This is a genomic window from Mesorhizobium sp. M0772, assembly GCF_040320135.1.
Taxonomy (GTDB): domain Bacteria; phylum Pseudomonadota; class Alphaproteobacteria; order Rhizobiales; family Rhizobiaceae; genus Mesorhizobium.
In genome coordinates, this window is sequence record NZ_JAMYPB010000014.1 from 1 (window position 1) to 113,591 (window position 113,591).

Sequence of the window (113,591 nt, forward strand, 5' to 3'; positions counted from 1 at the left end):
CCTGGTTACTTTTTGAAAATCTCACTCATCAAACCAAACCATCGGTAGCCCCCCAAAGGCAGGGCGGTGCGCGGCAAAGGCGGAAGGGCGTGTTTTGGGGTCCACGTCAACCCCAATGGCGGCGCCATCGCGCTTGGTCATCCCTTGGGCATGTCGGGCGCGCGCATTGCAGGCACGGCTGCGCTGGAGCTTCGCGAGCGCGGCGCCCGCTATGCGCTCGCCACCATGTGCATCGGCGTCGGCCAGGGCATCGCAGTGGCGCTCGAACGGGTTTGAGATCGCACTGCCCTTAATAGGGCAAACCGACATAGTTCTCCGCCAGCGCGGTCGACGCCGCCTGCGAATGCACGAGATAGTCGAGCTCGGCTTCCTGGATGCGCTGGCCGAACTCGCCCGTATCGGGAAAGCGGTGCAGCATCGTCGTCATCCACCAGGAGAAGCGCACCGCCTTCCACACCCGAGCCAGCGCTTTGGCTGAATAGGCGTCAAGCCCGGCCTGCGATTTGTCCAGATAGAATTCGCGAAGTCCGGCAAAGAGATAGCGCACGTCGCTGGCAGCGAGGTTGAGCCCTTTGGCGCCGGTCGGGGGCACGATATGGGCGGCGTCGCCGACCAGGAACAGCCGGCCGAAGCGCATCGGCTCGGCAACGAAGGAGCGCAGCGGCGCGATCGACTTTTCGAAGGACGGCCCGGTAACAACGGCGGCGGCAGTCTGCTCGGGCAGGCGACGGCGCAACTCATCCCAGAAGCGGTCGTCGCTCCAGGCCTCGACGCTCTCATCAACCGGAACCTGCACATAGTAGCGGCTGCGATGTGTCGAGCGCATCGAGCACAGCGCAAAGCCCCGCTCATGGTTGGCGTAGACCAGTTCGTGATCGGCCGGCGGCACTTCGGCCAGCACGCCGAGCCAGCCGAAGGGATAGGTCCGCTCGAAGGTTTTCAGCGCCCGCTCAGGCACCGATTTGCGGCTGACGCCGTGATAGCCATCGCAGCCGGCGATGAAGTCGCAGTCGATGCGATGGCCGACGCCGTCCTTGCTATAGGTGACGTAAGGCGCTTCGCCATCGAAACCATGCAGCGCGACGTTGGCCGCCTCATAGACGGTGGTCAGCCCGACCGCCTCGCGCTTGTCCATCAGATCGTGCGTCACTTCGGTCTGGCCATAGACGGTGACATGCTTTCCCCCAGTCAGTGCCGTGAGGTCGAGCCGGTGCAGGCCGCCGCCGAAGGCAAGCGAGATGCCGGCATGCAGCAGGCCCTCGGCATGCAGCCTTGCAGCTGCGCCCGCCTCTTCGAGCAACTCGACGGTGCCTTGTTCGAGCACCCCTGCCCGCACCCGGCCAAGCACATGCTCCCGGCTCGAACGTTCGAGGATCACCGTCTCGACGCCAATGGTGCCGAGAAGCTGGCCAAGCAGCAGCCCGGACGGTCCGGAGCCGACAATGACAATCCGGGTGCGCATCAGTGTCCCAGGCTTTCGATCTGTCCGGCGAGTTCGGCGGCGAGCCGTAGCGCAGCCGCGGTCGCAACCGCCATCTGCGGCAAGAGCAGCCATTCCAGCGTCCAGGCAGCACCGGAGCGCTCCTGCTCATGCACCAGCGCCTGATGCATGCCGGAAAGCTGGGTGGCGTTGAAGCGCGCCAGCGTCACCAGCACTTCCGCCTTCACCGGGTTCTGCTTGTGCGGCATGGCCGACGAGCCGCCGCCGCCGGACAGCTTGATGTCGGTTCTATCTTGAGCCATCAGCGCAATGTCCTGGCCGAACTTGCCGAGGCTGCCGGTGATGAGCGATAGCAGCCCGGCGAATTCGGCCAGCGCATCCCGCTGGCTGTGCCATTGCGGCGCGTCGCCAAGGCCGAGCTTTGCGGCAAGGGCCGCGCGCACGGCAGGTCCTTTGTCGCCCAGCTTCTCCAGCGTGCCGGCGGCGCCGCCAAACTGCACCACGAGCAGACGCTTGGATTGCTCCGACAGTCTCTGCTGATGCCGTTGCAGCGGCGTGCGCCACACCGCCACGCGGTCCGACGCCTGAATTGGGATCGCCGGCTGCATGCGCGTCATCGCTGTCAATGCACGGCTGCCAAAACGTTCTTCCAGCCCCACCAGCCGCAGAATGTTTTCAGTCAGCAGCAGGTCGAGATGTTCAATGAGCCGGCGCAGCCGAAGCACCAGGCCAGTGTCGATGACGTCCTGGCTGGTTGCGCCGAAATGCACGCCGGCGTCGTGCGGCGCCCCGACCGCTGCCTTCAACTGGCGCACCAGTTCGGGCACGATCACGCCATCCTTCGCCACACCGGCCCGCAGCCGCGCGGTGTCCGGCTTGTATGACAACAGGACAGGTACAATCGCCGCGGCGGCATCCGTGCCGATAGTCCCGCTTTCGGCTTCCGCTTGCGCCAGCGCGCGCTCGAAATCGAGCATGGCGGCGATTTCCGCATCCACCGAAAAATGCCGAGCCGCCTCCTCGTCGCCGAGCAGGCCGGAGAGCAGCGGATGGTCGAAGGGCGATACGGTCATGTCATTGGTTTCCTGACCGTCAGCTGTCGAAGAAGACCGTTTCCTTCTCCCCCTGGAGATGGACGTCGAAAATATAGTTGTCGCCTTGCCGCTCGGCGATCAGCGTCGGCACGCGCACCTTGTGCTCGATGCGGGCCAGGATCGGATCCTCGGCATTGGCCTTGGCCTCGTCGGAGAAATAGAGCCGCGTGTGGAGGCCGATATTGATGCCGCGGGCGACGATCCACAGGCTGATATGCGGCGCCATCAGCCGGCCGTCGCCATACGGCACGCGTCCCGGCTTGATCGTCTGAAAACTGCACAGGCCGGTTTCCATGTCGGTCGGCTGACGGCCCCAGCCCTGAAAATCCGGATCGGCATCGCCGCGCAATTCGGCCGGCGAATTGTAGAAGCCATTGGCATCCGCTTGCCAGATTTCGATCAAGGCATCCCTGAGCGGCGTGCCGGTGCCGTCGAGCACGCGGATGCGCAAACCGATGCGCTCGCCCTTGGTCTTGTCGTTGAGCATCGTCGCGCCGAGGTCTGTCGGATAGACGCCGCCGATACCACCGAAATTCGGCGTCAGCCCGATATGCACGTAGGGCCCGGCGGTCTGCGACGGGCTCTCCTTCAGCCGGGTCAGCGATTGCGCCATCAATTGCCCTCCGGCCGGTTTTCGAACAGCGCGGCGCGGCGCCCGCGCAGCACGATGTCGAACTTGTAGGCGCGCGCGTCGAACGGGATCGTCGCCTGCATGTCGAGCGCCGCGACCAGCGTCTCAACGGCCGCCTTGTCACGGATACCGCGCACGATCGGGCACCGCCAGATCAGCGGGTCGCCCTCGAAATACATCTGCGTGATCAGCCGCTGTGCGAAGCCGTGGCCGAACACCGAGAAATGGATGTGCGATGGCCGCCAGTCATTGGGCCCGTTCGGCCAGGGATAGGGACCGGGCTTCACCGTGCGAAAGGCATAGCCGCCATCGGCATCGGTGATGGTGCGGCCGCAGCCGCCGAAATTCGGATCGAGCGGCGCGAGATAGCCGTCCTTCTTGTGGCGGTAACGGCCGCCTGAATTGGCCTGCCAGAATTCGAGCAGCGCGCCGGAGACGCCCTGGCCGCGCTCGTCGAGCACGCGGCCATAGACGATGATACGCTCGCCGATTGCGCTCTCGCCGGGCTTGGCGAAGTTGTGGATCAGGTCATTGTCGAGTTCGCCGAGCATGGCGTGGCCGAACACCGGACCGGTGATTTCGGACGCCGTGTTGTCGAAGGCCAGCAGCGCCTTTTGCGGCGAGCGCAACACCGACGTCTTGTAGTCGGGCGTCAGCGCCGGCGGATGCCAGCCACGGTCGCGCTGGAAGAAGGCTCCGCTCTCGGGCCTGCGGTTCGAGCCGGCATCAGCTGGCATGGCCAGCCCTGCTTCCGTCCATTTCCGAAAACACCTCCTTGGCGATCCTGAAGGCGCGGTTGGCGGCCGGCACGCCGGCATAGATCGCGACATGCAGGAACGCTTCGCAGATATCGTCGCGCGACGCACCGGTGTTGGCGGTGGCGCGCACATGCATGGCGACCTCTTCATCATGGCCAAGGGCGGCCAGCAGTGCCAGCGTCACGATCGAGCGTTCGCGCCTGCTGAAGCCCGGACGCGCCCACACAGTGCCCCAGGCTGCCTCGGTGATCAGCTCCTGGAACGGCCGGTCGAAATCGGTGACGGCATCCTCGCTGCGATCAACATGCCGGTCGCCGAGCACCGAGCGCCTGACGGTCAGCCCGGTCTGATATCTGGTTTCGTTTTTGGGCAGTTCATCCATGGGTCTGCTTTCTCAGGGGAAGCGCCGCGACGAAATCGCGGATCAGGGTGGTCAGCGCCTTGGGCTGTTCGACGCAAGGGATGTGCGCGGCGTCACGAATGATTTCGAAATGTGCGCCTGGGATCAGATCGGCCAGCCAGCGGACGAGATCCGGCGGCGTCGAGCCGTCCTGGTCGCCAACGACGCAAAGCGTGGGTACCGCGATCCCCTGCGCGGCCTCGGTGAAATCGGCATCGCGCACCGCGGCGCAGGTGCCGACATAGCCGGCGACGGCTTGCCGGGTCATCATGTTCCAGTAGCCGTCGAGCTCGGCGACACGGTCCGCGTGGAAGGCAGGCGTAAACCACATTTTGAGCACGGCATCGGCGATGGCCTGGATACCTTTGCTTTCGACCGTTTCGATGCGGGTGTTCCAGCTGTCGGCCGTGCCGATCTTGTGGGCGGTGTCGCACAGGATGAGGCCGTCGACGATTTCGGGGCGCCGGGCATAAAACCCTTGCGCAATCAGGCCGCCCACCGACAGGCCGCACAGCACCGCATTGTTCAGTTCGAAATGATCGATCAGGCCCGACAGATCATCGACATGCTCGTCGATCGAGCTGACGCCACCAATGTCGGACAGGCCATGGCCGCGCTTGTCGTAGACCAACACAGGCATTTCGCCACCCAGTTCGGACAACACCTCGTCCCAGACGCGGAAGTCGGTGCCCAGCGAATTGATGAACACGATCGGCCGCGCATTTCCCTTCGCCTTGATATGGCGATGGTGCAGCGTGATGCCGCCAATGTTGACGAATGGCACGATTTCGATCCTCCGTGTTCACATTGCACAAGGCATTTGGTTTGGTAAAATGATATTTTACGCCGTTTCATTAACTGCTAGGTTATGAGAACATGTCCGAAAGCCGCATAAGGTTCCGTCACCTGCAGGCATTCCTTGAGGTAGCGCGGCAAGGCAGCGTGGCGAGGGCGGCCGACTTTCTCCATGTCAGCCCACCGGCCGTGACCAAGACGTTGCGCGAATTGGAGGAGGCGCTTGGCATCGCTGTCGTCGAACGCGACGGCCGCGGCATCAGGGTGACACGGCTTGGCGAAATCTTTCTCGGCCATGCCGGCACGGCGATCACGGCACTGAAGCGCGGCGTCGATTCCGTCCGCCAGGACGGCGCCATCAACCGGCATCCGATCCGCATCGGCGCGCTCCCGACAGTGTCGGCCAAGGTGATGCCACGCGCCATAAGCCTGTTCCTGAGTGAAAATACCGGTGCTGCGATCAAGATCGTCACCGGCGAGAACGCGGTCCTGCTGGAACAGTTGCGCGTCGGTGCGCTCGATCTCGTCGTCGGCCGGCTTGCGGCGCCGGAAAACATGACCGGCTTCTTCTTCGAGCATCTCTATTCCGAACCGGTGCTGTTCGTGGTGAGGGCCGGCCATCCGCTGCTGCAGCCGGGCCAGGACATCTTCGCCCGGCTCGATGAATTCCCGGTGCTGATGCCGACGCGGGAGTCGGTCATCCGCCCCTTCGTCGACCGCCTGTTCATCACCAACGGCATGACGGCGCCTGCGACCGAGATCGAGACCGTCTCGGATTCCTTCGGCCGTGCCTTCCTGCGCCAAAGCAATGCGGTCTGGATCATATCGACAGGCGTCGTCGCCAACGAACTCTCCAGCGGCGCCTTCGTCGCCTTGCCCGTCAACACCGAGGAAACCAAAGGGCCGGTCGGCCTGACGATGCGGACCGACACTGCGCCTTCGCCGGCCTTCACCATCCTGCTGCAGACCATTCGCGAGGCGGCCAGCCAGAACGCCTGAGCACCTTTCGCCAATCTGGCGCAGAGCGGGCCTTCAGCCGTATTTCCATAACCTGTTGGTTAAAGAAACACCGCAAAATATCATTTTACCAAACCAAACACCTAGGGCACTGTGACGATGGGAGGATCGAAATCGTGCCGTTATCGGCATTGGCGGCGTTCCGCTGCCGCCTCAAGGCCTGCCGGGGCGATCTCCGATCTTAAGAACGGGCGGCATCGATTTTGAGCAGGCCGGCGGTGACCTCCAGGTGCCGTCAGGAAAGGGAGGAATACCAGCATGACCTCAAGCAAATCCGGCGTCTCGCGGCGCCAGTTCATCGCCACATCGCTCGCCGGCGGCGCGGCACTTGCGCTCAGCCGCGGCCAGGCATTCGCGCAGGCCGCCGACACGCTGAAGGTCGGCTTTGTCAGCCCGCGCACCGGGCCGCTCGCCGGCTTCGGCCAGACCGACGGCTATGTGCTCGATCTCGCCCGCAAGGCGCTCGCCAACGGCCTCGACATCGGCGGCAAGAAATACAGTGTCGAGATCATCGACCAGGACACGCAATCCGACCCGTCGCGCGCCGGCCAGCTCGCCAAGGACCTCATCAACAACCAGGCCGTCGACCTGATGCTGGCGGTGTCGACGCCGGAGGTGATCAACCCGGTCGCCGACGCCTGCGAAGCCGCCGGCGTGCCTTGCCTCTCCACCGTCATGCCGTGGGAGGCCTGGTATTTCGGCCGCGGCGCCAAGCCCGGCGAACCCTCGCCGTTCAAATGGACCTATCATTTCGGCTTCGGCGTCGACGAGTTCTTCCGGACCTACATCTCGCAATGGAACCTGATCGAGACCAACAAGAAGGTCGGCGTCATGTATCCCAACGACGCAGACGGCAATGCCATCCGCACCCATCTGGCGCCGTTGCTGGCAAAGCAGGGTTTCACCATCGTCGATCCCGGCGCCTACGAGACCGGCACCACCGACTATTCCTCGCAGATCGCGCTGTTCAAGCAGGAAGGCGTCGAGATCTTCAACTCCTTCCCGATCCCGCCGGACTTCGCCGCCTTCTGGCGTCAGGCTGCACAGCAAGGCCTGATCAAGCAGATCAAGATCTGCCAGGTCGCCAAGACCGGATTGTTCCCGTCCGACATCGAGGCGCTGGGCGATCTCGGCAACAAGATTTCGAGCGCCGCTTACTGGCACAAGGCCTTTCCCTACAAGTCGCCGCTGACCGGCGTTTCGGGAATCGAACTGGCCGACGGTTATGAGGCCGCCAGCGGCAAGCAGTGGACGCAGCAGCTCGGCGCCTCGATGTCGCTGCTCGACGCCGGCTTCGAGGCGCTGAAGGCAAGCACCGACGCCAAGGACAAGGCGGCCGTCGCCAAGGCGCTGAGCGCGCTCAACACCGAGACCATGATCGGCAAGGTCGACTTCACCAGCGGCCCGGTCGCCAATGTCTCTCCCGGCCCGATCATCGGCACCCAATGGGTGGCGGCCAAGGAAGGCGGCAAATTCCCGCTCGACTACGTCGTGACCGAGAACGCCACCGACCCGAAGGTTCCGGTCGAGGCCAAGCTCCAGCCGTATAACGGCTGACGGACGGCTACGGGGATCGCATCGTGAACGGTTCAGCAAACGCCGCGATCCTCCGCGCTGCCGGCATCCAGAAACGCTTCGGCGCGCTGGTGGTGCTCGACGATGTCGACTTCGCCATGAATGCCGATGAGGCCGTCGGCATCGTCGGCCCGAACGGCGCCGGCAAGACGACGCTGCTCAGCATCTTATCAGGCGCCTTCCCGCCGAGCGCCGGCACGGTCGCCTTCAAGGGTGGCGATGTGACCGCGATGCCGGCTACAGCGCGCTGTCGTCTCGGCCTGGTGCGCACGCACCAGGTGCCCAAGCCGTTCGGCGGCATGACCACGTTCGAGAACGTTTTTGTTGCCGCGTCGCATGGCGCCGGTCTCGCCCGCGACGAGGCCTATGAAGAGGCGCTGGAGTCGCTGAAACTGTGCGGCATGATGGGCGTGGCCAACCGGCGCGCCGAAACGCTCGGCCTGCTCGACCGCAAGCGGCTGGAACTTGCCCGCGCGCTCGCGGCAAGGCCTACGCTGCTTCTGCTCGACGAGATCGGCGGCGGACTGACCGATGGCGAGGCGAGCGAACTTGTCGATACCATCAAGGAATTGCGCCGCCGCAAGATCGGCATCGTCTGGATCGAGCACATCGTCCACATCCTGCTGCAGGTGGCAGAGCGGCTGATCTGCATGGATGCCGGCAAGATCATCGCCGACGGCGAGCCGCAAGCGGTGATGGCTGACCCCGAAGTCGTGCGGGCCTATCTCGGCGGAGGCCCGAAATGAGCCTGCTCGCAATCGACAATCTGGTCGTCCGCCACGGCCTGTTGCAGGCGGTGCGCGGTGTGAGCTTTACGATCGAGCGCGGCGAAACGCTGGCGCTGGTCGGCGCCAACGGCGCCGGCAAGACGACGCTGCTGCGGGCGATCGCCGGCGCGCACCAGCCGACGGCCGGCCGCGTGCTGCTGAATGGCGCCGATATCACCGGCGTTCCCTCGCACAAGCGGGTCGGCATGGGCGTCGCGCTGGTGCCGGAAGGACGAAAGCTGTTCGTGCAGATGACGGTCGAGGAGAACCTTCTGCTCGGCAAGACCGCCGGCCGGCCCGGCGACTGGAGCGTGGAAAGGGTGCTCGACACGTTCCCCAATCTGAAGCCGCGCCGCCACGCCAAGACCGGGCATCTCTCCGGTGGCGAGCAGCAGGCCACCGCCATCGGCCGCGCGTTGATGAGCAATCCGGAGCTGCTGCTGCTCGACGAGGTCTCGCTCGGCCTGTCGCCGCTGGTGGTCGATCGCGTCTACGCTTCGCTGCAAGGGCTGATCAGCTCCGGCACGACGATCATCCTGGTCGAACAGGACCTCAATCGCGCGCTCTCGGTCTCGGACAAGGTCATCTGCATGCTCGAAGGACGCGTCGCGCTGGAAGGCCCGAGCAAGGGCATGTCCCGCGATGAAGTGACGAAAGCCTATTTCGGCCTGCACAGAAAAAGCGCCGGGAGTGTGCCGGCATGAGCAACCAGATCGTCCAGGGCATCCTGCTCGGCGGCTACTACGCGCTGATCGCCTGCGGCCTCTCCTTCATGTTTTCGGTGATGCGCATCATCAACCTCGCGCATGGCAGCCTGGCCGTGTTTTCCGCCTACGCGCTGTGGTGGCTCGCCTCGCAACTCCATATCTCGCCCTTCGTCGGCCTGCTCATCGTGCTGCCGCTGATGGCGGCCATCGGCTGGGCGCTGCAGCGCTTCCTGCTCGAGCGCAGCGCCCGCGGAGGCGCGCTGCTGCCGATCCTGACCACGTTCGGCCTCGCCATCGTCATCGACAATGCGCTGTTCGAGCAGTTCGGCGCCGACACACGTTCGCTGGCGCCCTATATCGGCAGCCTCTCCTACGATTCCTGGGAATGGCCGGGCAGCATCTATGTCGGCAAGCTTGCCGTGATCATGTTCGCCGCCGCCGTCATATTGCTTGGCGGACTGCAGCTGTTCCTCACCCGCACGTGGCTTGGCCGCTCGATCCGCGCCACGTCGGAAGATCCCGACACGGCCGGTCTCGTCGGCGTCGATGCGCGCCGCGCCAACGCCCTCGCGGCCGCCATCGCCATGGTCACGGTCGGTCTTGCCGGTGCCTTCCTCGGCATGCGCGCCACCTTCGATCCCTATACCGGCGCACCTCAATTGCTGTTCGCTTTCGAGGCGGCGGTGATCGGCGGCGCCGGTTCGCTATGGGGCACGCTGGTCGGCGGCATCGTTCTGGCGCTCGCCCAGACGCTCGGCGCGCAGATCCATCCGCAAGGTTTTCTGATCGGCGGCCATGTCGCCTTCCTGATCGTGTTGTTCATCCGGCTCTCCACCTCCGGCCTCGGCCTGCGCGGCCTGCTGCGCCTGCCCGCGAGGAAAGCATCATGAGCTCGGTTTTAAACGCCCCCGTTATCGAGCGCGGCACAGCTGCTTCGCGCATCTCGGCGATTGCGGTTGTCGTCATCATCGCGCTGCTCGCTGTTGCGCCGCATTTCCTGTCGGCCGGCGCCGTCGACCGCATGACCGCCTTGTTCATCTATGTGATCCTGGCGGCGATGTGGAATGCGCTGGCCGGCTTCGGCGGGCTGGTTTCGGTGGGACAGCAAGTGTTCTTCGGCCTCGGCGCCTATTTCACCATCCGCCTGGCCGATGCAGGCCTCAACCCGTTCGCTTCTCTGTTTGTCTCGGCGATCATTGTCGGCGCGATCTCCTGGCCAATGTCGCTGTTCATGCTGAAGCTGAAGAACGGCGAGTTCGCCATCGGCATGTGGGTGATCGCGGCGCTCACCCATCTCCTGGTCAATCTCGACCGGCTGGTGCAAGGCGAGACCGGGACGTCGCTGATCTCGCTCAACGTCTATGACGCCGGCGTCAGGCGGGCGACGATCTACTGGCTGGCGCTGGCCGCGATGACGGCGCTCCTTGCCATCCTGTTTAGCCTGCTGCGCGGCAGCACGGGTGCGGCCATCCGCGCCATCAGGGACAATGAGGAGGCCGCGGCATCGGTCGGCGTGCGCGTCACCGGAACCAAGCGGCTGCTCTTCGTGCTCGCCGCCTTCGGCATCGGCATGGCCGGCGCGCTGTGGTTGGCCACGTCGATCACCTTCCAGCCGAAAACCTACTTCAACGTCCAGTGGACCGCCTACATGATCTTCATGGTGCTGGTCGGCGGCATCGGCACCTTCGAGGGCGCCATTCTGGGTGCGCTGCTGTTCTTCCTCATCGAGACCTGGTTCGGCGGCACCGGCGTCTGGTATCTGATCGGCCTCGGCGCCACGGCGGTGCTGTTCTCGCTGTTCCTGCCGCGCGGCGTGTGGGGAACGCTGGAGGAGCGCTTTGGCCTGCGCCTGCTACCGGTCGGCTACCGGGTCAGGCTGCCGGCAAACGCCGGCGATAGTGACGCGGCGCCTTCGCCGCAACCAGGCCGCAACGCATAGTGAAAAGGCGTGACCATGCTGTTCGGCAAGACCATCCTCATCACCGGTGTCGCCTCTGGTATCGGCGCTCGCACGGCCGAACTTGCCGGCCAACTGGGCGCTGACGTGATCGGCGTCGATATGCGTGAACCGGCAGCATCGGCCGGCAGTTTCGTCAAGGCTGACATCTCATCCAAGGCCGGCGTCGACGATCTCCTCGGGCGCCTGCCGCAGCGCATCGATGCGCTCTGCAATGTCGCCGGCCTCCCCGGCAACACCGGTGCGGTGTCGACACTGGCCGTCAACTTCTACGGCCTGCGCGCGCTCTCGGAAGGCCTCGCACCAAGACTTCGTGAAGGCGGCACCGTAGTCAACGTCGCCTCGATCGCCGGCTATGGCTGGCGCGCCAATCTCAACCGCGCGGCATCGATGGTCGGCATCGAAGGCTTTCCCGATGTGGCGAAGATGATCGCCGACCATCAGGTGAAGAACGAGGAAGGCTATCCCGTTTCCAAGGAGCTGCTGCTGTTGTGGACGCAGCGCGCCGCACATCAGGACCTGTTCAGGAGCCGCGGCATCCGCGTCAATGCAGTGAGCCCCGGCCCGGTCGAGACGCCGATCCTCAAACAGTTCCGCAATGTGCTGGGTGACGCCCGCGTCGACAGCGACATCGCCAGGGTCGGGCGCGCCGGAACCTCGGGCGACATCGCGCCTGTTGTGCTGTTCCTGTGCTCGGACGGCGCACGCTGGGTCAACGGCGCCAATGTGCCGGTTGACGGTGGGCTTGAAGCATCGATCAATGCCGAGGTGCTCGGCTTCTAGACCATGATCCCGAAAAGTGGGAGCCGGTGTTCGGATCAGATCGTGGTCGATAATAGATAGAAAAGACGCTCCACGGCGAGCGAGGGAGAGAACAATGGACATCGGACTTCTGATCGACGGCGACAAAAGGAATGCCTCCGGCTCAGCCTCTTACGAGCGCATGGACCCGTTCACCGGCAAGCTGGCGACCCGCGCTGCCGCAGCCAGCATCGCCGACGCCAATGCCGCGGTCGAAGCCGCTGCTGCCGCTTTCAAGACGTGGTCGAAGACCGGTCCGGGCGAGCGCCGCGCTTTGCTGTCCAAGGCGGCCGATGTCATGGACTCCAAGGTCGGCGAATTCACCAAGTTGATGATGGAAGAAACCGGCGCGACCGGCCCCTGGGCCGGCTTCAACGTCATGCTCGCCGCCAAAATGCTGCGCGAGGCAGCCGCCATGACGACGCAGATTTCGGGCGAAGTCATTCCCTCCGACAAGCCCGGCACGCTGGCCATGGCGATCCGCCAGCCGGCCGGCGTCTGCCTCGGCATCGCGCCGTGGAATGCACCGGTCATCCTCGGAAGCCGTGCCATCGCCATGCCGATCGCCTGCGGCAACACGGTTGTGCTGAAAGCTTCGGAAATGTGCCCAGGCACACACCGGCTGATCGGGCAGGTGCTCGTCGAGGCCGGCCTGCCCAAGGGCGTCATCAATGTCGTCACCAATGATCCCAAGGACGCAGCGACAATCGTCGAGGCACTGGTCGCGCACCCCGCCGTAAGGCGTGTCAACTTCACCGGCTCGACCAAGGTCGGCAGGATCATTGCCGAACTCGCCGGCCGTCACTTGAAGCCGGCGCTGCTCGAACTCGGCGGCAAGGCGCCGCTGGTCGTGCTCGACGATGCCGACATCGACGCCGCGGTTAATGCCGCGACCTTCGGCGCCTACATGCATCAGGGCCAGATCTGCATGTCGACCGAGCGTCTGGTCGTCGATGAAAAGGTCGCCGACGAATTCGTCGCAAAGCTCGCCGCCCGCGCCGCGCAGCTGCCTGCCGGCGACCCGCGCGGCCATGTCGTGCTCGGTTCGCTGATCAGCGACCAAGCCGCCGACAAGATGGAAGAACTGGTTGCCGACGCCGTCGCCAAGGGCGCCAGGCTTGTGGCCGGCGGCAAGCGCACCGGAACCGTGGTCGAGGCGACATTGCTCGACCACGTGACGCCAGCGATGCGCGTCTATTCGGAAGAATCCTTCGGCCCGGTCAAGCCGGTGATCCGCGTCAAGGGCGAGGACGAAGCGGTATGTGTCGCCAACGATACCGAATACGGCCTGTCTTCAGCCGTGTTCAGCCGCGACATCCGCCGTGCCATGGCGGTTGCCGCGCGCATCGAAGCCGGTATCTGCCACATCAACGGCCCGACCGTCGGCGACGAGGCGCAAATGCCGTTCGGCGGCGTCAAGGGTTCAGGCTACGGCCGCTTCGGCGGCAAGGCCTCGATTGCCGAGTTCACCGACCTGCGCTGGCTGACCATCGAGGATCCGGGGCAGCACTATCCGTTTTGACTCCACCTTCTCTCACAGGGGAGAAGGAAAGGAGCCCTCAGGGCCGTTGCCTGGCGAGCCAACGGATTCCCGCATCAAAACCCGGCAAGGCTCGAGCCACGCGATCGGCGGCCCCTCCCGGAGTTGTAAATCGTTTAATCGTGGGTATTTTACCCCTCAAGCACATGCCGCCGGACGGCGGCAAGCGGTTTTGGGGACTACCACAAGTGCAAAGCAAAATACGCGATACGGATCGCGCCGGGGAGGAATCGTTATGCCAAACAAGGCCCTGCCGCTGGTCATCAGCGCGCCGGAACCACGCACGCTCGACCTGATCTTCACCTCACCGCAGCTGGCGCGCCTCAAAGCGCATTACCGCGTCGTCGAGACGACGGCCGAGGGCGTGGCGAACTTGCCCGCCGACGTGCTTGCCGAAGCCCGCTATATTATCGGCCAGCCGCCGATCTCGCCCGAGACCTTGGACCGGATGCAGGCGCTGCGTTGCGTCTTCAATGTCGAGACCAACCTCATCAACAACATGCCCTATGAGACGCTGTTTGCGCGCGGCATCCATGTCGTCACCACCGGCCTCGTCTTCGCCGAGCCGGTGGCCGAGCTTGGCCTCGCCATGGCGCTCAACCTCGCCCGCAACATCGTCGATGCTGACCTCGCCTTCCGCAAAGGCGAGGAGCTGTGGGGCGGTGACGGCAATTTGACGGCGCGGCTTCTGTCCGGCGCCGATGTCGGCATCATCGGCTTCGGCGATCTCGGCCGTGCGCTCAACCGACTGCTGTCGGGTTTTCGCACCCGCACCAAGGTCTTCGACCCTTGGCTGCCGCCGTCGATCCTGATCGACAATGGCGTCGAGCCGGCCTCGCTGGCCGAGGTGCTGACATCAAGCGATTTCGTCTTCGTCGTCGCTTCGGTGACCTCGGAGAACCAGGGTTTCCTCGGCGCTGAGGCCTTTGCAAGTATGCGCAAGGGCGCCGCCTTCATCCTGCTCAGCCGCGCCGGCGTCGTCGACTTCCCTGCCCTGATGGCGGCGGTGAAAAGCGGCCACATCGTCGCCGCCAGCGATGTCTTCCCTGAAGAACCGCTGGCGCAGGACCATCCGGTCCGTGCGATCCCCGGCTTCCTGCGCTCCGCCCACCGCGCCGGTGCGCTTGACATCGCCTTCAAGCGCATGGGCGACATGGTTCTGGAAGACATGGACCTGATCGACCGTGGCCTGCCGCCGCTGCGCTCCAAGCGCGCCGAGCGCGAGACCGTGTCAAGGATGCGTTCGAAGCCGGCGGACAGGAACTAGTTATCGCGATAAATCCGTCTGAAATGGATTTCGGAGTTGGCCAAGCCGCGTTGTCATCGTCGCTCAGGATGACCGCAAGCGCGGGAACCTTTGCACGGCGATACCCCGCCAGGCCTGGCCGGCGGGGTATTGATTTGCGGATGACGTAAAAATCTGCGTGCTATCCGGCAGCAACGCCGGCTGCCGAGCGATTGGCCAGCACCAGCCCGACCTCGCCGACAACCTGATCGACGCGCTTCAGGATGGGTTCGGCCCGCAGCACGCCGTCGGAAAAGTCCTTGTCCGTGGCATAGACCCCTGTCGGCAGCGTCAGCGCCTCGAAGAAGCCGAACAGCGGCCGCAACTGGTGCTCGACGATCAACGCGTGGCGATCGTTACCGCCGGTGGCAAGCAGCACCACCGGCTTGCCGCGCAAGGAAGCGGGATCGAACAGATCGAAGAAGTGCTTGAACAGGCCGGTGTAGCTGCCCTTGTAGGTCGGCGACCCCACCACCAGCACATCGGCATTGACGACGCTGTCGAAGATTGCCCGCGCCTGACCGTCGAGATCGCGCGCCCATTTGGCAGCGCCGAGCGACGGGCCGAGGTCTTCGATGTCATAGGTGCTCGCCGACAGGCCATGCTGGCGCGCAATATCCCTGACAACCTGGTCGACAAAACCACGCGTCTTGGACGGCCTGGTGAAATTGCCGGAAAACCCGACGACGGTTGGATTGGGCATATTTCTCTCACCTCTCGCGGCGGGGTTTCATACCGCATATTTACAGGCTTGCGCCTGCCGCAAGAAGCAAGGATAGGCCCTCCAGCGCCATTGCCGGGGATTTTTTTTCCGTTTGCCCGCTCGTCTCAGGCCGCGAGAAGCCGGCCATAGGATTCCAGATAGAAGCCGGTTGACCTGGCGCAGGTCCGCACCGCCTCCCTGGCAGCAACCATTTCCTGCCAGCGTAGCAGGCGCTCGCATTCGGCCGGCATGGCAAAGCCCAGATATTTCTCAAGCACGCACAGCTGTTCGAACCAGGGATAGAAGGCGACGTCGGCGGCGCTGAATTCCGAGCCCAGCAAAAACCGTTCGTCCGCCCCTCGCCTCGCAAAGGCATGCTGTTCCACAAAGCGCAGGGCGTCGGCAAGCTGGGCCTTGATCCGCTCATGAACCATAGCGTCGGAACTGTGCATCATGGTTGCCGTCCTGGCGTAAAGCTGCGTGTCGGCGAAGCTGATCCAGATGCGCGCCTCAGCGCGGGCATGAGCATCCCTGGGGAAAATCGGCCGTTCGGGGAATGCATCATCGAGATATTCGCAGATGATCGCCGACTCCCTGACATATTGCCCCTGATGGCGCAGCAGCGGCACCTTTCCCGTCGGCGTGAGTTTCAGGAACCACGCCGGCTTGTTGCGCAGATCGATTTCGATTTCCGTCGCCTGCAGGCCTTTCTCGGCAAGGGCGAGCCTGACACGGTGCGCATAGGGACAAAGCTGCGCGACAAAAAGCTCGATTGGCGGCATGAATAACTCCTGAGTTTCGTTATCGCCGACAAGCGGCCTGTCGGGCATAGCTAGGTCCAGTAAGGCCGGCGCGCTATTCGACAGCGTCTGGATTGATTTATCGATCGTCTGTTTCTGGAGCGAAGCGTGGATCTCCTGGCTACCCTCATGCGCGAATTGCACTTCGCAGCCGCCGGGTACCGGCGCCTCGAACTGGCCGCGCCCTGGGCGATCTCGTTCAGCCAGGCTGGACTTCGCGGCATTCACGTCGTCATCAAGGGGCGATGCGAGGCGGTGTTCGGTGAGGAAGATGTCGAGCCTCTCGATGCCGGCGACCTGATCATTGCACCGCGCGCCGATCCGCATGTGCTGCGGTCGCCCGGCGCGCTCAAAAGCGCGAACGTCCCCGCCGCCGAACTGGCGACCCAAACCGCAGCCGGGCGTATTCGCAGCGGCGGCGAAGGCGAAAAGACCGTCATCCTGTGCGGCGCCTTCGCCTTTCGCGACGCCGACCATCCGGCACTTGCCGGCCTGCCGCGCATCGTTCACATCCGGGGATCGAATGGCCGTCTGCCCAAATGGCTGCGTGGCTATGTCGAGGCCTTGTTGGTGGAAGCGACCGACGAAGGTCCCGGCAGCGACGTAGTCATGGCTCGCCTGTCTGGGGCCATCGTCACGCGCGCCTTGCGCTCCGGTCTGGAAAGCATGGACAATCCAGGTTGGCTGAGGGGATTGCAGGACCCCGCGCTCGCCCGCGCGCGCGCGACCCTGCATGAAGCCTATGGCCACGACTGGACGATCGAGACCCTGGCACGCGCGGTCGGGCTCTCCAGGGCAACCTTTGCCGCCCGCTTTCGCGATCTCGTCGGCGAAGCGCCCATGGCCTATCTCTTCGGCTGCCGCATGCGGCAGGCCAGCCGGCTGCTGCACGAGGGCAAGAGCCTGGGCCAAGTCGCCGAGGCGGTCGGCTACAGCTCGGAAGCCGCCTTCTCCACCGCCTTCAGGCGCCACGCCGGCGTCTCGCCCGGCCAATTCAGGAAACGGAAGGATCTGTAAGGCAGAGCGATATTGGCGGCGGCCGCGCCTCGCGGTAGGACTTTGCCAGCACTATGTCTGATCATATCCCGACGCGGTTCGCCGCCGCTTTGCCCAGGAGATGCTTCGTGCCCAAAGGTTCTGACCTGCTTGTTGCCGCCCTCGAGAATGAGGGCGTCGATCGCATCTTCGGCATTCCCGGCGAAGAAAACCTGGACGTCGTCGAATCCATCCGCAAATCGTCGATCCAGCTGATTTTGACCCGCCATGAGCAGGCAGCCGCCTTTATGGCCGCCACCCATGGCAGGCTCACCGGCAAGCCAGGTGTGTGCATCACCACGCTGGGACCCGGCGCCCTGAACCTGACGACGGGTGCCGCCTATGCGCTGCTCGGCGCCATGCCGATGATCATGATCACCGGGCAGAAGGGCATCCGCTCGTCGCGCCAGGCCCGCTTCCAGATCGTCGACATCGTCGCCGCGATGAAGCCGTTGACCAAGCTGTCACGTCAGATCATCTCGGCGAAGACCATTCCCGCCGTGGTGCGCGAAGCGTTTCGGATTGCCGAGGAGGAGCGTCCGGGGCCGGTGCATCTGGAACTGCCCGAAGACATCGCGGCCGAGGAGTGCGACGATGTCGCGTTGATCCCGCCGCATCCGGTCGAGCTTCCGCTGGCCAGCCCGCTGGCGCTCGACCGTGCCGCTGAGATGATCATCAAGGCGCAGCGTCCGCTGGCGATGCTGGGCGCCGCCGCGTCGCGGCCGCGCTCGACCTCCGACCTCGCCCAGTTCGTTATCAGAACCGGCATCCCCTATTTCACCACGCAGATGGGCAAGGGCACGGTGCCTGGCGGAACCGAGCTCTATATGGGCACCGCCGCGCTGTCCGAGCGCGACTATGTCCATGAGGCGATAGAGCAGGCCGACCTCATCATCACCATCGGCCACGACACGATCGAGAAGCCGCCCTTCATTATGCGCGACAAGGGACCGAAGGTGATCCATGTCGGCTACCAGCCGGCCAATGTCGAGCAGGTCTATTTCCCGCAGACCGAAGTGATCGGCGACATCGGCGCTTCGCTCAGGCTGCTTGCCGACCGGATCGAGGGCAAGATCCCCAACGCGCAGGCGCTACTGCCGCTGCGCGAAGGGATTTTGAGCCGCATTGCCGCCCGCGCCACCGAAGACCGTTTCACGCCGCAGCGTCTGGTGCATGACGTGCGCGCGGTGATGCCGGCCGATGGCATCCTGGCGCTCGACAACGGCATGTACAAGATCTGGTTTGCGCGCAACTACCGCACGCGCGTCGCCAACACTTTGCTGCTCGACAACGCCCTGGCCACGATGGGCGCCGGCCTGCCGTCGGCGATGACGGCCGCGATGCTCTATCCCGCACGCCGCGTCATGGCGATCTGCGGCGATGGCGGCTTCATGATGAACAGCCAGGAACTGGAAACCGCCGTCAGGCTGAAGCTCAATTTGGTCGTGCTGATCATCGAGGACAATGCTTTCGGTATGATCCGCTGGAAGCAGGCGGTCGACCAGTTCCCCGATTTCGGCATGACCTTCGGCAATCCCGATTTCGTCCGCTATGCCGAGGCCTATGGCGCCAAGGGAACCAGGGTCGGCGCCGTCTCAGAAATACAATCGACGCTTGAACAGGCCTTTGCCGGCGGTGGCGTCCATCTCGTCGTCGTTCCGATCGACTATTCGGAGAACGAGCGCGTGCTGGTCGAGGAACTGCGCCACCGGTTGCCGGCGCCACCGGAGGCCTGACGGTGGAGTAGATACCGCCGCAGCAGCGCTCAGGCGGCCCGGACCTTGGCGCTCCCACGCGCCCAGGCCGGCAGCCAGTCGCCATGTGTCGCCAGCAACTCATCGACCAGCGCCCAGATCTGGTCGAGATCGAGTTCGGCGGCCGTATGCGGATCCATCATCGCCGCGTGGTAGATGTGCTCGCGGTTTTCGGTCATCAGCGCCTGCACCGTCAATTCCTGCACATTGATGTTGGTGCGTATCAACGCGGTGAGTTGCGGCGGCAGCTCGCCAATATAGGTCGGCTGGATGCCGGAGCCGTCGACCAGGCACGGCACCTCGGCGGCGCAATTGTCCGGCAGCGAGGTGATGCAGCCATTGTTGCGGACATTGCCGTAGATCACCGAAGGCTCCCCGGTCCACACCGAGTTCATGATCGAGGACGCGTATTCCTTCGATTGCTCGACCTCGATGCGGTCGGCCGAGCGATAGGCCTCGGCCTGGCCCTTCCAGCGCTCGATCTGTTCGATGCAGCGCTTGGGATATTCGTCGAGCGGAATGCCGAACTTGTCGATCAGGTCGGGGCGGCCTTCCTTGATGAAATAGGGCGTGTATTCGGCGAAATGCTCGGAGCTTTCGGTGACGAAATAGCCGAGCCGCGTGAGCATCTCGTAGCGCACCTTGTTGGGGCAGCGCGGGTTCCAGCCCGGCTTCGGCGCCCTGCCTTCGCGATAGGCGCGGACCAGGTCCGGATAGAGGTTGCGGTAAGAGCCATCCGGCTGCCGGTGCTCGAACTTCAGGTAGAAGGCCATGTGGTTGATGCCGGCCGAGCGGTAGCGTATCTCGTCGTAGGGAATGTCGAGATCGTGCGCCAGTTCCATCGCCGTGCCCTGCACCGAGTGGCAGAGGCCTACCTGTTTGATCTCAGGGTATTTCTCTGAGATCGCCCAGGTGTTGATCGCCATCGGGTTGACATATTGCAGCATGATCGCGTCGGGGCAGACGGCCAGCATGTCCTCGCAGATCTTCCACAGATGCGGCACGGTCCGGAGGCCGCGCATGATGCCGCCGACGCCGAGCGTGTCGGCAATGGTCTGGCGCAGGCCGTATTTCTTCGGCACCTCGAAATCGGTGACGGTGCAGGGCTCAAAGCCGCCGATCTGGAAGGCGACGACCACGAAGTCGGCACCGGCGAGCGCCTTGCGCTGGTCGGAATAGGTCTCGGCCTTCGCCTTCACGCCCAGCGTCGCGATCAGCTTGTTGACGACGATGGCGCTCTCTTCCAGCCGCTGCGGATTGATGTCCATCAGCGCGATCGTCGCGCCTGACAGCGATGGGCGCTGCAGCACGTCGCCGACAATGTTCTTCATGAACACGGTCGAACCCGCGCCAATGAAGGTGATCCTGGGATGTCTTGCCACTATTAAACCTCCGGCACTTTGCTACGCCACGTCGAAGGCGGCCCTGACGAGCCGTTCGGTGTAGGCGGTCTTGGGATGGGTGAGGACCTCGTCGACAGTCCCCTGTTCGACGATCTTGCCGTTCTGCATGACGATGACGCGATGGCAGAGCGCGCGCACGACCTTGAGGTCGTGGGAAATGAAGAGATAGCTAAGGCCGCGTTCGTCCTGCAGCTTGCGCAACAGGTCGATGATCTGCGCCTGCACCGAGAGGTCGAGCGCCGATGTCGGTTCGTCGAGCAGGATGAATTCGGGCTCCAGTGCGATGGCTCGGGCAATGGCGATGCGCTGCCGCTGGCCGCCGGAAAATTCGTGCGGGAACCGTGACAGGATATCGCCGGGCATGCCGGCGCTGACCAGGGCGTCGCGCACCCGATCGACCCGCTCGCGCCGTGTCGCGCCGATCCTGTTGACGACCAGCCCTTCCTCGATGATCTGGCCGATCGTCATACGCGGGTTGAGCGACGAGAACGGATCCTGAAAAACGACCTGCATGCGCGAGCGCAGCGGCCGCATCTCGGCGCGCGACAGGCCGTGGATCGGCTGGCCGTCGAAGCTGACCTCGCCGCGCTTGGCCTCGGTGAGCTTGAGCAAGGCGAGACCGAAGGTGGTCTTGCCGGAGCCGGATTCGCCGACCAGCCCCAGTGTCTCGTGGCGGCAAAGCTTCAGGCCGAGATCGTCGACGGCGACCAGCTCGCGCCAGTCCGGCTTCAGGAAGCTGCCATGGCGCAGCATGAAGCAGACGCGCATATTGCGGGCCTCGAGGATGGTGCCGCTGTTTTCCGGCAGCGGCTGCGGCTTGCCGTGCGGCTCTGAAGCGAGCAGCCGCTTGGTATAGGCATGCTGCGGGTCGGCGAACAGCCGCTCGGTAACGTTGTGCTCGCACATCTCGCCATGCTGCATGACATAGACATAGTCCGAGAATTTCCGCACCACGGTGAGGTCGTGGGTGATCAGGATGACCGCCATCCTGAGTTCTTTTTGCAGATTGCGGATCAAATTGAGGATCTGCGCCTGGACCGTGACGTCGAGCGCTGTCGTTGGCTCGTCGGCGATCAGCACATCGGGGTCGTTGGCGAGCGCCATGGCGATCATCACGCGCTGGCGCTGCCCGCCCGACATCTGGTGCGGATACTGCTTGATGCGTGCTTCCGGCTCGGGGATCTGGACATGCCGCAAAAGCTCGAGCGCCCGCGCCCAGGCTTCCTTGCGGCTGACCTTTCGATGCACCCTGATCGCCTCGACGATCTGGCTGCCGACCGTATAGATCGGGTTGAGCGAACTCATCGGCTCCTGAAAGATCATCGAGATGCGATTGCCGCGCAACTTGCGCCGGGCGCTCTCGGGGAATTTCAGTATGTCCTGCCCGCAATAATCGATGGTCGATTTCGGCGACACGGTGGCCCGCTTCGACAAGAGCCCCATGACAGCGCGCGCCGTCACCGACTTGCCGGAACCGGACTCGCCGACGATGGCGATCGTCTCGCCGCGATAGAGCTGGAACGAGACATCCTTCACCGCGTCGACGACGCCGTGCTCGACCTTGAAGGCGACCTCGATGTTGCGGGCATCGATGATGGGTTGGTCGTGGCGGCCGGCATGGTCGAGCCGGACGGCTGGTGCGAAGGTGGCTGCGAGCGCTACGGTCATCCCGGCCACCTCAATAGGGATCGACGGCATCGCGCAGGCCGTCGCCCAGCGCGTTGAAGGCAAAGACGGTGATCAGCACGAAGCCGACCGGCGACAGGATCCACGGATAGGTGCCGATGACCGAATAGGTAGCCGTGTCCTGCAGCATCAGCCCCCATGAGATCAGCGGCGGTTTCACGGCGAAGCCGAGGAAGCCGAGAAAGGCTTCGAGCAGCACCACCGTCGGGATGGCGATCGTCACGGCGACGATGACGTGGCTCATCACATTGGGAAAAATGTGCTGCATGATGATACGCATGTCGGTGGCGCCAACCGCCATGGCAGCGCGCACATAGTCGATCCGCGCCAGCGCCAGCGTCTTGCCGCGCACCTCGCGCGACATCTGCGCCCAGCCCAGCGCCGACATGACGATGATGACAAAGGCGAGGAAAACGTTGGTCGGCGCGGTCACCGGGATCAGCGTCGTCAGCGCAAGATAGAGCGGCAATTGCGGGAAGGCGAGCACCAACTCGACGAAGCGCTGCATCCAGACGTCGAAGCGGCCGCCGAAATAGCCCGAGACCATGCCGACCGTGGTGCCGATGACGGTGATGATGAACACCACCGTCAGCGCTATCATCAGCGAGACGCGCGAGCCCTGGATGGCGCGCGACAGCACATCCCGGCCGAATTTGTCGGTGCCGAGAAAATGCACCGGCTGGCCGTCGGCCGAAGCGAAGAAATGCCGGTTCGCGGGGATCAGTCCAAGCAGCCGGTAGTCGGCGCCCTTGACGAAGAAGCCGAGCAGGCGCGGATGCTCGTAATCCGGCCCGACGACCGGCTGGAAGGTGACCGGGTCGAGGTCTGCAGAATCCGCCAGCGCATAGACCCGCGGCTGGAGTACGAAATTCCCGTCTCTGTCGTGAAAACTCATCACTTGCGGCGGGGCGAAAGCGACATCGGTTACCTTGGGGTCCATCGGCGCGAAGAAATCGGCGAACAGCGCCATCAGCACCAGAAGCACGACCAGGATCAGCCCGGCCATGCCGGTCCAGGAGCGCCTCAGCCGGCGCCAGACCAGCGCCATATAGCTCTCATTGCCGCGCGGGGTCGCAATCGCGGTTGCTTCAGCCGGTGGCGGCGGCGGGGATGGATCGCGCGCCAGCATCTAGCTCTCCCTGAACTGGCGCACGCGCGGATCGAGCAGCGCGAGCAGCATGTCGGCGATGATGTTGCCGACGATCAGCGTTGCCGACAGCACCATCATGAAGGTCGCCGTGACATAGACGTCGCCGACCGCCATCGAGCCGACAATGGCCGGCCCGACCGTCGGCAGCGCAAAGATGATCGCCGTCTCGATCTCGCCAGTCAGCATGTAGGGCAGCACCACGCCCTGATACATGATGAGCGGGTGCAGCGCGTTGGGCACGGCATGGCGCATGACGACGGCGCTGCCGGTCAGGCCCTTGGCCTTGGCCGTCTCGACATATTGCGCGTTCAGCGTATCGAGCAGATTGCCGCGCATGACGCGCATATTGTAGGCGAGCCCGCCGAAGGTGGCGATCGCCACCACCGGCCAGACATGCTTGACGAGGTCGGCGAATTTCGCCCACGACCACGGCGCGCCGCCATATTGCGGCGAGAAGAAGCTGCCGATCTCCGACACGTTGAACTGGAAGACCAGGAGATAGACGATGATCAGCGCCATCAGGAAGCGCGGCACCGTCATGCCGAGGAAGGAGATGGCCGACAGCGCCGAGTCGATCCAGGTGTATTGCCTGGTCGCCGCCCAGATGCCGAAGGTGATGCCGAGCACCGACGCCAGCAGATGGCAGACCAACGCCAGCAGCAGCGTGCGCGGCAGCCGCTCGCCGACCACGGCGGCGACCGGCTTGTTGTAATAGAGGCTGTAGCCGAAATCGCCGCGGGTGATGATGCCGGCGACCCAGTTCAGGTACTGGACGGGCAGCGGTTTATCGAGGCCGTGCTCGACCCGATAGGCCTGCGCCTGCGCGTCGGCTTCGGCAAAAGACGCCCCGCCCTGGTTGATGAGCTGCGAACGGATATAGTCGGCATAGTCGCCCGGCGGCGCCTGGATGATGGCAAAGGTGACCAGGCTCAGGATGACCATGACCGGCACCGCCGATGCTATGCGCATGGCCAGGAATCGCAGCATCGGACCGTTTTTCCTCCTTGGATCTAATCTGTTGCCGCTGACCTTACTCCGTCCCGGCCGCGCGCGCAGCGCGGCCGGGCGTCAGCCAGGGGAGGAAACTCAGTTCGTCGGACCCTTGTCGCCGGGCTTGCCGGGAAGCTGGTCGGGAAAGAGTTCGTATTTCTGCTGCTTGTCGGCGGCGACGAAGACGCGTTCGCGCACGATCGAATCCTCGGCCCAGTTGAACATGAAGATCGGCGTTCCCTGCGGGATGTTGGAGAAGCGCTTGTTGATGATCAGGGCGCCGGGATATTCGGTCAGTCCGATATTGTAGACATGCTCCGTCGAGATCTTCTGGAACGTCTTCATCAGGCTGGCGCGCTCGTCATTGTCTGACGAGGAGACGAACTTGTTGACGATGTCGACAAGCTCCTTTTCGAACGGCATCAGGTCGACCACGCCGCTTTCGGGCGCGCGGTGATCCCAGCTGGTCTTGGGTCCGACGGGCGCGAGTTGCACGGTATTCTGCACGACGGAAGTCAGCTCCTGCTCGTTGCGCCTGATCAGCCAGTCGAAGCGGCCGGAATATTGCGAGGCATCACGCTGGGTGCCGTTGAGGCCGTTGAGCACGACCCTGATGCCAAGCTTTTCCATCTGGCCGACGACGCCTTCGGCGAGGCTCTTGTCAGTGCCGTAGTCATTGTTGACCAGCATCACGATCTCGACATTCTTGCCGCCGGCGGTCCCGGCCGGGAAGTTCACGAAGCCGTCGCCATCCGTATCCTTGAGACCAGCCTTGGCCAGTTCCGCCTTGGCGCCCTCGATGTCGAAGGGATAGTAGACGGTCGAGTTGCGGTCATAGAAGCTGGTGCCCGAGGAAAAGCCACCGGGGTAGATGGCGGTGAACGGCCCCTTGACCAGCGAGTCGCCGAGCGCCTTGCGGTCGAGCGCCATGGTGATGCCCTTGCGGAAGTCCTCATTGCGGTTGAGCTCGCGGATCGCCTGGCCGCGTTCGTCGGGATTGCCCCAGCCATTGGCGGAAAAATTCATGCGCAGATTGTAGCCGATCAGGCGCGGGCCAAAGGCGAGCCGGGCCGGCGCGTCCTTGTCCGCCGCTCGCTTCAGCGAAGCGACGAAATTCTCCGGCTGCTCGAGGTTGGAGAAGTCGGCGGCCCCTGCCACCGCCTGCACGTCGCGGTCGGCCCAGGTCGACAGCTTGTAGTGCAGTTCGTTGAGATAGGGCAGCTGGTTGCCCTTCTCGTCGACCTTCCAGTAGTAGGGATTGCGGCGCAAGACGATGATGTCGTCGGGCCTATACTCCACCGGCACCCAGGCGCCCATCACCGGAATGTTCATATATTCCGGCGGGAACGCGTTCTTGAACTGCTCGTAGGTATTCTTCGAGTACTTCGGATGCTGCGGCTTGAGGATATGCGCTGGGCCGGGGCAGAAGGTGCCATAGGCCATGGCGTAGAGATACTGTTTGGGGAAAGCGTCCTTGAAGGTCCACTCGACGGTGTAGTCGTCGACCTTCTTCAGCGTCGTGCCGACACCGAAGGTTTCCGCTGTGGCGCCGTTCAACGGCGAGACATTGGGGTCGACGACCTCATCGTCCCAGTAGAACATGACATCGTCGGCATTGAAGGCAACGCCGTCAGACCATTTGGCGCCTTCGACCAGGTGCATGGTCAGCGTGTGGCCATCCTTCGACCAGTCCCAGCTCCTGGCGAGGTTGGGCAGCGGCTCGGTGTCCTTGGCCTCGACCTGGAACAAAGGCGCGGTGCGCGTCAGGCATTCCGAAAGGCCGATGTCGATGCCGCCCCATCCTTGGGTCTGGCCGGCGCCATAATTCCAGCCTTCCGGCCGGCCGCCAATGACGTGGCGCATGGTGTCGCCATAAACGCCGATGCCGTCCGGCATGTTGCCGGTCTTGAACACCAGCGGCTCCTTCGGCAGGCGATCCTTGACCGGCGGCAGCTTGCCAGTCTTGACGTATTTCTCGGTGACCCACTCGGGCTCGTGATATTCGGGCAGCGCCTTGAACTCCAGGATGGAATCGCGGGCGACGTATTTGATCTTGCCCTCGGCGGGAAACGCCGCCGGCGCCGGCGGCGTGGTCGGCTCGGACGCGTATGCACTGCCAAGCGCCGATGCCGAGACGCTCAGCGCCAGCCCGACGAGAATGCCAATTCTTCGCCCGGCGAGAATGCCAATTCTTCGACCGGCGAGAATGCCAATTCCACGAAAGTTCCTCATTGTGTTCCTCCCAGATGTTTCGACGTCTGCTGCTGCCGCATCTATTCATGACGGCTGATTGGCGAACCGGCCTCCCGCTGTCCGCCTGCCAGCATTCTCAGCCGGCCTGTTTCAGGGCCGTTTTTTCGGCGCGCAGTTCCTCGATCGAGCGCACTTTGCGCCGCGCCGCACCCGCCCAGTCGCGGGTTTTCACCATCGATTTCGAAAGCCGCTCCTTGGCGGCCGGCACGGCATCGGCGTATTGCGGCAGCCAACGCGCCTGGGCGACGACCATCTCGTCGACCATCTGCCAGACCTCTTCCGGCGTCGACACCGCACCCACCAGCGGATCGTGCAGCACCGCGAGCTTGAGCAGGTCAATGTCGCCCGTAACAGCCGCATGCACCGACATGCGCTGGACGTTGATCGAAGCCATGCAGGTGGCCGCGCAGGCTTCCGGCAGCGTGATGCCTGACGCCATGTTGATGCCGAAGCGATCGACGAAGCCTGGCGATTCGATGATCGCGTCCTGCGGCAGATTGGTGATGATGCCGGTGTTCTTGACGTTGAAGTGGCCGCGATAGACGCGGTTCGTCTCCAGCGCTTCGAGAATATGGCTGGCATGCTCGTTCGAGCGCTTCGATACGTCGAGCGGCTTCGACGCCGCTTCGAGGAATTGCGGATATTCCGTCTCGAACCAGTTGCGGGTTTCCGTGGAGTAGCGAAGATAGCCGCCGGTCTCGCCATGGATCCAGTCGGACATGTCGATCCAGCGGGTGATTTCGTCCGGCCGCTTGCGATACCAGGGCAGATATTCGGAGAGATGACCGTTGCTTTCGGTGGAGTAGACGCCGAAGCGCTTCAGCACGTCGATGCGCAGCTTTTCCTGCTGCGAATAGACCGGATGCGCCTCGAAGGCGGCAACCAGTTCGTCCTTGCCGATCTTGCGGCCGTTGAGGCGCAAATCGATGAACCAGGTCTGGTGGTTGATACCGGAGCAGACATAATCGAGTTCGCTGTGCGACTTTGCGCCGAGCACTTCGGCGATCTGTTCGGCGCCGTGCTGGACACCGTGGCAGAGGCCGACCGTATCGACCTTGCCATATTCGATCGCCGCCCAGGTGTTCATCGCCATCGGGTTGGCATAGTTGAGGAATTTGGCACCTGGCTCGGCGACCTCCAATATGTCCTTGCAGAAGTCGAGGATGACCGGGATGTTGCGCTGGCCGTAGAGGATGCCCCCGGCGCAAATCGTGTCACCGACGCACTGGTCGATGCCGTATTTCAAGGGAATGCGGATATCGTCGGCATAGGCTTCGAGCCCGCCCACCCGCACGCAGCTGATGACGTAGCGCGCGCCTTCCAGCGCCTTGCGGCGGTCGGTCGTCGCCGTCACCCTGGTCGGCAGCTTGTTGGCCTCGACGATGCGGTCGAGGATCGCCTTGATCATTTGCAGATTGTGTTCGCTGAGATCGGTCAGCGCGAATTCGATGTCGCTGAATTCCGGGACGCACAAAATATCGGTGAACAGCTTCTTGGTGAAGCCGACGCTGCCGGCGCCGATAATAGCGATTTTGAAACTCATCACCTCACCTCGATGCATTCGAATGCCGGGTAAGGAGCAACAGGAAAGGGAATGGCGGCTCGCCTCGGCGCGCATGCCATTCGAGCCGGAATTCCGGCTCGTTCTCCTCCCCGCCCGCTCCTCGACCGCGGGTCTTTCGCGTTCTCAGGATTTGGATTATGCCGTTATTCCAGGGCGCGGCCAGAGAACGATTATGCTTTCGAGGGTAATTTTGTGCTGCACGATCTGATCGCCAACGGACAGTTGATGCGCACCATCTCGCTGCCGCGCGGCCGCCAGCGCCTGCATGCCATGCCAACCAGCACCGGCTATGAAGTACGCGAGGGCGTGACCTATGACTGGGATGGGCGCAAGCGCGGCCAGACACCGTTCACCGTGCTGCAGCACACGATCAGCGGCACCGGCCAGCTGCGCTACGAGAACCGCAACTACCGCCTGCAGGCCAACGACACGCTGCTGGTGCTGGTGCCGCACAACCATCGCTACTGGCTGGAGAAGGGCGACCGCTGGGAATATTTCTGGATCTCGATGAATGGCGAGGAGGCGCTGCGCGTCCACAAATCCATACTCAGCGTCTCCGGCCCGGTGTTTCGGCTGCAGCCGGAGACGATCGATCATCTCGCCGATTGCAGCCTGCGCCTGATCAAGGGCGGCGCTTCGCCTGGCGCTGCTTCGGCAATCGCCTATGAGGCGGCGATGGCGCTTTACGACGATGTCTTCGGCTCGCACGCCTTCACTGAGAAACAGAGCGTCATGCAGCCGGTCATCGATCATATCAACGCCAATCTCGACAAGCCCTTGCCCGTGGCCGAGCTCGTCCAGATCAGCGGCCTCAGCCGCGCCCATTTCTCGCGCTGCTTCGCCGAGAGCGAAGGCGTTCCGCCAGCCGAGTTCGTGCTGCAGCAGCGGCTGCAGCGGGCGGCGAAGCTGCTAACCAAAGCCGATTTCCTGCCGGTCAAGGAGGTCGCCATCCTGTGCGGCTTCGAGGACGCCAACTATTTCTCGAAAGTCTTCCGCCGGCTCTACGGCATCAACCCGACGCAGTTCCGTACCACCGGCATGTATGCCAGCCTGGGCAGCCTTCGATAGGATTACCCGATGCGGTTGCCGCTTGCGGGATCGAACAGATGCAGCGCCGCCGGATCGGCAGACAGCCGCACCGTATCGCGCGGTCGGATAGTGCTGCGTCCCATGACGAAGACACAAACCAGCTGGTTGGCGAGCCGGACATAGAACTGCGTCGACAGGCCGAGCGGCTCGACCACCTCGACCTCTGCCTTGAGCGGACCATCGTCGGCAAGCTGGATGTGCTCCGGCCGTAGCCCGACAGTGAGCACATCGCCATCCTTCGATGGCAAGCCATCAGGCAACCGCAGCTTCTGGCCGTCGGCCAGCACCGCGTCCACCTTGCCGCCCTTGGCCACTGTCGCCGGAAAAAAGTTCATGCCGGGCGAGCCGATGAAGCCGGCCACAAAAGTGTTGATCGGCCGATCGTAGAGTTCGAGCGGATGGCCGACCTGCTGGACGTAACCGTCATGCATGACGACGATGCGGTCGGCCATAGTCATGGCTTCGATCTGGTCGTGGGTGACATAGACCGATGTGGTCTTGAGCTGCTGGTGCAGCGCCTTGATCTCGGCGCGCATATGGACGCGCAATTTGGCGTCGAGATTGCTGAGCGGTTCGTCGAACAGGAACACTTTGGGATCGCGCACGATGGCGCGGCCCATGGCGACGCGCTGGCGCTGGCCGCCGGACAGTTGCCTGGGCAGACGTCCGAGGAAACTGTCGAGGCCGAGGCGCTTGGCCGCCGCCCCTACCCTGCCGTCGATCGTCGTCTTCTCCGCCTTCTTCAAAAGCAGGCTGAAGCCCATGTTCGACGACACGTCCATGTGCGGATAGAGCGCGTAGGACTGGAAAACCATGGCAATATCGCGGTCCTTCGGCGCGACATCGTTGACCAGCCGATCGCCGATATGGATCTCGCCGCCCGACACTTCCTCCAGCCCGGCAATCATGCGCAAAAGGGTCGACTTGCCGCAGCCGGACGGGCCGACCAGAACGACGAACTCGCCATCGGCGATTTCGAGGTCGACGCCGTGCAGGATGCGCAGCGAACCGTAGTCCTTCTCGACGTTTTGCAGCGTGACGGAAGCCATCGATTATCCTTTGACCGCGCCGGCGGTGAGGCCGGTGACGAGATAGCGTTGCAGGAAGGCGAAGAAGATGCAGACCGGGATCAGCGCCAGGATCGACGCCGCCATCATCTGCCCCCAGTCAACGGCGAACTTGCCGATATAGGTGAGCAGGCCGACGGCAAAGGTCTTCTGGTCGTCGCTGGAAATGAGCATCAGCGCGAACAGCAATTCGCTCCAGGCGGCGGTGAAGACGAAGCCAAGCGTGGCGCCCATGCCGGGCAAGGTCAGCGGCACGATCACCTTGCGCATCGCCTGCGCCCGCGTGCAGCCGTCGATCATCGCCGCTTCCTCCAGATCCTTCGGAATGCCGTCGAAGAAGGACTGCATTAGAAAGGTGGCGAAGGCGGTGTTGAAGGCGGTGTAGATGATGATCAGACCAACCAGACTGTTGGTCAGGCCAAGCTCGCCCATGACGCGGTAGATCGGCGGAATGACCATCACCAGCGGGAAGGTTTGCGTCAGCAAAAGCATGATCGCCAGCGTTGCCTTGCCGCGAAAGGTGAAGCGCGACATGGCGTAGCCGGCGAGCGTGGCGATGACTGTCACCAGGGCCGCCGTCGACACCGAGACGATAACGCTGTTGAGGAAATAGCGGGGGAAGTCAGAGGCTTCCAGGACAGTGATGAAGTTGCGGAAGGTGGTCTGCGACGGCCACAGCGTGATGCCCTCGGAATAGAGCAGCCGCTCCGGCGTTACCGAAATCTTCAGCGTCCAGAAGATCGGAAACAGCGCAAAGATCATATAGGCGGCAATCGCCGCGTAGAGGCCGATGCCGCTGAAGATGCGCGAGGAGGTGGAGCGTCCGGCAATCATCAGACGTGCCTCACCAGCAAGCGGCGGATGGCGATCAGCGCGATCGCATAGGCGATCAGCAAGATCAAGAGCAGCACCGCCACCGCGGAGGCATAGCCCTTGTCCAGCGACTTGAAGGCACTGACATAGATGTAGACCGGCACCGTGCTGGTCGAGCCTGCCGGCCCGCCCTCGGTCATGACAAAGATCAGATCGGCGAAGGTGGCGATCCAGATCGTACGCAGCATGACGGTGATGACGATGGTCGGCGCCAGGAACGGCAGCGTCACCTTGGTGAAGCGCTGCCAGGGCGAAGCGCCGTCGATTGCGGCCGCCTCATGCAGTTCCGACGGGATCGACTTCAGCGCCGCCAGCAGGGTGATGGCGAAGAACGGAATGCCGAACCAGATGTTGGCGATGATCGGCCCCCACATGGCCGTGGCCGGATCGGACAGCACATTGGTCGGCTCGGCCTTCAGCCCGAGCGTGAAGAGCCAATGCGGCAGTGGTCCGATGATCGGATTGAACAGCCACGCCCAGGTCAGGCCCGACAGGAAAGATGGCACCGCCCAGGGCAGGAACACCACCGCCTGCACGAACTTGCGCCCGACAAACGGTTTGTCGAGCAGCAACGCCAGACCCAGGCCGAGGAAGAACTGGAAGAACAGGCTGGCGACGGTCCACCACAGCGTGTTGACCAGCGCCTGCCCGAGCACCTGGTCGGTCAGCATCGCCTGATATTGGCCTAGACCGACATATTCGGATTTGAAGGCGGAGAATTTGCGGAAGGAATAGCTGATGCCGATGATCAACGGCACCAGCAGCACCACGACCAGCAGAACGATCGCCGGCGAAAGATAAAGCCAGGGCTCGATTGCTGCATGCGTCAGCCGCTTCTTTCGCGGCCGGCCGGCGGATCGTATTTCGGACACGGCATAAGTCATTAGCGCTCAACAATCATGGGTGGGTGCCGACAGCGGCAACAGCACCCTTCTCCCCGTTCACGGGGAGAAGATGCCGGCAGGCAGATGAGGGGCGGCGCCAGCCTTGGGGTGCTCGCGCTGCCCCTCATCCGGGCCTGTCTATGCATGTCGTTGTCCCAAAACCGCTACGCACTTTTGGGCGACATGCATTCGGGCCACCTTCTCCCCGTAAACGGGGAGAAGGTGGAAGAACTACTTCTTGTTCTTGGCCAGCCAGTCCTGCTGTTCCTTGGTCAGGAACGCGGCCCATTGATCGGCAACGTCCTTGGCCGACTTCTGGCCGAGCAGCACTTCCTGGAAATTCTTGATCGCCACCTGGTCGACGAAATTGCCGAGGTTCTCCAGATGTGTCGGCGGCGTCACCATTTCATATTTGGAAGTGTCGCTGAGTTCGGTGAACCAGCCTTTGAACTGCTCGGTCTTGAAGTGGGCATCCTGGTCGGCGCCATTGTGGATCGGCACGACGCCGACTTCCTTGGCCCATTCGAGATTGTCCTTGGGCGACAACAGCGTCGCCATCAGCTTCCAGGCATCGTCCTTGTGCTGCGAATTGGCGAACATCGCCCAGCCGGCATAGCCCAGCGTCGGATAGGATTTGCCGCTTGGCCCCACAGGCAGCGGCGCCACGGCAAAATCGTCGGCACTCATCTTGTCGGCAATGCCGATCAGCGCATCCGGATCCTGGTTGAGCATGGCGCAGGTGCCGGAATAGAAGCCGGTGACGGTCTCGTTAAAGCCCCAGCTCACCGCATCCTTGGGCGCCAGCCCGTCCTTGTACATGTCGGCCAGCATCTGCAGGCCCTTGACCGAGCCCTCCTCGTTGATGGTCGAGGTGCCGTCCTCGTTGAAGTAGCCGCCCTTGCCAGCGGCGATGTTCATGAACATGTGCATGCCGTTGAAGGCGCCCGGGCCACCGCGCAGGCAGTAGCCGTACTTGCCCGGAATGGCGGAGATCTTCTTGGAGTCGGCGATGAAGTCGTCGAGCGTCGCCGGCGGGCCGTCGAGACCGGCCTCCTTGAACAGCTTCTTGTTCCAGAACAGCGCATTCACATAGTAGCCGTACGGGATCATGAACTGGGTGTTGTTGACGGTCGAGCCGAATTGCTTGGCGCGGTCGCCCAGCGTCTTGGCGTCGTCCCATTTGGCCATGTAAGGGCCGAGATCCTCGAGCTGGCCGTTGGTGGCGTACAGGCCCATCCAGCGCTCCGGCATCTCGACGATGTCGGGCGTATCGCCGGCCTGCACCATGGTGAGGAATTTCTCGAAGGCCTGCCCCCAGGGCAGCGAGACCACCTCGACCTTGACGCCGGCATTGGCGGCCTCGAACTCGGCGATCTGCTTCTTCAGGAATTCGGTGCGCTGCGGGCTGGTGATGACCTCGACCAGCTTGAGGGTGGTGTCGGCCAATGCGCCGCTGGCGGACATCGCCAGGCCGGCAGCGGTGGCAAGCATGATGCTCAGTCGTTTCATGTTCAGAACTCCCATTTTGAACCCAGTCATTTTTTTGCTTTGTCGAAGGCCTGGCCGATGTCGGCCCAGAGGTCTTCGACGCTTTCCAATCCGACATTGAAGCGGATGGTTCGGGGGCTGACGCCGAAGCGCGCCATCGAATTGAGACCCGGTGTCTGCTCGAGCGAGGCCTTTGCCGGCACGACGAGGCTTTCATGACCGCCCCAGCTGACGCCGATGCGGAAAAATTTCAGCGCATCGACGAAAGCGGGAATGTCGACATCCTCCGTCACCTCGAAGGAGAACAGCCCGGCATAGCCGGCAAGCGTCTTCTTGCCGGGATGGTTGGAATAGGCGGGATGATTGACCCGCTCGACCTTGTCATGCGCCTTCAAGCGCTCGGCGATGATGAGCCCGCTCTTCATGTGATGCGGCAGTCTCAGCGGCAGCGTGCGCAGGCCGCGCAGCAAAAGCCAGCCCTCGAAGGGCGACAGCTTTGCGCCAAGCTGCGAGTAGGTCTGGTCGTTGATGTGCTTGATATGGGCGGCCGAGCCCGCCACCACACCGGCGACGGTATCGCTGTGGCCGCCGAGATATTTCGAGGCCGAGTGCAGCACCAGATCGACGCCGTGCAGGATCGGCTTCTGGAACACCGGCGTCGCCCAGGAATTGTCGATTGTGGTGACGATGCCCTGCTCTTTCGCCAGCCGCGTCAGATGTTCGAGATCCTGCAGCTCGAACATCATCGAGGTCGGGCTTTCCAGGTAGAGCAGTTTCGCACCGGGAAGTGCCGCGGCCACCGCATCCGGATCGGAGCCGTCGACATAGTCGACCTTGATATGCAGGCGCGGAAACAGCCGCTCGAACAGTCGGTAGGCGTCGCCATAGCAATTGCGCACCGCAAGGATGCGTTCGCCTGCGCCGACGAAAGCCAGCAACGTCGCGCTGATCGCAGCCATGCCGCTCGAAAAACCACGCGCGGCTTCAGCACCTTCAAGCGCTGCGACGCGCGACTCGAATTCCATCACCGTCGGATTGTCGCCGCGCGAATAGATCGGCTGTTTCCTGCGCCCGGCAAAGGTGTCGGCCATGTCGGCATAGCTGGCGAAGGTGAACAGCGAGGTCTGGTAGATCGGCGGCACCACCGCATTGCCGGGGAACGGGTCGTCATGCGCCAGAAGCGTCGCCGCCTCGGCGAGATAGTCGCTGCCGGAAATGCCGGGGTCGAAGCTGTGCTCGTTCATGTGCGGACCGAAAGTTTGAGGTTGGCGGCGCCGCGCTTCAAATCGTCCTCGACCGTGGCGATCAGCTTCAGCGCTTCGGCCCGGGCGCCTTCCGGATCGTGCGCGGCGATGCAGTCGAACATGGTGCGGTGGTAGGGAAAGCTTGCGTGGCCGAAATCGCGCACGCCGAGCGGATGTTCCCAGAAGCGGTGGAACAGTTCGTGCATGGCGGCGATAATCTGCTCGAACAGCGGATTGCCGCAGGCGCGGTAGATCGCCTGATGGAATTCCCAGTCCTCTTCCGACGACATGCCGGCGCGGCTGAGAAACTCTTCCTCCATGATGTCGAGCTTGCGCTCGATCTCGGCGAGGTCGTCCTTGTCGGCACGAATGGCGCAAAGGGCGGCGGCTTCCGCTTCCAGCGCGCGGCGGATTTCCAGCGTGCGCATCAGGCCGGTGAAATCATTGCCGCCGGCAAGCGTCAGCGGCATGTGCAGCATGTCGAGCGAGACGGCGGCCTTGAGATAGGTGCCCGAGCCCTGCCGGCGCTCGACCAGGCCAAGCCCCTCCCAGCGCGTCAACGCCTCACGCACCGTGTTGCGGCTGACTTTCAGGCGCTCGGCGAGGATGCGTTCGGTCGGCAGCCTCTCCCCCGGCTCCAGCTTCTCGCGCATGACGAAGCCGGCCAACGCCTTCAGCACCGCGTCGTCGCGGGCCGTCGTCTGGATCGGCGGAAGGCTGAATTCGGTCACCGGGGCTATTACCGAAGTGGCTCAATGGTCCAACCAATTTCTGCACAGACGAAGGGACCTGTCAACAGTGGAAACGCAGCAAGGCCGAAGGGCCAGGGGATGCACCTTCGGCCCTGCTGCTTCAGCCGTGGATGCGCGCCGGCGCAGCGGCGGCGCGAGCCTCGCGCCAGCGAGCGAACATTTCCTCGCGAACCCGCCTTGAACCCGCGAGCCGCTCCTTTGCCTGCGCCAGCACGGCCGGCGAAGCCTCGGCGGGCGTGCCGGACCGAAAGGGAGGAGCCGGGGCGTATTCGAGCGAGAGCTGCACGATCTCGGCCTCCTCCTGTCCAAGCAGCCTCGCAACCAGCGCCAGGCCGAAATCGATCCCGGAAGTGACACCGCCGGCGGTGATGAGCTTGCCGTCTTCGACGATACGCTCGTCGACCGGGATCGCTCCGAACTCCTCGAGGAAATCATGCGCATACCAGTGCGTGGTCGCGCGCTTGCCCCTCAGCAGTCCGGCCGCCCCAAGCACCAGGGCACCGCTGCAAACGGAGGTGATGTAGCGCACCTGCCCCGCGCGCTCCCACACGAAATCGAGGACTGTCTGGTCCTCCAGCAGCGCGTTGACCCCGCCCCCGCCAGGAATGCACAGCACGTCGAGGGGCCGGCAATCGTCAAAGGTCGCCGTCGGGGTGAGGGAGAGGTGCGTCGACGACATCACCGGGTTGCGATCTTTCCAGATCAGATTCACTTCGGCGCCCTTGGCGGACGCCAGGACTTCGTAGGGACCGGTGAGGTCGAGTTGTTGGACGTTGGGGAATACGAGGATGCCGAAACGAAGGGGCATGGAAATTTCCGTGAGTTGACTTCGGGCAATCTACGGCACCATGGTTTGGCACGATTGCCATTCACCCCTCGTTTCAGGCCAAAACCCGATGCGCCGTATCGAAGTGCTTGCCTATCCCGACATCCAGCTCCTCGACGTCAGCGGACCGCTCCAGGTCTTTGCCAGCGCCAACGACTTCAAGCGGCAGGCGGGCGAGCCGGCCCCCTACGAGGTCGTGGTCGTCGCCGCCTCACCGCGCATCCGGACATCGGCCGGTCTCGTGCTGGAGGCAGCAGTGCTGCCAACCCACGGAGGTAAGATCGACACGCTGCTTGTCCCCGGAGGATGGGGCGTCAACGCGGCCTGCGACGATCCCGTGCTGGTCCAGTGGATCGCCGGTCGCTCGCGCGATGCCACCCGAACCGCTTCCGTCTGCAGCGGCGCCATGCTGCTGGCGACGGCTGGCCTGCTCGACGGCCGCCGCGCGGTGACCCATTGGGGACGCTGCGCGGAGTTCGCCCGGCGCTTTCCCGCGGTCCGGCTCGAACCCGATCCGATCTTCATCCGCGACGGCAATGTCTGGACATCCGCCGGCGTAACGGCGGGGATCGATCTCGCCCTCTCCCTCGTCGAGGCCGACCTTGGCCGGCACACGGCGCTCGGCGTGGCGCGCGAGTTGGTGGTCTTCCTGAAACGTCCCGGTGGCCAGGCGCAATTCAGCCAGACCCTCAAGCTGCAGCAAGGCGACGGGCGCTTCGACCGGCTGCATGGCTGGATCCTCGAAAATCTGGCCGGTGACCTGTCGCTCACGCAGTTGGCCGACCACGCCAATATGAGCCCGCGCAGCTTCTCGCGGCGCTATCGCGAGGCCACCGGCCGGACACCTGCCCGCGCGATCGAGGAGATCCGGATCGAGGCGGCGCGGCGGATGCTGGAGCGGGGCCAGCCCGTCAACCAGACGGCACGACGCTGCGGTTTCGGCTCGGAAGAAACCATGCGGCGCGGCTTTCTGCGCGTGCTGGGCACCAACCCGCGCGCCTATCGCGAGCGTTTCTGATCGCGACGGCTTGCGCCATTAAGCCGGCGGTCGACGCCGTAGAAATAGAGCCTCTCCAGCGTTCAGGCGGGATGCTGTAGCTGGCTGAGCCCGCCATCGACGACGAGGGTCGCCGCGTTCATGAACGGGCACTCCTCAGAAATCATGAACACAGCGGCCAGCGCGATCTCGCGCGCCGAGGCGATGCGGCCGCCGGGATGCAGCGCCAGCGTCCTGGCGCGCGCCGCAACCGAATCGGCAAAACTGTTCCAATAGTCGGTCGCCTTCTGCGTCTCGACATAACCGGGCGCCAGCGCGTTCACGCGCACGCCCTGCCCGGCATATTCCAGCGCCAGCGATTTGGTCAGCCCAAGCAGCGCGTGCTTGGCCACGGGATAAGGGAAGGTATGAGGGATGATGGTGAAGCTGTGCGTCGAGGCGATGTTGAGGATCGCGCCACCGCCATTTGCGATCATTCCTGGCAGCACCGCCTTGGCGCAGTTCCAGGCGCCCTTGACGTTGACGTCGAAATTGCGGTTCCACTCCTCCTCGGTCGCCTCGAGCGGCGTCGAGAACACATTCATCCCCGCATTGTTGATCAGCGCGTTGATCGGCCCGATCGCGTCGGTCGCCCGGCTGACGGCAGCGGCAATCGCGGCCCCGTCGCTGATGTCGGCTGCGGTATGTCCGACATGGCCCTGCGGTGCGGCAAGGCCGGCGACCGTTTTGTCCAGCAGCGCACCGTCGCGATCGACCAGGAACAGCTTTGCCCCTTCGGCCAGGCAGGCCCCGGCGATGGCAAGCCCGATGCCTTGCGCGGCGCCGGTGAGGAAGATGCGTTTGCCGGACAGGCGCTCAGCCATGGCTGTCACTCACTGCACGATGGTCAGCGCCGGCCCAGTGCCGACGAACGCAGATTGTCGAGCAAAACGGCAAGCAGCAGGATCACGCCGCGCACAATGTACTGGTAGAAGGCTGGGATGTTGAGCAGGTTCATGGCGTTTTCGGCAATGCCCATGATCAGCACGCCGACGATGACGCCCGACATGGTGGCGCGGCCGCCGGCAAGCGAGACGCCGCCGAGCACGCAGGCCGAGATGACCGAGAGTTCAAGCCCGACCGCCGCATTGGGCTGGCCCGACGTGATGCGCGAGGCCAAAAGGATGCCGGCGATGCCACAGACCACGCCTTGCAGAGCAAAGATCCAGATGCGCGTCCAGTCGACATTGACGCCCGCCAGGCGCGAGGCCTCCGGGTTGCCGCCGATGGCCAGCGTGTTCTTGCCGAAGACGGTACGATTGAGGACAAAACCGAAGATGCAGAACAGCACGGCCAGGACCCAGACCGGCGTCGGAATGCCGAACAGCTTGGATAGCGCCAGCTGGTAGAAATCCGGGCTGTTGATGCCGACGGCGCGGCCATCGGATGCGATCAGCGCAAGGCCGCGCACGATCTGCATGGTGGCAAGCGTCGTGATCAGCGCGTTGATGCGGAATTTGGCGATGACGACGCCATTGATGAAGCCGACGAAGGCGCCGCAGGCGATTGCCGCGAGAAGCCCGAGCAGGATCGAACCGGTATAGTTCGACGCCATTACCGCGACCATGCCGGCAAAGGCGACGATGGAGCCGACCGAGAGGTCGAAGTCACGCGCGGCAAGGCAGAACATCATCGTGCAGGCGACAATGCCGACGGTGACCACCGACTGCAGCAGGCCGAGCATGTTGCGGTCGGTCAGAAAATTCGGCACCAGCAGCGACACCAGCGCGAAGGCGACGATGAAGATCACGACGAGGCCCTGTTCGCCGAGCAGGATCTTCTTCAACTGATCGGTCATGGCAAAGATCCTCAGGATGCGATCGCGTCGGGGGTTTTCTGATCGGGAAGAGCGGCGGCCAGGATCGCTTTTTCGGCGAACTGGTCGCGCGCGAGTTCGGCGCTGATGCGCCCGCCGCACATCACCAGGATGCGGTCGCAAATGCCCATCACTTCCGGCAGTTCGGACGAGACGACGACGATCGCCATGCCGTCTTTGGCAAGCTGGTAGAGCAGTTCGTAGATTTCCGCTTTGGCGCCGACATCGATACCGCGTGTCGGCTCGTCGACGATAAGCACGCGCACGCCCTGCTCCGACAGCCAGCGGCCGAGAATGACCTTCTGCTGGTTGCCACCGGAGAGGTTGATGATGTCCTGCTTGCGCGACGGCGTGCGCACCTTGAGCTTCTTGATGAAGGTCTCGGCGGTGGCGATCTCGCTAGCGCGGTTCAAGATTCCGAAGCGTGTGTGATGACGCCGCGACGAGATGTTGATGTTCTCCTCGATCGAGCGGCCCTGGATGATGCCGTCATGCTTGCGGTCTTCCGAGCACAAAACGATCCCGGCGCGGATCGCGTCATGCGGATCGGTGGCATGCACGACCTTGCCATCAACGGTAATGGTGCCACCTGAGCGCGGGTCGGCGCCGAACACCAGCCGCATCAGTTCCGAGCGCCCCGCGCCGATCAGGCCGAAGAAGCCGACGATCTCGCCCGCCCTCGCCTCGAAGCTGGCGGGCGTCGTCAGTTTTACTCCGCAAACAGCGTCGACCTTCAGCCGGACATCGCCGGCCGGGCGTGGGCGAAACCCCCAGATATCGGAGATTTCGCGGCCGACCATTTCGGCGACGACCTGGTCGCGTGTGACGTTTTTCAGCGACGCATGGTGCGCCGCGAGCTTGCCGTCGCGCAGCACGGTCAGGCTGTCGCAGAGGCGGAACACTTCGTCCAGCCGGTGCGAGACATAGATGATGACCTTGCCCTCGCCGCGCAGGCGGTCGATCAGGGCAAACAGGATTTCGCTTTCGCGCGACGACAATGACGAGGTCGGCTCGTCCAGAGCGATGACGCGCGCGTCGAGCATGATTGCCTTGGCGATCTCGACCATCTGCCGTTCGCCGATCGACAGCGTCTTGACCTTGCGGCTGATATCGAGGTCGATGCCCGCCGATTTCAGCTTGGCGCCGACGTCTTCCAGCATTCTGGCGCGGGCGATGATGCCGGCGTTGGTGGGGAAGCGGCCGAGGCTGAGGTTTTCGGCAACAGTGAGCTCAGGAACCAGCTGCAGTTCCTGGTGGATGACGATGACGCCATTGTCGAAGGCTTCCCTCGTCGATGAATAGGCCTGGACCTCGCCGTCGATGCTGATTGCGCCGTCATCGGCATGCTGGTCGCCGGACAGGATCTTGATCAGCGTGGATTTGCCGGCGCCGTTCTCGCCCATCAGGCCGTGCACGGCGCCCTTGTCGACGCCGAACGAGACGTCCGACAGCGCCTTGACGCCCGGATAGGTCTTGGTGATTTCCGAGAAGTCGAGAAAGGACATGGGGCGCCTATCCTTTTGCCATGCCAAACAGGCGGCGACTGTGAGCCGCCGCCTGTTTGTACAGGGAGGATTATTCGATGCCGAGACCCTTGCGGACCGTCTGGTAGTCGTCGCGCTTGGCCAGCGCCCCGGCGGTCAGGATGAGCTTCTCGGGTTCCTTGTTGTTGGCGACCCAGTCATACATGTTGAGCGCAGTCTCGTAGCCGTGACGCTTCGGCGAGATGATCACCGTGCCGACGAAGCCGGTGGCGGTCGGCTTCTTGAACTCGTTGATCGCCGAATCCGCGCCGCCAATGCCGACGCCGATCACGTTTTCGGCCGGGATGCCGACGCTTTCGGAAGCGCGCACGGCGCCGAGAACGGCTTCGTCGTTGAGGCCGAAGGAGACCCACTTCTTGATGTCGGCATGGGCGTTGAGTACCACCGTCGCCGCATTGAGCGCAGCCTCGGTATCGGTCTTGGCCTGCGGCGCGTCAAAGATGTTTTCGGCCTTGAAGCCGTTGGCCTTCAGCACCGAAATGGCGCCTTCGACCCGGTCGACGGCGGTCGGCAACTGATCATAGGAGACGCGGATGGCGCCGACCTCGTCGGCCTTCCAGCCGCGCGCCTTCATTTCGTCGACGATCGCCTGGCCGACGGCCTCGCCGATCTTGGTCGCCGAAATGCCCATATGCGGCACGTCTTCCAGCGCCTTCCCGTCTGCGCCGACCAGACGGTCATCAACCGTCATCAGCTTGAGATTGTTGGCGGCGGCCTTGGCGACGATGCCGGGGCCGAGCTTCACATCAGGCGTGCAGACGATGAAGCCTTGCGCGCCCTGCGCGCCGAGATTGTCGATCGCCGACATCAGCTTCTCACCGTCCTCGGCGCCGATCTTGACCAGGGTAAAACCCTTCTCCTTGGCGGCCTGGTCGGCGAACTTCCATTCGTCCTGGAACCACGGCTCCTCGGGCTGTTTGACGATAAAACCTATCTTGGTGTCCTGAGCATATGCAGCGATGGTCGTGACGGACAGCACGGCAAGGGCGCCCGCGACGAGCGCGGTCTTCAGAAGTCGCATGATTACCTCCCAGCGATGGCCGGGCGCTCAGCCCGGATGCAGAGTCTCTAATTCTTTTTATCATACTCGTCAATTGATCTGGTATGATAATTGAGCTACATGCTCTGACCAGGGATCGCTGGCGTAAATCCTCCGCATCCGGTAAGGCCGGAGACGCGAGATCAGTGGTTTCGCCGCCTTGGAGGAGGGCTGAGGTGACCGACACTTCGAAGAAGGCATCAGGCGACACCCGCCGCCCGCGCGTCATGCCCGATGTGACCAAGGCGCTTGCCTCAGACATCTTTTCCGGACGCTATCCCGCCGGCTCGTCTCTGCCGACCGAAAACGAACTCGGCGTCGAATATGGCGTCAGCCGCACCGTCATCCGCGAGGCGCTGAAGGTGCTGGCCGCCAAGGGGCTGGTGCTGTCGCGGCCGCGCATCGGCACGGTTGTATGTGAACAGGACAACTGGAACATCATCGACCCGCAGGTGCTGGCCTGGCACGCGCCGCATGCGCTGGACGACAAATTGTTCGACGCCATCCTCGAAACGCGCCGCGCCATCGAACCTCTGGTAGCTGAACTGGCGGCGACTCGTGCGACGCTGCAGGAGATCGCCGATCTCGAAGCCGCCTGGCGCGGCATGGCCAATGCCGGCGAGGATCTCGCCGCCTTCTCGCGCTCGGACATCACCTTCCACCAGATCGTCTATGCCGCGAGCCACAACCCGATCTTCCGCCAGATCGGCAATCTGATCGACACCGGGCTGAAATTCTCGCTTGAAGCAACGGCGACCATTTCGCTCGCCCGGCGCATGGAAGCAGTGGCGGCGCACCGTGAGGTGGTGGAGGCACTGCGCATGCGCGATGCCGCGGCGGCGCGTGCGGCGGCAGGCCGGATCCTCGACCTTGCGGCGCGCGACCTGGTGAGCGCCAAGAAACTCAAGAACAACTGAGACCAGCATGAAAATCATCTCGCTCACCACCTACATCGTCCCGCCGCGCTGGCTGTTCCTGAAGATCGAGACCGATGCCGGCGTCACCGGCTGGGGCGAGCCTGTCGTCGAAGGCCGTGCGCTGACGGTCGAGGCAGCGGTCAAGGAACTCGGCGATTATCTCGTCGGCAAGGACCCGCGCCTGAGCGAGGACCATTGGACGGTGATGCATCGCGGCGGCTTCTACCGCGGCGGGCCGATCCTGATGAGCGCCATTGCCGGCATCGACCAGGCGCTGTGGGACATCAAGGGCAAGGCGCTCGGCGTGCCTGTGCACGAACTGCTCGGCGGCAAGCTGCGCGACAGCATCAAGGTCTATTCCTGGATCGGCGGCGACCGGCCGGCGGAAGTGGCTGATGGCGCCAGGGAAGTGGTGGCGCGCGGTTTTCAGGCGCTGAAGATGAATGGCACCGAGGAACTGCAGATCGTCGACAGCCATGACAGAATAGATGCGGCTGTCGAACGAGTCGCCATGGTGCGCGAGGCCGTTGGGTCCAACATTGGCATCGCCGTCGATTTCCACGGCCGCGTCCACCGGCCGATGGCGCGCATGCTGGTCAAGGAGTTGGAACCCTACCGGCTGATGTTCATCGAGGAGCCGGTGCTCAGCGAAAATCGCGAGGCGCTGAAGGAGATCGCAGCCCTGGGCTCGACGCCGATCGCGCTCGGCGAGCGGCTTTACAGCCGCTGGGATTTCAAGTCGGTGTTCGAACAAGGCGCCGTCGACATCATCCAGCCGGACCTGTCGCATGCCGGGGGCATCACCGAATGCCGCAAGATCGCGGCGATGGCCGAGGCCTATGACATTGCGGTGGCGCCCCACTGCCCGCTCGGGCCGATCGCGCTTGCCGCCTGCCTGCAGCTCGATGCCGTCAGCTACAACTGCTTCATCCAGGAACAGAGCCTCGGCATCCACTACAACGCCGCAAACGATTTGCTCGATTATGCCGCCAACAAGGACGTCTTTCGCCACGAGGATGGCTATGTCGCAATCCCCGATGGTCCCGGCCTCGGCGTCGAGATCGACGAGGACTACGTCAAGGAAAGGGCCAAGGAAGGCCACCGTTGGCGCAACCCGGTCTGGCGTCACAAGGACGGCTCCTTCGCCGAGTGGTAGCCCGGCCGACCTTGCGGCCAGGCCTTCAGGACCTCGAGCTCAATTTCGCGGTGGCGCCAGCGTAACGCAGGCCTCTGATGTGCCGCAGCGCCGAGCACCAGCGCATGGGAACCGTCGGCGCCGGCAAGCCGCAACTGGCTGACCGCCTGGGTTGCGGCAAGCGATCGAAAGCAGTCGCTATCCATGGAACATGGCGGATGTCCTGTTCTCATCGACCTTTTCTTGGCCCGCCAGCCGCGTCACCTGCCCGCGGCGTGCCGGCCTGCGTTCCTGCCGGAGAAGATGCAGCTGCCGAGAAATGTCCCTTCCAGCGCATTGTAGCCGTGATAGCCGCCGCCACCGCCGCCGGCCACCTCGCCTGCCGCATAGAGCCCGGCAATGGGTTCGCCATTGCCGTCGAGAACCTGCGAATTGAGATTGGTGTGCAGGCCGCCAAGCGTTTTGCGCGTCAGGATGTTGAGGCGCACCGCGATCAGCGGCCCGTGCCTGGGATCGAGTATCTTGTGCGGCTTGGTCACCCGGAAGATCTTGTCGCCAATGTAGTTGCGGGCGCCGCGGACGGCTGTGACCTGCGCATCCTTGGTATAGGCATGGTCGACCTCGCGATCGCGCGCCACGATCTGCGCCTTGAGCCGGTCGTAGTCGAGCAGATTGTCGCCTGACAGCGCGTTCATGCCGGCGACCAAGTCGGCCAGGTTGTCGCGGACGACGAAGTCCTCGCCCTTTTCCAGGAACGCTGCCACTGATGGTGGCGCCTTGCCGCCGCGCCGGTTCTTCAGCACGGCCCGCCAATCCTTGGCCGTAAAGTCTAGGTTTTGCTCCGAACCCGACAGCACGAACTCCTTCGAAGCGATCGTCTTGCTCAGCACGAACCAGGAATAATCGTGTCCCGTCGACAGGATACGCTTCAAGGTGCCGAGCGAATCGAAGCTCGGGAAGAACGGCGCCTCCATGCGTTGTCCCAGAGCATCGAACCATAGCGGCGACGGCGCCGACAGGATGCGGATGCCGTGGTTCGGCCAGATCGGATTCCAGTTCTTGATCCCCTCGACATAGTGCCACATGCGGTCGGCGTTGATGACGCCCCCGCCGGCGCCCTGGGTGATCGCCACCATGCGGCCGTCCACATGGTGCGGCACGCCGGCAACCATACGCTTCGGCGCTGGCCCCAGCCGCCCGACCGGCCAGACCTTGCGAACCAACTCATGATTGCCGCCGATGCCGCCGGAGGTGACGATCACGAAACCGGCCGAAAGGTCGAAATCGCCGACGGCCGTGCGGCTCGACTGCTTGCCGCGCTCGACATCGGATGCCTCCAGGATTTCGCCCGCGACGCCGGTGACCGCGCCGTTGGTCTTGATCAGCCGGCTGACCTGATGACGGAATTTCAAAGTGATCAGCCCTTTGGCGACGTGCTCGCGCACGCGCCTTTCGAACGGCGCGACCACGCCCGGCCCAGTGCCCCATGTCAGGTGGAAGCGCGGCACTGAATTGCCGTGGCCATTGGCCAGCGCGCCGCCGCGCTCGGCCCAGCCGACCACCGGCCACCAGCGCATGCCCATGGCGTAGAGCCACGGCCGCATCTCGCCGGCGGCGAAATCGACATAGGCTTCCGCCACTTTCCTTGGCCAATGGTCCTCGGGCCGGTCGAACTGGGCAGAACCCAGCCAATCCTGCCAGGCGAGGTCGCGGCTGTCCTTGATGCGCAGGCGGCGCTGCTCGGGCGTGTTGACCAAAAACAGGCCGCCGAGCGACCAGAATGCCTGGCCGCCGAGAAAACCGCCACCCTCTTGCTCGACGATGATCACGCGCTTGCCGGCATCGCCGAGTTCCGCGGCTGCGGTCAGGCCGGCCAGCCCGCCGCCAACGATGATTGCGTCCGCGTCAGCCATTGTCGTAGCTCCTGTGCCGGCTTTTGTTTTCGAGATCGGATGCTCGTTGCTAGCCGCGCAGCGCGTTCCAGATGATGCGCGGCAGCTTCAGGAGGCTCGGCTGGTAGTTGAACTCGGTGATCAGGCGGCCGACCATGTGTGCCCTTTTGTGGGTCAGGAACCAGGCCGGCTTCGGCATGATGCGGAACGGCGCTTCGAGCACGCTGCGCTCCGGTCTGTCGAACAAATAGGTGTTGTGGACGACGCCGATGCCGCTCTGCACATCGTCGAGCGTGTGGCCAGGGAAAGCACCCCAGGTCGGGCGCAGCAGCGCGAACAGAACGCCGCTCCAGGAATTGATGCCGATGCCGCCATAGCGCAGTTCGGCAATGATTTCCTCGAAGCGCTGCCGGCCGATCTCGGCGATCGTCCTGGGATGGATGAGGATGTTGGCGGCAAGCGTGCCGTGCAGCTTTTCATTGGCGTAGGCGACAGCGGCGCGCAGATAGGATTCCGCATTGCCCGCCGGCAGCCGCATGACGCTGAGCGCCGGCGCGAACACCTCGGCATTTTCGAGATAGGCGTCCGTGCCCGGCCGGAACGGCACCACAACGCAGGCGGGCCCGCCAGGCCGCTCGAATTTTTGTGCCGTGTCGGCGTGCGCCTCGAAGGCGGCGAGGCGCTCGGTCGCGCCGGGATAATAGGCCGGGCGCGACGGGGCTTTCTGCATCACCTTTTCGAGTGCTGCCAAAAGCGCATCGGATTTGCCCCAGCCTTCGGGCAACACGAGCATTTGGCAGGCGATGCAGTTGAAACCGGAATTGTTGAGCTTTTGGGTAGCGATCAGTTCGGCGTGGTAGGTGATATCGGCATCCGACCACGGACCGGGCACCACGATGGTGGGTGCCACGCCGCCAAGCTCCGAGGTGATACGCCGGCTGTTGCGCGGCGTGCCCGCCGCCTTGTTCTTGCGGCCCTCCTCGCCAGGCCCCCAGACGATCGCGTCATGCGAGGCGGCGGCACCGGTGATGTGGATGTCGTCGACGAGATCGTGGTTGCACAGATACGCGCCGACATCGGCGCCACCGCGCACGATGCGCAGCGCTCCGAATTCGATCAGCGGCCGCAGCGCCGGCCGCAGGAAATCGATCAGATAGTCGTTGACCGGGTTCATCTTGAGCAGAACCACCTGGTGCTCGGCCAAAAGCTTGTGCAGGCAGTCGAGCGGCGCGATCGAGGCGACATTGCCGGCGCCGAGCACGAGGCCGATCTTGCCCTTGCGGCTGGTGCGCGGCGCGTCATAGGCCGATGCGGTGTTTGCGGCGAGGTTCGCCTTGGTCACGCCGGGCTGCATCCAGATCTCGGCCTTCAGCCCGGTGAACAACACCTTGTCCCAGAGCGAATTCGGAACCACCGTTACCGCCACCTGTCCGCTAGGCAAGGTGCGGACCGGCAGTCTGTCGAGAAACTTCTTGCCCTCCGTCAGGCTGAGCGTGTGGATGAACTGGTTGCAGCCATCCATCAGCGCCGCGGGGCCAGCCAGCCATTCTTCGCCTTCCAGCGGCGAGCCGGTCGGGATGCCCTTCTTGCGCGTCGCGGTTTTGACCCACGCCTCGGCGACCTCGCGGATGTGATCCTTGACCTGCCGCAGCAAGGCGATCCGCTCGCCATTCGAGGTCTGCGCCCAGTCGTCCTTCCTGGCGTCGAGATCGGTGAGGGCGAGGTCGAGTTCGGCTGCCCATTCAGGCTGCACGGGCTGAGTTTTGACTGCCTTGGCGACCATCCTATCCTCCTCCACTTCGGTCCCTTTGTTTGACGCAACTCCGGACGGAACCGCTTCACACTTTTCCTGGAATTGCTCTACGAAAACGGCAGTGCGGCCCATTGCTCGACGAATTTCCCGCCGGAATAGACCTGGATCGAACCGAACTGCTGTAGCACGAATTCGCTCTGCGTCGGACGCAGGAAGGCGTAGTCGTCAGGCCGGACATTGACGTTGTCGGGCAGCGCCATGAATTGCTGATTGGTCGAAAAGCCGAACGTCTTGTCGGTCTTCATCCCCACGGGATGGACGGGCTTCGCCATCCATTTTCCGCCATAGAGAAAACAGCCGCGCCGCGGCAACAGCCCGAGCTTCTGCAGCAGCCAGGAGCGCTGGTCGAGGCCCGGCGCCTGGACATCGACCACTTTCAGGATCGGCGTCGCGATGAATGCGGCAGGCCGCAATTGGCTGAGGCTCGGCACATCGAAATCGGTCGGCAGCATAAAAGCCGATCCGATGGACAATTCATTGGCGCCGACCCAGCTGTCATAGAGCAATGCGGTGCTGCTGCCGCCAAGATTGAGGATCTTGCGCTGGTCGGCGGCAAGGCAAGCGACATACTGGCGAAACAGGCTGATCGCCTTGACGCGCGCCTTGGCCGGTCCTCCCAGCAGTTTGGGGATATGGCCGATATGCGCCTCGTAGGCCATGACGCCTTCGCATTTCAGCCGCGGGTAATTCGCCAACGCGGAAACTGCCCGGGCCAGTGAGTCGGGATCGCTGATACCGCCGCGATGAAGGCAGACATCGACCTCGAAGCAGACGCGCAGCTCGCGGTCGAGCTCGGCGGCAAGCGAGCCATAGGCGGCCAGCCGCTCCTCGGTATCGATCAGCCAGACGATCCGCGACGTAGCTTCGCCGAGCCCGGCGAGAACGCCCTTCGTCAGCGCGTGCCTGGCGCCGGCAACCGGCATCGGCTTGCCCAACAGGAGATCGACTTGGGGAAACACTTTCAGCATCTCGGCGCTGATCGGCAGATGAAAGGTCATCAGCCTGTCGGTCGCAAACGCCGCGCGGATATAGTCGATCAGCGGCAGGCATGGCAGCGACTTGTCGACGAGGCGCAGATCGAGGCCCGTGGCGAACTTCGCCTTGATCGCAGCGATGTTGTGATCGAGCCGGTCGAGATCGAGCACCAGGCAAGGCTGAAAGATCCCGGCTGCCCTGAGCGCGCCCGACATTTCCGCGAAATAGGTGTCGGTCAGGCTCATGCCGCGACGCCGAGCAGCCTGGCAATATAGGGCGACACGAAGCGGTTGTCCGGGTCCATCTCGCGGCGGACCGCCATCGCATCGTTCCAGCGCGGATAGAGCGCGCTCAATTCCCTTGATGTCAGGCTGTGCATCTTGCCCCAATGCGGGCGGCCGCCGCGCTTCCTGAAGATCGGCTCGGCGGCGTTGAAGAACGCCATCGGATCGCGCTCGACGCCGTGATGGATGGCGATGGAACAGGTTGGGCGCTTGTAGAAGGGGCTGAGCCAGACATTGTCGGGCGCGACGACGCGCACCTCCATCGGAAAATAGACCTCTGGAAACCGCGTCTCGAGCAGCGCAATGATTTCGCTGAGTGCGGCCGCCCCTTCCTCGAACGGCAGGTGGTATTCCATCTCGTTGAACTTGACGTTGCGCTCGGAGGTGAAGACCTTCAGCCACTCCTCGATATAATCCTCGGCCGGCACCTTGGCGAAGGCCGAGCCGATGAGACGGCGGCGCAGCCAAGGGAGCCAGCTGAGATAGTCGCGCAGTTTTCTCAGCGTCGTCACCGCATCGTCGTCTTCCGTCGGCGGACGCACCGTCGCCGGCGCCTCGGTGATGTCGCTGGCAATCAGCAGCGCCTGGCCCGAAAACGGCACGTAGTAGAACTCGGCCGAACGATGCGCCGTCATGGTGCTTTCGAATTGCGCAAGCACATCGGCGATCGGCGCCGTCCAGCGGCGGTGCCGCATCCGGTAGCTCGCCACGTTGCGGATCGTCACTTCGGTGACGGCGCCGAAAGCGCCGAGCGAAGCGCCCATGGCTTCGATCATGTCGGGGCTCTTGGCACGGTCGAACTCTTTCAGCGCGCCACGCCCGTCGACGATCTGCATCGCCTCGAGCTGGGTGTGGTACGCGCCAAGTGTGATGCCCGAGCCGTGCGTGGCGGTGCCGAGCGCCCCGCCGAACGCCTGCTTGTCGATGTCGCCCATGTTCGGCAGCGCCTGGCCGACGCCGTGCAACAGCTTTGCCAGCGCGCCGATCTTGGTGCCGGCGCCGACCCGCGCCGTCAGTTTTTCGGGATCGTGCGACCTCAGGCCCTCGAAGCGGTCGAGCGACAGGATGGTGCCGTCATTCTTAACCAGAGGCGTGAAGGAATGGCCCGTGCCAGCGAATCGAACTGGTCCCGGCGCGTTGCGAATGGCACCACTCAGCTCATCGAGACTCTGCGGTTCGGCAAAAGCCTGCGGCGTGGCCGTGACATAGCCCGACCAATTGCTCCACTGGCTGATAGCCTCTCCCACGATCCCTCCCTGGGGCGCCGGCTTTGCCGGTCTTTCTCCTAGCGCTAGATAATATGATACATAGTCAGCTTTTCCGGATATGATACATTGTCAGCTTTCTGTCAACCTGGCAATCGGAGGTGTCTTGCGTCCGCGCCGGCCGCATTATCCACAGCGACGCACGCTGAGCCGGCGTCGGCATTGAACGCAGTTCGTTGCCCCTTCAAGCCAGCCCAAACGTTTCCACGGCCCGCATGATGCCGCGCAATTCGGCCAAGCCCTTCAGGCGGCCGATCAGCGAGTAGCCGGGATTGATCCTTGTCTTGCCGATATCGTCGGCGAGCAGGTGGCCATGGTCCGGCCGCATCGGGATTTGCCAGTCGGCGCGGCCCTCCTCGCGGCGGCGCGCCTCCTCCTGCATCAGCGCCAGGATGACATGCGCCATGTCGGTGCCGCCTTCGAGATGCTCGGCCTCGTAGAACGAGCCGTCATCCTCGATGGTGATGTTGCGCAGATGGGCGAAGTGGATGCGGTCGGCGAATTCCTTGACCATGGCGACGATGTCGTTGTCGGCGCGCGTGCCGTAGGACCCGGTGCAGAACGTCAGGCCATTGGCCTGGCTGTCGATGGCATTGAGAATGAAACGCGCATCCTCGGCGGTCGAAACGACGCGCGGCAGGCCGTAGAGCGAAAACGGCGGATCGTCGGGGTGGATACACATGCGCACCCCCTCCTCTTCGGCCACCGGAATGATCTCCCGCAGGAACCAGGCGAGGTTGTCGCGCAACTCCTTCGGCCCGATCCCATCGTAGTCCGCCAGCGCCTCGCGAAAACTATCGCGGTCATATTTGCGCTCTGTCGCCGGCAGGCCGGCGATCAGGTTGCGCTCGATCTGGTCCATCCTCTCAGGCGACAATTCCTTCAGCCGCGCTTCCGCCTGCGCAATACGCGCCGGCGTATAGCTTGCCGCACCGTTCTTGCGCTTCAACACGAACAGATCGTAGGCGGCGAAATCGATCGCGTCGAAACGCAAGGCGTAGCCTGTCGTCGGCAGCCGGTAGGCAAGATCGGTGCGGGTCCAGTCGACCACCGGCATGAAATTGTAGCAGACCGTGGCGATGCCGGCCCTGGCCAGCGCGCGGATTGAGTCGCGATAGTAGCCGGCATAGCGCTCGCGTTCCGGCGCACCGATCTTGAAGGAATTGTGGACCGGAATGCTCTCGACGACCGACCAGGTCAGTCCGGCTTCCTCGATGATGCGCTTGCGTTCGAGCACTTCGGCCTCAGGCCACGCCCGGCCGTCATAGATATGGTGAAGCGCCGAGACCACGCCGGTGGCGCCCGCCTGCTTGACATGATCGAGCGTCACCGGGTCGTCGGGTCCATACCAGCGCCAGCATTGTTCCATTTTCGGCTTTCCTTCTGCGAGAGGTTGGCAACTTATTGTTGGACCGCGATGGGAGTCGATAGAAAATGGAGGAGTTTTTAGAAATGACGGATTTCGACGGCAAGGTCGCCCTGGTGACGGGAACGACCGGCATTGGCCTGGCAACCGCCAAGCGCCTTGCGGCCGGTGGCGCCGCAATCATCGCCTGCGGCATCGACCGCACCGCCAATGCGGCGATGAAAGCGCAACTAGAAAGTCCTGGTGCCGCGGTGCTGGTCATCGACACCGATGTGTCCGTCTCCGACCAGGTGCGCGACGCGGTGGCGGCTGGCGTCGCCAGGTTCGGCGGTCTGGATGTCATCGTCAACTCGGCCGCCGTCCATCCCTATGGCACCGCGACGACCACCGACTGGGAAAGCTGGAACCGGGCAATGACGGTCAATGTCGGCTCGATCTACCTGACCGCCCATTTCGGCATTCCGGAAATGATCAAGCGCGGTGGCGGCGCCATCGTCAACGTCGCCTCGGTGCAGGGTTTTGCCTGCCAGCAGAACGTTGCCGCCTATGCCACGACCAAAGGGGCCATCCACACGCTGACGCGCTCGCTGGCGCTCGACTACGCGGCATCAGGCATCCGCGTCAATTCGGTCAGCCCGGGCTCGATCCGCACGCCGATCCTGGAGAAGGCTGCGCGCGGTGACGGCGGCAGCGATGCCGATGTCGAAGAGGCCTACAAGCGCTTCGGCGCGGCGCATCCGCTCGGCCGTATCGGCGAACCGGAGGAAGTGGCGGAACTCATCGCCTTCCTGTGCTCGTCGAAGGCCGGTTTCTGCACCGGCGCGGACTACAGGATCGATGGCGGCCTGACGGCAGGTATTGGCGTGAAGTAGCGCTATGATGGCGTTCTGCGCGCTTGCAGGCAATCGGTGTCCGACCGCGCTACAGCTTCCACATCCGCTTGGCATTGCCCGACAGCAATTTCGTCCTCTCCTCAGGGCTGGCGCCCGCGATCAGCGCGTGTGTCGCCGCCACCCAGGTGGCAAGGCCACCGCCAAGCGTGCACACCGGCCAGTCGCTGCCCCACACGACGCGGTCCCAGCCGAAAATGCCGATCGTGTGCTCGACATAGGGGCGCAAGGTCTCGACGGTCCATGAGCCGGCATCGGCATAGGCGACGACACCGGAGATCTTGCCGATAACATTGGGACGCCGCGCGATCTCGGTCATATGCTCGCGCCACGGATGTTCCGCACTGGCCTTGATGTCGGGCACGCCGCAATGGTCGAGCACGAACTGCACATCCGGCGCCAGATCGGCGAGCGCAACCGCCCTTGGAATCTGATGCGGCAGGACGACGAGGTCGAAGGTCAGGCCGGTGCCGGCAAGCCGCTTGATGTTTTCGCGAAACAGCGCGCTGTCCGAAAGCTCGTCCGGCATGACATGCAGCACGCGGCGGAACCCCTTGACGAAAGGGTCGGCTTGCTGGCGCCCGAGATAGGCGGCGAAGCCGGCCTCCTCCGGGCGGCAGGAGGCGATCGCCCCGCGCAACAGACTGCCCTTCTCCAGCGACTGCGCCTTCACATGGCTGGTCTCGGCCTGGATGTCGGCTTCATCGACGTCGACCTCCATATGCAGCGCGGCCTCGATGCCGGCCCGGCGGGCCTGGATCGCATATTCTGCGTGCGGGAAATCGCGGTTGAGCGCCGGCTCGCGGCTGAGCCAGGGATAGCGCAGCGCCGACAGGTCGATCAGGTGCAGATGAGTGTCGATGATCATGGCTGTCCTCCTCGGTGATTTCAGATCATCGCCAAATGCCTAAACCCAGCGCATGACACAAGCTTTGGCTCAGGCCCGCTTCGGGATCTCTTTGTCCTCGAGCAGCAGCGTCAGCCCCATGGCGACGAAATAGAGCGCCGCCACCCAGATGAACATCACGTTGAAGCCACTGGAGTAATGGTCAAGCACCACTTCGCGGATCGCGCCCGGCAGGCTCGATGCGAGGTGCGGCGTCAACCCGTTCAGGCCACCCGGCAGCAGGGCGGCGGCGTCTGCAGGAAGCTCGGCTGTCTGCCGGTTCAGCGCCCAGATCATCACCGCGCCGTTCAGCGCCAGTCCGAGCGATGCTCCGAGCGTCCGCGCCTGCGTGATCAGCGACGTCACCGCGCCGATATCCTGCAGGGGTGCTGCCGCCTGGATCGCCACGATCAGCACCTGGAACTGCAGGCCCATGCTGATGCCGAACACTGCCATCATCGTCGCCAGCACCCAGATCGGCGTGTGCTGGTTGGTGAGGACGAAGCCCAGCATCAGAAACCCGCCGATACCCATGGCGACCACCGGCATCCATTTGTAGCGTCCGGTTGCCGCGATCACCCGCCCGGCCACGATCGAAATGACCATCGATGTCAGCGACGCCGGCAGGAACAGGAAGCCGACCTCGGCCGGGCTCAGGCCCGTCAGCGTCTGCATGTAGAGGGCGAAATAGAAGAACATGCCCAGCGTCACCGTTCCGGCGACCAGCGACACGCCCGAGACGATGCTGACCGTCGAATTGCCGAACAGCCGCAGAGGTACGATCGGCTGTTCGGCCCGCCGCTCGACCATGACGAACAAGGTGATGGCGGCCACTGCCAGCAGCGGCAGCGCGAAGGTGATGAGGTCCGGTCCGCTGGGGTCGAGCACATGATAGCCCCAATAGACGATCGCCGTCGTGCCGGTGGCGAGCAGCACGCCGCCGAGATAGTCGATGCGGTGCCGCTTTTCGTTGAACCGGCTGCGCATGGCGAAGGCCAGCACCGCCAGCACGATGATCCCTATCGGCAAATTGACCAGGAACACCCAACGCCAGCCGAACAGGCTGGTGATGTAGCCGCCGGCCAGCGGGCCGAGCACCGACGACAGCGCGAACACCGCCGAACTGTAGCCCTGATATTTCGCGCGGTCGCGCGGGCCGAACAGTTCGCCGATCATGGCGAAGGCGGAGACCATCAGACCGCCGCCGCCGATGCCCTGCAGCACGCGCGCGGCGATCAGGCTCTCCATCGACCATGCCATGCCGCAGACCAGCGAGCCCAGCAGGAACAGGCCGATCGCCGTCAGCACGACATTCTTGCGGCCATACATATCGCCGAGTTTGCCGTAGAATGGCGAGACCGCGGCGGTCGAGAGCAGGTAGGCGGCACCGACCCAGCCGAACAAATGCAGATTGCCGAGTTCGCCGGCAATGGTGGGCAAGGCGGTGACGACGATCTGCATGTCGATGGTTGCCATGAACATGGCGATCAGCGCGCCGAAATAGACGATCAAGGTCGTAAGCTCGGGCCTGACTTGGGCCTCCACGGGCGCTGTGTCCGGCAGCGTCTGCTCGACAGTCATCGGTGTCTCCGTAGCTTGGGGCGCGATTTATGTGCCCACAGCCGAGAGGTGTCAACCAGATATGTGCGCTTAGCATATAATTGACGTCAGCATATATTCTTGCTAACGCGCTATGGATGAGCAGCAACGCATCCAGCAGTCCGGACCGATTTCCATCCCTGTTCCAGACGCGCGGCGATCGGGACCTCGCCGGTCTGGCGCGCGGCAGCGGCCTGTCCGAACCGGCGGCCGAGGCCGTGGCCGCCATCGATGCGGTAATGAGCAAGGTGCGTCGCTCTATCCAGCGCCGCGACTTCGGCCGCATGATCCTGGCGCGCGTAGACCCTTCGCTGGAAGTGAGCCATCTCGATGCGATCGGCGCCATCGCGAACAATCCGGTTTTCAGCGATAACCAGCAGGACGAGGTGACGGTTGGCGTCATCGCCGAGCGCCTCGAGATCGACCCGTCGCGCGCCAGCCGCATCTCTGCCGACCTCGTCGAGCGCGGCTATGCATGCCGTGTCGCATCGCAACGCGATGCCCGGCGCATCTGCCTCAAACTCACCGCCAAGGGCGAGCGCTTGGTGGCGGCGGTGCGCCAGACCAAATGGCGGATTTTCGCCGGCTCACTGGCACAATGGGATGAGCAGGACCTGGTAACGTTCGCCACCTTGCTGGAACGCTTCGCCGGTTGGGCCATGGACGAAACCGGGATGAAAAGATCTGCCGAGGCCGTCAAGCAGTTGATGGACGAGATGCTGCCCGAAACGAAATAGGCGGCACGGCGTGGACGCTCACCCATGTGTGCGAGCCGTTCGATAGCCCTTGACGCTCAGGTCGCGTCGGATCGTTATCGGTCGAAGAAACCGGCGTCCTCTGCCGCGAGATACTTCTTCGCCGCCTTGGCGTCGATGTCGAGGCCCAGTCCCGGAGCTTCGAGCAGGTCCACCATACTATCCCTGACGATCTGCCCCTTGGGCAGGCCGACGACGATGTCCTCCCACCAGGGGTCGGAGGCGCTGGGATATTCGAAGGCGATGTAGTTGGCCGGCAGCGTGGCGCAGACATTGATCAGCGCACCGAGGCCCAGCAGACCGTTCGCCGTGCCGTGCGGCGCCATCATGATCGAGTGCATGTAGGCGTGCTCGGCCACCCATTTGAGCTCGGCGATGCCGCCGATGTCAGCGGGATCCGGACCGATGACGCGAACCGCCTGCGTCTCGATCAGTTCCTTGAAATTATGACGCAGATAGATCTGCTCTCCGGTGTGGATGGGCGTGGACGTCGATGTCGTGAGTTCACGGTAGGCCTGTGGATTGACCCATGGCACATAGTCTCCGGTCAGCATATCCTCCAGCCACATCAGATTGTACTTTTCCACGGCCCGCGCGAAGCGGATGGCGTCGGGCAGGAACCAGCCGGGGCCGCAATCCAGCGCCAGCGAGACCTTGTCGCCAAGCACCTCCTTCATGGCGATGACGCATTCGATCATATGCACCATGCCGCGCTCGCTGATCTGCCCCTGGTCCATCGCGCCGTGATAGGTCGGCGGCTGGCGCACGCCGTAGTGGAAGTCGGGAACGCAGGTCTTCATGTTGGAGTGGAAGCTGATGCCTTGCTTGACCATGAAGAAACCTTCCGGCCGCTCCATCATCCATTTGACGTCGGCCGCGTAATCCTCCGGCCTGTCGCCGGTGCGCTTCTTGCGGATGGAGCCGTTGTAGACCCGCACCTGGTCGCGGACCTTGCCGCCGAGCAGCTTGTAGACCGGGACGCCGGCGGCCTTGCCGGCGATGTCCCAGAGAGCATGCTCGATGGCGCTGACGGCGGCGCCGTAGGGCTTGAACGAGCCGCGCTGACGGATCTTCAGCATGCAACGTTCCACATCCGTCGGGTCCTCGCCGATCAGCGCGTCGCGGAAATGCAGCACCCAGGGTTTCAGATAAGGCTTGGTGTACTCGACCTCGCCGAGGCCATGGAGGCCTTCGTCGGTGACGATGCGCACGATGGGGTGCCTGCCGATGACGGCACACCTGAGATCGGTGATCTTCATGATGTCCTCTATTTCACCGACGAGAAGGCGGTTGGCGCGAGAAACTGGCTGGAAATATTGGCCAGGATCGGGCCATCGCGCTCGGACTCGTCGCGGACCTCGAGCCATGCCGGATCGGTGGTGAAGGCCTTCCATTTCACTTCGCGCTCGGCAAGGGATTCCCAGGCGATGAAATAGGTCAGTCGATTGCTGCTTTCGCCGACCACCGTGGTGAAGAACCCGGCCTGGCGAATGCCATGTCTATCCCACAGCGCCAAGGTATGGTCGTTGAAACGCTTGAGCAGCGCCGGCAGCCGGCCCGGCAGGCAGTCGTAAATGCGAAGTTCGTAGATCATGGTTGATCCTTCTGTTTACTTCTCCCTTCGGGGAGAGGTGTAGAGTCAGCTCCAGGTGCGGTCCCAGGAATATTCGTCGTCCCAGTGACCGGTCGGTTGCCAGATCCCGGTGACGCCGGGCTGCAGGTGCTGGCTGATCACTTCGTCGACGATGTCGTCGATGCCCAGACCAGGCTTGTCGGGCACGGTGATGAAGCCGTCCTTGACCAGCGGCTTGGGCAGGCCGGTGACGATATCGTCCCACCAGTCGACTTCGACGCTGTGATATTCGAGCGCCATGAAGTTTTCCGTCGCCACCGCGACATGCGCGGCGGCCATTGCCGCGATCGGGCTTTCCGCCATGTGAATGGCCATGGCGACGCCATGCTCCTGCGCTGCGTCGCCGATCTTCTTGGTCTCGAGAATGCCGCCGGTGGTCAGCAGATCCGGATGGATGACCGAGATGCCGGCGTTGAGCAGCGGCTGGAATGCTTCCTTGAGGTAGATGTCTTCACCGGTGCAGATCGGCACGGAGGTCGCCTGCTGCAACTGCCGATACTGCTCGGTGTACTGCCAGGGGATCACGTCCTCGAGCCAGGCCGGTGCGTATTTCTCGATCCGCCGGGCCAGACGGATGCCGTCCTGCAGCGAGATGTGGCCGACATGGTCGATGGCGAGCGGGACCTCGTAGCCGATCACCTCGCGGACCTCGTGGATATATTGATCGAGCAGGTCGAGGCCCTTTTCGGTGAAATGGAGGCCGGTGAAGGGATGCGGCACGTTCTGCGCATCATAGGCGGCGTTGCGCGCCCGGCGCTCGTCCAGCGTGCGTGCCGGGCCGCGAGCGGGATGGCTGCGGAAACCGTCGAGCACGCCGGCTGGCGCCACCACCGCGCCGGGAATGTGGGAGATCTGCGCCAGCCCGAGGTCCATCTTGAGGAAGGTGAAACCGAGATCCATCCGCGCCTTGAGCCGCTTTCCGGTCTCGGTGCCGCTGGGCTTGTCCGCGTCGGTGTCGCAATAGACACGCACCTTGTCGCGAAACCGTCCTCCCAGCATCTGGTAGATCGGCACGCCATACGCCTTGCCGGCGAGGTCCCAAAGCGCGATCTCGATCGCCGAGACTCCGCCACCTTGCCGCCCGTGGCCGCCAAATTGCTTGATGCGGCGGAACAGCCGGTCGACGTCACAGGGATTTTCGCCCAGCAACCGGCTCTTCAGCATCAGCGCATAGGTCGCGCTGGCGCCGTCGCGCACTTCGCCCAGGCCGATAATGCCTTGATTGGTATAGATCTTGATCAGCGCCGAGGTGAACGGCGCGCCGACGATCTCGGCGACGCGCAGATCGGTGATGCGAAGGTCGCTCGGCCTGGAGTTCGTATTTACCCGATTGAGCGCCTCGCCGGCGCTACCCGTCTTTGCCATGGCTTATCCTCGTTCTGATTGGTGGCGCCCCGCACCCCCGGCCTGCATAAGCGTTGCTAGCCAAGCTCGATCTCGTGGGCCTGCAGGTAGTCTCGGTTCATCTCGACACCGAGACCCGGCTTCGACGCCAGCTTGAGGCTGCCGTTCGAGACATCGAGTGGCTCGTCGATGAGGTGATTATATTTGTCCAGGTTCCACTCCGACGTTTCGAGCTTGTAGAAGTTGGGAACCGTCATCATCACCTGCGCTCCCGCAACCACGTTGATCGGTCCCGCGGCGTCATGGGGCGAGACCGGGATGTAGTAGGCTTCGCACAGCGCGGAAATCTTCTTCAATTCGGTAATTCCGCCGGTCCAGGTAACGTCCGGCATGATGTAGTCCGCAAGCCTGTTCTCGAGCACCGGCACGAAATCCCACTTGGTGTGGCCGCGCTCGCCCCACGAGATGGCGGCGCTGACCTTCTCACGCACCTGCTTGAGGGCATTGAGGCTCTCAGGCGGACAAGGCTCCTCGAACCAGTCGATCTGGCCGGCTTCCTCGAGGCTCCGACAGAGGCGAATGGCGGTAGGAACGTCGAAGCGGCCATGCGCGTCGATGAGAATGTCGACATCGGGCCCCGCCGTTTCGCGGATCAGAGCCGTCAGTTCGGCGGCCTCGCGCTCGTCCTTCCGGGTCATGCTGCCATCGAGGTAGCCGTCCCGCTGTTCGCGCGCCACGCTATCGGCGGTGCGACCCTGGTGGGGGAAAGGATCGAACTTCAGTCCGGTGTGTCCGGATTCGACAATGTCTCGAATTTCGCGAACCACAGCCTCCTTGCTGGTAAACCTGGCCTGGTTGGGATGGGTGTAGAGCGCGATTTCATCGCGTACCGGTCCGCCCAGCAGCTCGTAGATCGGCTTGCCGAGAACTTTGCCGCGAATGTCCCAGAGCGCTATGTCGATAGCGCTCACGCATTCGACCGCGGCGCCGCGGCTGCCCATATAGGTGAAGCTGCGGAAAATCTTGTGCCAGAGATGCTCGATGCGCGCCGGATCCTCGCCTGTGACGGCAACACCGATCTGCCGCAGGATCGTGCACAGGGCGCGGTTGGCGAGCCTTGTGGTGGTGGTGATTTCCCCCCAGCCACTCACCCCTTCGTCGGTCGTCACCTCGACGAACAGGAACTCTCCCCAATAGGAAGCATCGGACTTGATCAGCCACGGCCGAACGCTCGTGATTTTCATCTCTCAACTACCTCTGTCTGATGGCTGGACCAATGATGTTCTGGGCTGGAAACTCTATCCGGCCCGAGCGGCGTTGCGCGCACGCATCTGTTCGAGAACGTGCCGGCCGGAACCCTCGACATGGCGGGCAATGAGTTCGGCCGCCTCGTCGGCATTTCCCGCTTTGATATGCGCGATGAGCTCGCGGTGTTCACGCATGATGGCGGCCCGCCGCGCGAGCGTGAAATTGAAACGCCGGCTCACGGCTCGCAGCACTTCGCGATGCTTCCACCAAAGCTCGGCGGCATGGCGGTTGTAGTGGCGCTGGTACATTACCGTGTGGAAGGCGGTATCCAGTTCACTGTGCCGCAATGTGTCGGTGAAGTTGTTCTCTTCGATCAGAGCCTGGATGCGTTCGAGTTCGGCGATGTCCTCGCCGGTCGCCATGTTCACGAACCATCGCGTCAGGGCCGGCTCGATCAGGACTCCGATCTCGTAGATATCCCGGACGAAATCCTGGTCTATGGGTCGGACGCGGGCGCCACGGTTGGCGACAAAGGTGACGAAGCCCTCCCCTCGCAACAGCTGCAGCGCCTCGCGTACGGGGTTCGTCGAGGTGCCGTGACGCCGGGCGAGATCGGTAACCACAAGTCGTTCGTTGGCGGCGAGCCGTCCCTCGATGATGTCTTCCCGGATCAGTTCATAAAGCGAGGCGCCCTCGCTCGACGCCCCGATGGGATCAATCCCCACGGGTGGCTCTGCTTTGAAATCGCTTGTTTCGGCCAAAGCCGGCTCCCCCGATTAGTACATCACATGCTCGATATCATACACGGGTTTTGCAAACAATGTACGATCGGGTGCGTTGACAGGCAATCCACGATCTGAAAACGTACCAGATGATCGAAGGGATACATTAAGCAGAAGGACGCATCCCGCACGGTCGGACGAGCCCCTTGGCGCACAGCGGCATGGGAGAATCTGGGAGGATACTATGACGAGGATTACACTCGGCGGTGCCGTCCTGCGCGGCACTGTCGCCACTGCTTTGATGGCGTCGCTCATGTCGGGATCGGCGCTGGGTGCGCCGCCGGTCGATTTGAGCAAGTGGTCGCCGGAGTATGTGCGCTCCATCGCCGGCACACAGGATTTCGACACGGCCGCCGATTGCGGCAAGGTCACCCCGCTCGACTACAAGGGGCGACTGACGTTCTGGTATCAGGGCGTGTTCGAGGGCGACCCCGACCTGCTGCGTCAGTACTACAAGGATTTCTTCGAGACGTTCCGCAAGACCTATCCGAACATCCAGCTCGAGGATCAGGCCCTCACCTACAACGACCTTCTCGACAAATTCCGCACGGCGCTGCTCGGCAACGCCGCGCCGATGGCGGTCCGCCTGCAAATCCTGGGCGGAACCGAGTTCGCCTCGAAGGGTTATCTGCAGCCGCTCAAGCCGGAAGATGTGGGCTATCCCACAGAGGATTTCTGGCCCGGCGCCATGAAGGCGGTAACCTGGGATGGCGTGACCTACGGCATTCCCACCAACAATGAGACGATGGCGTTCATCTGGAACGCCGACATTTTCAAGCGTGCGGGCCTCGATCCGGACAAGGCTCCGGCTACCTGGGACGACGTCGTCAAATATTCCAAGCAGATCCATGACAAGCTCGGCATTGCCGGCTACGGCCTCGTGGCGCGAAAGAACGCCGGCAACACGCCGTACCGCTTCATGCCGCAGCTATGGGCCTATGGCGGCGGTGTCTTCGACGAAGCCTCCGCGAACCCGACCTATAAGGAGGTCGAGCTCAATAGCCCGCAGAGCAAGGCGGCGTTGCAAGCCTCCTACGACATGTATGTTCGCGACAAGTCGGTTCCGGTTTCGGCCCTCACCAACCAGCAGGCCGATAACCAGCCCCTGTTCGTCGCCGGCCAACTCGGCATGATGGTCTCGCACCCGTCGGACTATAACGTCATGCTCGACCTGCAGAAGAAGGCAACGGGCGCCGACAAGGACAAGGCGCAGACTGTCATCGATAACATGCGCTATGGCCTGATTCCGACCGGCCCCGACGGCAAGCGGGCCGTCGTGTTTGGTGGCTCGAACATTCACATCCTGAAGCCCGAATATGTCGAGGGCGGCAAGGTGGACGAGCCGGCCGCAAAGGCCATCATCTGCATGTGGACGAGCCCTGAATGGTCGTTGAAGATGGCGTATGCCGGCTCGAACCCGGGCAACCTCAACGGCTTCAAGACCAAATGGATGAAGGAACGTCTGGACAACATCAAGTTCCTCGATGTCACCACCTCGATGTTGCCATACGGCATTCCGTTCCCGGCGCTGCCGCAATCGCCCGAGATCATGAATATCATCGTCCCGGACATGCTGCAGAACGCCCTGACCGGAGCGATGACCGTCGACCAGGCAGCGGACGACGCGGCCGAGAAGGTGAAGAACCTGATGGACGGACTCTAGTCCGGGCCTGACCTGCGATCCGACCGGCTGTGCCGATAGTGCGTGCAGCCGGTTTGCTCCGAACAACAAGGGCACGCCATCGTGACGATCGTGACCGGCAAGGCCGAGGCTCGCCGAAGATTGCAACCCGGTAGCTCCGGCGTGCTGCGGAACATCTGGGAGCATCGCGCCGACTACGCTTACGTGCTTCCAGCGATCGCCGTGATGCTCATCGTCATCGCCTATCCGATCTACTACACGGTCGAGCTGTCGTTCTTTAAGACGCCGCCTGGCCTGCAGCTCCGCGACAAGACCTTCATCGGATTGGACAACTACACGGCCATCCTCACCAGTCAGGTGTTCTGGAAAGTCACCTTGAACACCCTGATCTGGACGATCGCATCTACCTTCGTTGCCTTTGCCTTGGGATTTGCCGCCGCGCTGGCCCTCCACCGCGAGTTTATCGGCCGGGGTGTCCTGCGCGCTATCCTGATCATTCCTTGGGTCATCAGCGCGGTTGCCGCCTCCTATATCTGGAAGTGGATCTACCATTCGGACTTCGGCATCATCGGCGCGGTGCTGGTCGGCCTCGGATTGGCTGACCGGCCGCCCAACTTCATCGACAACGTCAGCACGGTGCTGCCCTCCTTGATCGTCGTCAATATCTGGCGCGAGTTTCCGTTTGCCATGATCATGATGATGGCCGGTTTGCAGACGGTCCCCGACCAGTTGCTGCGCGCCGCGGAAGTCGACGGGGCCAATGCATGGCAGCGTTTCTGGCACGTCACCTTCCCGCATCTGCGCAACGTCTCGACGGTGACAATTCTGCTGCTCGCGGTGGCCAATTTCAATTCCTTCATCATCCCGTGGATCATGACCGGTGGCGGGCCGTCGAACGCTTCGCACATCTGGATCACCCACATTTATGAGCTCGCCTTCGGCCGGCAGCGATGGGGCGTCGCATCGGCCTATTCGGTGCTCCTGTTCCTCATGCTGATGGTGCTGGGCTACTTCTACGTTCGTGCGCTGGCCGGCAACGAGCGCAAGGAGGGCGGCGCATGAGCACGATCGTCGAGACAGTCCCTCAACGTCCGGCCCGGCGCCGCATGCGCATCGACGGATGGCGTTGGGCCGGGCGCATCTTCCTCGTGTTCATGCTGCTTTACACCGCGTTGCCGATGATCTGGATGCTGATCACCTCGATCAAGTCCGGCTTCGCGGCGATGCAGTTCCCGCCGCAATGGTGGCCGGAAGAGCCTACCCTGGCCAGCTACCAAAAGCTGCTCGATCCGCAAAACAGCGTCGGTCAGGACTTCCTGCGTTTTTTCTGGAACAGCCTCTACGTGTCGACGGTCACCACAATCCTTTCGGTGATCGTGGCCGTTCCTGCGGCCTACGCCTTTTCGCGCTTTCGTTTCCCCGGTCGAAACTTCCTGTTCTTCACCGTGCTTTTGCGCAACATGTTCCCCGCGGTGATCTTTCTCGTGCCGCTCTTCATCCTGATGCGCGCGATCGGGCTGGTGAACACGCATGGCTCGCTCATTCTCACCTATCTCACCTTCGGCCTGCCGCTGGCGATCTGGCTGCTCAAGGGCTTTTACGACAACATTCCGGTGCAGCTCGAGCAGGCGGCGCGGATCGATGGGGCGACCCGGTTCCAGGCCTTCATCCTGATCGTGATGCCTCTCTCGACGCCCGGAATCATCGCCACAGCGATCTATTCCTTCATTGGCGCCTGGAACGAGTACATCTATGCCTACACCTTCCTTTCCAAGAACGAGCAGTTGACCCTGCCGGTCGGCATACAGCGTTTCTTCTCGGAGAATACGACGGACTTTCCGGGCCTGATGGCGGCCAGCTTCATGATGAGCGTGCCCGTCGTGGTGCTGTTCCTCCTCCTGCAACGATACTTCGTACGCGCCCTTACAGAAGGCGCGGTCAAACACTAGAGCCGGATGATGTCAGGTCTGTTCGACCTGAAATCTGAATCCGCCTCTAAATCAAAGAGATAGAGCATGATGTCGTCCGAAAACCGCTTCACACTTTTCGGCATCATGCCGTAGGGAGTTGCCGATGGCCCACGTGGTCCTGAGAGATCTCGTCAAGACCTATGGCGGCTTCAAAGCTGTCAACGACGTTTCGCTGACGGTCAATGACGGCGAGTTCGTTGCGCTCGTCGGCCCTTCGGGCTGCGGCAAGACAACCACGCTCAATCTTGTCGCGGGATTGATCCCGGTCACATCGGGCGACATCGTCATCGGCGACCGCGTGGTCAACGACCTCGACCCCAAGGACCGGGACATCGCGATGGTGTTCCAGAACTACGCGCTCTACCCGCAGAAATCGGTCTACAAGAACCTGGCGTTCCCGCTGCAGATGCGCAAGCTGCCCAGGGACGAGATCGACAGGAAGGTCAAGGAAGCGGCGCGCGTGCTCGACATGACGCACCTGCTCGAGCGCAAGCCGCGCGAACTTTCAGGCGGGCAGCAGCAACGTGTCGCCTTGGGGCGCGCCCTCGTCCGCGACCCTGCCGTTTTCCTCATGGACGAGCCGCTCTCCAACCTCGACGCCAAACTGCGGGTCCAGATGCGCTCGGAGATCAAGCGCTTCCACCAGGACCTTAAGGCGACCATCATCTATGTCACGCACGACCAGCTCGAAGCCGTGACCATGGCCGACAAGATGGCGGTGATGAACGGCGGCTACCTGTTGCAATACGATTCTCCGGCGCAGGTCTTTGCCCATCCGGTGAACATGTTCGTCGCCAGCTTCATCGGCAGCCCGGCGATGAGCCTTGTTCCACTGGAGGCATCGACAGCAAACGGCAACACTGCGTTGACCGGCGCGGAGGGCTGGAGCCTTGAGCTCTCGCCGCTCAACGCCCGGAAGGTTGCGAAGGCAACGTCGAGGAAAGTCGTGCTCGGCGCACGTCACTCGACCATCAGGCTCCACAAGAGCGCGGCGCCAGGCAGCGTCCCGGCCAGGGCCTATACAGTGGAGCCGACCGGAGACGTCACCTTCGTGCAGGCGTTGCTGTCAGGCGCCATCGTCAACATCAGCGTGTCCCCCAACATCGCCGTCGCGCCTGACGAGCAGATCTGGCTCGAGTTCGACCAGGAGCGGCTGCATCTGTTCGATGGCGAAACTGAACTGGCCCTCAAGGCCGGCTGAGACAAGACGGGGTTCATTGGGAACGTTGGGGATGACTGAAAAGCTTAAGATCACCGCGATCAAGCCCTATCCTGTATGGGTTGGAACGCGCAATCAGATGCTCGTCAAGATCGAGACCGACCTAGGCGTCTTCGGCTGGGGCGAGAGCGGCTTGAGCGGGCGCGAAAAGGCCGTTGCCGGCGCGGTCGAGCATTATCGCGAATTTCTCATCGGCCGCGATCCTATGCAGATCGGGCGGATCTGGCAGGAGGCATATCGCAGCCAGTACTTCGAAGGCGGGCGCGTTCTGCAGGCGGCGATCTCCGCCATCGACATCGCCCTGCACGACATCAAGGGCAAGGCGCTGGGGGTGCCTGTCTACGAACTGCTGGGCGGCAAGCAGCGCGACCGCATCCCCACCTTCGCCTCGACCGGAGACGAGGCCGAGGGCGACGTCGCCATCGAACGAGCCCGGGAGCTGCGCGCACGGGGGTGGCAGGCGATCCGCTTCTTCCCCGCAGGGCAAAGCAGCAGGGACATCTTCGAACCCCGCGAGTCGATCGGCGCTACCGCGAGCATGCTGAACAAGGCGCGCGAGGCGCTTGGCGACGACGTCGTTCTCGGCATCGACTATCATCATCGGCTGTCGGTGGCAGAGGCGGCGAGCTTCTGCAACAAACTCGGCCGCGGCGTGCTGGATTTCCTCGAGGAGCCGATACGAGACGAGACACCTGAAGCCTACGAATCCCTGCGCAGGATGACCGACATTCCCTTTGCCATCGGCGAGGAATTTGCCAGCAAGTGGCAGTTCCTGCCCTACATCGAGCGCGGCATCCATCAGTTCAACCGTCTCGATGTCTGCAATGTCGGCGGGCTCACCGAGGCGATGAAAGTCGCCGGCTGGAGCGAGGCGCACTATGTCGACCTGATGCCGCACAATCCGCTTGGTCCGGTGTGCACGGCCGCGACCCTGCATCTCGCCGCCGCCGTACCCAACTTCGCGTGGCTCGAGACCAGGGAACCCGAGACGAAGCTGGGCTTCGACAATTCCGACTTCTTCCCCGTGCAGCCACGGCTCGACGGTCCCGACTATCCGGTCAGCGACCTGCCGGGCCTCGGCGTCGAGGTCAACGAAGCGGCGGTCCAGGCGGAGGCTTTTCGTTTCTGGGAAGCGCCTCACCTGAAGCGCCGCGACGGGTCTGTTACGAACTGGTAGTTCCATCTCAACCGGAGTCCACAATGACGCATATCCCTGACATCACGCGACCGCCCAAAGACCTCATTGACGCCCTGAGGGAAATCGGCGCCGCGACGGTTGCCGGCACGCTAGGCCACATGGGTTTCCGCAATCCGCACATGGTCGGTCCGGTGGCGCAGAACCATGGGAAGTCGATCGTCGGGCCGGCGCTGACGCTGCAGTTCCTGCCGCAGCGGCCGGACCTCTTCAGCGAGGGAGAATACGCCGACCCGGAAACGCAACTGCACCGGCACGTGCTCTATCACGCGCAGGAAGGCGATGTGGTGGTCGTCGACGCGCGCGGCGACATGAGCTCGGGCGTCTTCGGCGATATGATGTCGACATATTTCAAGGGCAGAGGCGGCGTGGGCATCGTCATCGACGGATGTATGCGCGACCGACCGAATGTCGAAAAGCTCGATCTGCCTTTATGGCTGCGCGGCTGGACGCCCAACTACCATGTGCAAACCAGCATCTATCCGAACGCCGTCAACGTTCCGATCGCCTGCGGCGGTGTCACAGTGATCCCTGGCGACATTATCATCGCAGACGACGACGGGGTGGTAGTGCTTCCCGTCGCAATGGCCGCAAAGGTGATCGAAGAATCCCGGAAGCATCACGATTGGGAAGAGTTCTCGCGAGAGAAGCTGATGCAGGGCGCACCGCTGCAGCGCTACTATCCGCTGCATGACGATGCCCGCGGCGAATATGAGGAGTGGCGCAAGGCCAACCGCCCGGCGGATTGAGATGCAACCACGCGGCACCCAATCACAGCGCCTTGGTGCTACATAAACCAGTCGCCCAGCGCGTGGGCATGATAACGCGCAGGCTATCCCCCCGAATGCTGCCGGCGAAGTTCCTGTTCAAGCTGAGCGCTTTCGGCTGGCGAGGCGGCAGACCCGACACGAGAGTCGAAGGACAACACTCGCGTCGCGTCGGTGTCGACCTCACACCGGAAGCTCACATGGTACCATCCGATCGTTGCGCGAAAGGCCGCATCCGGATCTATAACAATATTGCCCGACTTCAGCGGTCTCATTGGTAGCCACTCGGGAGAAAACTCGGCGCCCTTCAGCTCCTCGGCCAACACGTTGGCGCAAAGTGTGGCAACGCGCTCACCGCGAGACATGCCGTCGGTCGCGGTGGTGCCGAATGCATTGCCGGTAGCGCCGTGCGAGAAGAGCTCGCGGACGCCCGGAAGGCCCGAGTAAGCCCCGGCTGAGGCCACCTCCGTGGAGCTAGGCTTCCTGGCGCCTCCGCCTCCAGGCTTCGAGACCTTTGCAGGGCTGCGCTTCGGCGCGTTTTCGGGCCTGGCCTTCGGCGCCTGGGCCGATGCAGGAAGCTCGATCTCACCATCATCGCCGGGGGTGGCCAACGGCGTCGCGGCTGCCTGCTTGTCAGCATCTTGCGGCTCTTGTTTGTCTGCTCCCTGCTCGCTCGCGTCCTCGGTTGCCTGCTTCTCCTGGGTCGGCTCGGAGGCTGCGGTTGCCGGCTTCTCCTCGGTCTTGGTCGTACCCGCCGGCTCCCCGGAGTCTGGCGACGTGGCGGGTTTGCTCTCGACGTCCTTCGGCTCACCTGGCGGCTTCGTATCCTTGTCCTTGACCGGTGTCGGCGAATTATCCTGCGCGCTGGCTCCATCCAGGGATTTCCTGGGGCCGGTATCCTTGTCGCCGAACTGGAATACAGGTTTCAGCACCTCGAGCGCCGGCGGCTTTTCCGCTACAGGCTTTTCTACTTTCGGTTCCGGTTGCTTTTGCGCTTCAGGCTTTGGAGGCGGCGGGGGCTCAGGCTTCGGCGGTTCGGGTGGCGGGACGAGTGCGACATTGACCGGTTCCTCCTCCTGCGGCTGCTGGGCAGGAACGGGCAGGCCATAGACCAGGAACGCGGTGATGAGCGCATGCAGGACCAGCGATGCGGGCAAGGCCCACAGCAAGGTCCGACGCCGCTCGGATTTCTCGGTCTTCATCCCTCACGATGTGGAGCGAAACTGCGGCGGCATCAAGCGTGGCAACCGTATTGGCGCATTCAGCCGCAGCTCAGCAGTGAGGAGACGACGCCTGATTGCTTCTCGCCGCCGGCTCCATTCTCTGCATGCCCGCCACCAATCTCAGCGACGCAGGCTGGCGTCGCGGGCACGCTCGCGGAGCTCTTCGCGAGAAAGGCCCGCATCCGCCAATATGCTGTCTGGAAGCCGCCTCAAGTTCGCAAGCGTCTGGCGATAGGCAAGCCAGCGGGCGAAACGGTGTCGAAGTTCATGCAACATGATCGTCTCCTTGGCGAGCGGGATACCCACGCTCTTGGTCGAAAACGCAAAGCAATCGCGCAAAGCGTATGCACGATCGAACGGATTGGGCTGACTTCCTGGCCACCGAGGCGTGCCTGTCATTTTCCTGCCAGGGCAGGATTATCCAACGCCTCCAATGGCTGCATACTTGCGCATGATGTCCGCTTCGCGCTACAGCCACGGTCGCAAGGAGTTTTTCATTTCTGCAAAATGGATATTGGCTGGGACGATCTGAGGTTGTTTCTCGACGTTGCGCGGCTGGGTGGCCTGAGCGCGGCGACGGCAACCACGCGCCTCAGCGCAGCCACACTCGGACGACGCGTCACCGCGCTCGAAAAGCAGATCGGCGAAGCGCTGTTCGTACGTCAGCAGACCGGCTACCGACTAACCCCGGTCGGTGAAGAACTGCTGCGGCGCGCCGAAGACGTCGAAGCAGCAATGCAGTCGCTAACCCGCTGGCGCGAGGGAAACCTGCCCGACCGCATTGTCCGCGTCTCGGCCGGGCCATGGACCTCGGCCTTCGTTTCGGCCCATATCGGCGAAATCTGGACCGTCGATGACGGCATCAGGGTGGAACTCGTCACCACCACCGACCGGGTCGACATCGGTCGCCGCGCCGCCGATATCGGCATCCGCAGCGAGCGCCCGACCGAACAGTGGCTGGCCGGCCGTCAGAGCGGCAAGGTCGCGTATGCCATCTATTCCGGACGCCACCTGATCAACGGCATCGCCGCCGGGTTGTTCGTCGGCGTCACCGGCGAAGGGGCAAACATTGCCTCGGCGCGCTGGCTGCAAGCCCATCACGGCGACCGCATCGCCGTGCGCGGCAACAACACCCATTCAGTGCGCGAATTGGTGGCCGCAGGCGCCGGCCTTTCGATCTTTCCGTGCTTCGTCGGTGACAGCGATCCGCGGCTGGTTCGCGTCGCTCAGCCTATCCCCGAACTCGAAACCGACCAGTGGATCGTCACCCATCATGAGGAACGCCACTCCCCGCCAGTACGAAAGATTGCCGACCGGATTGCCGCTCTGATGCGGGCCCATCAGCCGTTGTTTCGCGGCAAGATGCCGATCCGCTAAGCGTCAGGCGTCGATCGGCCGCCAGATTCTCAAGGTTCTCGCGCTTGAGGCGGGCGCGTGAAGCTTGAAGGGGTTGGATCCCGGATTGTGGATTTTCGCTGGCCAGAAGCCGAGCGAATTCCGGAACATTGGACTAGACCCATTCAAAAGGTCGGCTCATTCAGGCGTATATGATACAAGTCCCACATCTTGTCTTGCCGCAAAGTTCACCCTCTGATTCCCTGTGCCAAGGCGATAGAACCTGATTCTTGCACCTGGCGTGTTCAAGCGGCGCCTTCCGGGACCTTTTGTCGATCAATTCCAAGGAGACAAGACGATGAGCACCGCGGCAAGGCCCGTCATCTCGGAAATGCGGCCGAAGATAACCGTCATTGGTGTGGGCGGTGGCGGCGGCAACGCGGTCAACAACATGATTGCCGAAAATCTGCAGGGTGCGGAGTTCATCGTCGCCAATACCGATGCCCAGGCACTGACCATGTCGAAAGCATCGCGGCTGATCCAGCTGGGCGCCCATGTCACGGAAGGCTTGGGCGCCGGGTCCCTGCCCGCGGTCGGCCGCGCGGCAGCCGAGGAATCGATCGACGAGATCAGGGACCACCTTGCGGGAACCCATATGTGCTTCGTGACCGCCGGCATGGGAGGCGGAACTGGAACCGGTGCCGCGCCCGTCATAGCGAACGCTGCACGGGCAGCCGGCATCCTGACCGTGGCCGTCGTCACCAAGCCGTTCACCTTCGAAGGGAAGCGCCGCATGCAAGCCGCCGAAGAGGGCATCGAGCAGCTTCGCGAATGCGCCGATACCGTGATCGTTATTCCGAACCAGAACCTCTTCAGGATCGCCGACGCAAAGACGACTTTCGCGGACGCCTTCGCCATGGCTGATCGCGTCCTTTATTCCGGCGTCGGCTGCATAACCGATCTCATCGTCAAGGAGGGGCTGATCAATCTCGACTTCGCCGACGTGAAGTCGGTGATGCGCGACATGGGCCGCGCAATGATGGGTACCGGGGAAGCCACGGGCGAGGACCGCGCCAGGAAGGCCGCCGAAGCGGCGATAGCAAACCCGCTTCTCGACGAAGCCTCGATGATCGGCGCCAAGGGCGTCCTGGTCTCGATCTCGGGCGGCATGGACATGACGCTGTTCGAAGTCGATGAGGCCGCTACCCGCATCCGCGAGGAGGTCGACGCCGACGCCGACATCATCGTCGGCGCCATATTCGACCGGGCACTCGCCGGAAAATTCAGGGTCTCAGTCGTGGCGACAGGATTGCGGCAGGGCCTGGCGATACCGCAGTAGGCAGGATCCGGGCTGCTGATTTATGACTCTGGTGGACGTGGTCATGGGCTTCGCCACCGAAAAGTCGGCCCGCAAGCCGCACCATTGAACTTGCCGGTGAATTCGCGTTGCCGGCCTAGACACCGAATTGTTTCGAGGCAGCTGCCACGAATGCGCGAACTCGCGTCAGCGCCGCCGCGGAACCGCTCCAACTGCAACCGCGCCGCGAATGCGCTTCGACCCGGATCCCCAACAGGAGGCCATACAGATTGACCACGGCAGACATTTCGCCTGTGATATGGCCAGCATCTGCTGACCACATGATCGGCCCTTTCTGATCGGTGATGCGGGCTCGCTGGATATGGCACAATAAACCGGCATGGGTCAGGCGTCGGGAGCATCCAGTGGCGGCCAGCCTCGCAAGCACTATATCGAAGAAAAACTCAGGTCGACCCGACAGGAGCATACTCCATGGCTGACACGCCGATACCCGATGCTTCGTTTCTCGCGGCCCTGACGACAGAGCATTTCGTGCAGCAGACAGCGATCAGCACGTCCATAAGTGAAATGGCGTCGCGAACGACCATCTACATTATGTCTCTGTCGAGCGCTCTGGTGGCAACGGGCTTTGTTACGCAGTCCTCCGAGTTCTTCCTGCCGTTTGTCGCGGTTGTGCTGCCATCGGTCTTTTTACTGGGTGCCTTTACCGTCTTGAGGTTGGTCGACATCGCCGCTGAGAACATGCAGGCCCATATCGGCATTGCCCGGATCAGAGCCTACTATCGAACTTTGGGCGACGAGGCTGCCTTCCAGTTTTCCAAGGAATTCGGTCGCTGGCCCGAAAATGACGCCGAACCTTCTCTTCGTACTGGGCCTCTCCTGGCGTACCTGACCACCGCAGCGACTATGATCGCATTCATAAATGCCATCGTCGCTGCGGCCGGCGTTACTCTGCTTGCGTTTCGTGTCGGTGCAGAACTATTGCTCGCGCTGTGTCTTGGTGCCGGAACAGCAATCGGCTTGATGACGATTTTCTATTTATACCAGCGCCTTCGGACGAAAGGCATGGTCCGCATTGCCAAACCCTATGGTTCTGAAAAGAGCGTGCTTTGAGCGGGTAATGAATGTGGTGTTTGTCTGAACGCCACCGGCATGGCAATTCCGATCTTATTGACGACCAATGCTCCACGCCCCTCGCAGGCTGTTCGCAATGGCGAGCCCTTTCGGGATCGAGACATTTCCGCAAACTTTTTTGCCCGGCATGCGTTGTTCCTTCTCCGAGCACAGGAGAAAGCCATGCAGACTAAGTCGCAGACTTCAGCCGAAGCCGCCAAGCAACGCCATATCCAGCGTGGTATCGACGCCAAAGACGAGACGAAGAGCAATGGCAAAATGCAACAAGCGATGCAAGCCGGCGCCCGCAAATATCCCGAGCCACCTTTTCCCGAGCAGCATCAACCCAAACCGGGGCATGAATGGGCGATCGAGCCCGCTCCGCTCTACGATGCGCCTTACTACCTCGGATCGAAAAAACTCGACGACAAGGTAGCGCTTATCACGGGTGGTGATTCCGGCATCGGCCGTTCGGTGGCAGTCTTGTTCGCCCGCGAGGGCGCCGACATTGCGATCGTATACTTGAGTGAAGACAGAGACGCCGAAGCGACCAAAAACGCCGTCGAAAAGGAAGGCCGGCGTTGCATACTGATAAAAGCCGATGTCAGTGAACGCGAGCATTGCCGCAACGCCGTGGCGCTGACGGTCGAAAAATTCGGCAGGATCGACGTGCTGGTCAACAACGCCGCTTTCCAAATCCATTCCAGTGACTTCAACGACCTGACCGAGGAACATTTCGACACGACGCTGAAGACCAATCTTTACGGCTATTTTCATATGGCGCAGGAGAGCGTGCCGCACATGGAGCCGGGCTCCGCGATCATCAATACCGGTTCGGTGACCGGCATCGACGGTTCCAAGCAACTGGTTGACTATTCGATGACCAAGGGCGGCATTCATGCCTTCACGCGAGCGCTTTCGGGCAATCTGATCGGCAAGGGCATCCGGGTAAACGCGGTCGCGCCAGGTCCGGTGTGGACGCCGCTCAACCCTTCGGACAAGGAAGCCGACGACGTCTCGAAATTCGGCGCGGATACGCCGATGAAACGGCCAGCGCAACCGGAAGAACTTGCCCCGGCTTACGTGTTCCTCGCCTCGTCGCATTGCTCGAGTTACATCACGGGAGAGATCCTGCCGGTGGTCGGTGGCTACTGAGGTCGCGGAACGTATTTCATTGCATTGGGCTACCGAGTAGACGGCACGCGACGACGTCGTCTCCAGGGAGACGCTTGCCGCGCTCGATCGCTTCAAGAAACGCGTGATCGGTGCCGTGCGCCGCCGCTACACGGCACCCGCCACGGCTCCGGAGCAATAGCGCTCCGTGTTGGCCGAAATCCTCGCTCGCGTTTTCAATTTTCTGAATTTCCGCTTGGAACTCTCCCGCCGGCATACCGTTCAAACATCATTGGAGAACGACCATGCCACGAGGCGACAAATCGAAATACAGCGACAAACAGGAACGCAAAGCCGACCACATTGCCGCAGGCTATGAGAAGCGCGGTGTTTCCGAGAAGGAATCCGAGCGCCGGGCATGGGCGACCGTCAACAAGGACGATGGCGGCGGCAAGAAAGAAGGCGGCTCGGGTCGTGGTAAACACACCGGACACCCCGCGGCCCACAAGGGTGGGAAAAGCGGCGGCAAGGCATCGGCTTCACGGTCAGCCGCAAGCCGATCGGAATCGGCAAAGAAGGCAGCGGCAACACGCAAGCGGAATGCCGAGCACCATGCCCATTAACTGCCCCGCAACAGGTTCGGAACGCCATGAAACCCAAGCTCGTCAATCAGGTCAGCGGGCAAAGAATTTTCGTCGTGGTGCTCGACCTCGGCGACGAAGGCTTCGCCGCGCTGACCGCCTTCGCAACCGACAAGAACATCGCCGACAAGAACATCGGCAGTGCCTCTTTGACTGCGATCGGAGCGTTCGGCGCCGCCTTGATCGATGTTAATGCGTGAGATTGGCAAGCGCCTACCCGGCTCCTTGGCCATCAAGGGCGGATGTCTCTGTGGCAGGATCCGATTCAGCGCCGGGATCGAACCGAGGGCTCACTACTGCCACTGCGATATGTGCAGACGAGCGACCGGCAGCGCGTTTGCAGTTCTTGCCTGGATGCCCTGCCAAAGCCTGACCTGGAATTCCGGAACGCCAACATATCGAAGGTCTTCGCCGATCGCACAAAGAGGCTTCTGCCCAGAATGCGGGTCGCCGCTCAGCCTTTGCTACGACGCGTCGCCAACCGAGATCGCGCTGCACGTCGGTACCTTCGATGATCCGGCTCACCTGGTGCCTCGGTACAACTACGGTTCAGCGCAGCGCCTTGGTTGGGTGTGCTGCGGAATAGACCTACCGGACCGCGACACCGAGGAGCGCTGGTAGCGCCGCCTGTTGCGAATGACCTAGATTGCCGATCAGGAATGCGGCCCTTGTCGCCGTGCCCCGAAAGTGCGGTCTCGATCTGCCCGGCCTGCCGACGTGGCCAGACCGTCGACAAGCCCTAAGCGCTAGCCGGTTTTGATCCTTTGGGGGGCCGCATTCTCTATCGCGAGGAAAATCGCTTCGAACAGATCCTCGTCGCGGAAGGGCTTGCCGAGCAAGGGCACGTCGGCCGGCCGATCGGCAATCTCCCGGGCATCGGCATAGCCCGTGATCATGACCGCTGGCCAGTCCGAGCGCAAATTGCGCGCGAAGCGGATCACGTCGACGCCGGATACGAGTGGCATGGCGAAGTCGGTGATAATGACGTCGAACTGGTTGGGAGTGCGCTCCATCATGGCCAGCGCCTCCGCCCCTCCTCCCGCGCAGGTCACCTCGAAACCACGTTGGCGAAGGGACTCGGCGGTCAATTGCCGCAAAACATGGCTGTCGTCGATCAGGAGGATTGATGGGTGCTCCATCCCGGCATCGGCGAACGCTCGTTCAATGTCGGGTTCCACCACAGGATCGACCGGCTGTTCGGTCGATCGTGGCAGCCAGAGTTGCATGGTAGTTCCGCGGTTGACGACGCTTTCTATGCGAAGTGTCCCACCTGACTGCTTCATGAAGCCGTAGACCGTGCTGAGGCCGAGGCCCGTTCCCTTACCGACCGGCTTGGTGGTGAAGAACGGTTCGACGACCTTGGCGACAAGATCGGGAGGTATGCCGGATCCGGTGTCCTTGACGGCGATCATGACATAGTCGCCCGGCGGAATATCCTCTGTTGGCGTCCCGATCGATCGATTCTGCGCATGCACGGTTATTGTCCCGCCAGAGGGCATGGCGTCACGCGCGTTGAAAACCAGATTCATCAAGGCCAATTCAAGTTGGCCTGCATCGACATGCACCGGCCAGATCGTGTCATCGATCTGCCAGTCGAAACGGATCAACCCCCCCAGCACGGGCGCCACCAATCCGTTCATCGTGTCGCCCAGCGCAGCAAGGCGCACCGCTTCCGGCTTCAGGGTCTGGCGCCGCGAGAATGCCAGCATTCGCGCGACAAGGTCAGCGCCTTGTCTTGCAGAACGCCGCGTCAGGTCGAGTACCTGTTGCGCCTGATCATCCAACGTAGCCCGGCGTTCAAGCAGCCCTAACCCACTGAGAATTGCGGCGAGCAGGTTGTTGAAATCATGCGCCAGGCCGCCGGTTAGCTTGCCGATAGCGTCGATGCGCTGGGATTGAAGCAGCTGATCCTCAAGACCGCGCCGCTCGGTGATGTCAAGCAATGTGCCGATGATTTCCGGTTCACGGCCATCTGAGCCGTCCGACATCACGCCCTGGTCGAGAAAGATGCGATACTCGCCATTGGCGCAATGCCAGCGGAACTCGCACGTATAGGAGCCGGTGGTTTTGGCCGCCAGCAGCGCTTGCTTCAATCGCGGCAGGTCGTCGGGATGAACGCGGCTGAGACCGAACTCCGGATCCGATGTCAGGTATTCAGGCGCAAAGCCGGTCAAGCGCTCGACGCCCTCGGTAACAAAGCGCGCCGCGAAGGGCGGCTCGGCTGCCCGAGCATGAAAGCAGACCGGCAACGAATTCAGGATGGCATCCTGCCGTTGCTCGGCGCTGCGCAGCGCGCGTTCGGCCTGAAGCTTGTCCTTGTGCGCCTGCAACGCCTGCGCCAATAGTCCCTGCTCGACCTCCGCCTTGCGCTGGATCTCGAGCGTCTTCTCGTGGAGTTCGACGAAAACCGCGACTTTCGAACGCAGCATGATCGGATCAAATGGCTTGAACACATAGTCGACCGCGCCGGCATCATAGCCGCGCAGCATATGCGCATCCTCCTTGTTGATGGCGGTCAAGAAGATGATTGGGGTGCGCTTGGATTGCTCGCGCTGGCGGATAAGTGCGGCCGTTTCATACCCGTCCAACCCTGGCATGAGGACATCCAGGAGAATGACGGCGAACTCCTCTTTCAGCAGAAAGCGCAGAGCCTCTTCGCCCGATTGGGCGCAGATGACCTCTCCGATAGTCGCGAGCACTTCGCTGATCGCCAGCAGATTGCGCTCATCGTCGTCCACCGCCAGGATGCGGGCTCTTGCCGGCCCTTCGGCAAGAGCTGCCACCTCAAGTTTCCTTACCCTGTTTCTTGCCAGCTTTTGCATCGAACGGCCGTCAGTTCGCTGCCAGGAGAAGTTTTTCCGGGCTCTCGACACGGGATCGGGCACGCCCGATCCAGACACGAAGCAGCGCCAGCAGGAGATCCAGGTCGACGGGTTTGGCGATGTAGTCGGAAGCCCCGGCATCCAGACATTTTTGCCGATCCCCCTTCATCGCCTTTGCGGTGACGGAAATCAGCGGGATATGAGCAATCGCCGGTGTGCCGCGAATCCGCCGCATCGTCTCGTAGCCGTCCATCTCCGGCATCATGATATCGATCAATGCCACGTCGACATCGGGCGCCTGTTCAAGAAGCGCGATGCCATCACGGCCCCGCTCGGCATGCAGAACCTGTATGTCATAGGTCTCCAGAACACTGGTGAGCGAATAGATATTGCGAATGTCGTCGTCGACGATGAGAACTTTCGCCCCGGCGAGATCGGACTTGCCGTTGTGTTCAGTTCCTGCCCAGGCCTCTTGGCGACCTTCTCCCGGCAGCGTTGCCGAAATATGCAGCGCCAATTGAGCGAAGTTCTCCGCCCGCGGTGCTTCCGCCAAGGCCGGGTTCAACGCCAGTACCTGTTCAAGCGCGTCCGGGTGAGGCGTAAAGAACAGCAGCTGCGGCAAGGCTTCGCCGAAGTGGCCGGTGATCTCGTCCAGCGCCTTTGCGTTGTCCTTGGCGGAGCGTCCAAAGCCGAGCACGACGGCATCATAGGAGGCGAGGCCAACGTCTTCTGCATTTGCCGCAACTCGACCGATCGCGGTGACCGACGTTACGCCGTCGCGGATTGCCTCGACCAGCGCCAGACGCCGCTCCGGGTCAGGGTCCACGACCAGAACGCGGCGCTGAACGCGGAGCTTCTTCGAGTGGATATCCTGAAACACCTTCATCAGCTCGTCCGAGGAAACGGGCTTGGTGGAAATGCTGGACGCCCCCTTGCGTGCGAGACTGTCGATGTCTTCGGCACCCGAGATGACATGGATGGGAATTCCCCTCGTCTTCTGGTCATGCCGCAGCAGATCGAAAAGCACCCAGCCATCGATATCCGAAAGCCCGAGATCAAGCGTGATTGCGTCGGGAACGAGCTTGCGGGCCAATGCCAGCGTGCCGGAACCTGCATTCGACAGAACGCCTTTCAGCCCGGCCGACCGGGCGAGGCCGAGCAGCAACCCGCCAAAGGTCGGGTCGTCCTCGACGATCAACACGATCCGATCGGTGGGTAGGATTGAATCGCGGTCGTCGATCAGCTCTGCCGAGGCCGGACTGCTGAGCAGAGCTGTCGCAGCAACCGCCTCCGCCGCCGGAGCCAGGGTCGACTGTACTGTCGTCACGCGGGGGCCGTCGAACGGGATGATGAGGGTAAATGTCGACCCCTTGCCCGGCGTGCTTTCGACCCGCAATTCGCCGCCAAGCAAGCGAGCGATCTCGCGGCTGATCGAGAGCCCAAGGCCGGTGCCGCCATACTTGCGGCTGGTGGTGCCGTCGGCCTGCTGGAAGGCCTCGAAAATCAGCTTCTGTTTGTCTTCTGGAATGCCAATGCCGGTGTCGGTGACGGCGATCGCGAGAGCCTTCACCGGCTGCGTCGCGCCATTGCGGCGGCCGGCCTTTTCAACCCGGAAGTTCAGGCTGACCTCGCCTTCCGAGGTGAATTTGAATGCGTTGGAAAGCAGGTTGAGGACAATCTGCTGCAAGCGTTTCTCATCTGTGCGGACCGTGTCGGGAAGCGCCGGATCGACCTTGATGGTGAAGCCAAGTCCCTTGTCGGCTGCCAGCTGACGAAAAGTTCGTTCCATGTGCTGGCGAAGATGCGTCACCGGCATATCGTTGATGTCGATGGAAACAGTGCCCGACTCGATCTTCGACAGATCGAGGATATCGTTGATGAGGCTGAGAAGATCGGTTCCTGCCGAATTGATGGTGCGGGCGAACTCTACCTGTTTTTCGTTGAGGTTGCCGTGCTGGTTGGTCGCCAGCAGGTTTGACAAAATGAGCAGCGAATTGAGCGGCGTGCGCAGTTCGTGGCTCATATTGGCCAGGAACTCGGACTTGTATTTCGACGTGAGTGCCAGTTGCTCGGCTTTCTCCTCCAGCGCGCGTCGCGCCATCTCGATTTCGAGATTCTTGTTTTCGACCTGCTTCTTTTCGTTCTCGAGCAGCTGCGCCTTTTCCTGCAGCTCCTCGTTCGTCGCATGCAGCTCTTCCTGCTTTTTTGTCAGCTCGGTTTGACGCGCTTGCAATTCCGACGTCAGCAGTTGCGACTGCTTGAGCAGGCCCTCCGTGCGCATCGTCGCAGCGATGGTGTTGAGAACGATGCCGACGGATTCCATGAGCTGGTTGAGGAACGACTGGTGTGTGTCACGAAACTCGCCGAACGAGGCGAGCTCGATGACGGCTTTGACTTCATCCTCGAACAGGGCAGGCAGGATGATGACATTGGCTGGCGAGGCGCTGCCAAGACCAGATGTGACCCGAAGGAATTCTGGCGGCACATTGTCCAGCATGATGGCGCGCTTGTCGGCGGCACTTTGCCCAACCAGGCCCTCTCGCAGATCAAGCCGCTGCTTGATGGCAGCTTTGCTCTCGGCGCCATAGGAAGCCGCCAGCTCAAGATAGGATTCCTCCTCGTCGCGATTGGTGACGTAGAACACCCCATACTGGGCGTTCACCAGAGGAGCGAGTTCGGACATGATGAGCCGCGAGACGGTGGCAAGATCGCGCTCGCCTTGCAGCATGCGCGAAAACCGGGCGAGATTGGTCTTCAACCAGTCCTGCTCGGCATTCTTCAGCGTCTGATCCTTCAGATTGCGGATCATTTCGTTGATGTTGTCTTTTAGCGCGGCGACCTCGCCGGACGCTTCGACGCTGATCGAACGGGTAAGATCGCCCTTGGTCACCGCCGTCGAAACCTCGGCGATGGCACGCACCTGGGTGGTCAGATTGGCAGCGAGTTGATTGACGTTGTCGGTGAGGTCGCGCCAGAGGCCGGCGGCACCTGGCACACGCGCCTGACCGCCGAGCTTGCCCTCGATGCCCACCTCACGGGCGACGTTGGTCACCTGGTCGGCAAAGGTGGCAAGCGTCTCGATCATGCCGTTGATGGTGTCGGCCAGCAGGGCGATCTCTCCCTTCGCGTCGACCGTCAGTTTGCGCCTGAGATTGCCTTGCGCGACCGCCGTCACGACATCGGCGATGCCGCGCACCTGATTGGTCAAGTTCGTCGCCATCAGGTTGACGTTGTCGGTCAGGTCCTTCCAGGTACCGGCAACACCTTCGACGCGCGCCTGGCCACCAAGCTTGCCCTCGGTGCCAACCTCACGCGCGACTCGGGTGACCTCGCCGGCGAAGGAGTTCAACTGGTCCACCATGGTGTTGATGGTCGACTTGAGCTCCAGGATTTCGCCCTTCACATCGACGGTGATCTTCTTCGACAGGTCGCCGCGCGCCACGGCGGTCGTGACTTCGGCGATGTTGCGCACTTGGCCGGTCAGATTCTCGGCCATCGAGTTCACATTGTCTGTGAGATCCTTCCACGTGCCGGCAACGCCGCGCACCTGCGCCTGGCCTCCCAACTTGCCTTCCGTGCCGACCTCGCGTGCCACGCGCGTGACTTCCGAAGCGAAGGAATTAAGCTGGTCCACCATTGTGTTGATGGTGTCCTTCAGCTCCAGGATCTCGCCGCGGACATCGACGGTGATCTTCTTCGAAAGGTCCCCCAGCGCCACGGCGGTGGTCACCTCGGCGATGTTGCGCACCTGGCCGGTCAGGTTGGCCGCCATGGCGTTGACGTTTTCGGTCAGATCCTTCCACGTGCCGCCGATGCCGCGCACCTGGGCCTGGCCGCCGAGCTTGCCGTCGGAGCCGACCTCGCGCGCCACACGCGTCACTTCCGAAGCGAAGGAATTGAGCTGGTCGACCATCGTGTTGATGACGTCCTTGATCTGCAAGATCTCGCCCAGCGCGTCGACGGTGATCTTCTGGGTCAAGTCGCCGGTCGCAATGGCCGTTGCCACCTTCGACACGTCACGCAACTGCACCGTCAAATTGCCGGCCATGGCGTTGACGTTGTCGGTCAGATCCTTCCAGGTGCCACCGACGCCTTCGACATGCGCCTGGCCACCAAGCTTGCCTTCCGATCCCACTTCGCGGGCCACACGCGTGACCTCAGAGGCAAAGGAGTTCAGTTGGTCGACCATCGTGTTGACGGTGTCCTTGAGCTCCAGGATCTCGCCTTTGACGTCGACGGTGATCTTCTTCGACAGGTCGCCGCGCGCCACGGCGGTGGTGACTTCTGCGATGTTTCGAACCTGGCCAGTCAGGTTGGCGGCCATGAGATTGACGTTGTCGGTCAAATCCTTCCATGTGCCGCCGACGCCCCTCACCTCTGCCTGGCCGCCCAGCTTGCCTTCGGTGCCGACCTCGCGTGCCACGCGCGTCACTTCCGAGGCAAAGGAGTTCAGTTGGTCGACCATCGTGTTGATGGTGTCCTTGAGTTCCAGGATTTCGCCTTGCACGGCGACCGTGATCTTCTTCGACAGATCGCCCGACGCGACCGCCGTCGTCACCTCGGCGATATTGCGCACCTGACCGGTCAGGTTCTCGGCCATCGAGTTGACGTTGTCGGTGAGGTCCTTCCAGGTGCCGGCGACGCCGCGCACCTGCGCCTGGCCGCCAAGCTTGCCTTCGGTGCCAACCTCGCGTGCCACGCGCGTGACCTCGCCCGCGAATGAATTCAGCTGGTCCACCATCGTGTTTATCGTGGATTTCAGCTCGAGAATCTCGCCCTTCACGTCGACCGTAATCTTCTTCGACAGGTCGCCCAAAGCCACCGCAGTCGTCACTTCGGCGATGTTGCGCACCTGGCCAGTCAGGTTCTCGGCCATGGAATTCACATTGTCGGTCAGATCCTTCCACGTACCACCAACACCCTCAACGCGCGCCTGGCCGCCAAGCTTGCCTTCAGTGCCGACCTCGCGCGCCACGCGCGTCACTTCCGAAGCGAAGGAATTGAGCTGGTCCACCATCGTGTTGATGGTGTTCTTCAGTTCTAGGATTTCGCCCTTGACATCGACTGTGATCTTCTTCGACAGGTCGCCCGACGCGACTGCGGTCGTAACCTCCGCGATGTTGCGCACTTGCCCGGTCAGGTTCGTGGCCATCGCGTTGACGTTGTCGGTCAGATCTTTCCACGTGCCGGCGACGCCCTTGACCCGGGCCTGGCCGCCGAGCTTGCCTTCCGTACCGACCTCGCGCGCCACGCGCGTCACCTCGGAGGCGAAAGAGGCCAACTGGCCGACCATGGTGTTGACGATCTTGCCGATGCGCAGGAATTCGCCGCGCAGCGGTCGGCCGTCAATTTCGACCATCATGGTCTGCGACAGGTCACCCTTGGCGACGGCGCCGATAACGCGCGCAACCTCAGCCGTTGGCTGAACCATGTCTTCGATGAGATCATTGACTGAACGGACACTGGATTCCCAACTGCCGGTGGCATTGCGAACCCGGCCGCGCTCGCCTATCCGCCCTTCCTTGCCGACGACCCGGCTCAAGCGCTCGAACTCGCGCGTCACTTGGTCGTTGAGATCAGCGATCTCATTGAAAGTCTCAGCTATCTCGGAATCGAGGCCTTCATAAACATTGTCGATGCGGACGGAGAAATCGCCGCGCCGGAAGGCTTTCAGAGAATTCAGGATGCTTCGACGGTCCAATTGCTTCTTGGATGCCTGCACGGTCACAGCGCCACTCCCAGCCCTATGGATTTATACGGATAAAGTTGCCCCCGCGGCCAATGGTGGATCGCGCCGCAAGACCCCAAACGCGGCATCTTCAATTTTGTTCCATCGTGCCGTGAATTCCAGGCCGACGGTTGCGCCTTGGTTTGAACGCCGGATTTTCATGATGCGGTTGTGGATTTATCGTGCTTCAGCCGACCACGACACGTCATAGCCGTTTGCCATTGCCAGAGAGGCATGAATTGCGTTGCGCAACTCGGAAGGCGAGGCAGCCACCCGGTGGTCGAAGCTCACGGCAATTTTCTTGCCGGACATGGCATGGACCATAAGCCCGACCAATTCCTCGTCGTCGCAGCGACACTCAGGAAACCTTGCGCGGATTTCATCGACCGCAAACGCCGTCGAGATAATGTCGTCAGCGCGATAGCCAGAGATCACCGCGTAGACTGCGCTATAGGTTTCAAGGTCAATGACTTCTGTTTTCAGCACATCATCCTCCCTGCGGAAGGCCGACGGCAGAGGCGCCGGATGTCTCGCAAAGATTGCTAGATGCCGGCATCGAGTCTTCGGCGCTGTATCCTGTTCATTCTATGACGGTTGGCCGCGCTGTCGATAGCTCTGCAAGGCTTTGTACGCTTCCAGACACTGATTCACGCGAGCGACCAGATCAGGCAATCGTGCCGTTCATATACGTTTTCCGGTTCACTGTAGTGCCGTCCGCCAACTGAAACAGTCCACCCGACCAGAATGACGATTGTCGGCCCATTCACTTGAAGCCCCCCAGGTCAGCGAGTGAGTTGTGGCCAACACTCCAACACCTCCGCCATGCTGGCCGCCTCAATCTGCTCACTGAAGCGGGAATGGTAGACTTCCATCAGTGCGTCATGGGTCTGGTCGGCAGAGCTGCAGATTGCATCGGTGACGAGAATGACGCGGAAGCCACGATCGATGGCGCCAAGCACGGTCGCGAGAACGCAAACGTCGGTTTCGCCACCGGTGATCACGAGCGCACGCACGCCGGAGCCACTCAGCAGCGCGTCGAGCCGCCCCTCGGTCCAGGGCGAATAGACGTGTTTGTCGACCACCGTCGCCGGCGGTACAAATCGTGCAAGTTGAGGCATCAGCTCGATCAGGCGCGGATCGATGTTGGAAAGGGTTACCTCCGCCCACCGACGATAGTAGTTTGCCCACATTCCCGGCGCCTCGCCCGGGCGGGCGGCAGGAATGAAGCGCGTGAACAGGGTACGGCTGGCATGTCTGGCGACCAGTTCTTCGATCGCCGGGACCACCTTTTCAGCCCACGGCACGGGCCAAGGTCCACCCGGCGCAAACAGGCGCTGCATGTCGACGCACAGATGCAGGCCATCGTCGCCTATTGGTCCGTGAATCAATCCTTGGGCGGCCACTGGTGGATTCCGTCGGGTTTGGGTTACTGGCCTGCCTGCCGCGCTGCATCGGCCTCAGCCACATCAACAGTGTAAAGCAATTCACCGTTTTCGTTGGATACCCTCACAAGCCAGCCGGACAGAGCGTCCGTGCCAGGCTGCAGGTCGGCGAGAAGATCGATTGCGCAGCGGATAGCTTCGGACCGGGCCGCCTCAAGGCTCGCCATCCTCGACGGCGGTATGCGTCGGCTGGTTTCGCCATCGCGATACTCAAAGACATATACGTCGCCGGCGCCGTCGCTTGCAGAGGTTATCTCGACCTGGTCGAAATTGCCGTTGCTGCTCGCGTCATATTCATTGGCTGCGAGATCAAAGGTCGCTGTCTGGACCAGGATTGCCTTTGCGCGGGCAAGCACCTCATCTTCAGCTTGTGTCCCGACTTTTGCCATGTCCACCGTAACGCAGTCGCCGCCCTCGCCGCAAAATATCACCCGGCGAACCGACTGGCCGTCTGGCGCCCTGGCATTCACCACTTCGGTTCGAACGACTTGCATGACACTCTCCTGTCTGTGTCTGACAATGTTCATGGTGCGGTTCGGTTCCTGCGGATGCAGGGCGTCGGCCCGGCTGTCGAGACTGACAGGACTTCCCCACCGGACATTCACGGTGCACCGAGCCCCCGCCGCAGGAACAATTCGAACGGAAACGCGTTGCCCTAGCTGGAAACGGGATAAGCGCAAAATGGCCGCGCCACGTGCTGCCTGGAAGGGCTTCTTGAAGGTTGGTTCGGTTACTTGCGGCGTGAAGATTGTCGGCGCAACCAGCGAAGCATCCAAGATCCATTTCAAGATTTTGAACCGCAAGGACGGTCTGCCGGTCAGGAGCGTCTACGCCGACGAGGAGACCGGAAAGCTGGTGGATGCAGCGGATCAGGTGAAGGGTTTCGAGATCGAAAAGGATGAATTTCTCCAGATCGAACCTGACGACATAAAGGCGTTGAAGCTGACGTCGAAGCACACGCTCGAAGTCGGCGAATTCGTATCGATTGACGATATCGATACGCGCTATCTCGAGAAGCCCTACTATCTGATCCCGGCCGACGGCGCCGCAATCGAAGCATACGGAGTGATCCGCGATGCCATGAAGAACAAGGGCGTGGCCGCTCGATCCTGCGTGGTGCTCTACCAGCGCGGCCGCGAAGTGCTGATTCAGCCCTATGGCAAGGGGATGGTGATGACCGAGCTTCGCAACCACAACGAAATGGTTTCGGAAAGCACTGTGTTCGATGGATTGGCCAAGCAGAAATACGACCCCGATCTGCTCGAAATCGCCGGCATGCTTATTGACAAAAAAGTGACGACCTTCGATCCCTCGAAATTTGAAGACACCTATGAAGACGCGCTGATCGCCATGATCGATGCAAAGCGCAAAGGCAAGAAGCTGCCGAAGCCCGCACCAAGGCCACAGGAGAATGTCATCAACCTCGCTGAGGTGCTGAAGAAGAGCCTCAAACAGGAAGGGCTGGCGAGATCCACAAAGAGAGCCTCACCGAAACGCAAGACAGCATAGTTGATAACTGCCCAGCCAGAAGGTCCGCACAGCAGCCCCAGCCGCCCCTAAATCGTTTGGAACAATTCTCGCGGTTGCCCGTTGGCCACCAAGGACGATGCCTTACGGCCGAGATCAAGAACGTCGACAGGGCAGTCCTCAAAGAGCCAGAGGCAGCGGATGCCAACATTGCGCTCAAAGGAGCCGGAACGCAGGACTCTGATCGAGCGCCGACAAGCCCCAGGACCGCCGGCCATCGGTAAAAATACATGGGGTGTGAAAAGACCCTTTCGCCTCCAGACGCGGCGACGCGCGACCTGTGGCGGCCGAACCCACGCCCAAGCGAAACCCGGAGAATAGATGTGCCCCCCAAACCAGAGCCAACCGAAGAGCCGCCAATGGATGCGCCGACGTGGACGCCGGACATACGCGAGCCTGAGCCGGATCTTCTTCCCGACGAAGTGCCAGTTCCTAATCCGGACGAGAACCGTGATCCGCCAAAGCGAGGCGTGGTGACAGACTGAACAACGGGTTTGGTCCGGCATCCTCCTGCAAAGGCGTTTATCTCGCCGCCGGGTTCATGATCGCCAGTGAAATGCGACTGGATTTGGCTGCGCCGAATGCTTGACGGATTTGGTCTCGATAGTGTGGACCTATCGACGCTTCGCCAAGCCTCATTTTCCAAGTATCTGTTCGAACGTGCATTGCTTCGGGCTTTTGTCAGGACGCCATCGCAGAAATTTGGTGCCATGACGGAAACGATCGCCGGTGACATGATCGAACCGCACCTCCGCCACCAGTTCGGGCCGCAATGGCTCCCATTGTCCGCTTCTTTCCGTGCTCCACCGACTGGGACCGCCCGGCGCTTTTCCCGTGAAGCCAGGAGCCGATCGCAAAGCTTCAAGTTGTCGCGTAAGCTTGGCCCTGTCCTCCCGGGCAATCGTCGAAGTGAACCCGACATGGTCGAGTTGCCCCTGGTCATTGTACAGGCCAAGCAACAGGGAGCCGACTTCACGCGAATTCGCCAGGTAGCGGAACCCTCCGACGACACAATCGGCCGTGCGCAGGCGCTTGACTTTGACCATGGCGCGCTCGCCGGGCCGATATTCATCATCGAGAAGCTTGGCAACGACCCCGTCGGTCGAACCTTGTCCGGATTGGCCAAGCCATCTGCCTGCCGCCGCCAAATCACGCGTTGCCCGAGACAGTTCGAGATCCTTTCGCCCGGCCGACTTCACGAACAGTTCGAGTGCAGCGCGCCGAACCGAGAGCGGCTGCTGCATCAAGGCGCCCTCGGAGGTCGCCAACATGTCAAAGAGGATCAGCTTTGCCGGCGTCGCGACCGACAGTTTCCGGATCCTGCTTTCCGCCGGATGCAGCCGCATCTGCAAGGCGTCGAAAGAAAGAGAGCCTGCAATTTCGATGACGATCTCACCATCGACCACGAACTCTTTTGTTTTCAGTTCATGCAACATCGCGACGACTTCCGGGAAATACCGCCCTAACGGCTTGCCGGATTTTGCACGCAACTCCACGGCCGCGCCGGCTTTAAAGGCCAGGCAGCGGAACCCGTCCCATTTGGGTTCGTATTGCCATCGGCCAGCATCGGCCGGCAACGTGTCGGCAGCCTTTGCTTCCATCGGCGCCGTGCTCAACGCCACGCCGAAAGACGATTTTACACTCGTCGGCAGATCGCGAGAGATGGCAGATTCGCCCGTCATGAAAGTTCCGTGGACAACGATGGAGATCGACTCAACGCAGCACTGGTGCCGGTTTTGGAAAAATCATGCTTCAACAGGGTTAGGTCATGATGAGATTTCAACCAGATCTCATCATGACCTGGGACGGTCTACTCGGCAGCCTGCATGTTGATCTTGCTTTCCGCCATTTCGGTGAGCTTGCGATCGGTCGCCTGCTCTTCCTTCAGGTTCTTGGCCAATACGTTGGCGCAGTCACTGCGGCCAAGCTGCTTGGCCCAGGCGATGAGCGTGCCATATCTGGTCATCTCATAATGTTCGACCGCCTGCGCCGAGGCTATCAGTGCCGCGTCTAGGACCTCCTTGTCGTCGACGTCGCCGCTCACATCGTCGGCTTCTTCGAGAATGCCGTCTATCGCCGGGCAGTTGACCTCCTTGGCCTTGACGCCATGCAATTCGAACACCTGTTCGACGCGCTCGATATGGCCTTTGGTCTGCTCGAGGTGTTTTTCGAATCCGGCCTTCAATTGCGGATCGGTTGCCTTGCCGATCATCTTCGGCAGCGCTTTCTCGATCTGCTTTTCGGCGTAATAGATGTCGCGCAGCGTGTGCACGAAGAGATCGTCGAGTGTCTTGATGTCCTTCGAAAAGAAGCCCATGGCCTTACCTTTCATTGTGCAGAAGTTCGGGTTCGGCGGCGGCTTGCCCGCCACCCGCGGAGGCCGGGAACTCGTCCCGGCTTGCTGGTCAACGCACCGGTGCTGGAGGAGTTCCTGATTCCGAGCCGGCCGTTACTCCTTTTCGAGACGTTGCGGTCCATCTCCGGAGGAGCTTTGACCCGATCACACGTTCCATGGTCCAGCGAGGACCCTCAGGCGCACGCCGGCGCGGAAAAACTGACGGCCAGGAGAGCCGAAACGTGCTGTGCGCCGCAAGCTCTCGCAGGCGATGGCTGCTTCGGCAGATGCAATGCCAGCGTCGGGCGCGCACTATTGTCGGGAGAACTCTTGGTCAAGTATGCGAAAGCCCTCTTCATATTTGGCCGCCGACGCTCCGACCTGCCTCGACTGCCAGATGTTGTCCTCCAGATCGGCGCGTTTTACGGGGAGCGCCACTGGGTTCGACGCAGCCCGCCGGACAAAGGCGAAATACTCCTCATCCGGACTGCGCGACATGGCATCGACCGCCGCGGCAATTGTCGGTCCGAAGCCTGCTTCTTCGAGCTTGGCGCGGGTCCAGCCTTCGCCTTTCTCCAGAACGTCATGAAGGTAGGCAACAGTCTTCTGATCGATTGTCTCGACAGCGTCGACGACACGGCGGCAATGCTCGATATAGGGCCGCCCGGTCTTATCGCGCTGCGACGCGTGAACCTCCTCCGCAATCTTTGCCGCCTGGTAGAAAATGCTCATCGCGCCTGTCCTTACCGTGATTGTCTCTGCCTGATGAAACCTATTCGACGATGTGTGGCGTGTGTCGCTTGTCCTCGGCAGGGTTGACATCGATACGGGCCTTTTCCGGATCGAAAGCGCCGTGACCTGCAATAGCCAGAGCGGCCGCATCGGGCGTTTCGTAGGCCCACATGAAATCGTCGGAAGAACTGCCGACGGCGTGGACACGCCAGTAGCTTGCGGTGCCTTTAAGCGGGCACCGGGTGGTGGTGTCGGTCTTTTCCAAAAGATCGAAATAGATGTCCTCGAAGGGGATATAGAAAACGGGCTCGTGCCCGTCTTCACGCAGGACCTTCGCCCGCTCCGTAGCTGCGACGATGGCGTCGGAAAACCGCACCGTCACCGTGCCGGAAAACGGTTCTATGGCCAATCGGCCAAGGTTTTGCTGTGAAGTTGCGCCTGAAGTTTGCATTTGGATTTCTCCCTGGCGATTACCGCAAGATCGGTCATGCTTGGAGACGAAATGCGCGGCGGCGCTTCAGGTTCCGGCATGTCCGATGAACCTGAATTGCAGCCGGACTTAAAGCGCCTATCGGTTGCCGTATCCAGCAGTACTCGTCCATAAGGCGCGGTGAAATGCTCGTCCAACCCATTCGAAGACTTTAGAAGGACGACACGGTCGTCGCTTCCGTGGAGCGTCAGGGCTGGCGCCGAAATGATCTTCGCCGCTACTTGCCGGCGGGCGAGTTCGTGGCTGGAGATGCTCCAGCTGTTTGGCCGTCGTCAGCTGCCGCCTCATGTACGGGCTCCGGGGCGGCCTCAGTTGCTGCCAAGTGGGCCGCAAGGTCCCTATAGACCTTGTCCCTGCCGCCATCGTGTTTAGCGATCAGGCCAAGTAAGTCATGACGGCTTAGCTTTGCAATCTTCATTAGGAATTCGAATTCGTGCTTCGGAATCGAGGCTGCTAAGCGATCGAGTTTGGCCCGCCGGGTCTCTTTGGACACATGTGCTCCTATGTATCCAGCCATGCGAGGCACGTACTCGAAGGCCCGCCATTGTCTTGATGGCGGGCCTTCGGGCGGCCGAAGCCGCTAGGTCCATCGGCTACTTGTTGCAATTTTGCACGGTCGAGGTCGTTGCGCCACTTGCAGTGTTGTTATCGATGTCATTGCCTGCGGCGTCCTTGCAACGGTCGGTCATGCCGTTCGATTTTGTAGTCGAGTTTGTGGAATTCGGATCGGTTGGCACGGCCGCATTCCCGCTGCCAGTGCCATTGCCAGCGGCGCCGCCGCTGCCAAGAGTTCCAGTACCCGTTCCATTACCCGTGCCAGCCGTGCCGCCAGCACCCGTTCCATTTGTCTGCGCCAAGGCGGAACCGGCCAAGGCAATAGTTAGCACCGACGCGGCTAGAATTTTCTTCAACATTGGAGTCTCCGTGTTTGAATCGCCGAATTGCGATCGCTTTCCCAACGACAGGTTTTTCTCATTGTTCCCGGCGTAATGGATTGTGATCCGCAGCAGCCTTCGTCGAGGTGGACACTCTTGACGGCGCACGAATTGTGATGAGACCTGACAAGGGCAGGATGGGCTTTGTTCAACACCAAAGCGATATGTTGGGCGCGGCTGCATGCATCCGTCGCGGATCGCGATGCGGAATGTGGGCAAGACGGGTTACAACAGAAGCGGCGATCAGAGCTGCGAGCGAACCCGGCCGCCTTGATGTTAATCTGACGGTTGAATCTCAAGACCATTCCGACGCAGGAGCAGAACGCATGCCGGCTCGATCCGAAGGATTTACAGTCGCTCTGGCTCACAACGGGATGCACGAACGCAGGCGGCCGCTGCGCTCTATCGACACAACATCGAACAAACCGGAATCGATGACCGGGCAGTGATCGGCGCGGAGCTTACCGACCCCTCGGGAAAGATCTGGGGTGGAATTTGGGGCAGAACGGAACTGGGGCTCCTGTTTCTCGACATGTTCTTCTTGCCTGAAAAATTGCGTGGCCGATCCTATGGATCACAGCTTCTTATGGCGATCGAGGAGGAAGCCGTTAGGCGTGGATGCAAGAGAGCCGTCGTCGAGACGAGCAGTTTCCAGGCGCCTCAATTTTACCGGCATCATGGGTTTGAGGAATTCGGCAAGGTCGAATTCGTTATTCCAGGACACGCCCGCATCTTCCTTCGCAAGAACCTGCAGTAATCTTTGCGGAGGCGCCATCTGCACGAACGGCTGTTCGCCGGCAAAACGCCGGCGCCTTAGCCCTCCCAGCCGTAGCCATCTACTCCCGAAGGTCCTTTTGCCCTTTCCATCCAGGAAGCTCGGTCATCGGGCATAGCAGCCGCGGTCGCGCCGGATCGGAGATATCGAGTTTATCCCAGGGAATGCGGTACAGGCCGTCGCGGCGGCGCAGCCGAAGCAGGTCGAGCATCGCGATGCCGATGGTCGAGGCCGACAGACGCTCGAACGCGGCGTAGATGCCAACGTGGAATTCAGTAACGACGAGCTCGTCGCCACGCCGTTCGGCGAGAATCTCTTCGATGTGACCGATGCTCTTTCCGCGCTGCGAGAGCACGCGTCGCCCGGCAAGATGTTCGAGGTTGACTGTCCTCATCATCACGCTCCTGGGATGCGCCCGATGACATGATCGCGCAACCAGTCCTGCCAGGCGAAAATCGACGTCTCGCCCACCTCGATGTCACATTCGATGTCGAGCCCGTTGTCCTGCACCTTTTTCCACGCAATCCTGTGTGGCTCGGCGTGGCGTTTGCCACCCACCCTCGTCGCCAGTTGCGCCATCCATTCCCCGGGCCGCGCGCCAAGGCGGCGCGCCAAAGTGATGGAGCCGAGTTCTATCGCGACAATCCTTGGTGGTTTGCCCCGCCGCAACTCGGCCACCACTCCGTCGACCTTGCCGATCTTGACCCGCCGGCGGTCGAACACCTGCTTGTCCAGGAGATTACGCATCAATTCCATCATGTGCCTCCGAATATCTGCAGCGGAATCGTCACCACGGCGAGCACGAAGGCAAGCGCGATAATGAAGACAACGGCGGCATTCGAAATGATGCCGTTGCGATGTTCGCCGACATAGCGTTCGTCATTCAGCAGGAAGAGAAATGGAACTACCGTCAGCGGAAGGCTCGCCGCCGTTACCGCCATGGAAAAGATGGTCAGCCTCAGTGGGTCGAGGCCAAGCATGATCGGAATGGCGGCCAAAAACAATGATGCCGTATAGACGGCACTGAAGCCCGGATCATCGCGCGGCTTGCGATCCTCGCCCCAGGTCCAGCCAAAGCCCTGCGCCACCAGATATGCCTGTTGCAACCCGACTTCGAGTGCGGCGCCGAAACAGGCAATGGCGAGCGAGGCAACGAATAGAACGAACCCCCAGAAGCCGAATATAGGGATCAGCATCAACGGCAGTTGGTGATAGTCGTCCACCTGGTCGATGCCGCGCGTCGCGAGAACGAGAGCAGCGACGATCAACACGCCGATCGAAATGGTCCCACCGAAGGTCATGCCCAGCCCGGCGATGGCACGATTGGCCCCAAGGTGGCTTTCATCCCATTTGTCCTCGATAGCTCCCGAGGAATAGAACATGAAAAGATAAGGCGATATTGACGCGCCGAGAATGCTGGCCGCCATGAACCAGTAATTGATGGCATCGTGAGCCGGCAGCGAAGGCACGGCGCTGCCAGCGACCGCTGTCCAGTCGGGCTTTAACATCACCGCACCAACCACGAAGCACAGCGTCACGAGGCCGAGGACCGAAACGCCTTTCTCGATAAAGCCAAACGTGCCTTTCCACAGCAGCAACCATGCCAGCAACGCCACCGGCAGTGCCCACCACTGGAAGCCTATGCCGGTGGCAAGTTCGAGTGCGATGGCCACACCGCCGATCTCAGCGGACAGCACCATGAAATTGACGAGAAAGACGACGAGCAACGGCCATAGGAAGACGTTGAACCCAAATCTTTCACGAATGCCCTCTGAGATCGTGTGATGGCTCATCGCGGCGAACCGACCGGCCATTTCAACCAAAAAGATGATGCATATGGTGCCGAGAACTATGGCCCAGATTAGCTGGAATCCGAAGGCGGCACCCGCCTGCGTCGCCGTAGCCATCGACCCGACTTCGAGGAAACCTCCGACACTGGTGACGACGCCAAGCGATATTTCCAGAAGCTTCTTCACGGTTTTGGTCCGAAAGCGCTGGTGTAAGCGGCGGCGAGCGAGCGCATGGCCGCCCGAAGATCCTGTTGTGCGCTTTTCACCTCAGTGCGATTGTTCACCCGCAATCCCGCCTCGGCATGCGCCACCGCCACCGACAAACTGTTGACTGCTGCCGTCAGTCCTGCTCGCCCGGCTGGTTCAGCGGTCTCGGCCGATCGAATTTGCGCCTCGACCTCGGCCAACGTTTTTCCGACCGAGTGCAGTGCGGCCGTGGCATAGGCGGACGGTGCCGCTCCCTCCACCCAGGCATCCAGCACCATCGATACGGTCTGTGCCGCGGAGGCCGCTGTTCGTGATTGCTGCGCCACCTGATTGCATCCGGCCAACCCGGCTAGCATCAGAAGCAAGCACAGCCAGCCAACCGGAAAATGACGGTCGTTATGGGGTACAGCGCGCGTTGGATGCGCCACGCGGATTTCCTCCCCGGCCCGAACCAACTGCGTCCGGCATCAATGATCTAGAGCGCTCGGAGAGCTCGTCAAACGAAACCGACGACGAGCCTGTGAGGTCGGCTAGTCCAACGTAACAAAACGCTCCATCCCGGACAGCCGTTAAAAGAGGGGGGCCCGCGCTTCTCTTTGGCGCGGAGAAGCGCGGGCTGATCGGGCTGAGGGGATGACCCGATCGCGCAGCATCAACATGGGAGGGCAACAACGCTGCACGGTTCGAACTTCCAACCGGGCCACTTGTTCCAACTTCAACTGATCCGTTCTGAGTACTCAATCCATGCGTTCGGGGGGCCTTTTTGAAGGTAGGCCATGGCGAGTTCTCATGGCGTAGAACGGTTTTTGTCGCAACGGCCCATCCATGAATGCGCGCGACGACCGCGATGACGACCGTCGCCTGACCGTCATGACAGCGCACGATCAATCCAGCCCAAACGCCGCGGAACAATTGTGCCCACTCGTGGTTCCGATGGCACGAAGATGGAGGATATGATGACGGACGCCAAACTCGCTGTGGTGACCGGCGCCTCGAGTGGCATCGGAAGGGAACTCGCAAAGCTGTGCGCTAAAGACGGTTACGACCTGATCATCGCCGCCGACGAGCCGGCTATCCGGCAGGCGGCAGAGGCACTTGAGACCCGCAATGTAACGGTCGAAGCCATTGAGGCCGATCTGGCGACCGTCGAGGGCGCCGATCGGTTGATCTCCCAGATCGGCGATCGCGATATCGACCTGTTGTTTCTCAATGCGGGACGCGGGCTCGGCAACGGCTTCGTCGACCAGGACTGGCGAAAAGTCCGCCGGATCATCGACACCAATGTCACTGGAACGGTCTATCTGGCGCATGAGCTCGGCGCCAAGATGGCCCGGCGAGGTCGCGGGCGCATCCTGTTCACCGGATCGATCGCCGGCTTCATGCCCGGCACATTCCAGGCCGTCTACAACGGCACGAAGGCGTTCATCGATTCCTTCTCGATCGCGCTCCGCCATGAGCTGAAAGATAGCGGGGTGACGGTCACCGTGCTGATGCCTGGCCCTACGCAGACGCGATTCTTCGAGCGCGCTGAAATGATGGATACCAAGATCGGCACCGATGAAAAGGACAATCCGGCCGATGTCGCCAAAACGGGTTACGAGGCGATGATGGCCGGTGATGAACAGGTCGTCAGCGGTTGGAAAAACAAGCTGCAGGTTGCCGCCGCGCATGTCACGCCGGCAGCCACTTTGGCCGAACAGCACCGTAGGATGGCCGAGCCGGGGTCGGCGTCCAGCGACTGAGCTGATATTTCGCGTCATCAAACGGGCTGGCATTCGCAGAGACCGCATGTGCTGCGCGAGGCAATCTATCGCTGCCGCAAGGCGGCACCATCTCGTTTCCCGGCGTCTGTGTTGGCCTGGTCGATCACATCCCGTTTGGCGGCGATGAATGAGGGACCGGCTTTCCGGATGGGCCAGACGCATACGCAACGCTACCTGGAACCTTTATTGGCCATGGTCCAGAACGGCGCAATCGATCCCTCCTTGTGATTACCCCCGGGCCGATCTGAAAGCAGGGCCGGATCTCTACAAGACGTTCCGCGACAAGCAGGATGGCTGTATCAAAGTCGTGACGCGGCCTCACAGCTAAGACGGGCAAGGCGACCGACACTCACTGCAATCACAAGGGAACATTCGCGTCGACGGCCGGTTAGGTGCCACTTCCGTAACGGTCACCTGCCGTAAAGCGAGCCCATGATGAACCATGACCAGCATGACAATGTACCAGACGCAGCGCGCAGACTTGTCGTCGGAAGCATCGCGGGAGGAATTCTCGCCGCTTATGCTTCCACGACGTCAGCCGATACGGGAACAGTGCCTGCTAAAGCAGGCCCTGCGAGCCCGATGCTCAAACAGAATCCGGTGACGCAATATCACCAGCCGCCTTTCAAGCCACAGGAACAGAAGTGGCCGGGTTTGGCCAGCAAGATGGTGCCGCGCCCGGATCACGGCGAAACGACCTACAAAGGATCAGGCAGGCTTGCCGGCCGCAAAGCGCTGATAACCGGCGGCGATTCCGGTATTGGTCGTGCGGCGGCGATTGCATTCGCGCGCGAGCGTGCGGACGTTGCTTTCGGCTACCTCCCCGAAGAACAGGAAGACGCCGACGAACTGGTGGACCTAATAAAAGCGGCAGGTCAAAAGGCTTGCCGGCGATATCCGCAATGAGGCCTTTTGCAGAAAGCTGGCCGATGAAGCAGCAACGCCCCTCGGCGGTCTCGACATCCTGGTCAGCAACGCTGCCCGCCTCACTCGAGTCCACGGTCCTCAAAAAGGGCCGCCAGGCCCACCGCTCCTTAGGCGTGGTGGGCTTTCAGACTGTCTACAGGAGGAACCAATGGCTGGCGATGAAATAGAAAGAAGGCGACTGCAGATGTTGATCGAACAATATCTGGAGACCCGTAAGCGACGGCACGATTTCGTGTCGATCGCGAATGCCGAACTCGCGATCAAGGCGGTCATGCCGCATTGCCCGGTGTCAAACGCAGCGTTGGCAGAGATGATTGCCGCTGGCGCCGTCACTTACGGCCTTGGCGTCCTATTCGACGCGAGGCAAACCGAGGGCGAACTGCCCGTTGTTTGCTAGGCTCATCGCCTGACCAATCGTCGCGCGGTCGCGAAGTTTCGCCCAGCTCTGGAATACGCCAGACCGGGAGCATGCCAATCGTGCCGGCCGGATCGCAGGCACTTGCCGGCGACGTCGTCTCGGGCCTGGACCGAATGTCGTCGCATATCTGATGAAAAACCAGTGTCTTTGTGCAGTTACCGGACTTCTCGTTGGGTTGGCACCGCTCCGCTATCCTGGCGTCTTGCCAAAGCCGTCGGTTGAACACCGAGCATATTTCGCACGGCCTCGACCAGCGCGGCAGCCCACACGGGTTTTGACAGCATCTTGTGATGACGCAAATCCTGCGGAATGTCGGATGTTGTGTACCCACTGACGAAAACAAACGGAATTCCGCGTTGCGCTAGAAGAGGGACAAGGGCAGCGCTGGTCTCGCCGCCGAGACCAATGTCCAGGACAGCGGCAGATATGACTTCACTCTCGATCAGCTTTTTCGCGCGAGCAACGGACGGCACTGGCCCGGCGATGGCGAAGCCGGCCTCTTCCAGAATTGCGCGGTGCTCCTCCGCGACCAGCCATTCATCTTCGACGATAAGGATACGAGATGCAGTCACGTTTCGCTCTCCCGATGATCAAACGGAAACTCAATCCGCAAGCTCAAACCATCGGAACCGAAAGATGTTTCAAAATTTCCGCCAAGCCGATACTCAATTTCGCCCTTCACCAGCGAAAGACCAAATCCCGTCTTCTCAGGCGGACTGACAGCGGGACCGCCGCTTTCTAACCATTCGAGCTGAAAACCGTGATCCGACGCCGACCAAGTCACGGACACCACGCCGTTTGGCACGGACAAGGCGCCATATTTTCCAGCATTCGTGGCAAGTTCATGGATCACCATGCCAAGCGACAGGCCCTGCTGAGGCTTGAGGCGAATGTCCTCGCCTGTGGTGTTGATGCGTTCCAGCCCGAACGGCTCGACTTCCTGCCGCACGATTTCCTCGACCGAGACCTCTTTCCAGCTTTCGCGCGAGAGCACTCCGTAGGCCCGCGCCATGGCGCGCAGGCGACCGATGAGCGCTTCGGCGAAAGCCTCCGAAGAGGGAGCATTTTTCAGGGTCTGACTGGCAATGCTGACCGTAACAGCCAGCATGTTCTTGACCCGATGGTTGAGTTCCGAGATCAATACCCGCTGGTGGGCTTCGGCTTCAGCCATGGTCGTCACATCGACAAAGGTCACCACCACGCCCTGGATTTTCCGCGCGCTGTCGCGGTAGGGGATCAGCCGCACGAGATAGTGGATGCCGTTGCTATCGCGCGGCAGCTGGTGCTCGATCATCTCGCCGGCCCTGAAAACCTGGGCAATATGGTCGCGCAGGTGCGGATAATCGAGCCGGCTGGCAAGATCGGTCAGCGGTCTTCCGATGTCGGTCGGCAGCAAGTTGAAGAACGAAGACGCCGCCGGCGTGAAGCTGCGGATAACCAGCTTGGTATCGAGAAAAACAGTCGCGATCTGTGTGCTCTCGAACAGGTTCTTCAGATCGCTGTTGGCACGATCGAGATCCTCGATCTTGGAAACCAGTTCGGCATTGATGGTGTTCAATTCCTCATTGAGGGACTGCATTTCTTCCTTGGAGGCCTCGAGCTCCTCATTGGAGGACTGGGCCTCTTCGTTGACCGAGACGAGTTCCTCATTGGAAGATTTCAACTCCTCCAACGCGGTCTCATATTCTTCGATCGTCGATTGCAGGCGCTCGCGCGTATCGCGGAGCTCGCGTTCGAAATCAGCAATCCCAGATGCCACCGGCTGTCGAACCTTTAGAGCCTCCAGCCGGGGCTGCGGCTGGCCCACCGGCTCGAACAGGACGAGAAACAGCGGCTCGCCGCTGCCGCGATCAGTCAAGGGCTCGATCGTCAATGTGACGAATTGGACACGATCTTCATCTTCTTCAATGGCTATCGCTTCGCGCACAACCGTGCGCCGGCCCTCGGCGGCTTCCCGCAAAGCGCCGCGCAATTCCAGACGCAGGCCGCTGCGTGCCATTGTGAGCAATTGTCTGCTCGGCACCCCTTGCGGCGGCTCGAGATATTTGCCGGTTCGGACCGAGTAATAGACTACATCTCCATCACCATTGACGACGACGTGAGCCGGAGCGAAGCGTTCGAGAACCTGCGCTTCAACGGTTTGCCTTAGGGAATAAGACAAGCCGCGGCGGGCATGTGTGTCATTGGCGCTGGAAAAGTTGGTTGCAGGCGCAGCATTCAACAAGATCGGCAGCCGCGGCGGCGCCGAATGTTCTCGTGCCTTGAAGATCCGTTGTTTCTTGTCGACCGGTGCAAACAGGTCGGCATGCTGGCTTATGCTTTCGGAGGTGCCAAGGAACAGATAGCCACCGGGCTTCAGCGAATAGTGGAAGGTCGGAATAACCTGCTTTTGCACATCGGGGCCGAAATAGATCAGGAGGTTCCGGCACGACACCATGTCCATGCGCGAGAAGGGTGGATCGCGGATGACGCTGTGCGCCGAGAAGATGCAGAGATCACGTACGCTCTTGCTCAAGATGAAACTTGTGCCGTCATTGCTGAAGAAGCGTTCGCGACGTCCAGGCGAAACGCCCGCAAGCAATGACTCCGGATAGCGCGCCGAACGTGCGATGCCCAGCGCCGCGTCATCGATGTCCGTGGCGAAAATCTGGATGCGCGGCACAGCCGAAAGTGTATCCATATGCTCGCGCATCAGCATTCCGATCGAGAAGACTTCCTCGCCGGTTGCGCAGCCGGGCACCCAGACGCGGATCGTATCGTTGGCGTCCTTGCCTTCGAAAAGTTTGGGGATGACGGTTTCTTCCAGGGTCTTGAAAGCGTCCGTGTCGCGGAAGAAATTTGTCACGTTGATCAGCAGGTCGCGAAACAGCGACCGCACTTCCTCCGCATTTGAACGAAGCAACTCTATATAGGCATCGATCGCGGTGTTCTGTGTTATTTGCATGCGTCGCCTGACGCGACGCAAGAACGTCTTGGCCTTGTAGCCCGAGAAATCATGTCCCGAATGGCTGCGCAGGATCGCGTAGATTTCCTCCTGGCCCTTGCGGAGTTTCAAAGCACTGGCCTTGCCATCGTCAGCTTCAAGCTCGTCGAGCAGTTCAAAGCTGTGGGCAAATTCCATGAGTTTCGCACCCATCTCATCGGCTGGGATGGCGATATCGATCAGACCGGAACTGATCGCGCTGCGCGGCATGTCGGGATTGCTCGGACCCGACTCGTCGGAGAGTTGCGCCAGCGTCAGGCCGCCATGCTCCTTGATTGCCTTGATGCCCAACGTACCGTCGGAATCGCCGCCCGACAGGACGACGCCGACGGCGTATTCGCCCTGATCCTCGGCCAGCGCGCTGAAAAAGATATCGATGGGCTTGCGCTCCCTGGACACCGAATTCGGTTGGCGCAGCTTTAGGCTGGAATTTTCGATGGTGAGGATCGCGTTGTGCGGCATCACGTAGACGGTGTCAGGATGGATATCCATTGCATCTTCAGCGACACGAACCGGAATTCCGGTGTAAAGCGCAATCACTTCGTGCAGCAGACTTTCCCGTTCCGGGCTGAGATGCGTGACGATCACGAACGCCATCCCGCTCGAAGACGGCATCCCGCGAAAAAATCCCTCCATGGCGGCAATGCCGCCCGCAGAGGCGCCAATACCGACTATGGGGAACCTCGGCAGCTTTTGCATCAATTGTCCTGCTTCAGTGAAATGCAACGCGGCAGCGCTGATTTCGATCCAATGTGTAAACCGTTCCTGGTCGAATTCCCATCCCGCACCGCCGATAGCCACGGAACCGATGGACGCGATCGCCGTTTAAAGCCCGGAGGGCTGCTATGTTATTAGGCATGCGAATTCTGCTCGTCGAGGACGAATTCTTGCTGGCAAGCGAACTTGCCTCCTATTTCAGCGATTGTGGGGCGACCGTTTTGGGGCCGGTGTCGTCAGTCAGCCGGGCTCGACGATATATCGATTCAGCGGATGGGGCGGTGCTGGACATCGACCTCAACGGTGAGACTGTTTTTCCCCTCGCCGATGAGCTGACGGACAGAGGCATCCCGTTCGTATTCTTCTCCGGAAACGATCAGATCACCCTGCCGGAGCGGTTCCGGTACACCCAAAACCTCTCCAAGCCGGCCGGATTCAGGACGGTTGCCGGGATCCTCGCCGCGCAATCAACAGCGCTTGGCGAAGACAACGTTTTCCGCGCTCTTCCAAAACTGAGGCTGTCCGCGCGGCTGCTGCTGGGCGACCCACAGGCGGCCGATCGCCTCGTCGAACGGACATTGAAGGCGGCGCTGGAGGAGCGGTTGTCGACGCGGCATGACCTTCCCTTGAGCGAATGGCTCAATACGCTCATGGAGGAGGTGCTCCGCAACGACAGGTCTGGAATCATGAATTAAGATTGTCCGATGGTTTGCCGCAGGCCGCCCTGTCGACCGCCCCCGCTACGGTACCCCTCCCCAAGAGCGCTTCGCTTCGTCTTGCAAATACGGCCGCATTCCTGCTAGAAATCGTCGTGGCCAAACCTCCGCAAACCAAACCTGACTCATTCCGCGATCCTGTTGAGGGCGACGCACTCGCAGCGTTGCTCGACGAAATCGCGGAAGAGGAAACACCTGAACGGCTGTTGAAACTCGCCCTTGAGCTGCAGCAGCAACTGCTGTTGTCAAAGCAGCTGAAAAACCCCAACTGAACGGCCTGCAGCTAGGCATCTTGATTTGCCTCGAGTTCCACGATGGCGTCATCGCCTCGTTCGCCAGACCCCTGGTGCGGTAATCTTTCAGCGCTCGATGTGGGCGAAAGCCAGTCTCAATAGCTCAGCCGTTCTGCGCCCAGAAAGCCCTGATCCCATCATGGCGCCGATGAGACGACCTGGAAAATCAGGGCCGACTTGGGTCGCAGCCCGAGGTCGATCACTGCTGCCCTGGCATCTCGGTATTTTCTTGCGGGCTCTTTTTGACGCCGGCCGCGGGTGATGTCTCGGCGGGGGCATTGCCGCCTTGGTTCTGTTCCGGGGTGCGCTTTACCGGCGATGTCTGCCACGATCCGCCTGAAAGGGGTATGAACACAAAGAAGGCTAGCAGGGCGACGAAGATCACAGCCGCAATGACGACGCCCCACCCGAGTACATTTCGGGTGCCACGCTGTTCTTCCTTCCGGGACACATGCTCCGTCATCACTGGACTCCTTTGTGTCGTTCGATGAGGTACAAATTTATCGTGCAGATCGACCGCACGGTCTGCTCTTCCCCGGCGCCGGCCACCGGCACAGCTGAAGAAAGCTGAAGCTAATCTTCTCCAGCTTTTCGGCTGCCTGGTTTGGCGACCCGCTTTGGCGTTTCCGGCACTGCCGGTTTCTGCTCGGGTGCAGGCGGATTGACCGCCTCATGCGCCAAACGGGCTTTGCGCAATCGCGCCGTTTTCTCTTCCCGCGCTTTACGCTCGGCTTCCATTACTCCTTGTGCGTAGAGGGTGGCTCGTGCGTCTCTGTCGTTTGCGGATCCACTGGCCGCCATAGTCAGCCCTCCGCCTTGTAATTTCTTGCTTCCTTCTTGGCGCCGTCTTTGCCGTGCTCGGCTGCAAGCTCTTTGGCCTGCCCGGGTGACACGTCGGTGACTTCGGCCAACTTGATTGCCTCTTTTTCAGAGAGATCACTGTCCTTTCGCGTGGGGTTCCTTGTCATCGCAGATCTCCTATCAGAGCCCAAACGACCGGACCGTCGGTGTGTTCCGTGGAACCTTCGATAGTCCACCGATTGAGGCGGGCTATCGCGCTTCCGGCAACGAGCGAAAAGTTTCTGATGCGGGCTGACAAGGTACATGATCAGCTTCAAGGCCTTTCGAACTGCTAGGCAGCCGGGTTATGGCCGGGCTATGACCGTGTGGGACGCGTGACACACGGACGGATTCAGGCATCGATGCCAGGCGCTAGTTCTCGCCCGCGAGCGTGACGAGAAATGACCGCCGCCATTCTGCTGCGTCATTGCGCCTGATGCGCTTGAGCAGTGCACTATGCCTTGCAATTCTTTCCTCAAGCGGCATCGCGAGCGCTTTTGCGATCGCATCGGCAACCTCGTCGACCGCATACGGGTTCACGATCAAGGATTCGGCAAGTTCTTCGGCCGCACCCGCAAAACGCGACAATACCAGCACTCCGGGATCGGCTTCGTCCTGCGCGGCTATGTATTCCTTGGCGACGAGGTTCATTCCGTCACGCAGGGGCGTGACCAATCCGACCTGGCTAGCGCGCAACAGGCCAGCAAGCCGAGAGCGTGATACGGCACGGTGGATGTAGCGGATCGGGGTCCAAGCCAAATCCGCGTATCTTCCGTTGACCGCGCCGGCGGTTGCCTCAAGCTGGGCCCGGATGTCGGCATAGGCGCTGACCTCCTCGCGCGTCGGCGACGCAATCTGCAAATATGTTGCCGCCCGCTCGTGTTCCGGATGCCTTTCCAAAAGACGCGCGAAAGCCTCCATGCGGCCGGGAAGACCCTTGGAGTAGTCCAGCCGATCGACGCCGATGATTTGCTTGAGACCCAGAATCTGGCGGCGCATGGAATCGATCTGCACATCCTCCGCCGCCTCATTGGCCATGCGTGCGATTGAATCGACGTCGATGCCGATCGGAAAACACCTCGACAACACCGTGCGGCCGTTCATCTCAGCCGAACCATTGATATCAAAAGTAATGGAGTTGGCCGCCTGCACTGAGCGCCGGAAATTCCCCACGTCCGTTTCGGTCTGGAACCCCACGACGTCATATTGAAGCAGGTCATCGATGAGTTCTTCATGGTCGGGCGTGGCTACAAACAGGTCAGGCGGCGGGAACGGTATGTGAAGAAAGAAACCGATCCGATTCCGGACTCCCAGCCGCCGCAACTGGGCGGCCAAGGGGATAAGGTGGTAGTCGTGAACCCACACCAGGTCGTCGTTGCCCGACAGCAGTCCTGCGAGCGCCTTCGCGAACCGCGCATTGATCTGCCGGTAGGCGTGTAGAAACTCTGCCCGGTGGTTCACCAGGTCGAGTCGGTAATGAAAAAGCGGCCACAGCGTGCTGTTGGCATAGCCATTGTAATAGAGCGAATACTCCTCATAGGGCAGGGTAAGCGCAGCCGTCTCGATCTTTCCCACGCGTTCCAAGCGGATCAGCGGTTCGTCGCTCGCGGCGTAGTCCTGATACTCAGCGCTTGCTCCTAGCCACAGGCCTCCACGCTCGGCCAACGCATCCCCGATGCCTACAGCAAGTCCGCCGGCTTGCGACAGATCGCGAATGTTCCCCAGCCTGTTCGAGACGACAACCAGACGACGCGGGATGGCGCGATCGCCAGTTAGCTCAGCCTCCCCACCTAAGGCGTCGCGCTCAAGGGGATCACCAACCGTTTGCGAGGCCTCGTTGAAAATTTCATCCGGTCGCTGCAACAAGAGCAAATCCTGAGCGTGAAGATCGCTTGGGGAACGGTCCGCGCGTGCGATTGTTCCCGACGTAAGTGTCCAGCCGGACTCGCTGGATCACATTCTCGGCCCGCTCGGCGCCTTTTTCAGCGGCTCTCGCAGGATCGTCGTCGGACACACCGGTGATGAGACCCCGATCCAGCACGCCGAGCAGCCGCTTTGGCGACGGCCGGACTTACCGCTTTGGTATTCATGCTGCCGGATCCCCTGCCCTGTCATATCAACTCCCCACCTTGGCAAAAGCCCCAACTGACCAAACCGTCAGTCCACCTCGATTACCTTGCGCGTCGGCTTTCGTTGGCGGGGCGGCTGCTTTGCGGCTACGGGCGCGGGCGGGGTCTGCGCTATCGATGCCTCCAACAACTGTCGCTGTTCTCTAAGCCGCGCCGTCTTGGCTTCCCTGGCATGCCGCTCCGCTTCCAACAGCAACTTGGCTTCTCGATCCGCCCTCTCGATCTTTTCCCTGTCGATGCGTCGTGTTTTCAAGGTCGCCTCCTTTGGTCAGACGGCGAACAAAGTGCGGACCTGAAAAAATGTTCCCAACAAATTAAGGCCTGATCTGCCTCAAATGATATTGACGAGCAGCCCGCCGGTTGCGCGCATCTGCGGCTCTGTGACGTCCAAAGGAACTGCGTGCCGTCTGCGGCGTTACGCCACCACGCTGGCGAGAAGATTACCATGGACGACAAACCCCGAACGACGATCAGAAAACCGGCCCGGATTGATCGAGGGCATTGCTTTTGCGGAGCCATCACAGCTGAATTCAGTGGCGATCCCTTTTGGATTTGTTTCGACCACGACGATGACTGCCGACGAGCGATCGGCAGCCCACTGACGATCTGGATTGGCTATCGTCCAGATCAGGTCGATTGGCTCGGCTCCAAACCAAAAACATTTTCGAAAACCAGGGGCGTCGTGCGCTCCTTCTGTTCGGAATGTGGCACCTCGATTGGGTACACCGACGAAGGGTTGCCAAATGAGTTCTACATCTCGATCGGATTCATGGACGCGCCCGAGAAGTTCCATCCCCAAGCTCAAGCCTATTGGGAAATGCGGCTGCCGTTTATCAGGATGGATGACGGTTTGCCTCGCGTCGAGGGCTACACCCGGGCGCGCGACCCCGCCCTGGGCAATCCCAGAGACCGGTGAGGCAGGAGGCTGGATCTCGGGCGTCGTACCTGCAAGCCAGCGCCAGGGCTGGCGGAACGGCGGCCGAACCATTGGAATGAGAGAGATCTCCAAACGGACAAATGCCCGAAACCAATTTCACCGGCGTGGGTTGAAGATGGACATGCGGGACTTGTTTTCACAGTCTGACGACAAAGAAGCGGATGTTTGAAGGATTCAAGCTAGAGACTGTGGATCTGCCCGAGTCCTCACTGCGAGTCAGGTATGGAGGTTCAGGCCCGCCGCTTCTTTTGCTGCATGGCCATCCTCGGACGCACGTTACCTGGCACCGGGTAGCCCCACTTCTCGCCGCCGACCACACAGTTGTCTGCCCCGATCTGAGGGGCTTTGGCCAGTCCTCGGTACCGGCAGACGCCGTGGACCATGCTGGATCCTCCAAGCGTGCCAAGGCCAGGGACTGCATTGCTCTCATGGGACATCTCGGCTTTCGCCGGTTTGCCATCGCAGGCCATGACCGCGGCAGCTACACAGCGTTCCGAACAGCCATGGATCACCCGCCGGCGATCAGCCATCTGATCGTCATGGACAGCGTCCCTATCCTGGAAGCCCTCGAACGCTGCGACGCCCGCTTTGCGAAGCTCTGGTGGCACTGGTTCTTTTTTGCACAGCCGGACAAGCCCGAACGCGCAATCATGGCCGATCCTGACGCGTGGTATGGCGGCTCAGCCGAGTCCATGGGGGCTGAGGCCTATGTCGACTACAAGGACGCAATCCACGATCCGAATGTTGTTCACGGCATGCTTGAAGACTATCGGGCAGGTCTGGCCATCGATCAATTGCACGATACCGATGACAGGAAAGCTGGTCGCCGGGTCGCGTGCCCGACCTTGGCGCTCTGGTCCGCCCGCGATGATCTTGAGGCACTTTACGGCAACGTGCTGGATGTTTGGCGACCCTGGACCACCGAACTGAAGGGCCAACGGATCGATAGCGGACATCATATGGCCGAAGAAGCAGCCGACGCGGTAGCCGCAGCTGTCATGGCGTTCTTGCGCGAACCGACGTCGTCATGCGGCGAGCTTTGCTGAACCGATCCGTTTGATGGCGATGCTGATCGACCGTTCGCCATCGTCGTAGTCGGCCCAGGCGACGGTCTTTTTCAGGTGGCCCGGAACCGTGCGAACGGTGTATTTTTTCGGATCGAGATCCGCCTTCACCTGACTCCAGGTCAGCGGCATGGATACAGTCGCGCATTCCCTGGCGCGAGGGGAGAGAGGGGCGACGGCTGTCGCCATGCGATCATTCCTGAGATAGTCGAGAAAAATCCGGGATGTCCGCAGCTTCTTGGCCATGTTGACGAGGTAGAGATCCGGGCTGTCTGCCGCCATCTGGATGCAGACGGCCTTTGCGAAGGCCTTGGCCTCGGCCCATGTCGTGTTGCTGCGTTGGGCCGCCAATGGCGTCACGACATGCAAGCCTTTGCCGCCCGTGGTTTTGCAGAAGCTCACCAAGCCCAGATCTTCGAGACGATCGCGCATTTCCTTGGCAGCCGCGACCACCTTCGCAAAAGGGACTTCCGGACCAGGGTCAAGGTCGAAGACAAGTCGGCCAGGTATTTCGGGATGACCCGGCTGGCAATTCCAGGGGTGAAGCTCAAGGCCGCCTATCTGGGCGATCGCGGCCAGACCCTCGACGCGGTCGATTTGCAGATACGGTTTGTGATCGCCGAAGACTTTCACCAGTTCCAGCAGATTGGATGTGCCTGGCATTGCGTGGCGCTGGAAAAACTGCTCGCCAGCGTAGCCATCCGGCGCGCGCACGAGTGAACAGGGACGACCTTTGATATGTCTGATCATCCAGGGGCCAACGGTCTCGAAATATTCTGCAAGATCGAGCTTGTCGACGGGCTGACCGTCGCCGGCATTCGGCCAAAGCGGCTTGTCCGGCTTGGAAATGATGACGCCCATGACAACCGGGCTTTTGCCTGTCTTGCCAGTCATCTTGGCAGGATCGGCAATCGGCGTCTCTTGAGGATCGGCTGGACGCTCGGCCTCCACGTCTTTTGCGGGCTTGTCGTCACGCAGGCCTTTGAAGGCGGCCTGCCTGATATTGCCACCCCCGGTCCAGCCGGCGAACTCGATTTCCGTGACCAATTCCGGCTTCGTCCAGAAGACGGTTGAATTCCTTTTCGGTGCACCATCGCCGGTAAACGGCGACGTCGCGGCTTTCATCTCCTTCAGCCTGGGCATCAGCTGCTTGACCTTTGCCTCGCTGAATCCGGTCCCCACACGGCCGATATAGGCGAAATGTTCGCCGCGATTGACGCCGACGAGCAATGACCGGAATTTGCCGTTGGTCGTCGACCAGCCGCCGATGACCACCTCATGCCCGGCGCGGCATTTCGATTTTGCCCAGGTGTCGGTCCTCCCCGAAACATAGGTTGCATCGGCCCTCTTGGAGACAATCCCCTCAAGCGAAAGGCGACAGGCAGAACGCAGCACCGCGTCGCCGCCATTGCTGAAGTGCTCGACATAGCGGATGAGATTTTGCTCGCCGCGATCGACTTCGCCGAGCATCTCGCTCAGACGTTCCTTCCGTTGTGAGAGAGGCATCTTTCGCAGATCGACGCCATTTGCGAAGAGCAGGTCAAAGGCAAAGTAGATCAGGTCCTTCGTCCGGCGCTCCGACAGCGCTGCCTGCAGTGCGGCAAAATCGGGCGCGCCGTTCTTGCCAAGCGCTACGATCTCGCCGTCGATGATGACGTTGGGAAGACTGGCGGCCTCCTTTGCGATGGCGCCAAATTTCTCCGTCCAGTCAAGACCCTTGCGGGTCCTAAGCGCGATGTCCTTGTCTTCCACGCGCAACTGGACGCGATAACCGTCAAACTTGATTTCGTGAACCCAGTTCGTCCCGGCCGGCGGCCGGGAGAGCGTCGCGCAAAGCTGTGGTGGGATGAAGTCGGGCATCTTCGCCGCTGAGGCACCAGCGGCTCGCTTCGGCCGCGGAGCAGGCTTTGCCGACCTGGCGGCGCGCTTGTCGGCATGGCCGCGCTTGCTGTCCCAAACGGCATCCGCATCGGCCAACGATGAACCTTTGATCATGAACGGCTTCGGACCTGCCCCCTTTCCCGCTGCAATCCTTTCCATGCTCCGACCGGAGGCGACGGATCGGTCCTGAGCCAGCACCGCATCGCCATTGCCCTCTGTCGCGTATTTGTCGCGGTGTTTGATCAGCAGCCAGTTGGTCCGCTTCCCGCCATTGCGGTCATGCTTCATGCGCACGAGGACGAAGCTTCCATGCAGGCGCTTGCCCTGCAGCGTGAATTTCAGGTCGCCTTTTTCCAACGCCTTTTCGGGAGACATGGCGCCTTCCGGTTCCCAATATCCGCGATCCCACAACTGCACCGTGCCGCCACCATATTGTCCTTTGGGAATCGTGCCTTCGAAGTCGCCGTACTCCAGCGGGTGATCCTCAACCTCCACGGCAAGTCGTTTGTCGTGAGGATCCAGTGATGGACCTTTGGTCACAGCCCATGATTTGAAGACCCCGCCAAGCTCGAGGCGAAGATCATAGTGCAGCCGCGTGGCCGCGTGTTTTTGGATGACGAACCGGAGCCGGTTCGAACCCGCAATCGAGCTTTCGCCGCTGGGCTCTTTCGTCTTCGCGAAATCCCTTTTGGCCCGGTAGGTTGAAAGCTCGCCCGTTTTCATGGAAGTGCCCCGACTAATGACGCATCGCCGGACTCAACGCAGTGGGTGAGATTTGGTTCGGTTCATAGCCGAGACGACGCCGATGCTGCTTTTCCGCTTCAGAGTGGCATCGGCGTCAAATGAGGCCTTCACGGAGACTACAGGTGTCGTCACCGCTGACGTTAAGGTTCCTTGGTTTGCCCAACCATTTTTGCAAGCTCTGAAAATGGTGGGATGTCCAGTTCGCCTTGCGCGTTGTTTGCGATCTGCAGAAGCCGGATCGGGAAGCAGATCGCGTCACGGTTGGCCGGTGACATGTCTTCGTAGGTCCGCTCGTCACCTGTCATGGACGCCTCTGCCTTTCGCAGGGCGGTATCGATCTCGTCAATTGACAGCAGACCTTTGTGAACGAGCAGGTTGTTGATTGACGCGACCGCCATCATCAACCCTTCAAGCTGAAGATTGGCAACGTTCATGGCTTGACCGTGTTTCCGCCGCCCGGCCTCGCCGGGGCGTTCTGGCCATCGGATTGGTGCGTCTTGTCATCCACCTCATTGACTGGCCGCGTCAGACCGACCCCACTCTTGGGTTTCTTGTTGCCGGCCGCATCCTGAGAGAACGCATCCGAAGGATCAGGACCTGTTCTAGCCGGGTACTTCGTTGCGCCGGTCTCGCGACGGTTTTCATTATCAGGCATTTTTGATCACTCCAATCGGATGACCGATAACCATTACGAGCCCGGCGAGTTCCGGCGCCGCATGGAACATTTCTGGCCGTTCGTGCAGAGACAAGCGGGCGTGTCTCGGCAATCGCGCCTCGCGCACTGGCGGCAGGTCTCGCTTTCGTTGCCGACAGCACTAGGTTGCTCGTTGAGGCAAAAGGAATTCCCCATGCGGGTGGCACGCGAAGCCTGGGTTCTTGGCAAGGAGAGCATCCTCGGATTCATCAACGACAATGCCCTCAGCCACGGTGCGGCGATGGCATTCTATGCCGTTACGTCCCTGGCCCCGATCTTGTTGATCGTTGTTGCGATTGCTGGACTTGTCTTTGGGCATGAAGCAGCTCAACTCGCTCTGTCGGCTGAAATCGCAGGCGTGATGGGATCGCAAACCGGCGACCTTCTGCGCAGCACCATCGAAAGCGCTTCTCACAGAACCGCCGGCACTGTTGCCACCTTGGTGGGCATCGTCACCCTCTTCGTGACAGCCTCAGGGGTGTTTGGCGAAATGCAGCTTTCGCTCAACACAATCTGGAAGATTGACCCACCACCCATGTCTGTGTCGCGATTGGTGCGGGCGCGGGCGGCCAGCCTGGGTCTGGTTGCAGCGTTGGGATTTCTACTGCTTGTGTCGTTGGCGGCGAGTGCCGCCATTTCCGCGCTTGGCGCTGTCATCAACGCCCATCTGCCGTTCGGCACGATCATTCTCGCGTCGATAAACGGCATTGTATCGTTCGTGCTGATTTCCGCTCTGTTTGCCGCGATCTTCAAGATCCTGCCGGACCGGTCGCTCGCTTGGCGCGATGTCGCAATTGGCGCGGCAGTGACCGCTTTGCTCTTCACCATCGGCAAGTCGCTGATTGGCTGGTATATCGGAACCAGCGCGATTGCATCCTCCTATGGCGCGGCGGGTGCACTGCTGGTCGTGCTGCTTTGGGTTTACTATTCGTCTGAGATATTCCTGCTCGGCGCCGAGTTCACGCGGGCCTATTCCGTCCGTCTCGGCAGTCGGTCCGACCTTCAACCGATAGTGGAGGCAGAGAGCCCGTCGCGACAGACATCGAACCTTGGACCAACCATCCAACGCGAGGTGCAGGCCTGGATTGTGATCACGGGTTTGCTGACCTTCGTGGCGACACGGGTCTGGCCATCGCGGCGATCTTAGCTGCTTCCCACCAATTCTGTTTCTTTGGAACGCAACCCGGACACCGGAATTGCATAGGAACAGGAGGTTGCCCATGCCAAAATTCCGCTTTGAGACGACAGTATCCGGCCAGACTACCGCTCTCGAGGAAGAGCTAGCGAGTGCGGAGATGGCCAGTCCGAGAGCAATAGAGATGGCGCGCGTAGCGGTGGCGGCGGATCCTGGGTCAGGAACCAAGCAATCGGGATCGACTATCAAGGTCTACGATGAAGCCGGATATCTGGTCGCCACAGTCAATTTTTTCGACGTGTTGCCGAGTGATCCGGACGCCGGACAGCATGGGATTGGCGACGCGGTTGTCGAAGAACCGGGTGTGATGCGGTCTGGCTGACCCGTGGTAGATCAGGGTTTCACGTTTCGCTCACGCGATCCCCGGCAGGGCAATTTGCTGAGATCGCGAGGTCCTCGGCCATCGTCGGATGCTAGAGCTGAGATTCGATCGGGAGGTGACGGACGAAGACCGCCAGGATACGGCGAAAAAATCCGGCTTCTGGTTCATGCGTATAGTCCTGAATCTTGCCTTCGCCGCATCCATGCCAATGCAGAACATTGTGCTTCAGTTCGAGCCGATAGCTTGTTTCCGGAGATATTTCCGATTGGAATCGATGCCGCAGTTCGGCGACCAATTTCGGATCCTCAAACAGCACGCCCATTTCCGAGTTCAAGGACACTGACCGTGGATCGAAATTGAAGGAACCAACAAAGCCGATATTGTCGTCGACGGTGAAAGCTTTCGTATGCAGACTGGCGCCCTTCGAGCCAAACACCGAGATTGCCGAGCGCCGGTTGAACGGCTGAAGCTCGAAAATTTTGACGCCATTCCTCAGCAGCCGCTTGCGATAGTTTGCGTAAGCGCCATGGACTGCGGCCACGTCGGTAGCTGCCAGGGAATTGGTCAGAACCGAAACGTCAACACCGGCGCCGACAAGGTCCAGCAAGATCGCTGTACCCCTTTTGCCGGGAATGAAATAGGGCGACACAATCTCCAGACATCCGCAGGTGGATTGGATGATGGGACGCAGCTCTTTCATAAGCCAGCTGCGACGTCTCCAACCACGAACCTTCTCCGGCGGATCGGAAATGACCCGCACGCCATCCACCCAATGAACGTCGTTGCTGGCCGCAATAAACTCTGTGATCGAGCCCCGGTTGCCGATGCCGTCCAAGAATTTGGGATCGGGGCCGGTATCGCTTCCTTCAAGCCATTTGGCATGCTCATGCTCAGCCACTGATCCCAAGGTTTTGATTGGCTTGGCTTCATTGCAAGCCCAGAAGGCATCGAATATCGCCGCAGTTTGCCGTACCGCAGGCCCCAGGAGCAGCAGGTCAAGGTCCCGGAAATTGGTTTCTGCCGCATCGAAATAGGCATCGCCAACATTCCGACCGCCGACAATGGCAAATTTGTCGTCGACGATCCAAGCCTTGTTGTGCATCCGTCGCGTCAATGCAAAGAGCCGCAACAGCACTTCCAGACCACGCATGATCCGGCCGCGCCTGATACCGCTCGGATTGAACAACTTCAATTCGATGTTTGGATGGTTGTTCAGCGCCAGATATGCCGCATCATTTTTACGCGGATTGACGTCGTCAAGGAGCATGCGTACCCGAACACCGCGCTCAGCAGCTCGAAAAACCTCGCGAAGCAGCAAGCGGCCGGTGTGATCATCATGCCAAAGGTAATACATCAGGTCGAGGCTGCCCTCAGCGCTCCTTGCCGCCAGCACGCGCACAGCGAAAGCGTCATAATTGTCCGAGACAAGCAGCAAGCCGCTCTTGCCGGCTTTGATGTTGTCGTTTGTGGTTCGCGAAAGTGATACGTCCATAAAAATTGCCACCTTTGGACGGCGCTCGCTGCCATCCCGCTCAAATCATAGCTAGAACCATTCTGAGGTATTCTGGTTGCATACGCAGCGTCCAATCACCCAATTGCTGGATGCAAGCAGGGCCAGCAATCAAGCGGCTGCAGAGCGGTCAGGAGGCTTGAGAGGCGTTGCCCCGACTGCTCTGCTGCCGCCGCGGAACTTGCTTCTCCTGTAGTCCCAGCCCCTCAGACCGTGAACTGTTGGCGGGAGCCCGATGGCGTGCACCCCGCCGCGGCTCTTCGACGAGAATGACGTGGTCGTTGTTCTCACTGAAGCGCAGGACCCTTTAAATTTAGATATCTCCATTATGCCGGAACCGGGTTCGGGTTTCCGAGTTAAGAAAATGCTCGCGACGGGCAATTTTCAACAGAGGAGACGGCACAATGCCCACTGCCAAGAAAGCCAATGGCAACAACAAGGACCTGGAGGACCTTTTCCTCGATGGCCTCAAAGACATCTACTATGCCGAGAAGAAAATTCTGAAAGCCTTGCCGAAGATGGCCAAAGGCGCATCCGAAGAGCAAGTTTCGGCAGCATTCGAGAAGCACCTCGCTGAAACCGAGGGGCAGGTCGAACGTCTGGAGGAGGTCTTCGAGATTCTCGGCGCGGCCGCGCGCGGCAAAACCTGCCCGGCGATCGACGGCATCCTGGAGGAAGGATCTGAAATCCTTCAGGAGTACAAGGGTTCGACTTCGCTCGATGCAGGGCTCGTCGGTGCCGCGCAAGCCGTGGAGCACTACGAGATCGCCAGGTATGGAACCCTGATTGCCTGGGCTACGACGCTCGGCAAGGATGACGTGGTTGCGCTCCTCAATGCGACACTTGAAGAGGAGAAGGCCACCGACGAGGCGTTGACTGCCCTCGGTGAAGCCGGCGTCAACGAACGAGCGGCAGAACGGAAAGCGGCTTGATTGATCGCCTACCCAACCGCCTCGGCGACCCATGTGCCGAGGCGGTCCCGGGAGATGAAGGACATGATCACGCATATCTACAAAGGACTGGAATGTTTCCTGCTTGAGTGTTCGGCCGCGCTGGTCAGGCGCCGCGCGCTTGGCGGTTCGCGCAGCGATCCTCGGCAGCTGCGAGAACAGCGCAGAGATGAGTTCAGGGCCCGCAAAGTCGCCGAATGAGCGCCAAGATGGAGAGTCGGATGGGCTTCTTTGGAAAATATTTCTCAGGACTGTTGAGCAAGAAATCGACTGACGGCAAGGGGAGCGGCGATATGCGGAAAGCTACCGGCGCGGGTCCGGCAATTGCCGCGCATTCCAAAGATGCAAAGACATCCGCTACTTCCGGTCAAAGCACCAATGCTTCGAGCAAAAATGCAGATGGACGATGACAAAAGGCAAGATTTGGCTACCGACTCTATGTCGCATCGAAGCGGCGCAAAGACGTTAAATCGTCGAGATGACCCGCACCGCAACCTTCAACGTCAATGGCGTCAACGGCCGACTGCCAGTGCTTCTCAAGTGGCTTGGCGAAACCGGCTATGACATCGTCTGCCTTCAAGAACTGAAGACCTCTGACGAAAAATTTCCCGTCGACGCGATTAGAAACGCCGGCTATGGCG

The 113,591-nt window shown here is 61.8% G+C and carries 107 protein-coding genes and 2 pseudogenes (1 of these 109 running past the window's edge); 46 read left to right on the top strand and 63 right to left on the bottom strand.

Annotated features, from left to right (window positions below):
• Positions 1–96: 96 nt before the first annotated feature.
• Positions 97–276, top strand: a pseudogene (locus NKI06_RS12150) (3-oxoadipyl-CoA thiolase); the annotation flags it as partial.
• Positions 277–289: 13 nt separating this feature from the next.
• Here NKI06_RS12150 and pobA read toward each other — a convergent pair.
• From pobA to pcaD, 6 genes are read right to left on the bottom strand one after another with little or no spacing between them, the layout of a single operon-like run.
• A complete protein-coding gene (gene pobA, locus NKI06_RS12155; protein ID WP_352985449.1) occupies positions 290–1,462 on the bottom strand; it encodes a 4-hydroxybenzoate 3-monooxygenase in 1,173 nt (390 codons plus the stop codon).
• Positions 1,462–2,514: a 3-carboxy-cis,cis-muconate cycloisomerase gene (locus tag NKI06_RS12160; RefSeq protein WP_023685270.1), complete on the bottom strand. Its 1,053-nt coding sequence runs from the start codon at positions 2,512–2,514 to the stop codon at positions 1,462–1,464. Before NKI06_RS12160 ends, pobA begins: the two co-directional genes overlap by 1 nt.
• A 19-nt stretch (positions 2,515–2,533) precedes the next feature.
• Positions 2,534–3,148 (bottom strand): protocatechuate 3,4-dioxygenase subunit alpha, encoded by a 615-nt coding sequence (gene pcaG, locus NKI06_RS12165; RefSeq protein ID WP_023685271.1) that lies wholly within the window; start codon positions 3,146–3,148, stop codon positions 2,534–2,536.
• Positions 3,148–3,903: a protocatechuate 3,4-dioxygenase subunit beta gene (pcaH, locus tag NKI06_RS12170; RefSeq protein ID WP_023685272.1), complete on the bottom strand. Its 756-nt coding sequence runs from the start codon at positions 3,901–3,903 to the stop codon at positions 3,148–3,150. Before pcaH ends, pcaG begins: the two co-directional genes overlap by 1 nt.
• On the bottom strand, positions 3,893–4,306 hold the full coding sequence (gene pcaC, locus NKI06_RS12175) for a 4-carboxymuconolactone decarboxylase (protein WP_352985453.1): 414 nt from the start codon (positions 4,304–4,306) through the stop codon (positions 3,893–3,895). Before pcaC ends, pcaH begins: the two co-directional genes overlap by 11 nt.
• A complete protein-coding gene (gene pcaD / locus NKI06_RS12180) occupies positions 4,299–5,108 on the bottom strand; it encodes a 3-oxoadipate enol-lactonase (RefSeq protein WP_023687922.1) in 810 nt (269 codons plus the stop codon). The genes pcaC and pcaD overlap by 8 nt, the downstream gene beginning before the upstream one ends.
• 92 nt (positions 5,109–5,200) lie before the next feature.
• Between pcaD and pcaQ the strand changes: the two genes are divergently transcribed.
• The 9 genes from pcaQ (at position 5,201) to NKI06_RS12225 (ending at position 14,750) form a co-directional block, all read left to right on the top strand.
• Positions 5,201–6,118, top strand: coding sequence for a pca operon transcription factor PcaQ (gene pcaQ / locus NKI06_RS12185; RefSeq protein WP_023685275.1), 918 nt, complete (start codon positions 5,201–5,203; stop codon positions 6,116–6,118).
• Between the two features lie 276 nt (positions 6,119–6,394).
• Positions 6,395–7,693, top strand: coding sequence for an ABC transporter substrate-binding protein (locus tag NKI06_RS12190; RefSeq protein ID WP_023815843.1), 1,299 nt, complete (start codon positions 6,395–6,397; stop codon positions 7,691–7,693).
• Positions 7,694–7,782: 89 nt separating this feature from the next.
• Complete coding sequence (locus NKI06_RS12195; RefSeq protein WP_502898761.1) at positions 7,783–8,457, top strand: ABC transporter ATP-binding protein; 675 nt, start codon at positions 7,783–7,785, stop codon at positions 8,455–8,457.
• Positions 8,454–9,182, top strand: a complete 729-nt coding sequence (locus NKI06_RS12200; RefSeq protein WP_352985457.1) for an ABC transporter ATP-binding protein — start codon at positions 8,454–8,456, stop codon at positions 9,180–9,182. Before NKI06_RS12195 ends, NKI06_RS12200 begins: the two co-directional genes overlap by 4 nt.
• Complete coding sequence (locus tag NKI06_RS12205) at positions 9,179–10,075, top strand: branched-chain amino acid ABC transporter permease (protein ID WP_352985459.1); 897 nt, start codon at positions 9,179–9,181, stop codon at positions 10,073–10,075. The genes NKI06_RS12200 and NKI06_RS12205 overlap by 4 nt, the downstream gene beginning before the upstream one ends.
• Entirely contained in the window at positions 10,072–11,124 is a 1,053-nt protein-coding gene (locus tag NKI06_RS12210; RefSeq protein ID WP_352985461.1) for a branched-chain amino acid ABC transporter permease, read from the top strand. The genes NKI06_RS12205 and NKI06_RS12210 overlap by 4 nt, the downstream gene beginning before the upstream one ends.
• Positions 11,125–11,139: 15 nt before the next feature.
• A complete protein-coding gene (locus tag NKI06_RS12215) occupies positions 11,140–11,925 on the top strand; it encodes a coniferyl-alcohol dehydrogenase (protein ID WP_023714837.1) in 786 nt (261 codons plus the stop codon).
• Between the two features lie 94 nt (positions 11,926–12,019).
• Complete coding sequence (locus tag NKI06_RS12220; RefSeq protein ID WP_352985463.1) at positions 12,020–13,465, top strand: aldehyde dehydrogenase; 1,446 nt, start codon at positions 12,020–12,022, stop codon at positions 13,463–13,465.
• Between the two features lie 253 nt (positions 13,466–13,718).
• Positions 13,719–14,750 (top strand): hydroxyacid dehydrogenase, encoded by a 1,032-nt coding sequence (locus tag NKI06_RS12225; protein WP_023668143.1) that lies wholly within the window; start codon positions 13,719–13,721, stop codon positions 14,748–14,750.
• Between the two features lie 160 nt (positions 14,751–14,910).
• Here NKI06_RS12225 and msuE read toward each other — a convergent pair whose 3' ends face one another.
• Together msuE and NKI06_RS12235 are read right to left on the bottom strand one after the other, a co-directional pair.
• Positions 14,911–15,471, bottom strand: coding sequence for an FMN reductase (gene msuE / locus NKI06_RS12230; RefSeq protein WP_023687920.1), 561 nt, complete (start codon positions 15,469–15,471; stop codon positions 14,911–14,913).
• Between the two features lie 125 nt (positions 15,472–15,596).
• Positions 15,597–16,301: a glutathione S-transferase family protein gene (locus NKI06_RS12235; RefSeq protein ID WP_081725367.1), complete on the bottom strand. Its 705-nt coding sequence runs from the start codon at positions 16,299–16,301 to the stop codon at positions 15,597–15,599.
• A gap of 99 nt (positions 16,302–16,400) precedes the next feature.
• On the opposite strand from NKI06_RS12235, the gene NKI06_RS12240 reads away from it, so the two are divergent.
• Together NKI06_RS12240 and NKI06_RS12245 are read left to right on the top strand one after the other, a co-directional pair.
• A complete protein-coding gene (locus tag NKI06_RS12240; RefSeq protein ID WP_352985466.1) occupies positions 16,401–17,288 on the top strand; it encodes an AraC family transcriptional regulator in 888 nt (295 codons plus the stop codon).
• A gap of 107 nt (positions 17,289–17,395) precedes the next feature.
• Positions 17,396–19,042, top strand: a complete 1,647-nt coding sequence (locus NKI06_RS12245; protein WP_352985468.1) for an acetolactate synthase large subunit — start codon at positions 17,396–17,398, stop codon at positions 19,040–19,042.
• A gap of 29 nt (positions 19,043–19,071) precedes the next feature.
• Here NKI06_RS12245 and NKI06_RS12250 read toward each other — a convergent pair whose 3' ends face one another.
• The 6 genes from NKI06_RS12250 to NKI06_RS12275 all read right to left on the bottom strand — a co-directional run bounded on the left by NKI06_RS12250 (position 19,072) and on the right by NKI06_RS12275 (position 28,085).
• Positions 19,072–20,442: an alpha-glucosidase/alpha-galactosidase gene (locus NKI06_RS12250; RefSeq protein WP_023704664.1), complete on the bottom strand. Its 1,371-nt coding sequence runs from the start codon at positions 20,440–20,442 to the stop codon at positions 19,072–19,074.
• Positions 20,443–20,463: 21 nt separating this feature from the next.
• Positions 20,464–22,131 carry an ABC transporter ATP-binding protein gene (locus NKI06_RS12255; protein WP_352985469.1) on the bottom strand — a complete coding sequence of 556 codons (1,668 nt, stop codon included), beginning with the start codon at positions 22,129–22,131 and terminating at the stop codon, positions 20,464–20,466.
• A gap of 10 nt (positions 22,132–22,141) precedes the next feature.
• The gene (locus NKI06_RS12260; protein WP_023687914.1) at positions 22,142–23,278 is read right to left on the bottom strand and encodes an ABC transporter permease; all 1,137 of its coding nucleotides are present in this window, start codon (positions 23,276–23,278) and stop codon (positions 22,142–22,144) included.
• Positions 23,279–24,286, bottom strand: a complete 1,008-nt coding sequence (locus NKI06_RS12265; RefSeq protein ID WP_023696253.1) for an ABC transporter permease — start codon at positions 24,284–24,286, stop codon at positions 23,279–23,281.
• A 99-nt stretch (positions 24,287–24,385) separates the two neighbouring features.
• Positions 24,386–26,521, bottom strand: a complete 2,136-nt coding sequence (locus NKI06_RS12270) for an ABC transporter substrate-binding protein (RefSeq protein WP_352985472.1) — start codon at positions 26,519–26,521, stop codon at positions 24,386–24,388.
• Positions 26,522–26,618: 97 nt separating this feature from the next.
• Complete coding sequence (locus tag NKI06_RS12275) at positions 26,619–28,085, bottom strand: alpha-glucosidase/alpha-galactosidase (protein WP_023687911.1); 1,467 nt, start codon at positions 28,083–28,085, stop codon at positions 26,619–26,621.
• Positions 28,086–28,331: 246 nt separating this feature from the next.
• Here NKI06_RS12275 and NKI06_RS12280 point away from each other — a divergent pair, with 246 nt between their 5' ends.
• The gene (locus NKI06_RS12280) at positions 28,332–29,174 is read left to right on the top strand and encodes an AraC family ligand binding domain-containing protein (RefSeq protein WP_081725414.1); all 843 of its coding nucleotides are present in this window, start codon (positions 28,332–28,334) and stop codon (positions 29,172–29,174) included.
• 2 nt (positions 29,175–29,176) lie between these two features.
• On the opposite strand, the gene NKI06_RS12285 is transcribed toward NKI06_RS12280, so the two are convergent.
• From NKI06_RS12285 to NKI06_RS12315, 7 genes are all read right to left on the bottom strand, one after another.
• A complete protein-coding gene (locus tag NKI06_RS12285; protein WP_023668129.1) occupies positions 29,177–30,244 on the bottom strand; it encodes an ABC transporter ATP-binding protein in 1,068 nt (355 codons plus the stop codon).
• A gap of 3 nt (positions 30,245–30,247) precedes the next feature.
• Positions 30,248–31,096 carry a carbohydrate ABC transporter permease gene (locus tag NKI06_RS12290; protein WP_023668128.1) on the bottom strand — a complete coding sequence of 283 codons (849 nt, stop codon included), beginning with the start codon at positions 31,094–31,096 and terminating at the stop codon, positions 30,248–30,250.
• On the bottom strand, positions 31,096–32,019 hold the full coding sequence (locus tag NKI06_RS12295) for a carbohydrate ABC transporter permease (RefSeq protein WP_023748105.1): 924 nt from the start codon (positions 32,017–32,019) through the stop codon (positions 31,096–31,098). Before NKI06_RS12295 ends, NKI06_RS12290 begins: the two co-directional genes overlap by 1 nt.
• A 231-nt stretch (positions 32,020–32,250) precedes the next feature.
• Entirely contained in the window at positions 32,251–33,528 is a 1,278-nt protein-coding gene (locus NKI06_RS12300; RefSeq protein WP_023685297.1) for an ABC transporter substrate-binding protein, read from the bottom strand.
• A gap of 26 nt (positions 33,529–33,554) precedes the next feature.
• Positions 33,555–34,751, bottom strand: coding sequence for a PLP-dependent transferase (locus tag NKI06_RS12305; protein WP_023712132.1), 1,197 nt, complete (start codon positions 34,749–34,751; stop codon positions 33,555–33,557).
• Entirely contained in the window at positions 34,748–35,482 is a 735-nt protein-coding gene (locus tag NKI06_RS12310; RefSeq protein ID WP_023668124.1) for a FadR/GntR family transcriptional regulator, read from the bottom strand. The genes NKI06_RS12305 and NKI06_RS12310 overlap by 4 nt, the downstream gene beginning before the upstream one ends.
• Positions 35,483–35,603: 121 nt before the next feature.
• On the bottom strand, positions 35,604–36,311 hold the full coding sequence (locus tag NKI06_RS12315; protein ID WP_352985475.1) for a DJ-1/PfpI family protein: 708 nt from the start codon (positions 36,309–36,311) through the stop codon (positions 35,604–35,606).
• A gap of 88 nt (positions 36,312–36,399) precedes the next feature.
• Here NKI06_RS12315 and NKI06_RS12320 point away from each other — a divergent pair, with 88 nt between their 5' ends.
• The gene (locus tag NKI06_RS12320) at positions 36,400–37,347 is read left to right on the top strand and encodes a GlxA family transcriptional regulator (protein WP_023685300.1); all 948 of its coding nucleotides are present in this window, start codon (positions 36,400–36,402) and stop codon (positions 37,345–37,347) included.
• Between the two features lie 62 nt (positions 37,348–37,409).
• Here the strand turns inward: NKI06_RS12320 and NKI06_RS12325 are convergent, their stop codons facing one another.
• The 4 genes from NKI06_RS12325 to NKI06_RS12340 all read right to left on the bottom strand — a co-directional run bounded on the left by NKI06_RS12325 (position 37,410) and on the right by NKI06_RS12340 (position 41,746).
• Positions 37,410–38,189, bottom strand: coding sequence for an SDR family oxidoreductase (locus NKI06_RS12325; protein WP_352985477.1), 780 nt, complete (start codon positions 38,187–38,189; stop codon positions 37,410–37,412).
• Between the two features lie 23 nt (positions 38,190–38,212).
• Positions 38,213–39,163 carry an L-arabinose ABC transporter permease AraH gene (araH, locus tag NKI06_RS12330; protein ID WP_023668120.1) on the bottom strand — a complete coding sequence of 317 codons (951 nt, stop codon included), beginning with the start codon at positions 39,161–39,163 and terminating at the stop codon, positions 38,213–38,215.
• An 11-nt stretch (positions 39,164–39,174) separates the two neighbouring features.
• Positions 39,175–40,686 carry an L-arabinose ABC transporter ATP-binding protein AraG gene (araG, locus tag NKI06_RS12335; RefSeq protein ID WP_352985479.1) on the bottom strand — a complete coding sequence of 504 codons (1,512 nt, stop codon included), beginning with the start codon at positions 40,684–40,686 and terminating at the stop codon, positions 39,175–39,177.
• A gap of 70 nt (positions 40,687–40,756) precedes the next feature.
• Positions 40,757–41,746, bottom strand: a complete 990-nt coding sequence (locus NKI06_RS12340) for an arabinose ABC transporter substrate-binding protein (protein ID WP_023668118.1) — start codon at positions 41,744–41,746, stop codon at positions 40,757–40,759.
• A 194-nt stretch (positions 41,747–41,940) separates the two neighbouring features.
• Between NKI06_RS12340 and NKI06_RS12345 the strand changes: the two genes are divergently transcribed.
• Both NKI06_RS12345 and dgoD read left to right on the top strand, forming a co-directional pair.
• Positions 41,941–42,681, top strand: a complete 741-nt coding sequence (locus NKI06_RS12345) for a FadR/GntR family transcriptional regulator (RefSeq protein WP_023687899.1) — start codon at positions 41,941–41,943, stop codon at positions 42,679–42,681.
• 7 nt (positions 42,682–42,688) lie between these two features.
• Positions 42,689–43,837, top strand: a complete 1,149-nt coding sequence (gene dgoD / locus NKI06_RS12350; protein WP_352985481.1) for a galactonate dehydratase — start codon at positions 42,689–42,691, stop codon at positions 43,835–43,837.
• A 239-nt stretch (positions 43,838–44,076) separates the two neighbouring features.
• On the opposite strand, the gene NKI06_RS12355 is transcribed toward dgoD, so the two are convergent.
• The 5 genes from NKI06_RS12355 to uxuA form a co-directional block, all read right to left on the bottom strand.
• On the bottom strand, positions 44,077–45,729 hold the full coding sequence (locus NKI06_RS12355) for an FAD-binding dehydrogenase (protein WP_352985483.1): 1,653 nt from the start codon (positions 45,727–45,729) through the stop codon (positions 44,077–44,079).
• 49 nt (positions 45,730–45,778) lie between these two features.
• Positions 45,779–47,491, bottom strand: coding sequence for an aldehyde dehydrogenase family protein (locus NKI06_RS12360; protein ID WP_352985485.1), 1,713 nt, complete (start codon positions 47,489–47,491; stop codon positions 45,779–45,781).
• Positions 47,492–47,568: 77 nt separating this feature from the next.
• Positions 47,569–48,741: an alanine racemase gene (locus tag NKI06_RS12365; RefSeq protein ID WP_352985487.1), complete on the bottom strand. Its 1,173-nt coding sequence runs from the start codon at positions 48,739–48,741 to the stop codon at positions 47,569–47,571.
• Entirely contained in the window at positions 48,738–50,027 is a 1,290-nt protein-coding gene (locus NKI06_RS12370) for a D-arabinono-1,4-lactone oxidase (RefSeq protein ID WP_352985489.1), read from the bottom strand. The genes NKI06_RS12365 and NKI06_RS12370 overlap by 4 nt, the downstream gene beginning before the upstream one ends.
• Before the next feature lie 202 nt (positions 50,028–50,229).
• Entirely contained in the window at positions 50,230–51,414 is a 1,185-nt protein-coding gene (gene uxuA / locus NKI06_RS12375) for a mannonate dehydratase (RefSeq protein ID WP_352985493.1), read from the bottom strand.
• An 83-nt stretch (positions 51,415–51,497) separates the two neighbouring features.
• Here uxuA and NKI06_RS12380 point away from each other — a divergent pair, with 83 nt between their 5' ends.
• Entirely contained in the window at positions 51,498–52,283 is a 786-nt protein-coding gene (locus tag NKI06_RS12380; RefSeq protein WP_352985496.1) for an SDR family NAD(P)-dependent oxidoreductase, read from the top strand.
• Positions 52,284–52,332: 49 nt separating this feature from the next.
• On the opposite strand, the gene NKI06_RS12385 is transcribed toward NKI06_RS12380, so the two are convergent.
• Both NKI06_RS12385 and NKI06_RS12390 read right to left on the bottom strand, forming a co-directional pair.
• Positions 52,333–53,169, bottom strand: a complete 837-nt coding sequence (locus NKI06_RS12385; RefSeq protein WP_023739518.1) for an amidohydrolase family protein — start codon at positions 53,167–53,169, stop codon at positions 52,333–52,335.
• A 69-nt stretch (positions 53,170–53,238) separates the two neighbouring features.
• The gene (locus NKI06_RS12390; protein WP_352985498.1) at positions 53,239–54,768 is read right to left on the bottom strand and encodes an MDR family MFS transporter; all 1,530 of its coding nucleotides are present in this window, start codon (positions 54,766–54,768) and stop codon (positions 53,239–53,241) included.
• Between the two features lie 236 nt (positions 54,769–55,004).
• On the opposite strand from NKI06_RS12390, the gene NKI06_RS12395 reads away from it, so the two are divergent.
• Positions 55,005–55,523: a MarR family winged helix-turn-helix transcriptional regulator gene (locus NKI06_RS12395; RefSeq protein ID WP_352985500.1), complete on the top strand. Its 519-nt coding sequence runs from the start codon at positions 55,005–55,007 to the stop codon at positions 55,521–55,523.
• A 74-nt stretch (positions 55,524–55,597) separates the two neighbouring features.
• On the opposite strand, the gene NKI06_RS12400 is transcribed toward NKI06_RS12395, so the two are convergent.
• From NKI06_RS12400 to NKI06_RS12420, 5 genes are read right to left on the bottom strand one after another with little or no spacing between them, the layout of a single operon-like run.
• Positions 55,598–56,800, bottom strand: coding sequence for a mandelate racemase/muconate lactonizing enzyme family protein (locus NKI06_RS12400; protein WP_352985502.1), 1,203 nt, complete (start codon positions 56,798–56,800; stop codon positions 55,598–55,600).
• An 8-nt stretch (positions 56,801–56,808) separates the two neighbouring features.
• On the bottom strand, positions 56,809–57,135 hold the full coding sequence (locus NKI06_RS12405; protein ID WP_352985504.1) for an NIPSNAP family protein: 327 nt from the start codon (positions 57,133–57,135) through the stop codon (positions 56,809–56,811).
• Positions 57,136–57,180: 45 nt separating this feature from the next.
• A complete protein-coding gene (locus NKI06_RS12410) occupies positions 57,181–58,539 on the bottom strand; it encodes a mandelate racemase/muconate lactonizing enzyme family protein (protein ID WP_352985506.1) in 1,359 nt (452 codons plus the stop codon).
• Between the two features lie 56 nt (positions 58,540–58,595).
• Positions 58,596–59,762 (bottom strand): mandelate racemase/muconate lactonizing enzyme family protein, encoded by a 1,167-nt coding sequence (locus tag NKI06_RS12415; protein ID WP_352761831.1) that lies wholly within the window; start codon positions 59,760–59,762, stop codon positions 58,596–58,598.
• Positions 59,763–59,816: 54 nt separating this feature from the next.
• Positions 59,817–60,527 carry a GntR family transcriptional regulator gene (locus tag NKI06_RS12420; RefSeq protein WP_023681193.1) on the bottom strand — a complete coding sequence of 237 codons (711 nt, stop codon included), beginning with the start codon at positions 60,525–60,527 and terminating at the stop codon, positions 59,817–59,819.
• Positions 60,528–60,732: 205 nt separating this feature from the next.
• Here NKI06_RS12420 and NKI06_RS12425 point away from each other — a divergent pair, with 205 nt between their 5' ends.
• The 6 genes from NKI06_RS12425 (at position 60,733) to NKI06_RS12450 (ending at position 67,323) form a co-directional block, all read left to right on the top strand.
• On the top strand, positions 60,733–62,211 hold the full coding sequence (locus NKI06_RS12425) for an ABC transporter substrate-binding protein (RefSeq protein ID WP_023696294.1): 1,479 nt from the start codon (positions 60,733–60,735) through the stop codon (positions 62,209–62,211).
• An 81-nt stretch (positions 62,212–62,292) separates the two neighbouring features.
• The gene (locus NKI06_RS12430) at positions 62,293–63,252 is read left to right on the top strand and encodes a carbohydrate ABC transporter permease (RefSeq protein WP_023741800.1); all 960 of its coding nucleotides are present in this window, start codon (positions 62,293–62,295) and stop codon (positions 63,250–63,252) included.
• Complete coding sequence (locus NKI06_RS12435) at positions 63,249–64,139, top strand: carbohydrate ABC transporter permease (protein ID WP_023729478.1); 891 nt, start codon at positions 63,249–63,251, stop codon at positions 64,137–64,139. Before NKI06_RS12430 ends, NKI06_RS12435 begins: the two co-directional genes overlap by 4 nt.
• Before the next feature lie 124 nt (positions 64,140–64,263).
• Entirely contained in the window at positions 64,264–65,361 is a 1,098-nt protein-coding gene (locus NKI06_RS12440; protein WP_352985510.1) for an ABC transporter ATP-binding protein, read from the top strand.
• A 31-nt stretch (positions 65,362–65,392) separates the two neighbouring features.
• Positions 65,393–66,556: a mandelate racemase/muconate lactonizing enzyme family protein gene (locus NKI06_RS12445; protein ID WP_352985512.1), complete on the top strand. Its 1,164-nt coding sequence runs from the start codon at positions 65,393–65,395 to the stop codon at positions 66,554–66,556.
• A gap of 23 nt (positions 66,557–66,579) precedes the next feature.
• Positions 66,580–67,323: a ribonuclease activity regulator RraA gene (locus tag NKI06_RS12450; protein ID WP_352985514.1), complete on the top strand. Its 744-nt coding sequence runs from the start codon at positions 66,580–66,582 to the stop codon at positions 67,321–67,323.
• A gap of 83 nt (positions 67,324–67,406) precedes the next feature.
• Here the strand turns inward: NKI06_RS12450 and NKI06_RS12455 are convergent, their stop codons facing one another.
• Both NKI06_RS12455 and NKI06_RS12460 read right to left on the bottom strand, forming a co-directional pair.
• Positions 67,407–68,543, bottom strand: a complete 1,137-nt coding sequence (locus NKI06_RS12455; RefSeq protein WP_352985516.1) for a DUF930 domain-containing protein — start codon at positions 68,541–68,543, stop codon at positions 67,407–67,409.
• Between the two features lie 141 nt (positions 68,544–68,684).
• Positions 68,685–68,840, bottom strand: a complete 156-nt coding sequence (locus tag NKI06_RS12460; RefSeq protein WP_023744508.1) for a YjiS-like domain-containing protein — start codon at positions 68,838–68,840, stop codon at positions 68,685–68,687.
• Positions 68,841–69,071: 231 nt separating this feature from the next.
• Here NKI06_RS12460 and NKI06_RS12465 point away from each other — a divergent pair, with 231 nt between their 5' ends.
• From NKI06_RS12465 to NKI06_RS12495, 7 genes are all read left to right on the top strand, one after another.
• Positions 69,072–69,941: a LysR family transcriptional regulator gene (locus NKI06_RS12465; RefSeq protein WP_023712172.1), complete on the top strand. Its 870-nt coding sequence runs from the start codon at positions 69,072–69,074 to the stop codon at positions 69,939–69,941.
• A gap of 316 nt (positions 69,942–70,257) precedes the next feature.
• A complete protein-coding gene (ftsZ, locus tag NKI06_RS12470) occupies positions 70,258–71,238 on the top strand; it encodes a cell division protein FtsZ (protein ID WP_031193049.1) in 981 nt (326 codons plus the stop codon).
• A 450-nt stretch (positions 71,239–71,688) separates the two neighbouring features.
• Positions 71,689–72,330, top strand: coding sequence for a hypothetical protein (locus tag NKI06_RS12475; RefSeq protein ID WP_023687857.1), 642 nt, complete (start codon positions 71,689–71,691; stop codon positions 72,328–72,330).
• Between the two features lie 183 nt (positions 72,331–72,513).
• Positions 72,514–73,485 (top strand): SDR family oxidoreductase, encoded by a 972-nt coding sequence (locus NKI06_RS12480; RefSeq protein ID WP_023687856.1) that lies wholly within the window; start codon positions 72,514–72,516, stop codon positions 73,483–73,485.
• 263 nt (positions 73,486–73,748) lie between these two features.
• Positions 73,749–74,066: a hypothetical protein gene (locus tag NKI06_RS12485; RefSeq protein WP_023687854.1), complete on the top strand. Its 318-nt coding sequence runs from the start codon at positions 73,749–73,751 to the stop codon at positions 74,064–74,066.
• A 26-nt stretch (positions 74,067–74,092) separates the two neighbouring features.
• Positions 74,093–74,284, top strand: coding sequence for a PPC domain-containing DNA-binding protein (locus tag NKI06_RS12490; protein WP_023687853.1), 192 nt, complete (start codon positions 74,093–74,095; stop codon positions 74,282–74,284).
• A complete protein-coding gene (locus NKI06_RS12495) occupies positions 74,277–74,705 on the top strand; it encodes a GFA family protein (RefSeq protein ID WP_280938685.1) in 429 nt (142 codons plus the stop codon). Before NKI06_RS12490 ends, NKI06_RS12495 begins: the two co-directional genes overlap by 8 nt.
• 125 nt (positions 74,706–74,830) lie before the next feature.
• Here the strand turns inward: NKI06_RS12495 and NKI06_RS12500 are convergent, their stop codons facing one another.
• The 5 genes from NKI06_RS12500 to NKI06_RS12520 all read right to left on the bottom strand — a co-directional run bounded on the left by NKI06_RS12500 (position 74,831) and on the right by NKI06_RS12520 (position 84,603).
• Positions 74,831–76,969 (bottom strand): PAS domain-containing hybrid sensor histidine kinase/response regulator, encoded by a 2,139-nt coding sequence (locus NKI06_RS12500; RefSeq protein WP_245270897.1) that lies wholly within the window; start codon positions 76,967–76,969, stop codon positions 74,831–74,833.
• On the bottom strand, positions 76,917–82,628 hold the full coding sequence (locus tag NKI06_RS12505) for a HAMP domain-containing protein (protein ID WP_031246159.1): 5,712 nt from the start codon (positions 82,626–82,628) through the stop codon (positions 76,917–76,919). Before NKI06_RS12505 ends, NKI06_RS12500 begins: the two co-directional genes overlap by 53 nt.
• Before the next feature lie 183 nt (positions 82,629–82,811).
• Positions 82,812–83,120, bottom strand: coding sequence for a hypothetical protein (locus NKI06_RS12510; RefSeq protein WP_352985521.1), 309 nt, complete (start codon positions 83,118–83,120; stop codon positions 82,812–82,814).
• Between the two features lie 296 nt (positions 83,121–83,416).
• On the bottom strand, positions 83,417–84,037 hold the full coding sequence (locus NKI06_RS12515) for a cysteine hydrolase family protein (RefSeq protein WP_023687850.1): 621 nt from the start codon (positions 84,035–84,037) through the stop codon (positions 83,417–83,419).
• Positions 84,038–84,060: 23 nt separating this feature from the next.
• On the bottom strand, positions 84,061–84,603 hold the full coding sequence (locus NKI06_RS12520; protein WP_352985523.1) for a DUF6894 family protein: 543 nt from the start codon (positions 84,601–84,603) through the stop codon (positions 84,061–84,063).
• On the opposite strand from NKI06_RS12520, the gene ku reads away from it, so the two are divergent.
• Positions 84,602–85,585 carry a non-homologous end joining protein Ku gene (gene ku / locus NKI06_RS12525; protein WP_502882029.1) on the top strand — a complete coding sequence of 328 codons (984 nt, stop codon included), beginning with the start codon at positions 84,602–84,604 and terminating at the stop codon, positions 85,583–85,585. The genes NKI06_RS12520 and ku overlap by 2 nt on opposite strands.
• 653 nt (positions 85,586–86,238) lie before the next feature.
• On the opposite strand, the gene NKI06_RS12530 is transcribed toward ku, so the two are convergent.
• The 5 genes from NKI06_RS12530 to NKI06_RS12550 all read right to left on the bottom strand — a co-directional run bounded on the left by NKI06_RS12530 (position 86,239) and on the right by NKI06_RS12550 (position 90,074).
• Complete coding sequence (locus NKI06_RS12530; protein WP_023826403.1) at positions 86,239–87,285, bottom strand: ATP-dependent DNA ligase; 1,047 nt, start codon at positions 87,283–87,285, stop codon at positions 86,239–86,241.
• A 128-nt stretch (positions 87,286–87,413) separates the two neighbouring features.
• Complete coding sequence (locus tag NKI06_RS12535; protein WP_023668075.1) at positions 87,414–87,920, bottom strand: YciE/YciF ferroxidase family protein; 507 nt, start codon at positions 87,918–87,920, stop codon at positions 87,414–87,416.
• Positions 87,921–88,250: 330 nt separating this feature from the next.
• Positions 88,251–88,670 carry an HD domain-containing protein gene (locus NKI06_RS12540; RefSeq protein ID WP_352985525.1) on the bottom strand — a complete coding sequence of 140 codons (420 nt, stop codon included), beginning with the start codon at positions 88,668–88,670 and terminating at the stop codon, positions 88,251–88,253.
• A 40-nt stretch (positions 88,671–88,710) separates the two neighbouring features.
• Positions 88,711–89,121 carry a DUF427 domain-containing protein gene (locus tag NKI06_RS12545; RefSeq protein ID WP_352985527.1) on the bottom strand — a complete coding sequence of 137 codons (411 nt, stop codon included), beginning with the start codon at positions 89,119–89,121 and terminating at the stop codon, positions 88,711–88,713.
• Between the two features lie 632 nt (positions 89,122–89,753).
• Positions 89,754–90,074, bottom strand: a complete 321-nt coding sequence (locus NKI06_RS12550) for a hypothetical protein (protein WP_352985529.1) — start codon at positions 90,072–90,074, stop codon at positions 89,754–89,756.
• Positions 90,075–90,540: 466 nt separating this feature from the next.
• Between NKI06_RS12550 and NKI06_RS12555 the strand changes: the two genes are divergently transcribed.
• The gene (locus NKI06_RS12555; protein WP_352985531.1) at positions 90,541–90,852 is read left to right on the top strand and encodes a GNAT family N-acetyltransferase; all 312 of its coding nucleotides are present in this window, start codon (positions 90,541–90,543) and stop codon (positions 90,850–90,852) included.
• Positions 90,853–90,931: 79 nt separating this feature from the next.
• Here the strand turns inward: NKI06_RS12555 and NKI06_RS12560 are convergent, their stop codons facing one another.
• The 4 genes from NKI06_RS12560 to NKI06_RS12575 are packed head-to-tail and all read right to left on the bottom strand — an operon-like array spanning position 90,932 to position 93,295.
• Positions 90,932–91,264, bottom strand: a complete 333-nt coding sequence (locus NKI06_RS12560; RefSeq protein ID WP_352985533.1) for a hypothetical protein — start codon at positions 91,262–91,264, stop codon at positions 90,932–90,934.
• Positions 91,265–91,266: 2 nt separating this feature from the next.
• Positions 91,267–91,626 carry a hypothetical protein gene (locus tag NKI06_RS12565; RefSeq protein WP_352985535.1) on the bottom strand — a complete coding sequence of 120 codons (360 nt, stop codon included), beginning with the start codon at positions 91,624–91,626 and terminating at the stop codon, positions 91,267–91,269.
• Entirely contained in the window at positions 91,626–92,846 is a 1,221-nt protein-coding gene (locus NKI06_RS12570; protein WP_352656289.1) for an NRAMP family divalent metal transporter, read from the bottom strand. The genes NKI06_RS12565 and NKI06_RS12570 overlap by 1 nt, the downstream gene beginning before the upstream one ends.
• Positions 92,843–93,295 carry a hypothetical protein gene (locus tag NKI06_RS12575; protein WP_352985537.1) on the bottom strand — a complete coding sequence of 151 codons (453 nt, stop codon included), beginning with the start codon at positions 93,293–93,295 and terminating at the stop codon, positions 92,843–92,845. Before NKI06_RS12575 ends, NKI06_RS12570 begins: the two co-directional genes overlap by 4 nt.
• Positions 93,296–93,823: 528 nt before the next feature.
• Here NKI06_RS12575 and NKI06_RS12580 point away from each other — a divergent pair.
• The 3 genes and pseudogenes from NKI06_RS12580 to NKI06_RS12590 all read left to right on the top strand — a co-directional run bounded on the left by NKI06_RS12580 (position 93,824) and on the right by NKI06_RS12590 (position 95,954).
• Positions 93,824–94,609 carry an SDR family NAD(P)-dependent oxidoreductase gene (locus tag NKI06_RS12580; RefSeq protein ID WP_352985539.1) on the top strand — a complete coding sequence of 262 codons (786 nt, stop codon included), beginning with the start codon at positions 93,824–93,826 and terminating at the stop codon, positions 94,607–94,609.
• Between the two features lie 603 nt (positions 94,610–95,212).
• Positions 95,213–95,615, top strand: a pseudogene (locus tag NKI06_RS12585) (SDR family NAD(P)-dependent oxidoreductase); the annotation flags it as partial.
• Between the two features lie 90 nt (positions 95,616–95,705).
• Positions 95,706–95,954, top strand: a complete 249-nt coding sequence (locus tag NKI06_RS12590) for a hypothetical protein (protein WP_352985571.1) — start codon at positions 95,706–95,708, stop codon at positions 95,952–95,954.
• A 176-nt stretch (positions 95,955–96,130) separates the two neighbouring features.
• On the opposite strand, the gene NKI06_RS12595 is transcribed toward NKI06_RS12590, so the two are convergent.
• A complete protein-coding gene (locus NKI06_RS12595) occupies positions 96,131–96,547 on the bottom strand; it encodes a response regulator (protein ID WP_352985540.1) in 417 nt (138 codons plus the stop codon).
• Positions 96,544–99,657, bottom strand: coding sequence for a CheR family methyltransferase (locus tag NKI06_RS12600; RefSeq protein WP_023736052.1), 3,114 nt, complete (start codon positions 99,655–99,657; stop codon positions 96,544–96,546). Before NKI06_RS12600 ends, NKI06_RS12595 begins: the two co-directional genes overlap by 4 nt.
• 158 nt (positions 99,658–99,815) lie before the next feature.
• Here NKI06_RS12600 and NKI06_RS12605 point away from each other — a divergent pair, with 158 nt between their 5' ends.
• Both NKI06_RS12605 and NKI06_RS12610 read left to right on the top strand, forming a co-directional pair.
• On the top strand, positions 99,816–100,370 hold the full coding sequence (locus NKI06_RS12605; RefSeq protein ID WP_050588792.1) for a response regulator: 555 nt from the start codon (positions 99,816–99,818) through the stop codon (positions 100,368–100,370).
• Positions 100,371–100,372: 2 nt separating this feature from the next.
• Positions 100,373–100,663, top strand: a complete 291-nt coding sequence (locus NKI06_RS12610) for a hypothetical protein (RefSeq protein WP_031204075.1) — start codon at positions 100,373–100,375, stop codon at positions 100,661–100,663.
• A gap of 220 nt (positions 100,664–100,883) precedes the next feature.
• Here the strand turns inward: NKI06_RS12610 and NKI06_RS12615 are convergent, their stop codons facing one another.
• The 4 genes from NKI06_RS12615 to NKI06_RS12630 all read right to left on the bottom strand — a co-directional run bounded on the left by NKI06_RS12615 (position 100,884) and on the right by NKI06_RS12630 (position 103,906).
• Positions 100,884–101,147 (bottom strand): hypothetical protein, encoded by a 264-nt coding sequence (locus tag NKI06_RS12615; RefSeq protein WP_023736053.1) that lies wholly within the window; start codon positions 101,145–101,147, stop codon positions 100,884–100,886.
• A gap of 340 nt (positions 101,148–101,487) precedes the next feature.
• Complete coding sequence (locus NKI06_RS12620) at positions 101,488–101,652, bottom strand: hypothetical protein (RefSeq protein WP_023668056.1); 165 nt, start codon at positions 101,650–101,652, stop codon at positions 101,488–101,490.
• A gap of 244 nt (positions 101,653–101,896) precedes the next feature.
• Positions 101,897–103,390: an alpha,alpha-trehalose-phosphate synthase (UDP-forming) gene (locus NKI06_RS12625; RefSeq protein WP_352985543.1), complete on the bottom strand. Its 1,494-nt coding sequence runs from the start codon at positions 103,388–103,390 to the stop codon at positions 101,897–101,899.
• Between the two features lie 291 nt (positions 103,391–103,681).
• Positions 103,682–103,906, bottom strand: coding sequence for a hypothetical protein (locus NKI06_RS12630; protein ID WP_023668054.1), 225 nt, complete (start codon positions 103,904–103,906; stop codon positions 103,682–103,684).
• Between the two features lie 192 nt (positions 103,907–104,098).
• Here NKI06_RS12630 and NKI06_RS12635 point away from each other — a divergent pair, with 192 nt between their 5' ends.
• Together NKI06_RS12635 and NKI06_RS12640 are read left to right on the top strand one after the other, a co-directional pair.
• Positions 104,099–104,569, top strand: a complete 471-nt coding sequence (locus NKI06_RS12635) for a GFA family protein (RefSeq protein ID WP_352521500.1) — start codon at positions 104,099–104,101, stop codon at positions 104,567–104,569.
• Positions 104,570–104,751: 182 nt separating this feature from the next.
• On the top strand, positions 104,752–105,636 hold the full coding sequence (locus tag NKI06_RS12640; RefSeq protein ID WP_352985545.1) for an alpha/beta fold hydrolase: 885 nt from the start codon (positions 104,752–104,754) through the stop codon (positions 105,634–105,636).
• On the opposite strand, the gene ligD is transcribed toward NKI06_RS12640, so the two are convergent.
• From ligD to NKI06_RS12655, 3 genes are all read right to left on the bottom strand, one after another.
• A complete protein-coding gene (ligD, locus tag NKI06_RS12645) occupies positions 105,616–108,258 on the bottom strand; it encodes a DNA ligase D (protein WP_352985547.1) in 2,643 nt (880 codons plus the stop codon). The genes NKI06_RS12640 and ligD overlap by 21 nt on opposite strands.
• 161 nt (positions 108,259–108,419) lie before the next feature.
• The gene (locus tag NKI06_RS12650) at positions 108,420–108,713 is read right to left on the bottom strand and encodes a hypothetical protein (protein WP_023687836.1); all 294 of its coding nucleotides are present in this window, start codon (positions 108,711–108,713) and stop codon (positions 108,420–108,422) included.
• Positions 108,710–108,934 carry a hypothetical protein gene (locus NKI06_RS12655; protein ID WP_155921617.1) on the bottom strand — a complete coding sequence of 75 codons (225 nt, stop codon included), beginning with the start codon at positions 108,932–108,934 and terminating at the stop codon, positions 108,710–108,712. Before NKI06_RS12655 ends, NKI06_RS12650 begins: the two co-directional genes overlap by 4 nt.
• 193 nt (positions 108,935–109,127) lie before the next feature.
• On the opposite strand from NKI06_RS12655, the gene NKI06_RS12660 reads away from it, so the two are divergent.
• Both NKI06_RS12660 and NKI06_RS12665 read left to right on the top strand, forming a co-directional pair.
• Complete coding sequence (locus NKI06_RS12660; RefSeq protein ID WP_023700031.1) at positions 109,128–110,120, top strand: YihY/virulence factor BrkB family protein; 993 nt, start codon at positions 109,128–109,130, stop codon at positions 110,118–110,120.
• Positions 110,121–110,193: 73 nt separating this feature from the next.
• Positions 110,194–110,490, top strand: coding sequence for a hypothetical protein (locus NKI06_RS12665; protein WP_352985549.1), 297 nt, complete (start codon positions 110,194–110,196; stop codon positions 110,488–110,490).
• A 91-nt stretch (positions 110,491–110,581) separates the two neighbouring features.
• Here the strand turns inward: NKI06_RS12665 and NKI06_RS12670 are convergent, their stop codons facing one another.
• Positions 110,582–111,982 carry a phospholipase D family protein gene (locus NKI06_RS12670; protein ID WP_352985551.1) on the bottom strand — a complete coding sequence of 467 codons (1,401 nt, stop codon included), beginning with the start codon at positions 111,980–111,982 and terminating at the stop codon, positions 110,582–110,584.
• A gap of 422 nt (positions 111,983–112,404) precedes the next feature.
• Between NKI06_RS12670 and NKI06_RS12675 the strand changes: the two genes are divergently transcribed.
• The 4 genes from NKI06_RS12675 to xth form a co-directional block, all read left to right on the top strand.
• Positions 112,405–112,932 carry a YciE/YciF ferroxidase family protein gene (locus NKI06_RS12675; RefSeq protein ID WP_023681150.1) on the top strand — a complete coding sequence of 176 codons (528 nt, stop codon included), beginning with the start codon at positions 112,405–112,407 and terminating at the stop codon, positions 112,930–112,932.
• Positions 112,933–112,995: 63 nt separating this feature from the next.
• On the top strand, positions 112,996–113,151 hold the full coding sequence (locus tag NKI06_RS12680) for a hypothetical protein (RefSeq protein WP_155923313.1): 156 nt from the start codon (positions 112,996–112,998) through the stop codon (positions 113,149–113,151).
• Positions 113,148–113,360: a hypothetical protein gene (locus NKI06_RS12685; RefSeq protein WP_352985553.1), complete on the top strand. Its 213-nt coding sequence runs from the start codon at positions 113,148–113,150 to the stop codon at positions 113,358–113,360. The genes NKI06_RS12680 and NKI06_RS12685 overlap by 4 nt, the downstream gene beginning before the upstream one ends.
• A gap of 68 nt (positions 113,361–113,428) precedes the next feature.
• Positions 113,429–113,591 carry the 5' portion of an exodeoxyribonuclease III gene (gene xth / locus NKI06_RS12690; protein WP_352985555.1) on the top strand. It continues 614 nt past the right edge of the window, so the window shows 163 of its 777 coding nt (coding positions 1–163); its start codon is at positions 113,429–113,431; its stop codon lies beyond the right edge, outside the window.

What these genes read in the sequence shown, in the direction of transcription:
- pobA (WP_352985449.1), bottom strand. Translation starts at nt 1,462, where the DNA reads ATGCGCACCCGGATTGTCATTGTCGGCTCCGGACCGTCCGGGCTGCTG.
- NKI06_RS12160 (WP_023685270.1), bottom strand. Translation starts at nt 2,514, where the DNA reads ATGACCGTATCGCCCTTCGACCATCCGCTGCTCTCCGGCCTGCTCGGC.
- pcaG (WP_023685271.1), bottom strand. Translation starts at nt 3,148, where the DNA reads ATGGCGCAATCGCTGACCCGGCTGAAGGAGAGCCCGTCGCAGACCGCC.
- pcaH (WP_023685272.1), bottom strand. Translation starts at nt 3,903, where the DNA reads ATGCCAGCTGATGCCGGCTCGAACCGCAGGCCCGAGAGCGGAGCCTTC.
- pcaC (WP_352985453.1), bottom strand. Translation starts at nt 4,306, where the DNA reads ATGGATGAACTGCCCAAAAACGAAACCAGATATCAGACCGGGCTGACC.
- pcaQ (WP_023685275.1), top strand. Translation starts at nt 5,201, where the DNA reads ATGTCCGAAAGCCGCATAAGGTTCCGTCACCTGCAGGCATTCCTTGAG.
- NKI06_RS12190 (WP_023815843.1), top strand. Translation starts at nt 6,395, where the DNA reads ATGACCTCAAGCAAATCCGGCGTCTCGCGGCGCCAGTTCATCGCCACA.
- NKI06_RS12200 (WP_352985457.1), top strand. Translation starts at nt 8,454, where the DNA reads ATGAGCCTGCTCGCAATCGACAATCTGGTCGTCCGCCACGGCCTGTTG.
- NKI06_RS12205 (WP_352985459.1), top strand. Translation starts at nt 9,179, where the DNA reads ATGAGCAACCAGATCGTCCAGGGCATCCTGCTCGGCGGCTACTACGCG.
- NKI06_RS12210 (WP_352985461.1), top strand. Translation starts at nt 10,072, where the DNA reads ATGAGCTCGGTTTTAAACGCCCCCGTTATCGAGCGCGGCACAGCTGCT.
- NKI06_RS12215 (WP_023714837.1), top strand. Translation starts at nt 11,140, where the DNA reads ATGCTGTTCGGCAAGACCATCCTCATCACCGGTGTCGCCTCTGGTATC.
- NKI06_RS12220 (WP_352985463.1), top strand. Translation starts at nt 12,020, where the DNA reads ATGGACATCGGACTTCTGATCGACGGCGACAAAAGGAATGCCTCCGGC.
- NKI06_RS12225 (WP_023668143.1), top strand. Translation starts at nt 13,719, where the DNA reads ATGCCAAACAAGGCCCTGCCGCTGGTCATCAGCGCGCCGGAACCACGC.
- msuE (WP_023687920.1), bottom strand. Translation starts at nt 15,471, where the DNA reads ATGCCCAATCCAACCGTCGTCGGGTTTTCCGGCAATTTCACCAGGCCG.
- NKI06_RS12235 (WP_081725367.1), bottom strand. Translation starts at nt 16,301, where the DNA reads ATGCCCGACAGGCCGCTTGTCGGCGATAACGAAACTCAGGAGTTATTC.
- NKI06_RS12240 (WP_352985466.1), top strand. Translation starts at nt 16,401, where the DNA reads ATGCGCGAATTGCACTTCGCAGCCGCCGGGTACCGGCGCCTCGAACTG.
- NKI06_RS12255 (WP_352985469.1), bottom strand. Translation starts at nt 22,131, where the DNA reads ATGACCGTAGCGCTCGCAGCCACCTTCGCACCAGCCGTCCGGCTCGAC.
- NKI06_RS12260 (WP_023687914.1), bottom strand. Translation starts at nt 23,278, where the DNA reads ATGCTGGCGCGCGATCCATCCCCGCCGCCGCCACCGGCTGAAGCAACC.
- NKI06_RS12265 (WP_023696253.1), bottom strand. Translation starts at nt 24,286, where the DNA reads ATGCTGCGATTCCTGGCCATGCGCATAGCATCGGCGGTGCCGGTCATG.
- NKI06_RS12270 (WP_352985472.1), bottom strand. Translation starts at nt 26,521, where the DNA reads ATGAGGAACTTTCGTGGAATTGGCATTCTCGCCGGTCGAAGAATTGGC.
- NKI06_RS12275 (WP_023687911.1), bottom strand. Translation starts at nt 28,085, where the DNA reads ATGAGTTTCAAAATCGCTATTATCGGCGCCGGCAGCGTCGGCTTCACC.
- NKI06_RS12280 (WP_081725414.1), top strand. Translation starts at nt 28,332, where the DNA reads ATGCGCACCATCTCGCTGCCGCGCGGCCGCCAGCGCCTGCATGCCATG.
- NKI06_RS12285 (WP_023668129.1), bottom strand. Translation starts at nt 30,244, where the DNA reads ATGGCTTCCGTCACGCTGCAAAACGTCGAGAAGGACTACGGTTCGCTG.
- NKI06_RS12290 (WP_023668128.1), bottom strand. Translation starts at nt 31,096, where the DNA reads ATGATTGCCGGACGCTCCACCTCCTCGCGCATCTTCAGCGGCATCGGC.
- NKI06_RS12295 (WP_023748105.1), bottom strand. Translation starts at nt 32,019, where the DNA reads ATGACTTATGCCGTGTCCGAAATACGATCCGCCGGCCGGCCGCGAAAG.
- NKI06_RS12300 (WP_023685297.1), bottom strand. Translation starts at nt 33,528, where the DNA reads ATGAAACGACTGAGCATCATGCTTGCCACCGCTGCCGGCCTGGCGATG.
- NKI06_RS12305 (WP_023712132.1), bottom strand. Translation starts at nt 34,751, where the DNA reads ATGAACGAGCACAGCTTCGACCCCGGCATTTCCGGCAGCGACTATCTC.
- NKI06_RS12315 (WP_352985475.1), bottom strand. Translation starts at nt 36,311, where the DNA reads ATGCCCCTTCGTTTCGGCATCCTCGTATTCCCCAACGTCCAACAACTC.
- NKI06_RS12320 (WP_023685300.1), top strand. Translation starts at nt 36,400, where the DNA reads ATGCGCCGTATCGAAGTGCTTGCCTATCCCGACATCCAGCTCCTCGAC.
- NKI06_RS12325 (WP_352985477.1), bottom strand. Translation starts at nt 38,189, where the DNA reads ATGGCTGAGCGCCTGTCCGGCAAACGCATCTTCCTCACCGGCGCCGCG.
- araH (WP_023668120.1), bottom strand. Translation starts at nt 39,163, where the DNA reads ATGACCGATCAGTTGAAGAAGATCCTGCTCGGCGAACAGGGCCTCGTC.
- araG (WP_352985479.1), bottom strand. Translation starts at nt 40,686, where the DNA reads ATGTCCTTTCTCGACTTCTCGGAAATCACCAAGACCTATCCGGGCGTC.
- NKI06_RS12340 (WP_023668118.1), bottom strand. Translation starts at nt 41,746, where the DNA reads ATGCGACTTCTGAAGACCGCGCTCGTCGCGGGCGCCCTTGCCGTGCTG.
- dgoD (WP_352985481.1), top strand. Translation starts at nt 42,689, where the DNA reads ATGAAAATCATCTCGCTCACCACCTACATCGTCCCGCCGCGCTGGCTG.
- NKI06_RS12355 (WP_352985483.1), bottom strand. Translation starts at nt 45,729, where the DNA reads ATGGCTGACGCGGACGCAATCATCGTTGGCGGCGGGCTGGCCGGCCTG.
- NKI06_RS12360 (WP_352985485.1), bottom strand. Translation starts at nt 47,491, where the DNA reads ATGGTCGCCAAGGCAGTCAAAACTCAGCCCGTGCAGCCTGAATGGGCA.
- NKI06_RS12365 (WP_352985487.1), bottom strand. Translation starts at nt 48,741, where the DNA reads ATGAGCCTGACCGACACCTATTTCGCGGAAATGTCGGGCGCGCTCAGG.
- uxuA (WP_352985493.1), bottom strand. Translation starts at nt 51,414, where the DNA reads ATGGAACAATGCTGGCGCTGGTATGGACCCGACGACCCGGTGACGCTC.
- NKI06_RS12380 (WP_352985496.1), top strand. Translation starts at nt 51,498, where the DNA reads ATGACGGATTTCGACGGCAAGGTCGCCCTGGTGACGGGAACGACCGGC.
- NKI06_RS12385 (WP_023739518.1), bottom strand. Translation starts at nt 53,169, where the DNA reads ATGATCATCGACACTCATCTGCACCTGATCGACCTGTCGGCGCTGCGC.
- NKI06_RS12390 (WP_352985498.1), bottom strand. Translation starts at nt 54,768, where the DNA reads ATGACTGTCGAGCAGACGCTGCCGGACACAGCGCCCGTGGAGGCCCAA.
- NKI06_RS12400 (WP_352985502.1), bottom strand. Translation starts at nt 56,800, where the DNA reads ATGAAGATCACCGATCTCAGGTGTGCCGTCATCGGCAGGCACCCCATC.
- NKI06_RS12405 (WP_352985504.1), bottom strand. Translation starts at nt 57,135, where the DNA reads ATGATCTACGAACTTCGCATTTACGACTGCCTGCCGGGCCGGCTGCCG.
- NKI06_RS12410 (WP_352985506.1), bottom strand. Translation starts at nt 58,539, where the DNA reads ATGGCAAAGACGGGTAGCGCCGGCGAGGCGCTCAATCGGGTAAATACG.
- NKI06_RS12415 (WP_352761831.1), bottom strand. Translation starts at nt 59,762, where the DNA reads ATGAAAATCACGAGCGTTCGGCCGTGGCTGATCAAGTCCGATGCTTCC.
- NKI06_RS12425 (WP_023696294.1), top strand. Translation starts at nt 60,733, where the DNA reads ATGACGAGGATTACACTCGGCGGTGCCGTCCTGCGCGGCACTGTCGCC.
- NKI06_RS12435 (WP_023729478.1), top strand. Translation starts at nt 63,249, where the DNA reads ATGAGCACGATCGTCGAGACAGTCCCTCAACGTCCGGCCCGGCGCCGC.
- NKI06_RS12440 (WP_352985510.1), top strand. Translation starts at nt 64,264, where the DNA reads ATGGCCCACGTGGTCCTGAGAGATCTCGTCAAGACCTATGGCGGCTTC.
- NKI06_RS12445 (WP_352985512.1), top strand. Translation starts at nt 65,393, where the DNA reads ATGACTGAAAAGCTTAAGATCACCGCGATCAAGCCCTATCCTGTATGG.
- NKI06_RS12450 (WP_352985514.1), top strand. Translation starts at nt 66,580, where the DNA reads ATGACGCATATCCCTGACATCACGCGACCGCCCAAAGACCTCATTGAC.
- NKI06_RS12455 (WP_352985516.1), bottom strand. Translation starts at nt 68,543, where the DNA reads ATGAAGACCGAGAAATCCGAGCGGCGTCGGACCTTGCTGTGGGCCTTG.
- NKI06_RS12460 (WP_023744508.1), bottom strand. Translation starts at nt 68,840, where the DNA reads ATGTTGCATGAACTTCGACACCGTTTCGCCCGCTGGCTTGCCTATCGC.
- NKI06_RS12465 (WP_023712172.1), top strand. Translation starts at nt 69,072, where the DNA reads ATGGATATTGGCTGGGACGATCTGAGGTTGTTTCTCGACGTTGCGCGG.
- ftsZ (WP_031193049.1), top strand. Translation starts at nt 70,258, where the DNA reads ATGAGCACCGCGGCAAGGCCCGTCATCTCGGAAATGCGGCCGAAGATA.
- NKI06_RS12475 (WP_023687857.1), top strand. Translation starts at nt 71,689, where the DNA reads ATGGCTGACACGCCGATACCCGATGCTTCGTTTCTCGCGGCCCTGACG.
- NKI06_RS12480 (WP_023687856.1), top strand. Translation starts at nt 72,514, where the DNA reads ATGCAGACTAAGTCGCAGACTTCAGCCGAAGCCGCCAAGCAACGCCAT.
- NKI06_RS12485 (WP_023687854.1), top strand. Translation starts at nt 73,749, where the DNA reads ATGCCACGAGGCGACAAATCGAAATACAGCGACAAACAGGAACGCAAA.
- NKI06_RS12490 (WP_023687853.1), top strand. Translation starts at nt 74,093, where the DNA reads ATGAAACCCAAGCTCGTCAATCAGGTCAGCGGGCAAAGAATTTTCGTC.
- NKI06_RS12495 (WP_280938685.1), top strand. Translation starts at nt 74,277, where the DNA reads ATGCGTGAGATTGGCAAGCGCCTACCCGGCTCCTTGGCCATCAAGGGC.
- ku (WP_502882029.1), top strand. Translation starts at nt 84,602, where the DNA reads ATGGTGCGGTTCGGTTCCTGCGGATGCAGGGCGTCGGCCCGGCTGTCG.
- NKI06_RS12520 (WP_352985523.1), bottom strand. Translation starts at nt 84,603, where the DNA reads ATGAACATTGTCAGACACAGACAGGAGAGTGTCATGCAAGTCGTTCGA.
- NKI06_RS12530 (WP_023826403.1), bottom strand. Translation starts at nt 87,285, where the DNA reads ATGACGGGCGAATCTGCCATCTCTCGCGATCTGCCGACGAGTGTAAAA.
- NKI06_RS12535 (WP_023668075.1), bottom strand. Translation starts at nt 87,920, where the DNA reads ATGGGCTTCTTTTCGAAGGACATCAAGACACTCGACGATCTCTTCGTG.
- NKI06_RS12540 (WP_352985525.1), bottom strand. Translation starts at nt 88,670, where the DNA reads ATGAGCATTTTCTACCAGGCGGCAAAGATTGCGGAGGAGGTTCACGCG.
- NKI06_RS12545 (WP_352985527.1), bottom strand. Translation starts at nt 89,121, where the DNA reads ATGCAAACTTCAGGCGCAACTTCACAGCAAAACCTTGGCCGATTGGCC.
- NKI06_RS12550 (WP_352985529.1), bottom strand. Translation starts at nt 90,074, where the DNA reads ATGTTGAAGAAAATTCTAGCCGCGTCGGTGCTAACTATTGCCTTGGCC.
- NKI06_RS12560 (WP_352985533.1), bottom strand. Translation starts at nt 91,264, where the DNA reads ATGAGGACAGTCAACCTCGAACATCTTGCCGGGCGACGCGTGCTCTCG.
- NKI06_RS12565 (WP_352985535.1), bottom strand. Translation starts at nt 91,626, where the DNA reads ATGGAATTGATGCGTAATCTCCTGGACAAGCAGGTGTTCGACCGCCGG.
- NKI06_RS12580 (WP_352985539.1), top strand. Translation starts at nt 93,824, where the DNA reads ATGACGGACGCCAAACTCGCTGTGGTGACCGGCGCCTCGAGTGGCATC.
- NKI06_RS12590 (WP_352985571.1), top strand. Translation starts at nt 95,706, where the DNA reads ATGGCTGGCGATGAAATAGAAAGAAGGCGACTGCAGATGTTGATCGAA.
- NKI06_RS12600 (WP_023736052.1), bottom strand. Translation starts at nt 99,657, where the DNA reads ATGCAAAAGCTGCCGAGGTTCCCCATAGTCGGTATTGGCGCCTCTGCG.
- NKI06_RS12605 (WP_050588792.1), top strand. Translation starts at nt 99,816, where the DNA reads ATGCGAATTCTGCTCGTCGAGGACGAATTCTTGCTGGCAAGCGAACTT.
- NKI06_RS12615 (WP_023736053.1), bottom strand. Translation starts at nt 101,147, where the DNA reads ATGACGGAGCATGTGTCCCGGAAGGAAGAACAGCGTGGCACCCGAAAT.
- NKI06_RS12620 (WP_023668056.1), bottom strand. Translation starts at nt 101,652, where the DNA reads ATGACAAGGAACCCCACGCGAAAGGACAGTGATCTCTCTGAAAAAGAG.
- NKI06_RS12635 (WP_352521500.1), top strand. Translation starts at nt 104,099, where the DNA reads ATGGACGACAAACCCCGAACGACGATCAGAAAACCGGCCCGGATTGAT.
- NKI06_RS12640 (WP_352985545.1), top strand. Translation starts at nt 104,752, where the DNA reads ATGTTTGAAGGATTCAAGCTAGAGACTGTGGATCTGCCCGAGTCCTCA.
- ligD (WP_352985547.1), bottom strand. Translation starts at nt 108,258, where the DNA reads ATGAAAACGGGCGAGCTTTCAACCTACCGGGCCAAAAGGGATTTCGCG.
- NKI06_RS12650 (WP_023687836.1), bottom strand. Translation starts at nt 108,713, where the DNA reads ATGAACGTTGCCAATCTTCAGCTTGAAGGGTTGATGATGGCGGTCGCG.
- NKI06_RS12655 (WP_155921617.1), bottom strand. Translation starts at nt 108,934, where the DNA reads ATGCCTGATAATGAAAACCGTCGCGAGACCGGCGCAACGAAGTACCCG.
- NKI06_RS12660 (WP_023700031.1), top strand. Translation starts at nt 109,128, where the DNA reads ATGCGGGTGGCACGCGAAGCCTGGGTTCTTGGCAAGGAGAGCATCCTC.
- NKI06_RS12665 (WP_352985549.1), top strand. Translation starts at nt 110,194, where the DNA reads ATGCCAAAATTCCGCTTTGAGACGACAGTATCCGGCCAGACTACCGCT.
- NKI06_RS12670 (WP_352985551.1), bottom strand. Translation starts at nt 111,982, where the DNA reads ATGGACGTATCACTTTCGCGAACCACAAACGACAACATCAAAGCCGGC.
- NKI06_RS12675 (WP_023681150.1), top strand. Translation starts at nt 112,405, where the DNA reads ATGCCCACTGCCAAGAAAGCCAATGGCAACAACAAGGACCTGGAGGAC.
- NKI06_RS12680 (WP_155923313.1), top strand. Translation starts at nt 112,996, where the DNA reads ATGATCACGCATATCTACAAAGGACTGGAATGTTTCCTGCTTGAGTGT.
- NKI06_RS12685 (WP_352985553.1), top strand. Translation starts at nt 113,148, where the DNA reads ATGAGCGCCAAGATGGAGAGTCGGATGGGCTTCTTTGGAAAATATTTC.